Source organism: Streptomyces sp. NPDC056883 (assembly GCF_042788835.1).
Lineage (GTDB): Bacteria > Actinomycetota > Actinomycetes > Streptomycetales > Streptomycetaceae > Streptomyces > Streptomyces stoeckheimensis.
Map to the genome: position 1 here is coordinate 283362 of NZ_JBHUBS010000003.1, position 115343 is coordinate 398704.

Below are 115343 nucleotides of genomic sequence, written 5' to 3' on the forward strand. Positions count from 1 at the left end.
CATCAAGGACGTGGGAGAGATAGGCAGTTGAGGCCGGACTCCGCCCGGCCTTTGTCCCTTTGGTGACCATGACGTGCGGGTTCTCGGTCCGCCAAGTCTCGCGGTGGGCCAGGCATTGTTGCAGCACCGTCCAGGAGGCGGGGTCCAGCGGGACGGGATGGGGTCGTTTGCCGAGCCGGACCGTCTGGGCGAGGTGGTCCACTTCGGAGGTCTGCAGCATGCGGACCTCCGAGCTGGAGGCTCCGTGCAGCAGTGCGAGCATCCCGACCAGTGCCTCGTGGGGATGAACATGCTCGTCGGTCGTCCATCGGCGGAACAGTTCGCGCTGCTGGCCGAGGGTGAGGGTCTGGCCGCGGAAGCCGTTCGCTTCCTTGATGATCAGGTTGCGTGTCGGGTCGACCAGCACCAGCTTCTGGGCACGAGCGAACCGGAAGAACTGCCGCAGCACGGTCAGGCGCCGCTTGCGGGCCCTGGGCAGCGTGGTCAGGAAGGCTTCGACGTCATGGACGTCGACGAGGGACCAGTCGTTCTTGTCCTGCTCGTTGACCAGGAAGAGTGCCAAGTCACGCATGGTGGCCAGGGCGGTTTCCAGGGTGTGATTGCTTCGGGGGCGGGTGCCGGCCCGGCGGGCCCGGTACTGGGCCCGCATCCGGGAGGCATCGAACGCCTCCACGGCCGACCGCAGGGGCACGGGCACGGCCTCGACGCGGCGGCGACGCCGACCCGCTGCAAGCCGTTCGGCCTGGTCGGTGGGCAGGGCCAGGCCGCGGAGGGTGAAGAAGTCCTCGAGCGCACGGGCGAAGGAGCCCATCGACCGGCCGGGTCTGCGGGATCGCTCGAGCAGACCTGGGGCGAGTTGGAGTGCTCGTCCTCCAGGAGCCGGCCCAGATTGGTGATGAAGCCGCAGGCTCTGGCAACGCAGTGGCGGGCCGCGACCTGGGCGATGAAATCGGCGAGCCACACGGGCGGGTCAGCGAGTCGTTCCCGGAGGTGTTCGCCTCGAGTGAAGGGGCGGCCGGGGTGCCTTTGCCAGCAGGCCGAACACATCCCCAGCCCAGCATGTCGCCTCAGCTGCCCGCACTCGCGGCAGGCCCGCGGCGGCTTCTTCGGCGAGCCCGGGTGGGAACAGGGTCCGCACCAGCCGGTGTTCTCGCGCAGATAGCCCGGCTTGCCGCAGCGCGGACACGTTTGTTGGGCCGCGAGCCTCTTGGCCTTGTTGCGGCAGTCCCGGCACAGCTCGCTGTTCGCTGACCGGACCGGATGGCCGCACTGCTGGCAGACACGCGAGCAGACGATGCAGCGGCCGGTGTCGTTCTGCAGCACACGGTCCAGACCACAGGAGGACACGCAGCTCTCGCCGCCTGTTCCTTCAGCCACCCCCAGCAGCGGCAGCAGTGCTGACGGTCGCGATATCCGACTGGGGCGCCGCAGGTGACGCAGTCCCGTTGTCTCTTGCCCATCGCGGCCCGCCGTCACAGAGGCGGCATCGACCGGCCCCGCGCGGAGGCCGCCTGCGGCAGGTCAGCGACCGGACGAGGGGGTGCGATCGGCCGCTCGACGGGGGTGGTGTCGACCTCGATCAGATCGTTGGGGGTGCACTCCAGCGCGGTGCACAACGCGGCCAGCGTGGTCATCTTCACCTGTGAGGGCTCCTTGGTGAACAGCGCGGACACCGACGCCGAGGACAACTCCAGGCCGGCCTTCTCGGCCAGCAGCCGCCGCAGCTCGGTCCCGGTCCAGACCTCCCGCTGGGCGGCGGCCATCCGCAGCCGCCACTGGATCTTCATGCCGTGGTGTCCTTCCCGGTCAGCTCGGCCAGGGTGCTGGCAACCGCCCGTTGATAGGCGTCCTCGATGAAGGTGGCGGACGGCCGGACGTATCGCATGGTCGAGCTGACCGTCCAGTGACCGAGCATCTGCTGGATGGCCACGAGGTCGACGCCGCGTTCATAGTTGTGGGTCGCGCACGCTCGTCGCAGGGCATGCGGGCTGAAGCGGTCGGTCGCCGGGCGGCCTTCGAGTTCCATCAGATAGCGGAGCCGGTTGCGGATGGTCCCACGATGCAGGCTGCCGCCGGACTCGTCGGCGAACAGCACCGGCGAGTTGGGGAACTTGGGCCGTACGTCTTCCAGGAGCCATCACAGGACCAGGTCGAGGCCGTCGAGCATGGGCACCCAGCGTGGCCGGGGGCCGGAGGCGTGGGACAAGACCTTCGGCGACCCCCGCCTCTGCGCGGCCATCGCCGACCGGATCACCTTCCGCTGCACCCTCATCCAGACCGGCACCGAGTCCTACCGGTTCCGCGTCACCGAGGCCGAACGACGTAACCCCTGACAGCTGCCGCCTCAGCCAGGCCGTTCGGTCCCGGATGGAGAGGTACCGATTCCTGGCAGCGGGCAGCGTCTAGGCTGTGACCTGCGGCCACCGCCTGATCGTTTGTCTTCGCACACCGATGATCAACGGTGGTCGCACCTTCCAGCGGCAGCGGGACGGAACGGCTCGTCGAAGGAGACGCAGTGCTGGGATTGCTGGGCTTCTACGACGAACTCGACATCCGCTCCGGCCAGCCGAGCGGATCGATCCGTGACGCCGTCCGGTCCGTCGGCGAGCCGGACGAGCCGGACCTGGTGGCCTACCTGGACGCCGGCCACTTCCTGATCGACGTCATGGAAGGCGGACACGACGTCATCACCGGCAGCACCCACCGACACTCTCCGGGATGCTCGTCACTGGTGACCGACGGCACCTGGTTGTGGCGCCAGGACTTCCCGCACTACCTGGAAACCCACCACGTCTCGCTGCCCCAGACGTTCCTCGAACACGTCCGCGGCCTGAACTACCGGATGCCCACCATCGCCGTCGCGCAATTCGCTCCGCACTACGACGAGACCATGCCCCTGGTCGGTTGGGCCTCGGCCGTCCCGTGGCGATCGACAGCGACCACGCTCGTGCCTGAACCACGAGCAGTGACCAGCAAAGCCCAGTTCGACGCGGCGATGCTGGCCCAGGACCGGAACCGGCCGCAAGGCAGCTGGGGCAAGCGGCGCAAGCCACGGAAGGCATAGGCAACAACAGCCCAAGAGCCACCTACAGCTGGAGTACCAGAAGCGGTCGCCCAGCAGCCTGTCCTAGGCCAAAAAAGGCGTGCCCTTCCGCACCGCGCCTGTCAGGGACACGGACCGGCAGGGCCCAGACCTCCAAACTACTGGCCCACCTCCCGCCACGACCGAAGACACTCCCACCCCGACGTCACTCGATCGGGGTGGCTCCCAATATCGCCGCCGATCATGGACCTGCACCGTTGTCCGTCTCATGCACGGACAGACCAAAGCGGCTCCCGAAACCACCGCCCAACTGGCTTCCGTTCACCCCGCCGAAAACAGGCGTTCCGCACCGGCCACGCGGACCGCCCCTCCCAGTGCGTCCCGTACCACTCCCGACAGGTCTTCGGCCTCCGCGAATCTGCGCATCGGGCGAACCTATACGGCGGATGCGCGCGCGTGCGTGCCGGCGGGTGGAACGGCTGCGGGACCTGGGTCCCGTAGGGGACGCAGAACGGCCCCCGTTCCTCCTGGAGGAGGGACGGGGGCCGTTCGGTGGTGCTAGACCAGCCTGATGGGACTAGGCGGGCAGGGTGTTGCGGAGCGCGGTCGGGGCGTGACCCAGCTCGGTCGCGACCTCTTCGAACTCGGTGACGTCGCTCATGTCGACCGTCTTGCTCATCGAGATGTTGGTGATGCGCTCGAGGATGGCCTCGACGACGACCGGGACCTGGAACTCCTGGGCCCACTTCTTGGCCGTCTCGAAGGCCTCGCCCAGCTTGTCCGGGTCGGTGACGCGGATCGCCTTGACGCCCAGGCCCTCGGCGACCTTGACGTGGTCGACACCGTAGACACCCAGCTCGGGGGTGTTGATGTTCTCGAACTCGAGGTTGACCTCGAAGTTGATGCCCAGGCCGCCCTGCGCCTGACGGATCAGACCCAGGTAGGCGTTGTTCACGAGGACGTGGACGTAGGGGACCTTGTGCTGGGCGGCGACCGCCAGCTCCTCGATCATGAACTGGAAGTCGTAGTCGCCGGACAGCGCGACGATCGGGGTCTCCGGGTCCGCGGTGGCGGCACCGATGGCGGCCGGGATGGTCCAGCCGAGGGGGCCGGCCTGGCCACAGTTGATCCAGTTGCGCGGCTTGTAGACGTGCAGCATCTGCGCACCGGCGATCTGGGACAGACCGATGGTGGTGACGTAGCGGGTCTCGGGGCCGAACGCCTTGTTCATCTCCTCGTAGACGCGCTGCGGCTTCATGGGGATGTTGTCGAAGTGCGTGCGGCGCAGCAGCGTCGCCTTGCGCTCCTGGGCGGAAGCGGCCCAGGCGCTGAAGTCGGGCAGCTTGCCCTCGGCCTTGAGCTCCTTGGCGATCTCGACGAAGAGCTCCAGGGCCGCCTTGGCGTCCGAGGCGATGCCGAAGTCCGGGGCGAAGATCTTGCCGATCTGGGTCGGCTCGATGTCGACGTGGACGAACTTGCGGCCCTTGGTGTAGGCGTCGAGGTTGTAACCGGTGTGACGGTTGGCCCAACGGTTGCCGATGCCGAGGACGAAGTCCGACTCGAGGAACGTCGCGTTGCCGTAGCGGTGCGAGGTCTGGACACCGACCATGCCGGCGGCCAGCTCGTGGTCGTCCGGGATGACGCCCCAGCCCATGAGGGTGGAGATGACCGGGACGTTCGTCAGCTCGGCGAACTCGACCAGCAGGTCGGAGGCGTCGGCGTTGATGATGCCGCCACCGGCGACGATCAGCGGACGCTCGGACTCGAGCAGGAACTGCAGGGCCTTGCGGGCCTGGGCGCGGCTGGCGCTCGGCTTGTAGACCGGCAGCGGGGTGTAGGTCTCGGGGTCGAACTCGATCTCGGTCAGCTGGACGTCGATCGGGAGGTCGATCAGGACCGGGCCCGGACGGCCGGAGCGCATCAGGTGGAAGGCCTCCTGGAACACGCCCGGAACCTGGGCGGCCTCCAGGACGGTCGTCGCCTTCTTGGTGACCGGCTTGGCGATCGAGGCGATGTCGACGGCCTGGAAGTCCTCCTTGTGGAGCTTCGAGACCGGAGCCTGACCGGTGATGCACAGGATCGGGATGGAGTCCGCGATCGCGGAGTACAGGCCGGTGATCATGTCGGTGCCGGCCGGGCCCGAGGTACCGATGCAGACGCCGATGTTGCCGGCCTTGGCGCGGGTGTAACCCTCGGCCATGTGCGAGGCACCCTCGACGTGGCGGGCCAGCGTGTGAGCGATTCCGCCCACGTTCTTGAGCTCGCGGTAGAACGGGTTGATCGCAGCACCGGGGACGCCGAACGCTTGTTCGACACCCTCGAGCTTGAGGATCTCCACTGCAGCGGCGGCGGCTGTCATACGAGGCATCGAGTTCTCCTGCGGGTCTGGCGGGTCCGGCTGGTCAGGCTTTTCCGTAATCCGGAAGTTTTGTTCTGCTATACGGAACACGCTAAGCGGGGACTCCCCGCAACGTCAAGGCGGTACGGCACCCCGGAACCCACCAAAAGCCGCGTCTTGGGCAGTGAGTTGTACGAAAACCCAGGACTCGACGGAAAATCGAGGGTCTGCCCGCCCCTCCGGTGGCAGGTGGTGGACCATGGGGCTACGCACAGCGACGAAGGGGGGCCAGGTCTCATGGCGGATGCGGTACCGGTGCGCTGCCCGGCGTGCCTGCGCGAGAACGGCTACTCCGCCCCGGTCTTCCCCTGCGCCTGCGGGAACCCGGTCACCCCGCCCCTGGACCTGACCTCGCCGCCCCGGGAGCTGACCCACCGCACCTGGACGCAGAGCTGGGTCGCGGTGCGGTGCGAGGCCTGCGGGCGGGAGAGCGAGTGGCCGCATCCGGAGGTGGGGTGCACCTCCTGCGGGACGGTCGTACTGGTTCCGGTGCATCCGCTGGAGCCGGCGGGCGGGGTTGCGCGCACTCCCCTTTCTCCCCCGCCGTCCCTTCCTTCTCCGCCTCCGCCTCCGCCTCCGCCTCCGCCTCCGTCTCCTTCCCGTCCCGGGGTGGAGACGCCGGGGCGGCAGGCGCGACCGGGACCGCCCGACGGCGCGGCCCCGGCCGACCCCGCGGTGCCCCGCCCCGCCTTCCGGCCCGTGACCATCCGGACCGCCCGGGACGCGGTGGTCACCGCCGCGCTGTACCTGCGCTGGCTCGGCTTCCAGGACGTGCGCCAGCCCGACGGGCGGCCGATCCCGTCGACGGCGGTGGACCTGCGGGCCCCCGGCCTGGTCGCCCAGGTGGACCCGACCACGGCCCCGGCCGGGCTGCGGGCGGTGGAGTGCGTCTGGCTGAACGGGCTCACGGCGTGCGCGACGAGCGTCTACTTCTCCCTCGCCGGATACACGGAGGACGCCCGCGCCCGCGCCGACGACCTCGGGATACCGCTCTTCGTCATGGACCTCACCGGCATGCCCCAGCCGGTCAACGACCCGGCGGACGACCTCGTCGGCATGGGGGCCTAGGCTCGAGGGGTATCACGTGCGTTTGCCTGCCGAGGAGAGCTTGATGAGCCTGTACGACATCCCGCTGACCACCCTGTCCGACGAGCCCACCAGCCTCGCCGCGCACAAGGGCAAGGCGATCCTGCTCGTGAACACCGCCTCGCAGTGCGGTCTCACCCCTCAGTACTCGGGTCTGGCCCGCCTGCAGTTCAAGTACGAGGAGAAGGGCTTCACCGTCATCGGTGTGCCCTGCAACCAGTTCGGCGGCCAGGAGCCGGGCAACGCCGACGACATCCAGACGTTCTGCGCGGCCGGCTTCGGCGTCACCTTCCCGATGCTGGAGAAGTCCGAGGTCAACGGCGAGGACCGTCACCCGCTCTACAAGGAGCTCGTGAAGGTTGCGGACGCCGAGGGCGAGGCCGGTGACATCACCTGGAACTTCGAGAAGTTCCTGATCTCCCCCGCCGGCGAGGTCGTGGCCCGCTTCCGCCCGCACACGGAGCCCGAGTCCCCCGAGGTCATCGCGGCGATCGAGGCCCTGCTGCCCGCCTAGCGGCACGTGAGGGCCGGTACGGGGCTGCGCGCGCAGCCCCGTACCGGCCCTCGGTCGTTCACAGGGACGGCGGTCAGTTCACCTGCCGCTCCAGGCCCGACCAGTACGGCTCGCGGAGCTTGAACTTCTGGATCTTGCCGGTGGCCGTACGCGGGATGGTGGCGCGGAATTCGACCGTCGTCGGGGCCTTGTACCCGGCCAGTCGCTGCTTGCAGTGGGCGATGATCTCCGCCTCCTGGACGGCCTCCGGGTCGGCTCCCTCGGCGAGGACCACGAGGGCCTTGATCGTCTCGCCCCATTTCTCGTGCGGCACACCGATGACGGCGACCTCCGCGACCGCCGGATGGCTGAAGATCGCGTCCTCCACCTCGATCGACGACACGTTCTCGCCGCCGGTGATGATCACGTCCTTCTTCCGGTCGGAGATCGTCAGATGGCCGTCGGCCTCGTCGACCGTGCCGCCGTCACCCGTGTGGAACCAGCCGTCCTGCAGTGCGGCCGCGGTCTCCTCCGGCTTGTCCCAGTACCCCTCCAGTACGACGTTCGACCTGGCCAGGACCTCGCCGTCCTCGGAGACCCGCAGCTTGACCCCCAACGCGGGCAGCCCCGCACGCGAGAGCCGGCGCGCCCGTTCCTCGGCCGGCAGCCCGGCGTCGGCGGGCAGGGTCCGGTTGAAGGTGAGCAGCGGCGAGGTCTCGGTCAGGCCGTAGATCTGCGTGAACTCCCAGCCCAGCTCCTCGCCCATGCGCTGGATCGTCCGGCTCGGCGGCGGGGCGCCCGCGCAGACGACGCGCACCCGGTCGCGGCCCGGGATCTCGCCCTCCCAGCTCGCCGCGGCGTCCAGCACGGTGTTCCACACGGCGGGGGCACCGCACATCAGCGTGACCCCGTGCTCCTCGACCCGGCGCAGGATCTCGGCGCCGTCGACCTTGCGCAGCACGACCTGCTTGACGCCGAGCCCGGCCATCACGAAGGGCATGCCCCAGCCGTTGCAGTGGAACATCGGCAGCGTGTGCATGTAGACGTCACGCTCCCAGACCCGGGTGTGCAGTCCGAAGGTGAGCCCGTTCACCCAGATGTTGCGGTGGGTGAGCTGCACCCCCTTGGGGCGTGCGGTGGTCCCCGAGGTGTAGTTGATCGTCGCGGTCGCGTCCTCGTCCGGGTGCGACCAGGGGCGCGGCTCCACACCGAAGCGCATCAGCTCGGCGTCGGTCTGCGGGCCGAGGACGAAGCGGTGGCGGGCCTTGACGCCCGACAGCGCCTCGTCCAGTTCCGGGTCGACGAGCAGCACCGAGGCCCCGCTCTGCCGGACCACGTAGTCGACCTCCTCCGGCTTCAGCCGGAAGTTGACCGGTACGCAGACGCGCCCGCTCATCGGCACCGCGAAGAGCAGCTCCAGGAGCCGGGCGGAGTTGTGGCTGACCACGGCCACGCGCTCGCCCTCGCCGACCCCCAGCGCGTCGAATCCCGCCTGCCAGGCCCGTACGCGCTCGCCCAGCCTCCCGTAGGTCGAATCGGGGACCGGTGGCGCGGGCTGATCCGGCTCGTCCACCACGCCCGGGCTCGACGAGAACCCCAGCTCCGCCCGGTCGAGGAAGTCCGTGACGGTCATGGGAATCCGCATGTGCTCTCTCCTAGGGTCCCTGATCCCGAACAGCTGCATGAAGGAAGCGTGCCGCCGTCCGTCGGTGGTCGAGCGGCCCGCCACGAACGAGAACGATCGTGGGTGATCTCGGTCGTGCCAGGCATCGTGCCGTGTCCGGCGTACGGGCCACCAGAGCGCGGCGCCGCTCATTCGGGGTCCGGGCTCACGCGCGGATGGACCCGAAGCGGACCTCACCCGCCCCGTCGCCCATCTCCGCGAGGAGCACCTCCCCCTCGGCCACGATCTCCGCCTTGCCGGCCTTGGACACGTCGGAGAACAGCTCGACGGTGAGCGTCCTGCCCTCCGCCTTGTCCTCCAGCTTCCAGAGGCCGGCGAGGAAGCCGTCGAGGAGCAGCGTGCAGTGGGCCTGGTTCCCGGTCCAGCTGCTCCCCTTCAGCTCGGGCGGGATCACCCGGGAGCGGTCGGCGTGGGAGAGGAGCAGGTTGTCGAACTCGGGCAGGAACCGGGGCGGGGCGGGCTGCTCGGCATCGGGGCGGGGTCCGTCGGGCAGATCGAAGAGTTCGACGCCGTTCTCGTCCTGGAACACCTCCAGAACGGGCCTCAGCCGCTCGAAGGCCTCGCGCAGCCGGGTGAGCCCTGCCCACGTCTGCATGTCCTTGACGGAGGCGGGCCCGAAGGCCCCGAGATACCGCAGAACGGCGTCATCGATACCCGAGGCCTCCCCACCGAGCCCTCCTCCCTCCGCTGCTCCCTCCACTCCTCTCTCCACAGCTCCCCCCGTGTCCTTTCCCACCCACTGGTTCAAGGTGGTGAGGCGGACCTGCCCGCTCTTCCCCCAGACCCCGCGCGGGGTGACCTGGACGAGCGGCAGCCGGCAGCGCGCGGCGACGGACAGCGACTGCGGGTCGGCTCCGGGCCACTCCTTGAGCAGTTCCTCCCGTATCTCCGCCATGGTCCGCGGTTCGGCCTCCACGAACTCCCGCGCCCGCTCGGCCAGCCTGTCGAGGCCCACTCCGACCAGGCCCTTGCGGAAGTAGTTGATCTCCCGGTCGCGGGCGGGCTGGACCAGGGGACGCAGGGTGAGCGCGTCGCGGACGGTGTGGGTGTGGATGGTGGACCTCATGGTGACCATCCGGACCACCTGCCGGGACTCCATCAGCCCGGCGAGCTCGGCCGGCCCGAATCCGGCGAGGCGGGCGTGGAGCTGGAAGTAGGGCGGCTTCACGTTCTGCGCCTGCAGCCCCAGCAGGTGCTCCGTGGCGTCCTGCGCGGACATCTCCGCGCGGGTCAGGAGCAGCTGGCGGGCGAGCGTGGCACGGTTCAGCGCACGGGTGTCGAGTACGGGACGCGTCGTCTTGGAGGCCATGACAGCAACGTAGCGGCCCATGCGGACACCTTCTGTCCGCAACTCCGTTCCGGCTGCATCCGCCCGCCCCGGACTCGAATGGACCCCGGGGAACCCGGGGGACCATTCACCCGGATATCCTGCACCTTGCCCGTAAACACCCGTTCGACCGGGAGCTGACCTGCGATGTCGGAGCGACCAGACCGCCGCCGCCCCTCGCCCTCGCCCCCGTCCGCCGCCGCGCCCGCGCCCGGGGCCGGGCCCGCGAAGCGGGTGGGCTGGCGACGCCCGGCCGCTCTCCCCTCCGCTCCCCCGGCCGCACCCCCACGGGCCCCGAAGCCGCCCCCGCCGGCCCCCACGCCCGCGGACCACCGCAGCGTGATCGACTCCGCGGTCTACCGCGACGGAGTCCGGGTCGCCTCGCCCACCACCCTGGCCGACACCTTCCGCCGACTGCGCGAACAGCCCGACGGCATGGCCTGGATCGGCTTGCACCGCCCCACGGAATCCGAACTCCACTCCCTGGCCGACGAGTTCAACCTCCACCCGCTCTCCATCGAGGACGCCCTGGAGGCCCACCAGCGCCCCAAGCTGGAGCGCTACGGAGACACCCTCTTCGTCGTCCTGCGGGCCGCCCGCTACCTGGACGCGCTGGAGGAGGTCGACTTCGGCGAGCTCCACATCTTCGTCGGCCCCGACTTCCTGATCACGGTCCGCCACGGCGCGGCCCCGGACCTCTCGGCGGTCCGCCGCCGCATGGAGGAGTCCCCCGAACTCCTCTCCCTCGGCCCGGAAGCCGCCCTGTACGCCATCCTCGACGCGGTGGTCGACGGCTACGCCCCCGTCGTCGAGGGCGTCCAGATCGACATGGACGAGATCGAGACCGAGGTCTTCAGCGGCGACCCGGAAGTCTCCCGCCGCATCTACGAACTCTCCCGGGAAATGGTCGAGTTCCAACGCGCCACCCGCCCCCTGGTCGGCATGCTCCACAGCCTGATGGCCGGCTTCGCGAAGTACGGCACGGACGAGGAACTCCAGCGCTACCTCCGCGACGTGGCCGACCACGTCACCCACACCAGCGAACGCGTGGACGGCTTCCGCCAGGCCCTCACGGAAATCCTGACGGTCAACGCCACCCTGGTCTCCCAACAACAGAACGCCGAAATGCGCGCCTTGGCCGAGGCCGGCTTCGAACAGAACGAGGAAATCAAGAAGATCTCCTCCTGGGCGGCCATCCTCTTCGCCCCCACCCTGGTGGGAACGATCTACGGCATGAACTTCGAAGACATGCCGGAACTGAAGTGGGCAGGGGGCTACCCCTTCGCGATCCTGCTGATGGCAGTGGTCTGCGTCAGCCTGTACGTCATCTTCAAGAAGCGCGACTGGCTGTAGGCAGCAGGGCAAGCGGCGGCGCGTGGTCGCAACCGCCTGGTCGCGGTGCGGTCGCCGGCGTCTGGCGGCGGGGCCGCACGGGCCGGCGCATCGCGCTCGCCGAGGCCCGCCCTACATGTCGCCCCGCTCGACACGCTCCAGCAGGGCCGTCGCCCAGTCCGGGAGGGCGGACGCCGCCGGGCGGGCCGGGCGGGGGTCGCTGGTGATGCCGAGGCCGCCCGCCGGATCGCCGTACTCGAAGCGCAGCGACCACCACAGCCAGGAGCGGACGAACAGGTTCGCACTCCATGCCAGTGCCAGGGCCCCGCGCCGCTCGGGGACCTCGTACCAGTAGCTGGTGAGCACCACGGCGCGGGAGACCGCCTCGTCCGTGTCCCCCGGCCGGGAATCGGCGGTGAGCCCGGCGGCCAGCACCGATGCCGCGAAGCGGTTGTCCGCGAGCAGCCCGCCGCTGTCGCAGAGGATCGCGTCCAGCAGGTCCGCCGGGAGATCCACGGCGGCCCGTTCCAGTCGCTCCAGCAACTCGGGCAGGCCCGGATCGCCCGCCGATTCCGCTCCGGGAACGACCCTCAGGTCGGCCGGCAGCCGCTCGTCCGCCGTGCGGGCCGCCAGGAGGCGCACGTACGCCAGCGCGCGCAGGGTCTGCCAGCGGCAGAGGGTGTCCAACAGCGCGATCCGGGAACCGCGGAAGGCCAGCCGCACCGGCCAGTCGGCCGCCCGGACCTCGTCTCCGAGCGCCCGCAGCTCCGCCGGCACCGGGGCCGGGAAGACCCGGCTCCGGCCGGCGTCGTAGGACGGCTCGGAGCGGTAGCCCGGCCAACCGGGTGCCGGGGTATGGGGTGATTCGCCGGGGCTATTCATTCACTTCGTCGTCCTTCGGGGTCCGCCACTTCGCCACGTCCTTGCCGTCTCGCGGAGTGATGTAGTTGGAGAGGTCCTCCGGGTCGATGTGGTACGCGTGGATCATATGGTCCTGGCGGATGATGGCCACCGGCCTGCTCGGGTCCAGGCTGCGGTCGATGATGATCCGGGCCCCCGACTCCGCGTCGACGTAGTTCGCCGGCGACTGGAGATGGCCCCGCAGGTACTTCTCCAGTTTCACCTCGTCCCCGCCGATGCCCTCCAGGTAGTGGTTCGACTTGCCGCTCTCCGCCTCGTTGAGCTGGTGGTCGACGCCCTGGGCCGCCCGGGTGCCGTCCGGGTAGGGGGCCAGCCCGAAGGGGTCGCACCAGTGGTGGGGGTTCGCGACGTACGCCACCGGGTTGGGAGCGGCCGCCAGGCCCAGCGGGTCCGGGCTCAGGTAGCGGGCGGTCTCGGGGTCGTAGCTGCGGAAGTAGTTGTGGTGCAGGCCCGATTCGGCGTCGAAGTACTGGCCGGGGAAGCGCAGCGGCGTGTACGCCGTGGCGTCCCGGTTCCAGGCCGTGGAGCCCCACAGGGTGGACCGGCTGCGCCAGGCCAGCTCGCCGCGCTCGCCGACGAGTTCGGTGGGCGTTCCGACCAGGTCGGTGACGATGGCGTAGAACCGCTCGTCCACCACCTCCTGGTCGGCCGTCAGGATCCGCTCGGTCTGCGCGATCGGCTGCAGGCCGCGGTGGTCCCAGGTGACGGCGACTGCGTGCTCCGCCTCCACCGTGGTGCCGGTCTGCTCGCACAGCACGGTGCCGTCCCAGGTGAAGACCGTGCGCTCGGCCACCTCCAGGCCGTCTGGCGTCATCCGTTCCTTGGCCGTCCGCCGTCCCAGCGGATCGTACGTGTACCGCCACCGCGTCCCGTCCGGGGTGGTCACCGCCGTGATCCGGTCCTCGGTGTCCCACTCGTAGCGCCAGGTGTCGGGCTTGCGCGAGAGCCTGGCCTTCTGGCGGAGCACGACCCGGCCGAGGGCGTCGTACTCGTGGCGGATCCGGCCCGCGCCGATCAAACGGGTGCCCTCGTAGGTGCGCGGTCCGGTGGCGTCCTGGCCTCCGGGATGGGAGCCGGGCCAGGAGGCGGAGGTCTGGTTGCCCGCCTCGTCGTACGCGTAGCGCTCGGTCCAGTTCTCGGCGTGCACCGCGGTCACCCGGCCCCGGGGGTCGAGGGCGTAGCTGCGCGCGCCGGCCAGCAGATCGTCCACGCCGGTCAGGAGCCCGTCGGACCGGTAGGTGTACCCGCGGCGCTGTACCAGCCCGTCGCCGGGGCCCGTGAGCCGCTGCTCCACCAGCCGGCCGGCCCCGTCCCAGGCCTGGTCGAGGGTGAGGAGGTCTCCGTAGGTGCGGCTGAGTTCCCGGCCGGCCGCGTCGTGAGCGAAGCCGATGCGCCGGCCGGACGTGGTCAGGGCATCGTGACGGCCGGCCTCGTCGTAGGCCCAAGCCGCGGAGGCACCCGTCGGGGTGGTCCGGCCGGTGCGCCGGCCCATGGAGTCGTAGGTGTAGGTGGAGGTGCGGCCGTCGACCGTCTCCTGGAGGAGCCGGCCCGCCCGGTCGCGCAGCCGGGTCAGGACGCTGCCCCCGTGCACCGCGACGGCGAGCCGGTCGAAGACGTCGTACTCGTACGTCGTCACCGTGCCGCCCGCGTCCTTGCGGACCGTGTGCCCCAAGGCGTCGCGCTCGTAGGTGATCCGCCGCCCGAGGGCGTCGGTGCGGGCGACGAGCCGGTCCGCCGGGTCGTAGGCGTAGCCGAGAACACGACCGTCGAAGTCGGTCTCCTTGACGAGCCGGCCCGCCGGGTCGTAGGCGTACTCCCAGGTCATGCCCTGCGGGTCGCGGACCCCGGTCAGGCGCAACTCGGCGTCGTACGTGTACTCGTGGCGGGCGCCGTCGGCGTCGGTCCGGGCGGTGAGCAGGTCGAAGTGGGTGTACTCGAAGCGCACCGTCCTGTCGTCGGGACCGTCCGTGCGGGTCAGGCAGTTGCCCTCGCCGTCGTACGTCCACGAGCGCCGGCCGCCGTCCGGGGTGCTCCGATGCTGCGGCTTGCCCTCGACCGTCCACTCGGTACGCGTGACCGCGCCCAGCGGGTCGGTGACCGCCGTGGTCCGTCCGAAGGCGTCCCGCTCGTACGTCGTGGTGGCACCGAGCCGGTCGGTGACGGCGAGCGGCAGCCCGGCCCGGTCGGTGCGGACCCGCGTGACCGCGCCCAGCGGATCGGTGACCGTGGTGAGGTGGCCGCGTTCGTCGTGGCCGAAGCGGGTGACAGTCCCGTCGGGGCGGCTGACCGAGGTGCGGTTTCCGCGCCGGTCGTAGGTCTGGCGGACGACCGAGCCGTCCACGGCGACGATTTTGACCGGGTTGCCGAGCTCGTCGTACTCGGCCCGTGCCTCCCGGCCGTCGGGCCGGACGTAGGAGAGAAGGCGGCCCGCGTCGTCGTAGGTGCTGCGTGTCGTGTGGCCGAGCGGATCGGTGTGCGCGATCCGGCGGCCCCGGCCGTCGTAGGCGTACCGGCTGACCGCACCGAGCGGGTCGGTCTCGGCCACCACCCGGTACCGGTCGTCGATCAGATAGCGGCGGGTGTGGCCGGCGGCGGTGGTCATCCGCGTCACCCGGTGGCCGGTCTGCGGGTCGACCTCGTCGTAGCCGAAGGTGAGGGCGATGTGGCCCGCCTCGCCGGCCTCCGCGACGCACCGGTCGAGGTCGTCGTAGGCGTACTCGTAGCGGCGGCCGTTCGTATCGGTCCAGGCGGTGATCCGGGTGACCGCGTCGTAGGTGAACCGCAGCGGCACACCGGAGGAGTTGGTGACCTCGGTCAGGTTCCCGTCGGTGTACCCGTACGCGAGGATGCGCGGGCCGCCGGTCAGGTGCAGGGCGGTGATCCGGCCGTCGGCGGTCTCGAAGCGGAGGTGGTAGCCGCCGGAGTGGGCGATGCCCAGCGGCGTGCCGTGCTCGTCGTACTCGAAGACGACGAGACCTCCGTTGCGGTCCTCCAGCTGGGCGATCGGCGCGATGCCGTTCTCGGCGCCGTCCCGCGGCGGGGTGAAGCGTCGGACGTCGCCGGTCAGGGCGTCGGTCAGCGTCCAGTCGCCGTCCGGGGTCCGCTCCAACGGGTGGCACGGGCCCGACGCGGACGCCGGCAGCACCGGCACGCCGGGCGCGGGGTGCGGATAGGCGACCACGAGCCCGTCCTCGGAGACCAGGACGACGCCCTCGGGGTCGATCTCCAGGTGCTGGTCAATGGTGGAGGACCAGGTCGGGCCGAACCACCGGCCCGCCCGGTAGCCGGACTCCGCACGGCGCCTGAACGCGAAGGGGAAGGCGCCGGGGAGGAACACGTCCGTCTGCGGGAGGTACATCCGGCCGGTGGCGAGGTCGACCGGGTCCGTGCGCTCGCTGGGCTTGTCGGGGTCGGGCCGCTCGCCCTGGTGCGGGCCGTCCTTGTCCAGGCCGGTGCGGCCGGGCCCCTTGAGGTCGTCGAGGTGCGAGGCGGCCGAGCCGACCTTCTTCAGCGACCCCAGACCCTTGGAACCGATGAGTTCGGGGATCATCTTGCCGATGCCCTCGGAGGGGTCCTTCATGAACTCGTCGAGCATCTGCTTGCCCGCCCCGAGCGGGTCGTTGGCCATGGTGACCAGACCCGCGGCCGTCGAGTTCAGGTTCGTCACGTACTCGGCCGGATGCGTCAGGTTGTACGGGTCCATCGGGTTGAGCGCCCGCGCGAAGTTCACGATCCCCGCCGTGCCCTTGAACACACCACCCGCAAGGTGCGTCTTGGCGAGATCCATGTAATCCATGCCGTCACCGAGCTGCTTCGCGTACGAAGGCTTCGGCGGAGCAGCGTCCCGCGCCGCCCGCACCGCCGTACGGACCGTCTCCGCCACGTCGTTGCGCTGCTTGCGGGCGGTGTCCAGCTTGTCCTGCGCGGCCGTCGCGATCGCCGTCCCCGGATCGGTGAAGTTCTCCGAGGGGCGGGGCGGCAGCGGATCCTGCTTCGCCTTCAGCGCAGTGTTGTAGGTGTCGACCAGCTTGTTGTGCGCGCCTCGGGCCTCGGTGGAGACCTTCTTCGCCCGGTTGTACTCCTCCAACGCCTCCTTGGCCTGCCCCTGCGCCCACTCCACCGTCTCCGCGAACCGGCCCATCGCGTCGGCGGCCTTCCCGAACGCCTCGGCCGCCTTGAACCAGCGTGGCGGCTCCTTCGCCACCGACTCCCGGAACGCATCGGCCGCCTTGCCCTTCAGGCCGTCCGGCTCCCCCATCCCCTTCAGGCCGTTGCCGACCTTGTCGAAGGAGGCCTTGAAATCGTTCAGGTGGGACACCTGCGCCCGGATCTTCGACACGCTGCCGTAGACCAGCCGGTTCGGGTCCTCGGTCTGGCCGAGCTCCAACTCCGCGACGTCCGCCCCGAGCTGGTTGGCAGCCGAGCGGCTCTTGTCCCGGATCCAGTCCCCGGCGTCGTCCAGGCCGACGTCCTCGGCGAAGTCGGCCGTCTTGTCACCGGCCCACTCGACCGCGTCACCGACCTTCTCCGCACCCTTCTCGACACCGTCCTCGATGACGTCCGGTACGAAATCCCGCCAGCCCATCAGTGACCGCCCCCGTCACGCTTCGCCTGCTCCAACAAGTCCTTCAGCGAACCGATCTTCCCGCTGGAGGTCAGCTGGTCCCCCGTGTCCGACCAGGTCTGCTTCATCTCCTCGGCACTCTTCTCGAAGGACTCCGCGCTGTAATCGGGCTTGTAGGCGTCCACGGAGAAGATGTCACCCCAGGACTTCTTCTCGATCTCGTCCTCACTGGCGTGCGGATTGCCGTACGCCGCGTTCGCGACCACCTTGAAGGTGCCGTGGAGGTACTGCTCCTCCTCCCACACCGTGCCTGCCGCGATCCCCAACGACCCGGCGAGGGTGCTCGCGTTCTGCACGAGGGCGCGAACACCCCACTCCCAGCGCTCGCAGAAATCCTCGAAATCGGTGGCCAGACCCGCGTGCCCGGCCTCCATCCCCGTCATCGCCAAGTTCTCGAAACCCGCACCCATCGACGCACCGGCCGCATCCCCCGACTCCCGCAGCTCCCCGATCGCCGCCCGCAAACCGTCCTGAATGTTCTTGACCGCCGCCGGCGAAACCTCAAGATCCCCGCTACCCGCCATCAGGCAGCCACCCCGCCGTCAGTGAGATCCACGGCGCTGCCGTCCGGAACGATCCCCGCGACCGGCGGGAAGAACATCGACCCGTCCCCGTCGGCGACGTTCACCACCACACCCGCCGGACCGCCCGCCACCGGAACCACCGCATCGACCAGCCGCGCACCCAGCACCGAGAGGAACTCCCACTCCCGACCGGACTCCCCGCGCTCCTCGGCGAACCGGGCCAACGCCTCCTCGTCCGTGAACGCATAGATCCACCGGATCCCGCCCGACACCGCTGACATCAGACCGCCGTCAGGGCCGTCCGCGAGCGGAACCAGCAGGACGGCCCGCCGGAACTCCCCCAGCAGACGCGCAGGATCACCCAGCCCGCCCCGTATCGCCGCAATTTCCCCCGTCAGCTCCATGGCGATTCACCTCTCCGCAGGTCCCCGTCCGAAGGGGAAACGGTACCTCGGTCACCAAGCCTCAAGGAGGCTCGCCCATCGGTCGCGGGCCGGCACGGGCAGACGGCGTCTGCCGCCGGAAGCTGCCATGACTGGGGAGAGTGCGGGGCGAGCGAACGACCCCCGACGGGCCCGGGAACCGATACGGCTGCCGGGCCCCGGTGCGGGGCGAACCGCGCTGCCGGCCCGCCGGGTCTGCGCCCCACAGCCTCCGCTCCGCGCCATCGCCCCGTCGGGGCCCTACGGCGCTTGGCGTGTGACGGCCCGGCCGTGGCCGGCGTAGTGGCGGGCGGCACGGACGCGGTTGCCGCACCGGTCGGAGCACCAGCGCCGGGAGGCGTGGGCGCGAATGAACAACCGGGTGCAGCCCCGGGCGCCGCAGGCCGAGAGCTTGGCGCCGTCCGGCCCCGTCAGCAGCTCCGCGGCCTCCTCGGCGAGCAGGGCCAGGGCCACATCGATGGCCGCGCCCGCCCGGTGATGGAGAGTCAGCGCCGGCCCCTCCTCGGTCCAGGTGAGCTCGCGTACGCCCGGCGCCGTCGCCAGGGTGCGGTTGAGCCGCCCCAGCGCGTCCTCGGTCGGCCGCTCGCCCGCGTCGTGCGCGGTGAAGATCACCCGCAGGGTGTCGCGCAGCACCAGCAGGCGCCGGATCCCGTCCGCGCCGACACGAGTCCGGGCTGCGATCAGGCCGCGCTCCCGCAGCCACTCGTGCGCGGCGTCGGCGTCGGACAGCCCGTCATACAGGCCTCCCGGCAGGGCGAACTCGGTGTTGACCAGAGCGAGCGAGGCGTACTGCTTCTCGCCGGGGGCCGGTCCCTGCGTTGAGGGAAGTCGTTCCACAGCATCCATGGCCCTAACGGTAGCACTTGTGATTTCCCGTGATCATGCGTACGGTCACGCTCGGCGATAACGTCAAATGGATGCTTATTCCGTTAGGGAGAGAGTCCCGGCGAGGGCATCAACCAAGGAAGGGTTCATGACAACAACGGACAAGCGACTCAATCTCAGGTTCGTCGCGCTCGCCATCGGCATGTTTGCCATCGGCACGGACAGCTTCGTCGTGGCGGGCATCCTGCCCAGTATCGCCAAGGACCTGGACACCGATGTCCCGACGGCCGCGGAGCTCATCACCGCATACGCCCTGGCCTACGCGATCCTGTCTCCGGTGGTGGCCACGGTCGCTGCGCAGGTGTCCCGGAAGGTGCTGCTGATCGGTGGACTGCTGGTCTTCATCGCCGGCAACATCGGCACGGGACTGGCACCCACCTTCGAAGTCGCGATGGCCTTTCGGGTCGTCGCGGCCCTCGGTGGCGCGATGTTCACCCCGACGTCCGCCGGCGCGGTCGTCGCGCTCGCGGGGCCCGAGAAGCGCGCAACCGCCCTGTCCATCCTCTTCGGAGGGCTGAGCGCGGCCACCGCCCTCGGCTCCCCGATCGGCACCGCCATCAGCGGCGTCACCGACTGGCGCGGAACCATGATGTTCGTCGCCGCGGTCGGCGCGCTCGCCATGGTCGCCGTACTGGTCGGCCTGCCCGCCATCCCGCGCCCGCCGGCCGTGTCCTTCAAGCAGCGGGTCTCCCCGCTCGCCGACCTGCGGATCACGCTCACCCTGCTCCTCCTGCTCGTGGCCTACAGCGGCCTGTTCACCCTGTACACCTACGTCAGCCAGGTCTTCCACCCGGCCACGGACGGCAACGGCACGACGCTCGCGTGGCTGCTCTTCGCCTGGGGCGCGGCGGCCGTGGTGGGCAACATGTTCGCCGGCAGGCTCACGGACAAGTTCGGCAACCGGGTCGTGATCAATACCGCCGGGACCATCGCCGTCATCGTCTTCGCGACGACCCCCTGGAGCAGCCACCACCAAGTGGCGGCCTTCATCGCGGTGATGATCTGGGGCGCCTGCGGCTGGGCGATGCTCGTCCCCATCCAGCACCGTCTCGTCGGCGTGAACCCGGCGGCCTCGCAGCTCTCGATCTCGCTGAGTTCCTCCGCCAATTACATCGGCGTCTCGCTCGCTCCCGTCGTCGGTGCTTTCCTCCTCGACCACGTGGTCTCGGCGAACCACCTCGGCTATCCCGCGGCCGGCATCATCGCGGCCGGCCTGCTGATCGGCGAGCTGAGCCATCTGCTGATCCGCCGCCACAGCCGGGCCGAGGCCGTGGGCGCCCCGGCCGGCGCATCCGGCGCGGCGCCCTCCCTCGCCGAGCGTCGCTGATCGCCCGGTGCCCCCGCCCCCAAAAACCCCCCCCCCCCCCCCCACCATACCGGGCTTTTTGGGGGGGGGGGAGGCAAACCCCCCGCCCCCCCCGCCCCCGCGCTGACCCATCCGGGTTACGGGGGCGGGGCGCGCGGGGTGAGCGGTCACTGCGCCGCGGTCGCCGCGGGGATGTCGACGCCTGCGGCCCTGCGGGCCGGCCAGAGGGAGGCGAGGAGGGCGCCGGCCAGGGCGAGCAGCACCCCGAGGGCGAGTCGTCCCCAGGGGATGACCAGGGCGTATCCGGCGACGCTCTCCTGGAGGGTGTTGCCGAGGGCCCAGCCCGTGAAGACGCCCATGACCGTGCCGACGGCCGCGCCGAGGGCGCCGACGAGCAGGGCCTCGATGCGGATCATCCGGGTCACTCCGGCGCGGTCCAGGCCGAGGGCGCGCAGCGTGCCGATCTCCTTGCGGCGTTCGAGCACCGACATCGCGAGGGTGTTGGCGATGCCCAGGGCGGCGATCACCAGGGCCATGCTGAGCAGCGCGTAGAAGATGTTGAGCTGGTTGCCGATGCCGCTGGTGTCCTCGGACCGGACGGCCTCCTTGTCCAGGACGGACAGGGCGGGGTTGTCGCCGAGCGCCTTGACGACGCTCGCGAGCTGGGCCCGGCCGGGTCCGCCCGCGGTGGCCACGACGATCGAGTCGGTGTGCGGGGTGGAGTCGAAGCGGGCGACCAGGGAGTCGGGTGCGGTGATGCTGGGCAGCACCTTGCTCTGTTCGTCCGCGCGGTAGATCGCGCCGATGGTGATCTCGCCCTGCTGGTCCAGCCGCTTCACGGGGAGGGTCTGGCCGACCTTCCATCCGTTGGCCCGGGCCTTGTAGTCGGCGACGGCGACCTTGCCCTGGGCGAGGCTGTCGAGGGAGCCCGCGGTCACCTCGTAGCGCAGGAGGCGGCCGATGGCGGCGGGGTCGACGCCGGTCAGGACCGAGCGGATGCCGCCGATCTCGTACTCGGTGGACTGGTTGAGGGGGCTGTAGGTGGCGCCGGTCAGCTTCTTGAGGGGTTCGGCGGTGGCGGGGGTCATCCGCTGCCCGCCCGAGGGGGCCTGCACCAGGTAGTCGGCGGTGATGTCGCGGGTGGTCGCGCCGTCGAGGTACCGGGTGGCGGAGGCGCCGAGGACGGACAGGCCGGAGGCGAGCGCGAGGGCGATGGCGAGCGCCGCGGCGGTGGCGCCGGTACGCCGCGGGTCGCGCACGGTGTTGCGGGCGGCGAGGTCGCCGTGCACCGGGCTGTAGCGGAGCAGCAGCGGCCGGAGCAGGGCGGTGAACGGCCGGGACAGGAGCGGGATGAGGGCGATCGCGCCGGTCAGGGTGAGGGCCGCGCCGAGGCCGATGACGGCCCGGGCGTCGCCGTCGGCCGCGAGGGCTCCGTACAGGGTGGCGGCCGTTCCGGTGAGGAGCAGGGCGGCGCCGATCCGGGTGCGCAGGGAGCCGGGGCGCGCGGGCTCGGCGGGTTCGGCGGCGCCGAGGGCGGCGACGGGCGGGATGGCCATGGCCCGGCGGACCGGCACCCAGGCGGCGATCACGGGCAGGACGGTGCCGACCACCAGCGCGATGATCACCGTGGAGGGGAGCAGGGTCAGCGGGGCGTCCGGACTGTCGGCGGCGGAGAAGAGGGCCTGGAGCAGGGCGGCGACCCCGGTGCCGGCCAGGATGCCGGCCACGGAGGCGATCAGGCCGACGAGCACGGACTCGGTCAGCAGGATCCGGCGGACCTGCTTGCGGGTGGCTCCGACGGCCCGCATCAGGGCCAGTTCCCGGGTGCGCCGGGAGACCAGCATGGTGAAGGTGTTGGAGATCAGGAAGGTGGCCACGAAGAGGGCGACCGCGGCGAAGCCCACCATGATCTGGCTCATGGTGTCGCTGTCGCTGGAGGCGCGGTTCGCCTGGAACTTGGCGAGGAAGGCACCGGTCACCGCGGTGGAGTCCTTGGGGATCACCGCTGTGACCCGGGTGAGGAGCTCCGTCACATCGGTGCCGGGGGCGGCCGTGATCTCGATGTCCGTGTACTGGCCGGGCTGGAGGAACAGCTTCTGGGCGGTGGCGTCGGCGAACAACACCAGGCTGCCGCCCGGGGTGAGCTTCGAGGCGTCCGTCCGGAAGACGCCGCTGAGCCGGTAGGACTCGGCGCCGGTGCCGGTGCCGACGCGCACGGTGTCACCGACGCGGTAGCCGCCCTTGGCGGCGGAGGCCTCGTCGAGGGCGACGGCCTTGCCGTCGGCCGGGCCGGAGCCCTCCTTGAAGGCATAGGCCGGGTCCGTTCCGTCCTTGCCCGGGGCGAAGTTGCCGCCCTTGCGGAAATCGGCGCTGCCCAGCAGCCGGCCCTCGGGGTCGGCGACGGCGGCGAACCCGTCGACCCGGCCCGCGGCGGCGGCGACGCCGGGGACCTCGGCCAGGGAGGCCGCGGTGCGGGCGTCGAGGGCGGGCGGCGGGCCGCCGGGTACGGCGCCGGGTGCGACGTTGAGGGCGATGCGGTCGTAGCCGGCGCTCGCCCGGTCGACGGCGGCCTGCTTCTGGCTGTCTCCGTAGACGAGGCTGCCGGTGACGAAGGTGACCCCGAGCATGACCGCGAACACGGTCATCAGCAGGCGGGCCTTGTGCGCGAGCACGTTGCGCAGGGCGGTACGGAACATGGGATGCGGATCCTGGGAGGCTGGCCCGGGGAGCGGGCGGGCGGCTGGTTCGGTGCGGGAGCGCGGAGGGGTCAGCTCGTGCGGGAGCGCGCGTCGAAGGCCTTCATCCGGTCCAGGACCCGGTCCGCGGTGGGCTGCACCATCTCGTCGACCAGCCGTCCGTCGGAGAGGAAGACCACGCGGTCGGCGTACGCGGCGGCGACGGGGTCGTGGGTGACCATGACCACGGTCTGGCCCAGCTCGCGCACGGAGTCGCGCAGGAAGCCGAGGACCTCGGCCCCGGCGCGGGAGTCGAGGTTTCCGGTGGGCTCGTCGCCGAAGATGATCGAGGGGCGGGCGATCAGGGCCCGGGCCACCGCCACGCGCTGCTGCTGCCCGCCGGAGAGCTGCCCGGGACGGTGGCCGAGGCGCTGCGAGAGGCCGGTCAGGGAGACCACGTGGTCCAGCCACTGCCGGTCGGGCTTACGGCCGGCGATGGTCAGCGGCAGGGTGATGTTCTCCAGCGCGGTCAGCGTCGGCATCAGGTTGAACGCCTGGAAGATGAACCCGATCCGGTCGCGGCGCAGCCGGGTGAGCTGCTCGTCGTTCAGGGAGCCCAGCTCGGTGGTGCCGATGCGGGCGGAGCCGGAGCTGAAGGAGTCGAGCCCGGCGGCGGAGTGCATCAGGGTGGACTTGCCGCAGCCGGAGGGGCCCATGATCGCGGTGAACCGGCCCTCGTGGAAGGAGATGCTGACGCCGTCCAGGGCCACGACCCGGGTGTCGCCGCTGCCGTAGACCTTCGAGAGGTCGGTGGTGGCGGCCGCGATGCCGGTCGGCGCGGGGTGCGGGTGCGGGGCAAGCGGGGCGGTCACGGGGACTCCTCTTCGGGCGCGGGAAGCTGCACTCCGAAGGGTGCCCGGGGGAGGTATCGACGGCCCGGGGCACGGGGTATCGGGGGGTGCTCCGGTGTGTATCGGTCCGGTAGCGGCCGGGCTGTCGCTGCGCGGGGCGAGGTCCCCCACCCGCCCTTCGCCCGTTCCCCGGGGCGGTGCCCCGGAGGCCTCGGGGCGGAGCCCTGTCCTCCAGGGCCGTGCCCGGGACCGACTCGGGTCTGGGGTAGGGCGGTTGGGGGTCAGGACGGGAGGCGGAGGGTGGCGACCGCTCCGCCGTCCGGGGCGTTCTCGAAGCGGAGTTCGGCGCCGAGGACGCGGGCCTGGCCCACGGCGATGGTCAGGCCCAGGCCGTGGCCCGCACCGCGCTCCGCCCGGCCCGTGTGGAAGCGGCGCGGGCCGTGGCTCAGCAGCTCGGCGGGGAAGCCGGGGCCGTGGTCGCGTACGACGACGGTGGAGCCCTCCACGGTGACCCGTACCGGGGTCTCCCCGTGCCGGTGGGCGTTGACGACGAGGTTGCCGACGATCCGTTCGAGGCGGCGGGGGTCGGTCTCCACGCTCCCGGCCCGCCCGGCGACGTCGACCTCGGTGGGCAGGCCGGTGCGCGTCACGGCCTCGGAGACGACCGCGCCGAGCGGAACCCGGGCGTGGACCGGGAGTTCGGCGCCCGCGTCCAGCCGGGAGACCTCCAGCAGGTCCTCGACGAGCCCGCGCAGATCGCGGACCCGGGCCCGGATCAGGTCCTCCGTCTCGCCGGGCGGCAGCAGGTCCGCGGTGGCCAGCAGACCGCCCACGGGCGTGCGCAGTTCGTGGGCCACGTCGGCGGTGAACCGGCGCTCGTCGCGCAGGCGGCGGGAGAGGGTGTCGGCCATGAGGTCGACGGTGGCCGCGATGCCGGACACCTCGTCGTGGCCCCTGGTGGGCCCGGTACGGGCGTCCAGGTCCCCGTCGGAGATCCGCAGAGCCGTTTCGGAGACCCGCCGCAGCCGGCGGGCGAGCACCCCGGCTCCGTAGGCAGCCAGCGGGGTGGCGGCGGCGAGGGCGATGAGCGAGGCCACCGCCATGGTCCGGTCGAGCCGGTACAGCTCGCCGAACTCGGTGTTGATGGTGATCTGGACGGCCAGGACCGGGCTGCCCGGGCCGCTGACCCGCTGGGCACCCCAGACCGTGGGGTCCATGCTCCCGGGGACGTTCCCGCCGTAGGACACGTGCGGGTCGTCGTCGGTCGGGTTCTGCAGTGCGTACGGCAGGTCCGCGGGATCGAGCCGGGCATCGCTCGGGAGGGTCTGGGAACGCCGGTAGACGTCCGTGGCCGAGATGACCCTGCTGAGGGCCTGCCGTTCGGCCCGGTGCCGGATGTCGTGCGCGGTCCATCCGTGCACGAGGAGGCCCACCACGAGCGCGACCAGGCAGCCCGTGGCGGCGGCCAGTGCGGCGATCTTCCAGCGCAGGGTCAGCAGGGGCGGCCGGGGCCGACCGGAGGAGGACACCGCTCTCAACGCCTGAGCTTGTAGCCGAAACCGCGGACCGTGTCGATCCGGTCCCGGCCGAGCTTGCCGCGCAGCCGCTGCACGCACAGGTCCACGACCCGGCTGTCGCCGTCCCAGCCGTAGTCCCACACGTTGCGCAGCAGGGTGTGCCGTTCCAGCACGATGCCCGGGTGGGCGGCGAACTCCAGCAGCAGCTTCAGCTCGGTCGGGGTGAGCGCCACCGGGGTTCCGCCGACGGCCACGTCCAGGCCCCCGGTGTGCAGGGTCAGGTCCCCGAAGGTCAGCAGCTCGCCCTCGGACGAGGTACCGGGGTCCTGCTCCGCGGACGGCCCGGCAGCCGGTGCGGGGGCGTAGGTGGCGCGCCGCAGCAGCGAGCGGATGCGGGCCACGAGCACGTTGGTGTCCACGGGCTTGACGACGTAGTCGTCCGCCCCGGCCTCCAGACCCGACACGATGTCCAGCCCGTCGCCGCGCGCCGACATCATCAGGACCGGGACCAGGCTGGTCTCCCGGACCTTGCGGCACAGGCCGATGCCGTCGAGGCCGGGCAGCATCACGTCGAGGATCAGCAGGTCGAAGTCCTCGTCGCGGAAGGATTCGAGTCCCGTGAGTCCGTCGGCGGCGGCCCGCACCGTGTATCCGTAGCGCTCCAGGGAGACGGTGAACGAGCGGCGCATCAGCTCGTCGTCCTCCACCAGCAGCACGCGGACGGGCCGCGGGGAGACGGGGGCGGGGGAGGACACGGAGGGCGACTCCTGTTCGGCGGACGGGTACCTGTGAAGAACGATAGGGCCGTGGCAGCCGTGAACGGGCTGGCCACGGCCCCGGGGACCGAACGGATGACGAGCCGAGCGTCCGCGGATACCCGCCCGATACGAAAGCCCTGCCGTACGGGAGGGCTGCGCCCTACGGCTGCGCCAGGACCTGCTTCGCCGCCGCGCGCCCCGTCGCTACGCAGGCGGCCACGCCCACGCCCTCGTACGCCGCTCCGCACAGGGCGATGCCCGGGAGCTTGCCGGCGGCCTCGCGGATGCGGGCGACGCGTTCGCGGTGCCCGACGCCGTACTGGGGCAGGCCCCGGTCCCAGCGGGTGACGCGGGTGGCCAGGGGTTCGCCCATGGGGCCCACCGCGTGGTGGAGCTCGGCGATGGCCGAGCGGACCAGGTGGCGGTCGGGGCGGCCGAGCAGCGCGTCCTCGCCGATGCGGCCGATGGAGGCGCGCAGCACGAAGGTCTCGGGGGCCGCGTCGTGCAGCCAGGACCACTTGTTGGAGAGGAAGGAGGCGGCCTTCAGGGTGTGGCCGTCGACCGGCGGGACCAGGAAGCCGTTGCCCTGGGGGAGGAAGTGGGCCTGGGCGCGGGAGAAGGCCATGGTGATGACGGCCGTCGAGGCGTGCGGGATGGAGGCGAGTTCCTCCTCGGCGATCGGGGAGTGCGGTCGCAGCAGCTCCGCCGCCGCGAAGGCGGGCAGGGCGAGGATCACCGCGTCGGCCTCCATCGTCAGCGCGCCGTCGCCGGTCATGGCCTGGACCCGCCAGCGGCCGCCGGCGCTCTGCTGGAGCGAGCGGGCCGTCGTCCCGGTGAGGATGCGGGCTCCGCAGGCTTCGGCGACGGCGGCCGGGAAGCGCCCGGTGCCGCCGACGACGCCCTGGACGGCCACGGCCCCCGAGCGGGGGGCGCCCGCCGCGCGCATCCGGCGCAGGGCCGGGAGGAGCGCGGTGCCCTGTTCCGCGAGGGCCGCGATCCGGGGCATGGCCGCGCGCAGCGAGAGCCGCTCGGCGAGGCCGGCGTAGACCCCGCCCAGCATGGGTTCGATGAGCCGGTCCACGGCCTCCTGGCCGAAGCGGCCGCCCAGGTACTCGGTGACCGAGCAGTCCGCGGTGAGCGGGGTGGCCGGGAGGGTCTCCTCGGCGGCGACGCGTGCGACGCCCTCGGGGGAGAGCAGCCCGGTGCCGATCAGCGCGGAGGGGTCCGTGGGGACGCCCATCACGTGTCCGGCGGGCAGCGGGCGCAGGGCGCCGTTGGTCCAGATGGTGGTGGCGGCCTTCGCGGGATCGCAGAGGGCTTCGCCGAGTCCGACGGCGGCGGCCAGTTCCACGGCCTCCGGGCGCAGGGCCATGAGGGATTCGGCGCCCTCGTCGACGGTGATGCCGGCGATGGTGCCGGTCCGGAGCTTCCCGCCGACCTTGGCGTGGCTCTCCAGGACGGTCACGTCGGCCTGGCCGCGCAACTGCCACGCGGCGGCCAGACCGCTGATACCGCCACCGATGACGATCACTGAACGCATTGTGTTCTCCCGTGGCCGGAGCCGTGGTCGATATGTTCCCGTATGAAACGTATGGGAACGGGGTGGGTCAGCGCCTCATGCTTTCGGCCAGAACCCTGAGGTCCTCCTGGTACGGGAAGCTGCCGGGCTCGTAGGCGCAGTACGGGTCCGCTTCCAGCACGTCGCGCGTGAAGCCGTACGCCCGCGAGCGCGAGCCCCCGCAGACCGTCTTGAACTCGCACGCTCCGCACTTCCCGCGCAGCAGCGAGGGGTCGCGGAGCTTGGTGAAGAGCGCCGAGCCGCGGTAGATCTCGGTCAACGGGTGGTTCTTCACGTTGCCCGCGGAGAGCGGCAGGAAGCCGCTGGGGTGCACCTCGCCCGTGTGCGAGATGAAGACGAAGCCGCGGCCCGAGGAGACGTCCATGGGCGGCCGGCGCACGGCCCGCTGCTCCCCGCCGAAGACCCCCAGCTCGCGGGCGCGGGCCGAGAGGCGCTCGTGGAGCGGGCCCAGGACGGGCTTCTCGCCGCGCGCGTCCAGGACGGTGCGCTGCATCACGACCCGCCGGAAGTGGTGGCCCTCCGTGGTCTTGGTGGCCATCACCGCCCCGCAGTCGTACAGGAAGTGCAGGACGTCCTCGATCTCGGCGGCGGTCAGGGAGTCCAGCTGCTCCCCGCGTCCGGTCGGGACCAGCACGAAGCCCGACCACAGCATCGCGCCCTCGCGCTTGACCAGCGCCGCGATGTCGGCCAGGTCCTCCAGGCTGTCGCGGGTGACCGTGGTGTTGATCTGGACCTTGAGCCCGAGCTCCCGGGCGGCCCGCCAGCCCTCCAGCGTCCAGTCGTAGACCCCGGGCACCCCGCGGAAGGCGTCGTGCCGCTCGGCCGTGGAACCGTCCAGCGAGAGCGAGAGCGCGATGGCCCCCGCTTCCCGCACCGCCACGAGGTTCTCCCGGGTCAGGGTCGGTGTCCCCGACGGGGACACCGCCACGCGCAGGCCGAGCGAGGTCCCGTACGCGACCAGGTCGGTGAGGTCGGCGCGCTGGAAGGGGTCCCCGCCGGTGATCACGAAGAGCGGGCTCGGCTTGCCGAAAGCGGCGATCTGGTCCATCACCCGGCGGGCGTCCGCCCCGTCGAGCTCCTCGGGGTGGCGCAGGGTCTGCGCCTCGGCCCGGCAGTGCAGACAGGCCAGCGGGCAGGCCCGGGTGGCCTCCCAGATGACGATGAAGGGCCGGTCGGACACCGCGTGGCGGGGGCTGCGGACGACCGAGCGGGCGGGGCGGCCCGCGGGGCCGCCGCCCGGGCGGGGATTCACGAGACCCGCTCCCAGCCGCGCTTGCTCGGGCGGTTGGCGAGCTGCTTCGGGTCCCGCTTGCGGTAGACCACGTACGGCCGGAACAGGTACTTCAGCGGCACGGAGAACATGTGCACCAGGCGCGAGTACGGGATCAGCGCGAACAGGACGAAGCCGAAGATGATGTGGATCTTGAAAGCGAGCGGGGCGGCCGCCATCAGGTGATAGTCCGGGGTGGAGGTGAACAGGCTCCGGAACCAGAGCGAGATGCCGTCGCGGTAGTTGTACCCGTCCATCATTCCGGCCGAGTTGAGCATCGTGGCCGTCAGTCCGAGGGCCATCGCGCCGAGCAGGCACGCGTACATCGCGTGGTCGCTGCGCAGCGTCGCCCGGCGCACGGCCGGGACCTTGAAGCGCCGGTAGACGAGGATCCCGATGCCCGCGGCGGCCGCGACGCCCGCGAGCGTGCCGGTGCCGAGCGCGATCAGGTGGTAGGCGTGGTCGCTGACGCCCACCGCGTCGGTCCAGCTCTTCGGGATCAGCAGACCCACGACGTGGCCCAGGACCACGAAGAGCATGCCGAAGTGGAAGAGCGGCGAACCGATGCGCAGCAGCCGCGACTCGTGCAGCTGCGAGGAGTGCGTGGTCCAGCCGAACTTGTCGAACCGGCCCCGCCACACCGTTCCCGCGATCAGCAGGGCGATCGAGACGTACGGGAGAACGCCCCACAGGAGGAGGTCCATCAGGCGGGCATCCTTTCGGGTGTCGTGGGCCAGGGAAGGTCGGTCGGAGCCGAGAACGGCAGGTCGGCCGGCATGTCGAGGCCCGGCCCGAACGGTTCGAGCGCCGAGCCCGCACCCACCAGCTCCTGCGGCGGCCCGTTCTTCGCGAGGGCCTTGGCCTCCGCCTTGGTCTCGGGGGAGGGCCCGGGCAGCGTCGCGCAGACGGCCTCCAGCACCCGGGCGTACGGGGAACCGGACTCGGTGAGCGCCAGGCGCAGCAGCTCCAGCCCGGCCCGGTGCTCCTGGAGCAGCTCGGTGCCGGCCTCCTCCTGGCGGGCGGCGAACTCCAGGGCCACCGGAAGGAAGTCGGGCAGCTCCTCGCCCGCGAACTCCAGCCCGAAGTCCCGGTAGATCCGCTTCAGCCGGACCAGGGACAGCCCGCGCCGGCGGGTGTCCCCGTCGATCCACCAGGTGAGGTAGAGGCAGCGCCGGTTGCGGGTGTCGAAGGTCGAGGTGTACTGGGAGCACAGCTCGATCGGGGTCTGCCGCTCGGCCTCGTCGAGGAACGCGCCGAGCAGTGCGGCCGGTTCGGCGGGCGCCCCGGCGAGGGCCGCACGGAGCCGCGGGAGTTCGTCGTGGAAGTAGTCGCCGGGGTACTGCAGGACGCAGCCCGCGACCAGGCGCAGCAGGGCATCACCGCTCAGCGTGTATCTGCTCACGAACTCCTCCTCGTGGTGCCGAGATTGAGCATCACCCGGGGTTCGGGCAGCGCGCCGACGGGGCAGCCCTGGTCGACTGAGTTCGCGTCGGCCAGCGGGTGCGAGTCGGCGAGGGCCTCGGCGTCGGCGCGGGCCGCGGTCGGGATCACGAAGCGGTCCTCGATCTTGGCGATGGCCAGCAGGCGGAACATGTCCTCCATCTCCTGCCCGGTCAGCCCGACGGCCTCGGCGATCGACTCGTCCTTCGCCTCTCCCAGGTTGACGCGGCGCATGTAGGCGCGCATCGCGGCCATCCGGCGCAGCACCGCCTCCACCGGAACGGTGTCGCCCGCGGTGAGGATCGCGGCGAGGTACTCGACGGGGATGCGCATCGCGTCGATGGCGCCGAAGAGGTTGCCGGCGTCCTCGCCGTCGCTGCCGGTGGCGGCGACCGCGTCGACGACGGGGGAGAGCGGCGGGACGTACCAGACCATCGGCATCGTCCGGTACTCCGGGTGGAGCGGGAGGGCGACCTGGTAGGTGGCGATCAGGTCGTAGACGGGCGAGCGCTGCGCCGCGTCGATCCACTCGTCGGTGATGCCGGCCGCGCGGGCGGCGGCGATCACGGCCGGGTCGGACGGGTCCAGGAAGCACTCCACCTGGGAGGGGTACAGGTCGTGCTCGTCCTCGACCGCGGCGGCCTCGGTCACCTTGTCGGCGTCGTAGAGCATGACGCCGATGTAGCGCATGCGGCCCACGCAGGTCTCCGAGCACACGGTCGGCATGCCGACCTCGATGCGCGGGAAGCAGAACGTGCACTTCTCGGCCTTGCCGGTCTGGTGGTTGAAGTACACCTTCTTGTACGGGCATCCGGACACGCACATGCGCCAGCCGCGGCACTGGTCCTGGTCGACCAGGACGATGCCGTCCTCCTCGCGCTTGTACATCGCGCCCGAGGGGCAGGAGGAGACGCACGCGGGGTTCAGGCAGTGCTCGCAGACGCGCGGCAGGTAGAACATGAAGCTCTGCTCGAACTCGAAGCGGATCTTCTCGCCGACCTCGTCGCGGATCTTCTCGACGATCGGGTCCTTCGGGGCGTTCTGCGGGGCGCCGCCGAGGTTGTCGTCCCAGTTCGGACCCCACTCGATCTTGTCGATGGGTTCGCCGGTGACCTGGGAGACGGGCCGCGCGGTGGGCATGTCGTCGCCCGCCGGGGCCTCGGTGAGGTTCTTGTACTCGTACGTCCAGGGCTGGTAGTAGTCCTCGATCTCCGGCAGGTCCGGATTCGCGAAGATCTTGCCCAGCTTGGCGAGGCGGCCGCCCGCCCGCAGGCGGAGCTTGCCGGAGCGGGTGCGCTCCCAGCCGCCCTTCCACTTCTCCTGGTCCTCCCAGCGGCGCGGGTAACCCTGGCCGGGGAGGGTTTCGACGTTGTTGAACCAGACGTACTCGGTGCCCTGCCGGTTGGTCCACGCCTGCTTGCAGGTGACCGAACAGGTGTGGCAGCCGATGCACTTGTCGAGGTTCATGACCATCGCGACCTGTGCCATGACGCGCATCTTCTAGAACTCCACCTTCTGGTCGCGGCGGCGGATGACCGTCACCTCGTCGCGCTGGTTGCCGGTCGGGCCGAGGTAGTTGAAGGCCCAGGTGAGCTGGGCGTAACCGCCGATGAGGTGGGTGGGCTTGAGCATCACCCGGGTCAGCGAGTTGTGGATGCCGCCGCGGCGGCCGGTCTTCTCCGTCTTGGGGACGCCGACCGTGCGCTCCTGCGCGTGGTTCATGTAGACCGTGCCGGGCGGCATCTTGTGGGAGACGATCGCGCGGGCGGTGATCACGCCGTTGCGGTTGACCGCCTCGATCCAGTCGTTGTCCCGGACGCCGATCGCCTCGGCGTCCTGCGGGGACATCCACACCGTCTGGCCGCCGCGGCCCAGGGTCATCATGTAGAGGTTGTCCTGGTACTGGCTGTGGATCGCCCACTTGTTGTGCGGGGTCAGGTACCGGACCGCCACCGACTTGGTCTTCTCGTCGACCGTGCCGAGCTCGGGCTCCCCGTACAGGGTGTGCATGTTGAGCGGCGGCTTGTAGACGGGGAGGGACTCCCCGACCTCGTGCAGCCAGTCGTGGTCGATGAAGAAGTGCTGGCGGCCGGTGAGGGTGTGCCAGGGCTTGAGGTGCTCGGTGTTGATCGTGAAGGCGGTGTACCGGCGCCCGCCGGACTCGGAGCCCGACCACTCGGGCGAGGTGATCACCGGGACCGGGCGGGCCTGGGTGTCGGCGAAGGTGATCCGCTTGCCCTCGGCCTCGGCGGCCAGGTGGGCCATGTGCGTGCCGACCTTCTTCTCCAGCGTCTCGAACCCCTGCGTCGCCAGCCGGCCGTTGCTGGTGCCGGACAGGGAGAGGATCGCCTCGCAGGCCTGCTGGGCGGTCTCCAGGCGCGGGCGGCCGTCGGCGACGCCGCCGCGGACCGTGCCGTTCTTCGCACCGAGGTAGGCGATCTCCTCCGCGACGTCGAAGGTGATGGCCTTCGTCGTCACGCCCAGCTCGTCGACCAGCGGGCCGAGCGCGGCGAACTTCTCGCCGACCGCGCCGTAGTCCCGCTCCACGACCGTCAGGTTGTACATGGTCTTGCCGGGGACGGGCTCGCACTCGCCCTTCGACCAGTCCAGCGCGACGCCACCGGGCTGGGCCATCTCGCCGCCCGGGGTGTCGTGCTGGAGGGCCGAGGCGACCAGGTCCTTGCGCACGCCCAGGTGGGTCCCGGCGAGCTCGCCGAACCGCTCGGCCAGGCCCTTGAAGGCGTCGTAGTCGGACTTCGCCTGCCACGGCGGGTCCACCGCCGGGGTGAAGGCGTGCAGGAAGGGGTGCATGTCCGTGGAGGACAGGTCGTGCTTCTCGTACCAGGTGGCCGCCGGGAACACCACGTCGGACAGCAGCGTCGTGGACGTCATCCGGAAGTCCATGGACATGAGCAGGTCGAGCTTGCCCTCCACGTCCTCCTCCCGGTACGTGACGTCCTTGGGGGTGCAGCGCGGCCCGTCCTCGGGCAGGTTGGAGTGGGTGCCCAGCAGGTGCTTGAGGAAGTACTCGTTGCCCTTGGAGCTGGAGCCCAGCAGGTTGGCCCGCCACACGTTGAGCACGCGCGGCCAGTTGTGCGGGGCGTCCGGGTCCTCGCCGGCGAAGCCGAGCTCGCCGCTCTTGAGCTGCCGGACCGTCTCGGCGACCGGGTCCTCGGCCTCGCCCAGCTCCAGGGAGTTGCGGTCGAAGGTCGGGTACGAGGGCATCCAGCCCATCCGGGCGCTCGCCGCCAGGCAGTCCGAGCCGGTCATGCCCTCGAAGGCGCCGGTGGCCAGCGGGGAGGCCAGGGCCTCGGCCGGCAGGGTGTCGTAGCGCCACTGGTCGGTGTGCAGGTAGAACCAGGCCGCGCCGATCATCTGGCGCGGCGGGCGCGACCAGTCGGAGGCGGCGGCCAGCGTCGCCCAGCCGGTGACCGGACGGCACTTCTCCTGGCCGACGTAGTGGCCCCAGCCGCCGCCGTTGCGGCCCTGGCAGCCGGTGAGGGTGAGCAGGGCCAGGAAGGAGCGGTAGATGGTCTCCGAGTGGAACCAGTGGTTCGTGCCGGCGCCCATCAGGATCATGCAGCGGCCCTGCGAGTCCTCGGCGGTCTTCGCGAACTCCCGCGCCACGCGCGCCGCCTGGGCTGCCGGGACGGAGGTCAGCGACTCCTGCCAGCCGGGGGTGCCCGGGGCGCTCGCGTCCTCGTAGCCCGTGGGCCACTCGCCGGGCAGGCCCTCGCGGCCCACCCCGTACTGGGCGAGCATCAGGTCGAAGACGGTGGTGACGAGCTGGTCGCCCAGTCGGCGTACGGGCACACCGCGGCGGATCGTGCCGCCCTGCTCGTCGTCCTCGAAGCGGGGCAGGGTGATCTCGACGGCGTCGTCGGCGGTGCCGTGCAGGGTCAGCCGCGGAACGGTGTCACCGAGGTCGAGGTTCCACTCGGGCTTCTCGTTCTTGCCCCAGCGGTGGCCGAGCGATCCGTTCGGTACGACGGCCTCGCCGGTCGCGTCGTCGATCAGCACGGTCTTCCACTGAGCGTTCTCCGTCTCCCGGCCCAGATCGGCGGCGGTGACGAATTTCCCGGGAACCAGGCCCTGGTCGGTCTCCTTGAGGGAAACCAGGAAAGGCAGGTCCGTGTACTTCCGGACGTAGTCCGTGAAGAAGGGGGTCTGCCGGTCGACGAAGAATTCCTTGAGGATGACGTGGCCCATCGCGAGGGCCAGCGCACCGTCCGTACCGGGGTGCGGGTGCATCCATTCGTCGGCGAATTTGGTGTTGTCCGCGTAATCCGGGGAAACGGTGACGACCTTCTGGCCGCGGTAGCGGGCCTCGGCCATCCAGTGGGCGTCCGGGGTGCGGGTGACGGGGACGTTCGAGCCCCACATCATCAGGTACGCGGCGTCCCACCAGTCGCCCGACTCCGGGACGTCCGTCTGGTCGCCGAAGACCTGCGGGGAGGCGACCGGGAGGTCGGCGTACCAGTCGTAGAAGGACAGCATCGGCGCGCCGATGAGCGAGTGGAACCGGGCGCCCGCCGCGTGCGAGGCCATCGACATCGCCGGGATCGGCGAGAAGCCGGCGACCCGGTCCGGGCCGTGCTCCTTGATCGTGTGCACGTGCGCGGCGGCGACGATCTCCGTCGCCTCCTCCCACGTCGCCCGCACCAGCCCGCCCTTGCCGCGCGCCTGCTGGTACGTGCGCCGGCGGACCGGGTCGGACTGGATGTCGGCCCAGGCCTCGACCGGGTCCCCCAGGCGCGCCTTCGCCTCGCGGTACATCTCCAGCAGGGCGCCGCGCACGTACGGGTAGCGCACCCGGGTGGGGGAGTAGGAGTACCAGGAGAACGAGGCGCCGCGCGGGCAGCCGCGGGGTTCGTACTCGGGGCTGTCGGGGCCGACCGAGGGGTAGTCGGTGGACTGGGTCTCCCAGGTGATGATCCCGTCCTTGACGTAGACCTTCCACCGGCAGGAGCCGGTGCAGTTCACGCCGTGGGTGGAGTACACGACCTTGTCGTGGCTCCACCGGTCCCGGTAGAAGGCCTCCGCGGCGCGGCCGCCGGTGTGGTGGACGGTCCGCAGGTCGTCGGAGACCTCGGCGGTCCTGAAGAAACTCCCCGCCTTGATCAGCGATTCGGCGGCGTCCTGGTGTCCGTCGCGTATGTGGCGCTCGTGCAAGGCGACCCTCCAGGCCGGAATAAAAGGCGGTGCGTGGGGTCCGGGCAAGATGACCCAGACACGACGCTACGCCCGGCACGGAGGCGAATCCGATGACAAAGGTCCCGTACGGGCGTGACCTAATTCCGGTCTTTCACAGGTCGAGTGGATGCCACGCTGGAAAGGGTCAACTCCGGTGCACGGCCGGAAAATTACGAGTCCGAATACCAATTAGCGGAAGGCTGGGGAGCGTGCCGCCGAAGAAGGCCTCCTGGATCCCGGACCAGCACGGGGCGTGGGCGATGCTCACCGTGCCCTTCCTCGCGGGCACGTTCCTCTCGCCGCGGCCCGGCTGGCAGCACGCCCTCCTGCTGACGGCCTGGCTCCTCGGCTACGCCGCGGTCTTCCACGCCCAGCAGTGGCTGCGCCTGCGCCGCGTCGCCGCCCGGCGCCCGGCGGTGGCGCGGCGGCACGTCCGCCCGGCGCTCGTCCTCGGCGCGGCGACCGCCCTGGCGGGGATCCCGCTCGCGGTGCTCCACTCCTGGCTGCTGCTCGCGGGCGCGGCGGCGGCGCCCTTCGTGGCCGTGAACTCCTGGTTCGCGCGGAACAACCGCGAGCGGTCCCTGGCCAACGGACTGGTCGCGGTGGTCCCGGCCTGCGGGATGCTGCCGGTGGCCGCACGGCTGGGCGGCGGAGGGCTGCCGTGGGCGCCCGCCGCCGCCTGCCTGCTGTACTTCGCGGGCACGGTGCCCTACGTGAAGACGATGATCAGGGAGCGCAACTCCCGTACGTACTACCGTGGTTCGGTGATCTACCACGGGGTGGCGGTCGCCCTGGCGGCCCTCCTGTCCCCGTGGCTGGCGATCCCCTTCGCGGGCTACCTGGCCCGCGCCGCGGCCCTCCCCGGCCGCGGGCTCAAGGTGGCGGTGGTCGGCGCCGTCGAAGTCGCCGGGTCGGCCGCCCTGTTGGCGTCACTGCTGCTGATCTGCTGAGAGGCGGGGGCGGGGGCGGGGGCGGGGAGCCGGGTGCTTCAGAGGGGCAGCGAGCGGAACTCGTCCAGGACGGCGAAGCCCGTGCGGTCGTACAGGCTCATCGCCACCTCGTTGCCGCCGAAGACGTTGAACATCAGCGCCCCGTCGCCGCCCTGCCGGGCGGCCCACTCGCCGACGGACATCGCGGCCCGGCCGTAGCCCTTGCCGCGGTGCTCCTCGTACACCTCCAGCGAGAAGCCGAAGGTGACGCCCGGCAGGTAGCCGTGGTTCACCCAGCCCGTGCCGATCACCTGACCGCCGGCCTCCAGCGCGTAGAAGGCGTGCCCGGGGGTCGCGCGGCCCTGCGGGAGGTGGCGGGCGAAGTCCTCGTCGGACTTGGCCTTGGCCTGCTCCGGGGTCAGGGCCCCGGCCCGGACGATGTCCGCCACGTACGCGGCCTCCTCGCCGGCGTACCAGCCCGGGTACTCCTCCGCGGTGAGCGGGCGGACGGTGAGGCCCGGCGGCAGGGCGGGGTGCTCGGCGGCGGCACGCAGCCGGTTCTGGCCCCGCACGCGATAGCCGTCGAACAGTCCGGCTCCTCCGGCTCCTCCCGTTCCGCCGGTGAGGCGGACCTCCACCCGCTCCGCGCCCCGCTCGGCGCACCACCGCTCGGCCCACGTGCGGGCCGCGGTCGCCGCGTCCGGTTCCGTCGACGTCAGGTCGTGGATCCGGCCCACGGCCGCCCCGTTGTCCTCGGACACCCCGACCGCGATCCATCCGGCGCCGTCCGTGGCCACCGTCCAGCCGTCGACCCCCTTCAGCGCCCGCTCCAGCAGGGCCCGGGAGAGGGGCTCCGAGCATCCCGCGGCCCGGTACCCGGCGAGCACCCGCTCCTCGAAGCCGGCCCGCCATTCGTCCTGGTCGGGCAGTACCCGTATTCCGTTCATCCGGCCACCCTAGGCAGGGCCGCCGACCGGGCTCCAGCGGTTTAGATCGCTTCCTTGCGCGTCAGGAAGTTGAAGGAGATCCATCCCGGCAGCACCGGCAGCCAGAACGTCACCACGCGGAACAGCAGCACCGCCGAGAACGCCACCTGACCGTCCAGCCCCGCTGCCACCAGACCCAGCGTCAGTGCGCCCTCCACCGCTCCGATGCCGCCCGGCGTCGGAGCGGCCGAGCCCAGGGCGTTGCCGGCCAGGAAGACCACGGCGATGCTCGCGTAGCTGATGGCCTCGCCGCCCCCGAAGGCGCGGATCGAGGCGTCCAGGCACATCACGAAGCAGCCCGTCAGCAGCAGCATCCCGCCGATGCCGGTCAGCAGCTTCTGCGGCCGCTGGAGCACGTCCAGCATGCGCGGGACCACTCCCGCGAACAGGGCCCGCACCCGGGTCGCCACGAACTTCCGGAGGAAGGGCACGGCCGTGACCACGAGCACCAGCACGGCCACCGTCAGCAGACCGGCGATGACCGTCCTCGACGGGGTCATCTCGGGGGTCTTCTCGGTCCCCGTCAGATAGCCGAAGGACAGCAGCAGCAGGATGTGGCTCGCCAGCCCGAAGAGCTGCGAGGCGCCCACGCTGGCCACCGCGAGTCCGGGCCGGATGCCGGCCCGCTGGAGGAAACGGGTGTTCAGCGCGACACCGCCGACCGCCGCCGGAGCCACCAGCTTCACGAAGGATCCGGCGACCTGGGCCACTACGGTCCGCAGGAACGGCACCCGCTCGGGCACGAAGCCCAGCAGGCTCATCGCCGCCGCGAAATAGGTGAGCGCCGAGAAGGCGAGCGCCACCCCGACCCAGCCCCACCGGGCATCGCCGATGGTGGTGCCGAAGTCGACGTGCGCGATCTGCGTGACCAGGAAGTACGCGCCGAACGCGCCGGCGATGAACGACACCAGCGTGCGCGGCCGGATCCGCTCCAGCCGGGCCGGCTCCACCGGCGCCTGCGGGCGGATCAGCAGCACCTGCTGGCGGATCTGGCTCAGCAGGTCTTCCTCGCGGGCCCCGTCGAGCGCGTCGTCCAGGGCCTTCTTCTCGGCCTTCTTCTCGACCTTGTCGATGGCGGAGCGCGTCGAGGCCGAGGCGGAGTCCGCCATGCGCGCCGCCTTCGCCGCCCGCGAGGACTCCAGTACGGCTTCCCGCTCCCGGTCCGCCCGCTCCCGCGCCAGCTTGCGCAGCGTCGCCCGCGTGGAGCGGCTCAGCGCGATCGGCTGGAGCAGCGGCAGACAGTCCGCCACCGCGTCCGGGCCGAGCACCGACACCGCGGAGGCGACCGAGCGCTCGGCGCCGACCCGCAGGCCGAGGGTGGTGAGGAGCTGCGCGATGTCCATGCGCAGCACGAGGTCGCCGGCCGCGATCTCGCCGCCGCGCAGGTCGGTCAGGGTGACCGTGCCGGCCGCGGCGCCACTGGCGGAACGATCCACCACGAGGGCGTCCCCGGTGAGCCGCCGGTGCGCGATCCGCCGGGACTGCAGGGCCCGTACCTGCTGCCACGCGTTGCGGCTCAACTCGTCGGTGATCTCCTCGTCGGCCAGCGAGTCCAGGCTCCGGCCGCCCAGGTGCTCGTAGACGAGCATCACGGCGTCCGGACCCAGCTCGGAGGTGGCGATGAGCTTGGGCGCGTTGGCCCCGGCGGCGATGGCCGCGTACGCGAGCAGCGCCTCCTGCTCCAGCGCCTGGCGCAGGGACTGCAGACTGCGCCGGGTGGTGATCCCGCGCAGCGTGAGGCGGCGCCAGACCCGGTAGTAGAAGCCCTGGGCCTGCTGCTCCCGGTCCACGACGGTGACGTCGAGCGGCGGGCCGTCTTCCAGGGTGACGTGGTAGCGCCGCCCCCGGTCGCTGACCTCGTTGCTGTCGGGACCCTCCGGGGACTCGGCGCGCATCGCGCTGATTGGCTGGAAGCCGACCCTGCGCAGGCCCGCGAGGAGGTTCTGCCCGGTGGGGCGGACGTTCGGCGAGCCGACGGCGTACAGGGTTCCGTACGCGACGCTCCAGCCGATCAGCACGGTCAGGATGATCGAGAAGGGGGTGGTGTAGCCGCCGACCAGCATCGCGAAGGCGTCCAGCAGCAGGACCACCCACAGCGCGACGCGCCAGCGCGGGCGCCGGGTCATCCCGACGGCGGTCATGTACGCGATCACGGGCGCGAGGTAGCCGTGCACCGGATCCGTGAGGGCCCCGCCGGCCGAGGTGGGACGGGTGAGGGCTTCCTGGATGGTCTCGGGGGCTCCCTGGGAGACCCACAGGTCGGTGGCGAGGGTGACCCCGTGCGCGAGGACGGCCGCGAGCACGCCGTCGGCGATGCGCAGTCCGTCGCGTTTGATCAGCCGCTCGATGGCGAAGGCGACCGGGACGAGGAGCACCGCGATGCTCGACACCAGCCCGGCGACCTTGATCAGCACGTCGGGCGCCTGCCCGGTGCTGTTGTTGATGTCGGCTTCCAGACCCGCGGTGGTGCCGTGGGCGAAGGCGGCGATGCCGAGGACGACGGCGATGCCGAGGACCCCGACGAGGAGGCGTACGAGGTCGGAGGGACGGTGCACGCGGGCGGCGAGCAGCGGCTCGTCGACCTCGACCTGGTCGGCGGCCGTGGGGGCGTGGCCGTGCGGGGTCTCGGCGTCCTCGGGAGCCGGGTCCGGGTCCGGAGCCGGGGCCTGGGGCGGAGACAGGGGCAGGTCTGTGTGCATGGTGGCGTCCTCGCGACCCGGTGGCGGGCCTTCGTCTGGGCGCGCGCCGTCGTTCGTCGCCGCGCCGTCCGGAGGACTCACACCCTGCTCCCTTCCCGTCGCTTCCGTCTCTTCTTGATCACGTATCACGCGTCACCGCCCGGAAGATGGTGGCACGGACCGGCGTCCGCGCGGGGCAGCAGGGTGCGAGCCGGTCCGGAACACGGGCTTCCACGTTCTTGACGCCCCCTTGTCGGTCAGGTGCGGCACCATGGGCCGAATGAGCGAAGAGCTGCCGGCGTACGCGGAGCGAGTGCTGGAGGCGGCCGAGCGGATTCCGCCCGGCCGGGTGATGACCTACGGCGACGTCGCGGAGTGGCTCGGCGAGGGCGGACCCCGTCAAGTGGGCCGCGTCATGGCCCTGTACGGGGGAGCGGTGCCCTGGTGGCGGGTGGTGCGGGCGGACGGCCGTCCGCTGCCCGGCAGCGAGCGCAGGGCGCTGGAGAACTACCGGGCCGAGGCCACCCCGCTGCGGCTCACCGGCGACGGCGAACCCCGGCTCGACATGCGGCGGGCGCGCTGGGACGGGGACGGCGGGGATGTCGGCGGGGACGCAGCGCGGGACGAAGGTCACATGTGACAGCTTCGGCCATGTGCGGCCCGGAGGCGTGGTCGAAGAGACGTGCGAAGCCCCGTACGGGGGATGTGTGGGACCGGATGGCAGTGAGGACCGGAGTCCCGGGGAAACTGCGCCCGCCGCGCGCCTTGCCGTAGCGTTGCCTCTTCGGCTTCGGTTTCGGCCACTGCTCCGGGCACCGCTCCGGTCGAGGCTTCGGCCACGGTCACGGGCACCGACCGGGCCGTCACCACAGCAGCAGCAACCGCTGCGGCAGCGACCGCCGCAACGGCAGACCCACCAGGACCGGCACCCCACGTGAACACCTCTTCCTCCGACGGCCACCGCACCGAGCGGCGGCGTACGCGGAACCCGGACGCGTACCGCCTGGTGCGTACCGGTGCGGAACGGGTGGATCCCCCTGTGCTGGACGCAGCGCAGCGGGCGGTGGTTGAGCACACCGGCGGCCCGCTGCTGGTCCTGGCCGGACCGGGCACCGGAAAGACGACCACGCTGGTCGAGGCGGTCGCGGCCGGCGTGGAGTCCGGCGCGGACCCCGCCCGCATCCTGATCCTCACCTTCAGCCGCAAGGCGGCCGTCGAACTGCGCGACCGGACCGCCCTGCGGCTCGGCGGGGCCCCCCCCCCCCAGGCCACCACCTTCCACTCCTTCTGTTACGGACTGGTCCGCGCCCACCAGGACACCGACCTCTTCGCGGACCCGCTGCGCCTCCTCTCCGGCCCCGAGCAGGACGTCATGGTCCGCACCCTCCTCGAAGGCCAGCGCCGGATCCGCTCGATCCGCTGGCCGGACGACCTGCGGGCCGCGCTGACCACGCGGGGCTTCGCGGACGAGGTCCGCGCGGTCCTGGCCCGCGCCCGCGAGCTGGGCCTCGGCCCTGCCGCCCTCTCCGACTTCGCGTCCCGCCTCGGCCGGCCGGACTGGAAGGCGGCGGCGGCCTTCCTCGCCGAGTACCTGGACGTCCTGGACCTCCAGGGCACCCTGGACTACGCGGAACTCCTCCACCGCGCGGTCCTCCTGGCGGAGCGCACCCCGTCGCTGTCCTCCCTGTACGACGTGATCTACGTGGACGAGTACCAGGACACGGACGCCTCGCAGCTGCGCCTGCTGCGCGCCCTCGCCGGCCCCGCGGGCCGCCTGACCGCCTTCGGCGACCCCGACCAGTCCATCTACGCCTTCCGCGGCGCGGACATCAACAACATCCTGGACTTCGAGGCCTCCTTCCCGGGAGCGCAGGTCCGCGCCCTCACCACCTCCCGCCGCTCGTCCTCCACCCTCCTCACCGCGACCCGCCACCTGACCACCCGCATGCCGGTGCCGCGCCTGCCCTCGGCGGCGGTACGGGCCCACCGCGCGCTCGCGTCGACCCGCGAGGGCGGCCGGGTCGAGGTGTTCACCTACCCCACGGCCGGCGCGGAACTGGACAACATCGCCGACATCCTGCGCCGGGCCCACCTGGAGGAGGGCGTGCCGTGGCAGGACATGGCCGTCCTGGTCCGAGCGGGCGGCCGCACCCTGCCGCAGATGCGCCGCGCCCTGATCGCGGCGGGAGTCCCGGCCGAAACGGACGGCACGGACTCCCCCCTCCGCCACGAGCCGGCGATAGCCCCCCTCCTCACGGCCCTCCGCACCCTCGCAGAATCCGCCCTCCGGCCGACCCCGGCGCCCGATTCCGTCGGCGACCCGGCCGCGCCCCACGACGAGCTGCCCGAGGAAGCCGGGACCGCTCCCGGCACCGCGAGCGCCGGGACGGGCGGGCGCGCGGCCGCCCCCACCGCCGCAGGCGGCACGAACCTGACCGGCCCGGAGGCGCTGTCCGGCTTCGCCGGTGACGCGGCCGGGGCCCAGGACGAGCTGCCCGACGGAGTCGGGGCTGCTTCCGGCGCCGTAGGCGCCGGTGCGAGCGAGCCTGCTCGTGACTTGGGGGTGGGCGGGCGGGGATCGTCCCCCGCCGCCGAAGGCGGCATCACCCTGTCCGGCTCCGCCGGTGCCCCGGCCCCGGCCCAGGGCGAGCTGCCCGACGGCGGCGGGGCCGCTTCGGGCGCCGGGGGCGTTGGGGTGGGCGAGGCCGCTCGCATCTCTGGGGCGGGTGGGCGGGAGGGTTCCCCCGGGGCCGAAGGCGCTACCGGCCTGCCCGGCTCCGCCGGTGACCCTGCCACGGCCCAGGGCGAGCTGCCCGACGGCGACGGGGCTGTTTCCGGCGCCGCGGGCGCCGGTGTGAGCGAGCCTGCTCGCCATTCCGGGGTGGGTGGGCGGGAGACTTCCCCCGCCGCCGAAGGCGGCACCGCCCTGTCCGGCTCCGCCGACGCTCCCGCCGGGGCGGAGGGTGGCCTCCTCGACGGAGTCCGGGCCGCTTCCGGCGACGAGGGCGGGCCTGCCCGCAATGACGCGGACGGGGTGCAGGCCGACGGAGGCGACGTGCCCGCCGCAGGCGAAGGGTGGATCGGGGTCGAGGCCGCGCTCGTGCTGCTGTCCTCGCCGCTGGGCGGGATGGACGCCGCCGACCTCCGCCGCCTCGGCCGCGCGCTGCGCGACGAGGAGCGGGCCGCCGGAGTCAGGACGCCCGCGCCCTCCGACGTGCTCCTCGCCCGCGCCCTCGCTGAGCCCGAGCGCCTCGTCGCCCACGACCCCGCCTACGCCCGCGGAGCGCAACGCCTCGGCCTGCTGCTCCGCAAGGCCCGCGAGCTGCTCGAAGGCGGCGGCACCGCCGAGGAGGTCCTGTGGACCCTCTGGGACGGCACCCCCTGGCCGCAGCGCCTCGAACGCAGCGCCCGCCGCGGCGGCCCCGCCGGCCGCAACGCCGACCGCGACCTCGACGCCGTCTGCGCGCTCTTCGACACCGCCGCCCGCGCGGAGGAACGTACGGGCGGCCGCGGCGCCCTCAACTTCCTCGAACAGCTCGAAGCCGAGGACATCGCCGGAGACACCCTCACTCCCCGCGCCGTCCGCCGCGAAGCCGTCCGCCTCATGACCGCGCACCGATCCAAGGGCCTGGAGTGGGGACTCGTCGTCGTCGCGGGCGTACAGGAAGGCCTCTGGCCCGACCTGCGCCGCCGCGGCTCCCTCCTCGAAGCCGACCGCATCGGTCGCGACGGCCTCGCCGAGCCCCTCACCCCCGGCGCGCTGCTCTCCGAGGAACGCCGCCTCTTCTACGTCGCCGCCACCCGCGCCCGCGACCGCCTCGTCGTCACCGCCGTCAAGGCCCCCGCCGAGGACGGCGACCAGCCCTCCCGCCTCCTCACCGAGCTCGGCGTCCCCGTGAAGGACGTCACCGGCCGCCCCCGCCGCCCCCTCGCCGTCCCCGCGCTCGTCGCGGAACTCCGCGCCACCACCGTCGACCCCGACGCCTCGCCCGCCCTGCGCGACGCCGCCGCCCGCCGCCTCGCCCGGCTCGCCGTCCTCACCGACGACGAGGACCGCCCCCTCGTCCCCGCCGCGCACCCGCAGCGCTGGTGGGGGCTGTACGAGCCCACCCGCAGCAGCGTCCCGCTGCGCGACCGCGACCATCCCGTCGCCCTGTCCGGCTCCGCCCTGGAGCAGCTCGCCAACACCTGCTCCCTCCAGTGGTTCCTGGGCCGCGAGGTCAAGGCCGACGCCCCGTCCACCGCCGCCCAGGGCTTCGGCAACGTCGTCCACGTCCTCGCCGACGAGGTCGCCTCCGGCCGTACCCCCGCCGACCTCGCCGTCCTGATGGAGCGCCTCGACTCCGTCTGGGACTCGCTCGCCTTCGACGCCCCCTGGAAGTCCCGCCAGGAGAAGGACAACGCCCGCGCCGCCCTGGAACGCTTCCTGCGCTGGCACACCACCGACCGCGGGGGCCGGGCGACCGTGGCCACCGAGCACGACTTCGACGTCACCCTCGACGCGGGGGAGTACGCCGTCCGGGTACGCGGCTCCATGGACCGGGTCGAGGCGGACCCGCAGGGGCGTGCGTACGTCGTCGACTTCAAGACCGGCAAGTCCGCGCCGACCGCCAAGGAGGTCGAACGCCACCCGCAGCTCGCCGTGTACCAGCTCGCGGTGCGCGAGGGCGCCGTCGACGAGGTCTTCGACGGCCTGCGCCCCGCACCGGGAGGCGCCGAACTCGTACAGCTGCGCCAGGGCGCCGCCCAGCGCGAGGGCGGCGACACGGTGCCCAAGATCCAGGCGCAGCAGGCCCTGGAGGGCGGCGCCTCCGGCGAATGGGTCGGCGACCTGCTCGCCACCGCCGCCGGCCGGGTCCTCGACGAGCGCTTCGCCCCCGTCCTCGGCAAGCACTGCGACCACTGCTCCTTCCGCGCCTCGTGCAGCGCCCGCCCGGAGGGCCGCCAGACGGTGGAGTAGCCCGCCCGGCGGGTCCCCCGCGGACCGGCCGAGCCAGCCGGGACACCCCGCCCTCCGGCCTTGCGACGCTGCCCCCAGCCCTTGCCCCCGAGCCTTGCTCCCCGGCCCCTGCCCCCGGGCCTGCCGCTCCGGGCCTGCCCCCCGGGCCTGCGGCCCTACCCCGGCCCCTGCCCCCGGGCCTGCCGCCCCGGGCCTGCCCCCCCGGGCCTGCGGCCCTACTCCGGCCCGCCCCCCTCCAGCCCGTCCGGCGTTTGAGGACCGGGGTCCGGGCGGAGCCCGGGGAACGGTGGAAGGGCGGGTAGGGGAATCCGCCCCGCAGGGACGGCCCGCCACGCGGGTTCTGTGCCACCACCGGCGCCTCCCGCCCCCCCCGGCCCCCCGGCCCCCCCGCCCCCCGGCCCGGGGACTCGCGCGGCGGGGACTGTCAGAGCGGGCGGCTAGCCTTTTCACGTGTCCGCGCGTCCGTCCGTCCTCACCGATCCCGAGCAGCTCAAGGAGCTCCTGGGGGTCCCCTTCACGCCCGAACAGATGGCCTGCATCACCGCTCCGCCCGCCCCGCAGGTCATCGTGGCCGGAGCCGGCTCCGGCAAGACCACCGTCATGGCCGCCCGCGTGGTCTGGCTGGTCGGCACCGGCGCGGTCGCGCCCGAACAGGTCCTCGGCCTGACCTTCACCAACAAGGCCGCCGGCGAGCTGGCCGAGCGCGTACGGACCGCCCTCGCGCGGGCCGGGATCAGCGATCCGGACCCCTCCCCGGCCGAGGCCGACTCCGCGGGCGGCGAGCCGCGCATCTCCACGTACCACGCCTTCGCCGGACAGCTCCTCAAGGACCACGGCCTGCGCATCGGCCTGGAGCCCAGCTCCCGGCTGCTCGCCGACGCCACCCGCTTCCAGCTCGCCGCCCGCGTGCTCCGCGAGGCCCCCGGCCCCTACCCGTCCCTCACCAAATCCGTTCCGGACCTGGTCAGCGATCTGCTCGCGCTCGACGGGGAGCTCTCCGAGCACCTCGTACCGCCGGAGCGGCTGCGCGCGTACGACACGGAGCTCCTCTCCGCCCTCGCGGACGTGAAGCTCAGCAACGAGGACCTCCGCAAGGTCCCGGAAACCGTCCGGGGCCGCCTCGAACTCCTCGAACTGGTCTCCCGCTACCGCGCCGCCAAACGCTCCCGCGACCTCCTCGACTTCGGCGACCAGATAGCCCTCTCCGCGCAGCTCGCCACCACCCGCCCCGAGGTCGGCGCCCTGCTGCGCGAGGAGTTCCGCGTCGTCCTGCTCGACGAGTACCAGGACACCTCGGTCGCGCAGCGACTGCTCCTGTCCGGGCTGTTCGGCGGCGGGACCGGGCACGCCGTGACCGCCGTCGGCGACCCCTGCCAGGCCATCTACGGCTGGCGCGGCGCCTCGGTGGCCAACCTCGACGACTTCCCCGAGCATTTCCCCTATGCCGACGGCCGCCCCGCCACCCGCTTCTCCCTCAGCGAGAACCGGCGCAGCGGCGGCCGCCTCCTGGACCTGGCCAACGAGCTCGCCGCCCCGCTGCGCGCCATGCACGAGGGAGTCGAGGCCCTGCGCCCCGCACCGGGCGCGGAGCGCGACGGCTCCGTCCGGTGCGCGCTGCTGGAGACCCATGCCCAGGAGCTCGACTGGATCGGCGACTCCATCGCCCACCTGGTCCGTACCGGAACCGAGCCGCGCGAGATCGCCGTACTGTGCCGCTCGGGCGGGGACTTCGCGCGGATCCAGGCGGTCCTCGTCGAGCGGGACGTCCCGGTCGAGGTCGTCGGCCTGTCCGGGCTGCTCCACCTCCCGGAGGTCGCGGACCTCGTCGCCGTCTGCGAGGTCCTCCAGGACCCGGGCGCCAACGCCGCGCTCGTCCGGCTGCTCATCGGGCCGCGCTGGCGGATCGGCGCCCGCGACCTGGCCCTGCTGGGCCGCCGCGCCCGCACCCTGATCTCCCGCGCCCCGTCCTCCTCCGACGACGACCGGCTCGCGGCAGCCGTGGAGGGCGTGGACCCGGCGGAGATCGTGTCGCTGGCCGACGCCCTCGAAACCTTCCTGGACGGCGCGGGCCAGTCCGCCCCCGACCAGCTGCCCTTCTCCGCGGCCGCCCGGGTCCGCTTCGCGCACCTCGCCCAGGAACTGCGCGACCTGCGCCGTTCCCTCTCGGACCCGCTGATGGACGTCCTGCACCGGGTCCTGTCGACGACCGGCCTCGACGTGGAGCTGGCCTCGTCCCCGCACGCGCTGGCGGCCCGCCGCCGGGAGACCCTGTCGAGCTTCATGGACGTGGCGGCCGGCTTCGCCTCCCTGGACGGCGAGGCCTCCCTCCTCGCCTTCCTCGCCTTCCTGCGCACGGCGGCCCAGTACGAGAAGGGCCTGGACCACGCCCTCCCCGGCGGCGAGAACACGGTCAAGGTCCTGACGGCCCACAAGTCCAAAGGCCTGGAATGGGACGTGGTCGTGGTCCCCGACCTCTCCGCCGGCTCCTTCCCGAAGGAGAAGGCCCCGGAGGTCTGGACCTCGTACCCGAAGGTCCTCCCGTACGCCCTGCGCGGGGACGCACCGACCCTCCCGCCCACCCCGGATTGGACCTCGCCGGGCCTGCGCGCCTTCAAGTCGGCCCTCAAGTCCCACAAGGCCGTCGAGGAACTCCGCCTCGGCTACGTCACCTTCACCCGCCCGCGCTCCCTCCTCCTGGCCTCGGGCCACTGGTGGGGCCCGACCCAGAAGAAACGACGCGGCCCGTCCACCTTCCTCTCCGCCCTCTACGAACACTGCGCGGCGGGCCACGGCGAGATCGAAGCCTGGGCCGACACCCCGGCCCCGGACGCCGAAAACCCGGCCCTCTCCACGGACACCACCCCGGACCACTCCTGGCCCCTCCCCCTGGACCCCACCTCCCTCACCCTCCGCCGCGAAGCAGCCACCCTGGTCGAGTCCTACCTCCACCCCCCGAGCACCACGGGGGACCGGGGCGCCGCGGGCTATCCGGGAACTCAGGGCCACCCGGGCCGCCGGGGCGCCGCGGGCTACCAGGGCGCCGAGGGTCATCCGGGGACTCCGGGCCACCTCGGCCACCTGGGCGACGCAGACCACCCAGGAACTCGGGGTCGCCGGGGCGGCGCGGGCTACCCGGGGACCCCGGACGGCCCGGAGTACCGGGCCTCCCGGAACCACCAGACCTCCCCGGAGGACCCCTACCTCTGGCCCCCGCACTGCGAAGACCCCGCCTACGACGAGGAGCCCCCGGCCCCCTGGCCGGACCCGGCCGACGAGCCTGCGGGTACGGCCCTCCCGTGGCCGGACTCGGCCGGCGGGGCCGCAAGGGCGGACGCCCCGTGGCCGGACCCGGCCGAGGAACCGGCCGCCGCGGAGGCCGCCCGGCCGCAGGCCGGGGCCGGCCGGGGCAGGGCCGTGCCCGCCGCCGCAGGCGGGACCCCGCAGGGGGTCCGGGGCACAGCCCCGGTTTCGGGAAGGGGCGGGGTGGGGGAAGAAGAAGCCCCGCCGCCCCCGGACGACCTGTGGCCCGGGGACGGGTACCGGGCCGCGCCCGGGCCGCGCCCGACCGACCCCGCCGACGCCCTGTGGCCCGAGGACGACACCTGGGCCGCCCCCAAGCCCCACCCGCGCCCGGCCGCGCCCGGTGGCGATGACGCCCTGTGGCCGGAGGGCACCGAGGGGCCCGCGCCCCGCCCGTACCCGTCCGCGCCCGCCGACGACCTGTGGCCGGAGGCCGGGGACCTGGCCAGGCGTCGCCCGCGCTCCGCCGCGTCCGCGCCCGCCGACGACTTGTGGCCCGAGGACAACGACGGGACCGCGCCCCGCCCGTACCCGTCCGCGCCCGCCGACGACCTGTGGCCGGAGGCCGAGGACCTGGCCAGGCCCCGCCCACGCCCCGCCGCGCCCGCGCCCGACCCCGACGACCTGTGGCCGGAGGCCGAGGCCGAGGCCGAGGCCGGGGCCGCGGACGGCGACTGGGCTGCGGCCCGGCCCCGACCCCGCCCGGCGACGCCAGGCCGCACCGACGCCCCGTGGCCAGAGGCCGGCCCCACCCCCGGCCCCCTCACCCCCGAGGACGCCAGGGCCATCGCCTCCTGGGACCGCGACCTCGACGCCCTGGAGGGCGAGCTCCGCCGCGCCCGCGAGGCCGTCCGCGACGTGGAGCTCCCGTCCGCGCTCTCCGCCAGCCAGCTGCTGCGCCTCGCCTCCGACGAGCAGGGCTTCGTACGCGACCTCGCGCGCCCCATGCCCAAGCCCCCGCAGCCCGCCGCCCGCCAGGGCACCCGGTTCCACGCCTGGGTGGAGTCCCGCTTCGACGAGCTGCCGCTGCCCCACCTCGACGTACTCGACCCCCTCACGGACCTCCCCGGAGCCCAGCCCCCGGGAGGCGACGGTTCCGACCAGGACATCGCCGACGAGGCCGACCTCGACGCCCTCAAGGCGGCCTTCGAGCGCAGCCCGTACGCCGACCGGACCCCGTACCGCATGGAGGTCCCGGTCCAGCTGACCCTGGCCGGCCGGGTGATCCGCGGCCGGATCGACGCGGTCTACCGCACCACCGACGCAGGCGCAGACGCGGACGCAGACGGCACCGGCACCACCTACGAGATCGTCGACTGGAAGACCGGCCGCACCACCGAGGCCGACCCCCTCCAGCTGGCCGTCTACCGCCTGGCCTGGGCGGAGGCCACCAACACCCCCCTCGCCCAGGTCACGGCCGTGTTCCTGCACGTCCGCAGCGGCCGCGTCATCCGCCCCCGCAACCTCCCCGACCGCGCTCGTCTTGAGCAGATCCTCCAAGGCAAAACGGACACGGAAAGCGACCATCGAACGGACGGCTAGGCTCGTGGCCATGAGCGACACCCCGGCGGACAGCGTCGTCCGCACGTACATCGAGACCCACCGCGCGGCCTTCCTCGACGACCTCGCCGACTGGCTCCGCATCCCCTCCGTCTCGGCCCAGCCCGAGCACGCGGACGACGTACGGCGCAGCGCCGACTGGCTGGCCGCGAAGCTCAAGGAGACCGGTTTCCCGGTCACCGAGGTCTGGCAGACGGCCGGCGCCCCCGCCGTCTTCGCCGAATGGCCGAGCGAGGACCCCGCGGCCCCCACCGTTCTCGTCTACGGGCACCACGACGTGCAGCCCGCCGCCCTCGCCGACGGCTGGCACACCGACCCGTTCGAGCCGGTCGTCAAGGACGGCCGGATGTACGGACGCGGCGCCGCCGACGACAAGGGGCAGGTCTTCTTCCACACCCTCGGTGTCAGGGCCCACCTCGCCGCGACCGGCGCGTCCGCCCCCGCCGTGCACCTCAAGCTGCTGATCGAGGGCGAGGAGGAGTCCGGCTCCCCGCACTTCCGCGCCCTCGTGGAGCGCGAGGCGGCCCGCCTCGCCGCCGATGTCGTGATCGTCTCCGACACCGGCATGTGGTCCGAGACCACGCCCACCGTCTGCACCGGCATGCGCGGCGTCGCCGACTGCGAGATCGACCTGTTCGGACCCGACCAGGACATCCACTCGGGTGCCTTCGGCGGTGCCGTGCCGAATCCGGCCACCGTCGCCGCCCGCCTCGTCGCGGCCCTGCACGACGCGGACGAGCGGGTCACGATCCCCGGCTTCTACGACAACATCGCCGAGCTCACGGACGCGGAGCGCGAGCTGATCGCCGAGCTCCCCTTCGACGAGGCCGAGTGGCTCCGTACGGCCAAGTCGTACGCGGCTTCGGGCGAGGCCGGCTACTCCACGCTGGAGCGCGTCTGGGCCCGCCCGACCGCCGAGGTCAACGGCATCGGCGGCGGCTACCAGGGCCCCGGCGGCAAGACCATCGTGCCCGCCTCGGCGCACCTGAAGCTGTCGTTCCGCCTGGTCTCCGGGCAGGACCCGTACGAGGTCGAGACGGCCGTCACGGCCTGGGTCGCGGAGCGCGTCCCGGACGGAATCCGGCATTCGATCACCTTCGGCGCCCCGACCCGGCCGTGCCTGACCCCGCTGGACCACCCGGCGCTGCAGTCGGTCGTCCGCGCCATGAGCCGGGCCTTCGGCCAGAAGGTCCGCTTCACCCGCGAAGGCGGTTCGGGTCCGGCGGCCGACCTCCAGGACGTGCTGAACGCCCCCGTCCTCTTCCTCGGGATCTCCGTACCCTCCGACGGCTGGCACTCGCCGAACGAGAAGGTCGAGCTCGACCTGCTCACCAAGGGGGTCGAGACGGCCGCCTACCTCTGGGGCGACCTGGCCGCCCACTGGAAGCCGGCGTCCGCTTGACGACGCCACACACGCCACACACGCCCCACCCGCCACCGCACACCCGTCCGTCCTGCTGAGCCTGCCTGTGTCCCACCACCGGGGGAGTTGGAAGTACCTGTGAGCACCCATACCGAGTCCGAGCGTCCGATCTCGCTGGCCGCGCCCAGCGGAATCGACCGCGCCGCGCACCACCGCCTCGACGAGGCGTGGCTCGCCGCGGCCTGGAGCCACCCCAGCACCCGCGTCTTCGTCGTCTCGGGCGGCCAGGTCCTGATCGACGACACCCCCGACGGCGGTACCGCGATCGTGATGACCCCGGCCTTCGAGGCCCCGGTCACCGAGACCCACCGGTACTTCCTGGGGACCGACGAGGACGGCGTACGGTACTTCGCGCTGCAGAAGGACTCGCTGCCCGGCCGCATGGACCAGTCGGCCCGCCCGGCCGGCCTGCGCGAGGCCGGAATGCTGCTCTCCGAGCGGGACGCCGGGCTGATGGTGCACGCGGTGGCGCTGGAGAACTGGCAGCGCATGCACCGCTTCTGCTCCCGCTGCGGCGAGCGCACGGTGGTCGCCGCGGCCGGGCACATCCGCCGCTGCCCGGGCTGCGGGGCCGAGCACTACCCGCGGACCGACCCGGCGGTGATCATGCTGGTCACGGACGACCAGGACCGCGCGCTGCTGGGCCGCCAGGTGCACTGGCCGGAGGGCCGCTTCTCCACCCTCGCGGGGTTCGTCGAACCGGGCGAGTCGATCGAGCAGTCCGTCATCCGCGAGGTCTGGGAGGAGGCGGGCGTCAAGGTCGGCGAGGTCGACTACATCGCCAGCCAGCCCTGGCCGTTCCCGTACAGCCTGATGCTGGGCTTCACGGCGCGCGCCGTCACCTTCGACATCACGGTCGACGGCGACGAGATCCAGGAGGCCCGCTGGTTCTCCCGCGACGACCTGCGCACGGCGATCGAGGCCGGCGAGGTCCTCCCGCCGGCGGGCATCTCCATCGCGGCCCGCCTGGTCGAGCTCTGGTACGGCAAGCCCCTCCCGAAGCCGGTCGCGACCGGCTGACCGGACCCGCCCGTCCATCGGCTGCACCACACGAAGGCCCCCGCTCCGGCGGGGGCCTTCGTCCGTGTCCGTCCGTGTCCCGTCCGTCCTCCGTCAGGTCATGTTCAGGTACGGCAGGGGCCCGGCCACATGGCGAGCGGGATGATCCAGGCGCCGAGGGCGAAGCCGGGGGCGTACTTGTGGCTGCCCGAGGGCCGGTCCGGCCGGATTGCGGAACAGGTGGCGGGGCCCGCGCATCGCGGCTTCCCCCACGGGCGCACGTCGTACCGGCTCATGCCTGCTCCCCCTCCGGGTTCCCCCGGTCGGTGAGCCGGTCGAGGCGGGCCCGCTGGGCTTCGGTCAGCCGGAGGTCCTCCGCGGCGAGGTTCTCCTCCAGGTGGGCGATCCGGGCGGTGCCCGGGATCGGGAGGACGACCGGCGAGCGGCCGAGCAGCCAGGCGAGCGCGACCTGCGTGGGGGTGGCTCCGGCCTCGGCGGCCACGGCGGCGACCTCGGCCGTCGCCCCGGACCGCCCCCAGGCCACGGTGGCCCAGGGCAGGAACGCGATGCCCGCCGCCTCGCAGGCGGCGAGCACGGGCTCGTGCCCCCGGTCGAGCAGGTTGTAGCGGTTCTGCACGCTCGCGATGTCGACGATCTCCCGGGCCGCGGCGAGCTCGCCGACGGTGACCTCCGACAGCCCGATCCGGCCGATCTTGCCCTCGGTGCGCAGGTCCCGCAGCGTGCCGATCTGGTCGGCGAGGGGCGTCTGCGGGTCGATGCGGTGCAGCTGGAGCAGCTCGATCCGCTCGACGCGCAGCCGGCGCAGCGCCTGCTCGACCTGCTCGCGCAGCGCGGCCGGCCGCGCGTCCTGCATCCACTCGCCCGACGGGACCGAGCGGCCGATCCCGACCTTGGTGGTGACGTGGACCCCGTCCGGGTACGGGTGCAGGGCCTCGGCCAGCAGCTCCTCGTTGGCGCCCCAGCCGTACATGTAGGCGGTGTCGATCAGAGTGACGCCCAGCTCGACGGCCCGCCGCGCCACCGCGAGAGCATTCTCACGGTCCGGGCCCGGGTCCGTGGGCAGGCGCATGGCCCCGAAACCGAGCCTGCGCACTTCCAGATCCCCGCCGATGCGGAACACGGTCGTACTCACGTGTGTGGCCCCTCCCCCTTGATCAACGCGATCAAGAGGCCACGCTAACAGGCCAGTTGGCGGCTCCCCGCAACGCAGAAGCCCCCGCCGGGGCGGGGGCTTTCCGTGCGTGGAGCTCAGCACATCAGACGGCGAGGGCCTGCTTGACCTGGGCCAGGCTCGGGTTCGTCATGACCGACTCGCTGCCCGCGGAGGAGGTGACGAGGACGGTGGGAACCGTCTGGTTTCCGCCGTTCGCCTTCTCCACGAACGCCGCGGACTCGGGGTCGAGCTCGATGTTGATCTCGGTGTAGGCGATGCCCTCCCGGTCCAGCTGCTTCTTCAGCCGGTTGCAGTAGCCGCACCAGGTCGTGCTGTACATCGTGACGGTGCCCGTGTCCTGCATGCTGCGCTCTCCTCTGTGAAGGCTCGTTGGTCCGAGTACTCGAACGTACGGGACCGCGCGGCCATTCCCGGGCCCCGCATTTCGCACCGGTACGACCGGTGGGGCGGGCCTGTGGACAAGTTTCCCGTCCCCCTCACGAGACCTGGCAGCATGGCAGGGTGACATCAGCAACGCACTCCTCATCCCTCACGCCCGGCGCGGACTCGGCCGACGCGGTGCTCCTGGGCCTGGACCCGGAGCAGCGCGAGGTCGCGACGACCCTGCGCGGGCCGGTGTGCGTGCTCGCGGGCGCCGGCACGGGCAAGACCAGGGCGATCACCCACCGCATCGCCTACGGGGTCCGTTCCGGCCAGCTGATGCCGGCGAGCGTGCTGGCCGTCACGTTCACCAACCGCGCCGCGGGCGAGATGCGCGGCCGCCTGCGCGAGCTGGGCGCGGGCGGGGTGCAGGCGCGGACCTTCCACTCCGCCGCCCTGCGCCAGCTCCAGTACTTCTGGCCCAAGGCGGTCGGCGGCGACGTGCCCCGGCTGCTGGAGCGCAAGATCCAGTTCGTGGCCGAGGCGGGCGCGCGCTGCCGCATCCGCCTCGACCGGGGCGAGCTGCGCGACGTCACCGGCGAGATCGAGTGGGCGAAGGTCACGCAGACGGTCCCCGCCGACTACCCGGCGGCCGCCCGCAAGGCCGGCCGCGAGGCCCCCCGGGACCTGGCCGAGATCGCCCAGATCTACGGGACGTACGAGCAGCTCAAGCGCGACCGCGGCATGATCGACTTCGAGGACGTGCTGCTCCTCACGGTCGGCATCCTCCAGGACCGCCACGACATCGCCGAACAGATCCGCACCCAGTACCAGCACTTCGTCGTCGACGAGTACCAGGACGTCAGCCCGCTCCAGCAGCGGCTGCTGGACCTCTGGCTCGGCGAGCGCGACACCCTCTGCGTGGTCGGCGACGCCAGCCAGACGATCTACTCCTTCACCGGCGCCACCCCCGACCACCTGCTGAACTTCCGCACCAAGTACCCGCAGGCCACCCTGGTCAAGCTGGTCCGCGACTACCGCTCCACCCCCCAGGTGGTCCACCTCGCCAACGGGCTCCTCGCCCAGGCCAAGGGCCGCGCCGCCGAGCACCGCCTGGAGCTGGTCTCCCAGCGCGAGACCGGCCCCGACCCGGTCTACGCCGAGTACACCGACGAGCCCGCCGAGGCCGAGGGCATCGCCCACCGGGTCCGCGACCTCGTCGCGGCCGGCGTCCCGGCGGGGGAGATCGCCGTCCTCTACCGGATCAACGCCCAGTCCGAGGTGTACGAGCAGGCCCTCGCCGACGCCGGAGTCCCCTACCAGCTGCGCGGAGCCGAGCGCTTCTTCGAGCGTGCCGAGGTCCAGAAGGCGATCCTCGCCCTGCGCGGAGCCGCCCGCTCCGGCGGCAACGACCGGCTGCTCGACGACGTCGTGGAGCTCGGATCCCAGGTCCGCGCCGTGCTCAGCTCCACCGGCTGGAGCAGCGAACCGCCCGCCGGCTCCGGCGCCGTCCGCGACCAGTGGGAATCGCTGGCCGCGCTGGTCCGGCTCGCCGAGGACTTCGCCCGCAGCCGGCCGTCCGCGACCCTGGCCGACCTGACGGTCGAGCTGGACGAGCGCAAGGCCGCCCAGCACGCCCCGACCGTCCAGGGCGTCACCCTCGCCTCGCTGCACGCGGCGAAGGGCCTGGAGTGGGACGCCGTGTTCCTCGTGGGCCTGACCGACGGCATGATCCCGATCACCTATGCGAAGACCGACGAGCAGGTCGAGGAGGAGCGCCGGCTGCTCTACGTCGGCGTCACCCGCGCCCGGCACCACCTGACGCTCTCCTGGGCCCTCTCCCGGACTCCGGGCGGCCGGGGGTCCCGACGCCCCAGCCGCTTCCTGAACGGCCTGAGGCCGGGCTCCCTGGCGCCGGGAAGCAGGCCGGGCGGTCCGCTCGAGCCCGGGGCCCGCAAGCGGGGCCGCCGCGGCCCGGCCGTGTGCCGGGTCTGCCGCAAGACGCTGACCGACGCCGGCGAGCTGAAACTGATGCGCTGCGAGGACTGCCCTTCGGACATGGACGAAGGGCTCTACGAGCGGCTGCGCGACTGGCGCGCCGTCCAGGCGAAGGAGCAGGGGATGCCCGGCTACTGCGTCTTCACGGACAAGACGCTGATGGCCATCGCGGAGGCCGCACCCTCGCAGGAGGGAGAGCTCTCGATGATCTCCGGCGTGGGCGCCCGGAAGCTCGAGCGGTACGGAGCCGACGTGCTGGCCATCTGTGCAGGTGAGGAGCCTGGGACGGAAGATCCTGACGACGCGTAGAAACTCGTCGGAAAAATAGTTTGCACATGCCCAGCGAAGCCCCATAGGTTCTTAGCAACGGAAACGGTGGCTTCTCCGAAGCCCCTGATCCGTGCTGTACTTATCCGAATACGCATGGGATCAGGCCTCCGGGCCGAAGTCCCCGAGACGCCGAGAGGAGGCGAGACCAGTGACCAGCTTCATCACCACCACCAAAATGACCGATCGCTCGGTTGCCGCTTCCTGCACGCTCGGCTCCTCCACGCTCCTTGCCCTCACGGGTACCGGTCTGCCGGTCACCGGTCTGTCCGCCATGTGCGCCGACAGCCCCGTCCGGCCCGCCGCCCCCGTCTCGCTGCTGGTCAGCGAGCGCAATGAGCGACCGACCAAGGCACCGGTGGCAGTACTGGCAGCAGAAGCTCAGGCGCATGGCGCCTATGCCTTTGCGGCCGCAGCCGGTGCCGCCAGTGCCGGATTCACGCGCCAGACGACGCAGACGAAGAAGCAGCACCACCTGATGTGGGCCTACCGCGGGCTCGAACCCTGGAGTGATCCAGTCTGATCTGACGATCAGACCGGCGCCTTCAGGGCCGCGGAACCCCACCCGGGATCCGCGGCCCTTCTGTTTGTCCCCGAACAGGGGACGACGGACCGAAGGGGCGAGGTACCCCAGCCGCCCCCGGCCGACCGGCCGGAACGACTAGACGAACAAGACGAGGAAGAAACCACCGTGCAACTCGAAGCGCACGCCCCGTCCGTACCGAAGACCCAGACCCTCTCCCCGCCCGCAGTCCCGGAGGACTCCACCTTGACTCCCCTCACCGCGCTGACCGCGCTCGACGACGCCATCGAGAACCTCGGCGTGCCCGTCGCCTGTCGCACCTACGACCCCGAGGTCTTCTTCGCCGAGTCCCCGGCCGACGTCGAGTACGCGAAGTCCCTCTGCGGCACCTGCCCGCTGGTCGAGGCCTGCCTCGCCGGTGCGCTGGAGCGCCGCGAGCCCTGGGGTGTCTGGGGAGGCGAGCTCTTCGTCCAGGGTGTCGTCGTCGCCCGGAAGCGTCCCCGTGGCCGTCCGCGCAAGAACCCGGTTGTCGCGGCATGACCGCCAACGGAACCATCGACCGCCCCCTGACGCACGACCCCCTGAAGCAGGCCCTCATGTCCCCCCACGCCACAACGAGCGAGCAGCCGCACGGCTCCGCCACCGCAGACTTCATCACCGCCGGCGCGATCACCTCGCGTCAGAACAGGACCCGCGAAATGCAACTCATCCCAGAAGCCCTGGCTCGTGCCCATATGGACGACCGCATGCGTGAGGTCGACGCCGAGCGTCGCGCCGTACGCCTGGTCGCCGCGCGGCGCATGCAGCGTCGAGCCGAGCGCGTCTCGCTGCGCGCCCGGCGCGCGCTGGCCATGGCCGTCATGCACTAAGAGAGAGCTGGAGACGGCTCGGAAGTAACCACCGGAGGGACCGGCCCGAACGGGCCGGTCCCTCCGGTGCGTTGCGGACCGCCCACCGGCCCCGTGGGGATATCGTCTGGAGGTGGACCAGCCGACTCCCCGCCCGGCACCGCCGGGAACCGAGGCCCCGCCCGTCGTCTGCGCGCGCTGTGGCGCCCAGGCCCCGGCCGGCCCCCCGCCCACCTGGACCTGCTCCGTGGAGAACGGGACCAGAGAGTACTTCTGCGTCGACTGCGCGCGTGCGAACCTCCGCGCCATCGAAGGCCGCCTCGACTCCTCCTGGTGGTGAGCGCCCGACCGGGACCGCCCGCCACCCTCCGGCTCAGCCCTCCTCGGGCAGGAACCCCGGCAGCCAGGAGTCGAGTTCCTCGCGGAGCCTGACCGTCGCGCCCAGCTGACACAGCACCCCTATGGTGCTCAGCGTCACCCGGTGGATCAGCAGGTAGGAGGGCGGCAGATTGATCTGCCGGCCCAACTGGTGCGCGGGGGAGCGGGGATCGGCGATCCGCGCGGCCTGGCCGCGCAGCCAGGTCCGGGTGAAGGTGAACTCCTCGGCCTCCGCCGGTTCGAGCATCGGCCGCAGGTAGTCGAGCACCGCATCGGCTTCCAGCTCGATGGACTCGCGTACGAACCCCTCCGCGCGCAGGTGCCCGTAGACCCCCTCGGCATCACCGTCCAGCGCCATCCGCAGCGACCGGCCGATGGGCTTGGGCCAGCCGCCCGGCAGCCGGTCCACGGTCCCGAAGTCCAGTACGCCCAGCCGCGTCCGGCCGTCCGCCCCGGAGATCAGCCGGAAGTTGCCCGGGTGCGGATCGGCGTGCAGCAGCCCGGTGCGCGCGGGGCCGGAGAAGAGGAACCGGGCCAGCAGCTGTCCTGCGCGGTCGCGCTCCTCCGCGGTGCCGTCGGCTATCACCTCCGACAGTGGGGTCCCCTCGATCCAGTCGGTCACCAGCACCTGGTCGCTCTGGTGCACCACGTCCGGGACGACCACGTCCTCGTCGCCCTCGAAGGCGTCCGCGTGCGTCCGCTGGGCCTCGGCCTCCAGCTCGTAGTCCAGCTCCTCCGAGACCCGGTCGCGCAGCTCTTTGATCAAGGGCTTGATGTCCATGCCCGGGATGAGCGGCCCCAGCAGTCCCGCGAACCGGCTCAGCTGCTTCAGGTCCGACAGCAGGGCCTCGCCGGCCCCCGGGTACTGGACCTTGACCGCCACCTGGCGGCCGTCGTGCCACACCGCCCGGTGCACCTGCCCGATCGAGGCCGCCGCCGCGGGCTTGTCCTCGAACTCCTCGAACAGCTCCCGCCAGTCCGCGCCGAGCCGCTCCGACAGCACCTGGTGCACGGTGGCCGCGGGCAGCGGCGGGGCCGCCTCCTGAAGCTTCGTCAGCGCGGCCCGGTAGGGCCCGGCGACCTCCTCGGGCAGCGCCGACTCGAAGACCGAGAGCGCCTGGCCGAACTTCATGGCGCCCCCCTTCAGCTCTCCCAGCACGCGGAACAGCTGCTCGGCGGTGCGCTGCTGGAGCTCGCGCGCCACTATCTCCGCGGACTTGCCGCCGATCCGCTTGCCGAGGCCCCAGGTGGCCCGGCCCGCTATGCCGAGCGGCAGCGCGGCCAGCTTGACGGTACGGGTGACCGCCTTCCGGGGAAGATCAGACATGCGCCCCTCCAATTCCCAGACAGCTGAGCCGCAAGCGGCGGTCCGGGGGAGTCCCCCGAAGGCCTTTCCGGCCAAAAGCATCCTGTCATGGCCCCCGGCGGTCGCCCCCTCCGCATGCCCTGCCGCTCCGGCCCGGTGCGAGGCGGGAATCCACCGGTCGGCGGACGGCGGCCGCCCCCATGGGACAGCATGGCGGTGGAGTGGGCCGCGCAATACCGGCGGAAGGGCTGGGGGATGGCGGGACGGGGACCTTCGAGGCAGGAACTGATCCGGCGGCGCCGTTCCGGCGGCTTCATCGGCAGGCAGGGTGAGGTGACCGCCTTCCGCGACGCCCTGCGCCAGCCCCCGCAAGAGGCGGCGCAGTTCCTCTTCCACGTCCGGGGCCCGGGCGGTGTCGGCAAATCGACCCTCGTACGGCACCTGGAAACCATCGCCCGCGAGAGCGGGGCCGTCACCGCGTACGTGGACGAGTCGGTCGCCGACGTCGTCGAGACCATGGAAGCGGTCAGCGCACAGTTCGCCCAGCGCGGCCTGCCCATGAAGGGCTTCGACAAGCTGCTGGCCACCTATCGCCAGCGCCGCCACGAGGCCGATGCCGGAGTCCTCGCGGCCGCGGCGGCGGCCGACCCCGCGGCGGGAGGCACCCCGCCGCCCTCCTCGTCCAGCGTGGTCGCCTCGCAGCTGGGCCTGGTCGGACTCGGGATGATCCCCGGGGTCGGCGCCTTCACCGGAGCCGTGGACCCGAACCAGGTCGCCGCCGGCGCGGACCGGGTCAAGGCCCTCCTCAGCACCCGCCTGCGCAACCACGGTGACGTCGAACTGGTCCTCTCCCCGCTGGACACGCTGACCCCGGTGTTCCTCGAAGAGCTCGCCGAGACGGCCCGCAAGCACCCGTGGATCGTGCTCTTCTTCGACACCTACGAGCGCACCGGACCCATGCTGGACACCTGGCTCCGCGACGTGCTGGGCAGCGAACGCTACGGGGAGTTCCCCGCGAACGTGCTGGTCGTCCTGGCCGGCCAGTCCAAGCTGGCCGCCCGCACCTGGGAGGACTGGCACGACCTGGTCACCGACTGGCCCCTGGAGGTCTTCACCGAAGCCGAGGCGCGGCTCCTCCTCACCGGAAAGGGAGTCACCGACGAGCGGGTCGTCGAGGTGATCCTGCGCCTGTCGGGCCGCCTCCCGGTCCTGGTCTCCACCCTGGCCGAGACACAGCCGGGAACGGTGGAGGAGGTGGAGGAGATCGGGGACCCCAGCGGCACCGCCGTCGAGCGGTTCCTCAAGTGGGTGCCCGACCCCGCCCACCGTGCTGCCGCCCTGGCCTGCGCGTTCCCGCAGGAGCTGGACGAGGACGTCTACCGGGCGGCCGTGGAGGAGGAGGCGGCCGAACTCTTCGGCTGGCTCCGGTCGATGCCCTTCGTCGCCGACCGCTCGGGCCACTGCCGCTACCACGAGGTGGTCCGCGGCGCGATGCTCCGCCTGCAGCGCAGGCAGTCCCCGATCCGCTGGGAGCAGCTCCACACCCGGCTGGCCGACGCGATGCGGCGGCGCCGCGAGCACCTGGAGTCCGCCCCGACCCCGTCGGAGGGGTGGTGGTCGGACGAGACCTGGCGCGGCCACCGCCTCCAGGAGGCCTACCACCGCCTCTGCGCCGACCCCCGCGCCGCGCTCCCGCGCTTTCTCCGCGATGTGGTCGACGCCTACGACCACGGCATCACCACCCTCCACCGCTGGACCACGACCCTGGCCGCAGCGTCCCGCGACACGGAGTCCCCGGCCCTGATGCGGCTGTCCGGCGAACTCCGGACGGCCCTGGACCAACCTGCCCCCGGCACCGCGGCCCTGACCGTCCTCCTCGCCCGGGCCGAGCTCGCCCCCGAGGGCCGGGCCCTGGCACTGACCCTCCGCGGCCGGGACCACCGCAACGCCGAGGAGTACGCCGAGGCCCTGGCCGACTACACCCAAGCCCTCGTCCTGGACCCCCGAGCCTGGCGCGCCTCCTTCGGCCGGGCCCTGACCCAGCAGCTCACCGGGAGCCATGAAGGCGCGATCGCGGACTACACCCGGACCGTGGAACTCGATCCCCAGGACGGCATGAGCCTGGTCAACCGCGGGACGTTGTACCGCGGGGCCGGCAGGTTCGACGAAGCCCTGGCCGACTTCGAACGCGCGTTGGAGATCTTCCCGGGTGATCGCCGGGCGCTCGTCAACCGCGGCACCGTCCACCATGGGATGGCCCGGTACGAGGAAGCCCTGGCCGACTTCACTCGCGCCCTCGAGGGCCAACCCGGGAGCGATTCCTGGACCTTGGTGAACCGAGCGAATGCCTTCGAGGCGCTGGGACGGCACGAGGAGGCGTTCGCCGACCTCGGCCGCGCCATCGAGCTCTCGCCCGACGACCTCTCGGCCTTCACCAGCCGCGCTCTCGCCCACCACAAGCTGGGGCGGCACGAAGAGGCCTTGGCCGATATCACGAGGGCCGCCGAGCTGAGACCCGACGATGCCTGGCCCGTTGCCTGGAGAGCCGATTTCCACCGCAAGGCAGGGCGGGACGAGGACGCCCTGGCGGACTACAGCAGGGCCATCGAGCTCGCCCCGGGCCACAGCTGGAGCCTCGTCGGCCGTGGGGACGTCCTTCTGTCGCTGGGACGGTACGTCGAGGCCCTGACGGACCTCGACGGTGCCGTCGCACAAGAGCCCGACAACGCCTGGGCCCTTTACCTGCGCGCGACGACGTGGGCGAAGCTCGGCCGGTTCGACCGGGCCCTCGCCGACTTCGACCGGGTCCACGCGATCAGACCCGACGATCACTGGGTCATCAGGCGAAGGGGTGATTGCCACCGCATGCTGGGCAGGAACGAAGAGGCCCTGGCCGACTACGGTCATGCGGTCGGGCTCTGCCCCACCAGCGCCTCCACACTGGCCTGCCGCGGACTGACCCATCGGCTGCTCGGCCGGTACGAGGAGGCGCTCGCCGACCTCGCCCGTGCCATCGAACTCGACGCCGATGACGCATGGACCCACTACGAGACGGCGGTGGCCATGGATGCATTGCGGCACCCGGACCGTGAACTCCACCTGGCGCGTGCGGTGGAGCTGCTGGGCTCTCCGGCGGCCCGTGCCCACCGGGTCTCCCGGTGGGGCAACCTCCTGCTCGTCCACTGCCTGTGGACCCGCTGGGATCAGGCCGAGCAGTATCTCGCGGAGCTTCTGGACGCCACCCCGGCACCTGGGGAGTTGTGCGAGCTGATCGGTGAACTCCGCAGCCTCGCCGTGGTGATCCCGTCGGCCGGGCCCCGCATCGAGGGGTTCTGCCCGGTACTTGAGGAGCGACTCACGGCTGCGCCTCCCCGCTAGCCCCCTCACGCCCCCACCCCCTGCCCCGCCGGGACCTTCGCCGCCCCGCACGGGCAGTCCGGATGCGGCTGCACCGGGGTGGACTGCCAGTGGAGGGACGGGAGGGCGGCCTCCCAGCGGGTGGCGGTGGAGGCGGGGAGTTCGCCGTCGAGGAAGGACAGGGCGTGGGCCGCGGCCAGGCCGGCGACTGCGGTGGACAGGCCCAGGTCGCAGGCGGCGGCGGTGCGGCGGCGGTGGGCCGAGCGCCACTGGACCAGCATGCGCGGCCAGGCCGGGTCCCGATCGATCCGGTCGCGCTCCATGCAGCCGGCGCACGCGGTGGCTCCGGGCAGGACCAGCGGCCCCACCAGCCCGGTGCCCTCCAGGACCCCCGCGTAGAGGTGGGGGGTGCCGGTGGTGACCCAGTCGGCAGCCGTCTGCGGATCGGGGGCCCAGGACTGCAGGCCGTCGCGAGGTGCGACCACCACCAGGGCGAGCCCCGGCTCCGGGCCCTCGCTCTCCCCGGTCCGGGGGCCGCGTCCGGGGGCGGCTTCGCGGACCGCCGTCCGCGCGGCCTCGGCGCGCAGCCGTCCCACGCTGCCGGGGCCCAGGCCGCCGGGCGCCACGTCCGCGGGCTGCGTGCGGCCCCCGTCGAGCACCTCGACCCGGCCGATGCCCGCTCCCGCCAGGACCGAGGCGATCACCGCGCCCACCCTGCCGCTCCCGCGCACCTGAACCCGTATCACCCGCCGGGCGGCGACACCCTGTAAGTCCCCGCCCGGCCGGGGGCGGACCAAGGACAGCGACCCCAAGTCCGGGCCGAGCCGCTCGAGGGCCTCCGGCCGGTCCCGCACCGCCTGGGCGCGGGGTCCGCCCGCGGTGGCGTCGTCGAGCAGCCCGGCCGCCGCCAGCCTCCGCACCACCTCGTCGACGCGGCCGTCCGGGAGCCCCATCGCCTTGCCCTCCGACCGGAGCAGCTCCATGCCCCGCGTCCCGTCGATCAGGTCCAGGAGCGAGCCCGTCGCCGTGTCCACGGGCCCGAGCACCACCGCGTGGGCGGGCGTCACACCGAATTGCACCGTCTGCAGATCCCGCCAGGCCCGTGCCAGTGCCGGCTTCACCTTCGGATACATCGCGGTCCTCCCTCGATTCGCGGTTCGATTCACGCGCCGCATTCCCTGGGGCCGCGTCGCTTTCGCTTTCCGCAAGATTGCCCGGCCGGAGAGAGACCTGCTCAAGTTTGTCCACAGGTGAGGGGTATTAGGTATATGAAATGAATGACTAGCGTTCCTCGGGGCGTCCGTGCCGCCGACTGAGCAACGGTTCGTGTTCGACCCCGGGAGGGCGGGACTTCCGCCGCGGCGACCGGGTACCGTCATGGCGTGTCCGCCGATCCACCGAAGCGCGCCGTCGAAGTCCGCCGGAGCGCGCGCCGCCGCAGGACCGTATCCGCCTACCGCGAAGGTGATCGTACGGTCGTCCTCATCCCTGCCCGGATGTCCGAGGCGGAGGAGCAGCGCTGGGTGGGCGTCATGCTCGACAAGCTGGCGGCGCAGGAGAGCAAGCGCACCTTCGGGGACGCGGAACTCGCCGAGCGCGCCGAGCGTTTGTCCGAGCAGTATTTCAGCGGCCGCGCCCGCCCCCGCACGGTCCGCTGGGTCACCAATCAGAACACCCGCTGGGGCTCCTGCACCCCGGCCGAAGGCAGCATCCGGCTCTCGCACCGCATCCAGGGGATGCCGGAGTACGTCGTCGACTACGTGCTGCTGCACGAGCTGGCGCACCTCCTCGTGCCCGGGCACGGACCCGGTTTCTGGGAACTGCTGGAGGCGTATCCGCGCACCGAGCGGGCGCGCGGGTACCTCGAAGGAGTCGTCGCCGCCGAACGCCTTCCGAAAGTCCCGGCCGCCCGCGAGGAATGATCCGCATTTGTCCGCTATAACCCCGCCATGTCACGCCTCGTGATATGTACCGGGTCGGTACCGACTTGGCCGGATGTCCGAGGTTGGCGTTAGCCTGAGCGGCACGCATTCACAGTCGGGATGGGGGACGGTCTTACGTATGGCCAGGGAATTCCAACGCGGTCACAAGGCCAAAATCAGTGATCTGACGGCGGGCACGGACCTCTATGTGGGTGTCCAGATCGCCGGGCCCGGGCTCGCCATCGACATCAGCTGCTTCGGCCTCGACGCCGACGAACAGCTCTCGGACGACCGCTACTTCGTCTTCTTCAACCAGCCGAAGTCGCCGGAGGAGTCCATCCAGCAGCTCGGCGCGCAGGCCGGTGACACGGAATCCTTCCGGGTGACCCTGGACCGCATTCCGGCCAACATCCACAAGCTCTCCTTCGCCGCCTCGATCGACGGCGCCGGCCAGATGTCGCAGATCGGCCCCGGCTACATCCGCATCGTGGCGGGCGGCGAGGAGGTCGTGCGGTACTCCTTCACGGGCTCCGAGTTCAGCACCGAGCGCGCGCTGATGATCGGCGACTTCTACCTCAAGGACGTATGGCGCTTCGCCGCCGTCGGCCAGGGCTTCGACGGCGGGCTCGCCGCGCTGCTCCAGAACTTCGGCGGCGAGGTCGCCGAGGAGGAGCAGCCCGCGCAGCAGGCGCAGGCCCCGGCCGGTGCGCCGGGCTTCGCACCGCCCCCGCAGGCCGCCGCCCCGGCGCCCTCCTTCGGTGCTCCCGTCCAGGCGCAGCCCCCGGCCCCGGCGCCCTCCTTCGGCGCGCCGCCCCAGGCCCCGGCGCCCGCCCAGGCCCCCGCCCCGGCCCAGGTCCCGGCCCCCGCGCCGTACCAGCAGCCCGTCCACGCGGCCCCCACCATGGCCGCACCGATGGGCGCCCCCCTGGCCCCGCCCGCCCCCGCGCCCTACGGGCAGGTTGCGCCGCCCGCCCCGGCCCCCGCGCCGTACGGGCAGCAGCCGCAGCCCTCGTACGGCCAGGTCCCCGGCCAGCAGCAGCCCCCGTACGGCCAGCAGCCGGCCTTCGGCCAGCAGCCCCAGGGCTACGGTGCTCCCGCGCAGGCGGTGCCCGCCGCCGGCGCCGGACTCGCCGCCGCCCTCCAGCCGTACAAGGAAGCCCCCACCGGCACCCGCTGGACCCCGCAGAACCAGCAGCTCATGCGCGTCGACCTGGCCATGGGCGGCCAGGCCGTCCTCGCCCGCCAGGGCAGCATGGTGCTCTACCAGGGCAAGGTCGACTTCAGCTACAAGGGCGCGGGCTTCGCCGGCCGCGTCGTCGGCAACGCCACCGGCCAGGAGATGCAGCTGATGCGCTGCTCCGGCCGCGGGCAGATCTTCCTCGCGGAGAACGGCGCCCACCTGCACGCCATCGAGCTCCAGGGCGACGGCATCTGCGTCTCCGCCGAGAACGTCCTCGCCTTCGACGAGTCGCTCCAGCACGAGATCCGCCGCATCGAGGGCCACGGCATCCCGGGCGGCGCCCTGTTCACCATGCAGTTCCAGGGCACCGGCACGGTGATCGTCAAGACGCACGGCGTGCCCGTCGTCCTGCCCGTCACCCCGACCACCTTCGCGGACAGCAACGCCATAGTCGCGTGGTCCTCGGCCGCCCAGGTGATCATTTCCAGCCAGGTCCGGCTGCGCCGCAACGCGTACCCCGGTCACAGCGGGGAGACCGTGAACCTCCAGTTCCGCGGCGCTCCCGGCAACTTCATCGTCGTCCAGCCGTACGAGGTCTGAGGGAGCCCCACATGAATGCCATGAACGCAATGAACCAGCAGCTCGCGGGCTACGCCCCGACCCCCGTCACGGCCCGCATGGAGAACCACGGCCGCGCGATGCTCAAGGTCGCCATGCAGAGCGGCCAGGACCTCTTCGCGCGCACCGGATCGATGGTCGCCTACGAGGGCTTCGTGCAGTACGAGCCCAACCCGCCGGCCGTCCGCCAGATGGCCTCGCAGTGGCTCACCGGCGAAGGCGCCCCGCTGATGAAGGCCTCCGGCGACGGCCTGCTCTACCTCGCCGACTACGGCGCGGACGTCGTCGTGATCAACCTCAACAACGACTCGCTCTCCGTCAACGGCACCAACCTGCTCGCCTTCGACGCCCACCTCCAGTGGGGCGTCGAGCGGGTCAAGGGCATGGCCAAGTTCGCCGGCCAGGGCCTGTTCAACGTGTCGGTCGCCGGCACCGGCTGGGTCGCGATCACCTCGCGCGGCACGCCGATCGTGGTCGACTGCGGCCGCGGCGAGGACGAGACGTACGTCGACCCCGACGCGCTCGTCGCCTGGTCCCCGAACCTCAAGGTCAAGGGCAAGCGCAGCTTCAAGGCCTCGTCGATGATCGGCCGGGGCAGCGGGGAGGCCTACCAGATGGCCTTCTCCGGCCAGGGCATCGTCGTCGTACAGCCCAGCGAGGACAGCACCGACCGGCTCCGGGCCCGGGGCTGAGGGGGAGAAGACACACCATGCAGAGCTCACTTTTCGCCCACGCCGAGGCGCAGACCCAGGAGCGGTACGCCGTCCAGAACCCGCAGCTGCTGCGGGTCTCGCTGAGCGGCTCCGACGACGTGCTCGCCCGCAAGGGCGCGATGGTCGCCTACCAGGGGATCATCGACTTCGACGGCGAGTACCAGAGCACCACCCAGCGCAATGCCCGCGCCCGCACCGGTGAGGGCCTCGACCTGATGCGCTGCTCCGGACAGGGCACGGTCTACCTGGCCAACCTGGCGCAGTACGTCCACGTCGTGGACGTGGACCAGGACGGCCTCACGGTCGACAGCAGCTACGTGCTGGCCCTGGACTCCACCCTGCACACCGAGGCCATCGCGGTGGACAGCCAGTACGGGATCTCCGGCTCCGGCAAGTACCAGCTCAACATCACCGGCCGCGGCAAGGTCGCGCTGATGACCTCCGGGCAGCCGCTGATGATGCAGGTCACGCCCGACAAGTACGTCAACGCCGACGCGGACGCCATCGTCGCCTGGTCCACCTCGCTGCGCGTGCAGATGCAGGCCCAGACGCACTCCACCGGCGTCTGGCGGCGTCGCGGCAACACCGGCGAGGGCTGGGAGCTGAGCTTCCTCGGCACCGGCTTCGCCCTGGTCCAGCCCAGCGAGGCGCTCCCGCCGCAGAACGCCCAGATCGGGCAGGGTGCGGCCGCGCAGTTCGGCATGGGCCAGCACGGCGCCCACGCGCAGAACCAGAACAACGCCTGGAACTGATCCGGGTACGCACGGACACACGGAAGGGGCGGCCCCGCATCGGCGGGGCCGCCCCTTCCGCGTGTCCCGCGGGCTCAGAGCCGCGCGAGCGTCGCCTCCAGCAGCCGCACCACCGAGGCGTCGGCCACCTCCGCCACCTGGGCGTACGGGAACCAGCGCAGGTCCAGAGACTCGTCGCTGATCGCTTCGAGGGCACCTGCGGGCGCCAGCGCCGCGTACTGCACGTCCAGGTGCCAGTTGCACGGAGCCGGGATCGGGTGCCGGTCCAGGCGCACCGGGCCGCCGGGCAGCAGGGTCAGCCCGGCGGTGATGCCGGACTCCTCGTGGGCCTCGCGCAGGGCCACGTCGGCGAGGGCGGCGTCACCCGGCTCGCAGTGCCCGCCCATCTGGAGCCACATGCCCAGCTTCTTGTGCAGGGTCAGCAGGACGCGCTCGTGCTCCGGGTCGATCACCAGCGCGCTGCCGGTGACGTGGCCCGCCTGGCAGGGCTTGTAGACCCCGTCGGGATGGGCCGCCAGGTGCTCCAGGTAGACGTCGCGCAGTTCGGGCTGGCCCTCGTACCCCTTGAGGACCAGGACAGCGTCTTCGTGCAGGCTCACTTGGTGTCGTCGCCGTCCTGTTCGCGCTTCTGGGCGGCCTCGCCCAGCATCTTGTCGATCTCGGAGAAGTCCAGCTGCTCCCGGTGCACGAACCCGTCCGGGTCGTCCAGGTCGGAAGCGGTCGGCAGCATGTCCGGGTGCTCCCAGAGGCCGTCGCGCCCGTCCACGCCGCGCGCGTCGGTGAGCGAGGCCCACAGCCGCGAGGCGTCGCGCAGCCGGCGCGGCCGCAGCTCCAGCCCGATCAGCGTCGCGAAGGTCTGCTCCGCCGGGCCGCCCGAGGCGCGCCGCCGGCGCATGGTCTCGCGCATGGCGTCCGCCGAGGTCAGCCGGGGCTTGGCGGCCTCGTGCACGACCGCGTCCACCCAGCCCTCGACCAGCGCGAGCGCCGTCTCCAGACGGGCCAGCGCGGCCTTCTGCTCGGGGGTGTCCTGCGGCTGGAACATGCCGCCCTGGAGGGCTTCCTGCAGCTGCTCCGGGTTCGACGGGTCGAGCTGGCCGACCACCTCCTCCAGCTTCGAGGTGTCGACCTTGATGCCCCGCGCGTACCCCTCGACCGCGCCGAAGAGGTGCGAGCGCAGCCACGGCACGTGCGCGAAGAGCCGCGCATGGGCGGCCTCGCGCAGCGCCAGGTACAGCCGGACCTCGTCGGAGGAGACGCCCAGGTCCTTGCCGAAGCGCTCGATGTTCAGCGGCAGCAGGGCGGCCTTGCCGGCCGGACCCAGCGGGAGCCCGACGTCGGTCGAGCCCACGACCTCGCCCGCGAGGGTGCCCACGGCCTGGCCGATCTGCTGGCCGAACATGGCCCCGCCCATCGAGCGCATCATGCCGAGCAGCGGGCCCGCCATGGCCTGCATCTCCTCGGGCAGGACGCCGCCCATGGCCGCGCCGACGCGCTCGGCGACCGGGTCCACGAGCTCCTTCCACACCGGCAGGGTCGCCTCGACCCATTCGGCGCGGCTCCACGCCACGGCCGTGGCGGCACCCGACGGCAGCGAGGTGACGCCGTCGAGCCAGTGGTCGGCGAGGCGCACGGCCTCCTCGACCGCCGACTTCTCGGCGAGGCCCACACTGGCGTCCTTGACCCCGTCCGAGGTGCCCTGGGCCACGGTCTGGCGGGCGATGTCCTTGGCCATGTCCCAGTTGACCGGACCGCCCTCGTAGCTCAGCATCTGGCCGATCTGCTGGAAGGCCGCGCCGAGGTCGTTCGGGTTCATGGAACCGAACATGGCCGCGAAGGGGTTGTCGGCGTCGCCCGGCCCGCCGGAGCCGCCGGGCAGGCCCGTGCCGAACCCGAACGGAGTCGGGCCGCTCTGACCGCCCTGGTTGCCCTTCTTCTTGCCCTCGTCGCCGTTGTCCGGCTCCTCGGGCGGAAGGCCGAATCCGAATGGGGTGTCGCTCACGGGTTTCCTCGGCTCGTAGGGCCGCCGGCGGGAGCCGACGGGCATTGGTTTCGACAACACCACCCAGCGTAGACACCAGACCCGCTTCCGGGCTCGGTGCTCCGCTGACTCCTGGGCTGCGGCAGGATGGACATCGACTGGTGGGTGCGCGTCACGGTGCGTCCCTACTGAAGACAACCGCTGGAGACGCCTGGTGAGTTCCCCAGATCCGCACGCTTTGGACGAGCAGGGCCCGGAAAACCGCCCTGAGCACGGCGAAGACGCCCAGGGCGTTCGCCGGACGCGAAACCCGGGCGGTTCCGCGCGCCGAGGCCCCGTGATCGCCGTGACCGGCGCCGCCTCGGGGGTGGGGGCGGCCCTGGTGGCCAGGCTGGCCGCGTCCGAGGAGGTCAAGCAGGTCGTCGCCATCGACGAGCGGCGCGGGGACTGCACGGACGCCCAGTGGCACCTCCTCGACGTACGGGACCCGGCGATCGCCGAGAAACTGCGCGGCGCGGACGTCGTGGTGCACCTGGCCCTCGACCTCGACCTGGAAACGGACCCGGCGGCCCGTACGGCGTACAACGTGCGCGGGACCCAGACCGTGCTCACCGCCTCCGCGGCGGCCGGAGTGCACCGGGTCGTGCTCTGCACCTCGGCGATGGTCTACGGGGCCCTGCCGGACAACGACATCCCGCTCTCCGAGGACGCCGAGCTGCGGGCCACCGCCGAGGCGACCGGGGTCGGCGACCTGCTGGAGATCGAGCGGCTGGGCCGCCGGGCTCCGCGCGCGCACCCCGGCCTGAACGTCACCGTGGTCCGCCCGGCCGTCCTGGTCGGCGGCACGGACACCGCGCTGACCCGGTACTTCGAGTCCCCCCGCCTGCTGGTGGTGGCGGGCTCCCGCCCGACCTGGCAGTTCTGCCACGTCGAGGACCTGGTCAGCGCGCTGGAGTACGCGGCCCTGGAGAAGGTCGAAGGAGAGCTCGCGGTCGGCTGCGAGGGCTGGCTCGAACAGGAGGAGGTCGAGGAGCTGAGCGGCATCCGCCGCATGGAGCTCCCGTCGGCCGTGGCCCTGGGCGCGGCGGCCCGGCTGCACCGGATCGGCCTCACCCCGTCCCCGGCCGGGGACCTCGCGTACACGATGCACCCGTGGGTGGTCAGCGTCAGCAGGCTGCACGCGGCCGGGTGGCGGCCGCGCTGGACCAACGAGGAGGTGCTGGCGGAGCTCCTCCAGGAGGTCGCGGGCCGGCACACCGTCGCGGGGCGCCGGCTGGGCCGCAAGGACGCCACGGCGGCGGGGGCCGCGGGCGCGACGGTCGCGCTGCTCGGCGCCGCCGCCGCGATCCGCGCCGCGCGCCGCCGCCGGGGCATCTGACCCCGGGCGGGGCAGGCCGTGCCTGCCCCGCCGCCAGGCCGTTTCTGTAGGAGGCTCCCAAGGGGGCCGGTGGGGCCCTGGTGAAACTGCTATTCCGCCGGGTCGGCGGCTAGGGCACGATGGAAGGTATGGCACCGCACTTCGACCACCCCGGCGAGAACGCCGCTCCGGACCCGATCCGGCTGCTCGAGATCCGTGAGACCCCGCTCTCGATCGACGAGGTCTTCCAGGCCGTCGGCGACGATGCGACGGGCGGTACGACGCTCTTCGTCGGCACGGTGCGCAACCACGACAGCGGGGCGGACGTCGACCAGCTCGGCTACTCCTGCCACCCCTCGGCCGAGGCGGAGATGCGCCGCGTCGCCGAGCGCGTCGTGGAGAAGTACCCGGTCCGCGCCCTCGCGGCCGTCCACCGCATCGGCGACCTGGCCGTAGGCGACCTCGCGGTGATCGTCGCCGTCTCCTGCCCGCACCGCGGCGAGGCCTTCGAGGCCGCCCGCATGCTGATCGACGACCTCAAGCACGAGGTCCCGATCTGGAAGCACCAGACCTTCGCGGACGGCACGGAGGAGTGGGTCGGCGCCTGCTGAGGCAGGGGACGGCGGGTAGGCCGGGGGACCAGCCGACGGACGGAGTCCGGCGCAGGCTCGCCGAAGCCTGTGAGGCGCCCTGGCGCCGAGCAGTGCGAGGGGGGCCGTGCAGGATGGGTCCTCAAGCACGAGGTCCCGATCTGGAAGCACCAGACGTTCTCCGACGGCACCGAGGAGTGGGTCGGCGCCTGCTGAGGCAGGGGCCGGGGGCCGCCGGTTGCCCCGTTCGGACGCGCAACACGCCCTCGATTTGCGTAACCCCCTCCCGGGCAGCAGCGTTGAAGCCACCAACAACACGTACTTCGGGGTAGGGAGACACGCCCATGGCGTCTTTGGCGTGGTTGCTGATTCCGCTGTTCGCCGCGATCGGAGCGGCGATATGGGGCAGCTGGGCGGCACGCGACCGCACGACCGGTGACATATCCGAGCTCGCGGGCTACGCGCGGTTCCGTGAGGCCATGGGCCAGAGCGAACCGGGTGCGGCGAAGGCGGACGCGGACGCACAGCGCAAGAAGGACACCGTGGACTCCGTCTGACGCGGCGCCGGGCCCCCGTACGGACCGGCCCCGGGGGCCGCTCGTCAGGGCCGTCACGTACTGTCGATCCATGCCACGCCGCACTGCGACGATGCTCGCCTCCACCCTCATGCTGTTCGCGCTGCTCTGCGCGGGAGTGTTCATGAAGGCCCCGTACTCCGAGATGAGCCCGGGCCCGACCGTGAACACGCTCGGGGACTCGCACGGCGAGCCCGTCCTGAACATCTCGGGGCACAAGACGTACCCGACCACAGGGCACCTGAACATGACGACGGTCCGCGTCACCGGCGCGGACTACGACATGAACCTGTTGGAGGCCGTCTACGGCTGGGCCGCGGGCGACAACATCGTCGTCCCGCACGAGAACCTGTACCCGGACGGCAAGACGGAGCAGGAGTCCACGCAGGAGAACGCCGAGGAGTTCAGCCAGTCGCAGGAGAGCGCCAAGGTGGCCGCCCTCAAGCAGCTCGGCATCCCGGTCGCCGCCCGCGTGATCGTCGCCTCCGTGGTCAAGGGCAGCCCCTCCGAGGGCAAGCTGCACGCCGGAGACGTCATCAAGGCCGTGGACGGGACCTCCGTCAACGCTCCCGAGGACGTGGCCAAGCTGGTCACCAAGCACAAGCCCGGCGAGCCGGTCGAGTTCACCATCGTGCCCGCGGCCGAGGCCGCCGAGGCCGAGAAGGCGCACCGCGAGCCCACCGGCACGACGAAGGTCTCGATCATCGCGGGCAAGGCGGAGGGCGACGGCCACGCCGTCGTCGGCATCCGGGCCGGTACCGACCACACCTTCCCGTTCACCATCGACATCAAGCTCGCCGACGTCGGCGGCCCCAGCGCCGGGCTGATGTTCGCGCTCGGCATCGTCGACAAGCTCACCCCGGAGAACCTGACCGGCGGCAAGTTCATCGCCGGCACCGGCACCATCGACGACGCGGGCAAGGTCGGCCCGATCGGCGGCATCCAGATGAAGACCATCGGCGCCCGCCAGGCCGGTGCCCAGTACTTCCTGACGCCCGCCGAGAACTGCGCCGCCGCCGCGGGCGACGTGCCCGACGGGCTGACGCTCGTGAAGGTCTCCACCATCGACGACGCCGTGAAGGCGCTGGAGAAGATCAGCAAGGGGGACACGGCCGGGCTGACGCAGTGCGCCAAGTCCTGACCGTGTCCGCGGCGGCCTAGGCCGCCCCTTCCGGATCTTGCCTGGCCCGCGCCGCCCGAGCCGGTCGCCGGCTAGTCGAGGAAGGTGGCGGCCAGCGCCTCGGCGAGCCCCGGCACCAGCGTCGCGCCGGTCAGCACCTCGTTCGCCGAGTCCTTGTCCCGCAGCCGTACGGCCGACTCCCGCGACCCGTCGCGCAGGACGCCCACGGTCAGCCGCACCTCCTGGCGCTCCGGGTGGGTGGCGACCCACTTGGTGAGCTGCTTGTCGGTGAGCCCCTCCGGTACGGAGGACTCGGCGGACGGCGGCAGCATCAGCCGCTCCACGGTCAGCGCGCAGCCGAGGATCGAGTCGGGCCAGGCGATGGTTCCCAGGAACTTGTCCAGCGGGGTTCCGGCCGGCACCTCGTCCTGCTCGATCGGGGTGAGCTGGTTCTTGCCCGTGTCGTCCTGGTCGAGGCCGAGCTGACGGGCGACGCCCGGAGCCTCCTTGCGCAGCCTGGCCGTGTCGACCAGGGCGAAGAGCCGGGCGGGCTTGTCCCAGCCGAGGGTGGAGGCGTACTCGTCGATTTCGAGGACGGCACGGGTCAGCGGGCTTGCCGCCATAGGGGTGCCGGGGGACGGCGAAAGGTTGGACATGGGCAACATCCTGCCTCCTTTCCCCCGGATACCGGGAACTGACTAAAGCCTCAGTAAGTTGCATGAGTGGGCTCTACGATCGGGGGCCCATGCTTTGAAAAATCTCAGCATCACTTACACACAGCGACTTTCGAGGTGCGCACCTTGGCTTTCCAGATGCCGGACCGCGGCGGAGGCCCTTCCGGGCCACGGATGAGAGTCGGCCGCCCGTCCCGGCGCGCCCGGACTCTTCTGATGACCTTGGGCGTGCTGGCCGTCCTGGCCATGGCGTTCATCATGTTCGCCGGCTTCTGGACGGACTGGCTCTGGTTCCGCTCCGTCGACTACTCCACCGTCTTCACCACCACCCTGTGGACCAAGGTCGGCCTCTTCGCCGTCTTCGGCCTCGTGATGGCCGGTGCCGTCGGGCTGAACATCTGGCTGGCCCACCGGCTGCGGCCGCCGCTCAGCGCGATGTCGATGGAGCAGCAGAGCCTCGACCGCTACCGGATGACCGTCGCGCCGTACCGCAAGTGGCTGCTGCTCGGCATCTCCGCACTGGTCGGCCTGATCGCGGGCGCCTCGGCGGCGGGCCAGTGGAAGACCTGGCTGATGTACGTGAACGGGGTGCCCTTCGGCACGAAGGACCCCCAGTTCAACCTGGACGTGTCGTTCTACACCTTCGACCTGCCCTGGTACCGCTTCCTTCTCGGCTTCGGCTTCGCCGCCGTCGTGCTCTCGGTGATCGCCGCCGCCGTCGTGCACTACCTCTACGGGGGACTGCGCGTCACGAGCCCGGGTGCGCGGGCCACCGCCGCGGCGACCGGTCACCTGTCGGTGCTGCTCGGCCTCTTCGTCACGCTCAAGGCGGTCGCGTACTGGCTCGACCGGTACGGCCTCGCCGTGAAGTCCAGCGACTTCAAGGCCGCGGACAACTGGACCGGCCTGCGCTACGTCGACGCCAACGCGTACCTGCCGGCCAAGACGATCCTCGTCGCCATCGCGGCGATCTGCGCGGTGCTGTTCTTCGCGACGCTGTGGCGCCGCACCTGGCAGCTCCCCGTCATCGGCTTCGGCCTGATGGTGCTCTCGGCGATCCTGATCGGCGGGCTGTACCCGGCGATCGTGCAGAAGTTCCAGGTCCAGCCGAACGAGCAGGCCAAGGAATCCCCGTACGTCCAGAAGAACATCAAGGCGACGCGCGACGCCTACGGAGTCGCCGACGCCTCGGTCACGGACTACGCGGGCCTGCCGGACCCCAAGGCGGACAAGAAGAAGCTCCGCCAGGACGCCAACACCACGGCGAGCATCCGCCTGCTCGACCCGAACATCGTGTCCCCGGCCTTCCAGCAGCTCCAGCAGAACAAGGGCTACTACGGTTTCCCGGCCACGCTGGCGGTCGACCGGTACAAGGGCCAGGACACGGTCATCGGGCTCCGTGAGATCAACCTCGCGGGCATCCCGAAGAACAACTGGATCAACGACCACTTCCGTTACACCCACGGATACGGCGTGGTCGCGGCCAAGGGCACCGAAGTGACCCCCAACGGGGAGCCGGTGTTCACCGAGTCGGGCCTGCCCGCGCGGGGCGACCTCGGAGAGTACGAGCAGCGGATCTACTACGGCGAGCAGACGAAGCAGTACTCGATCGTCGGCGGACCGCAGAAGGAGCTCGACTACGCCAACGACCAGGGCGAGAAGGAGACCACCTACAAGGGCGACAGCGGGGTGAGCCTGGGCAACCCGGTGAACCGGGCCGCGTACGCCCTGGCCTTCAGCGAGCCGCAGATCCTCTACTCGGGGGCCATCGACGACAAGTCGAAGATCCTCTACAACCGCACGCCCAAGGCCCGCGTCGAGGCGGTGGCCCCGTGGCTGACGATCGACGGAGCCGTCTACCCGGCGGTGATCGACGGCCGGGTCCAGTGGATCGTGGACGCCTACACCACCACCAACGGCTACCCCTACGCGTCCCGCACCCAGCTCGGGGACACGACGGCGGACTCGCTGACCAACTCCCAGCGCGCCGTGGTCGCGCAGGAGAACCAGGTCAACTACATCCGGAACTCGGTGAAGGCCACCGTCGACGCCTACGACGGCACGGTGAAGCTGTACCAGTGGGACACCAAGGACCCGGTCCTCAAGACGTGGATGAAGGCCTTCCCCGGCACGGTGAAGGACAAGAAGGAGATCTCGCCGACCCTGATGGAGCACCTGCGCTACCCGCAGGACCTCTTCAAGGTCCAGCGTGAGCTGCTGACCCGCTACCACGTCACGGACCCGCAGACCTTCCTCAGCGGCAGCGAGGTCTGGGCGGTGCCGGACGACCCGACCACCAAGGCGGGGACGGCGGTTCCGCCGTACTACCTCTCCATGAAGATGCCGGGCCAGAAGGACCCCAACCAGGCCTTCTCGCTCACCACGACGCTCACGCCGAACGGCAGGGACAACCTGAGCGCCTTCATGGCGGTCAACGCCGATCCCACCACCGCGGACTACGGGAAGATCCAGCTGCTGAAGCTGCCGACCCAGAACCCGGTGGACGGCCCGAAGCTCGTCCAGGCGAGATTCAACTCCAAGCCGGAGATCGCCCAGGAGATCAACATCCTGAGCCGGGGCGATTCCCAGGTGGAGTACGGCAACCTGCTCACGGTCCCGCTCGACAAGGGAATGCTCTACGTCGAGCCGGTGTACGTGCGCGGCGGCGGCCTCAAGTACCCGCTGCTGAAGAAGGTCCTGGTGACCTACGGGGACCAGACGGCCTTCGAGGACACGCTGGAGAAGGCGCTGAACGTGGTGTTCGGTGCCGAGTCGGCGACCCCGCCCCCGGGCGACGGGACCACGACTCCGCCGGGCGACGGGACCACCACCCCGCCGCCGACCAGCCAGGACCCGACGGTCAAGGCCGCCCTGGCCGATGCGCAGAAGGCGGTCGAGGACGCCGACAAGGCGCTCAAGGCCGGCGACTGGGCGGCGTACGGCAAGGCCCAGAGCGATCTGCAGGCCGCGCTGAAGCGGGCGATCGACGCCGAGGCGAAGGTGCCGGCGCCCGCGGCGACGCCCACGCCCAGCGGATAGCGGTAATGGTTCCACCCCGCGTCGTGCTACTGTTGGTTTACCGACGCGGGGTGGAGCAGCTCGGTAGCTCGCTGGGCTCATAACCCAGAGGTCGCAGGTTCAAATCCTGTCCCCGCTACTGAAGACGAAGGCCCGGATCCGATGGATCCGGGCCTTCGTCATGCCCCATCGAGTTTTTCGCCGACGCGGGGTCACTGAGGTGGGTGAGTTGGGGTGTGAGCGTGTTTGACTTGTCTCTCTGTGGGCATGTCGACAAAACGCTGTAGTGACCTCACTGACTGCGACATACCAGGTGTACGCGGGTAGCAGGTGATGCGACGATGGGATTTATGGGGGACAGGTCAACTCTGCTGGAGACAGGGCGGTTTGTGAGGGCGGACTCCGAATCGGATGCGGAGGCCGATGGGGCGGCTCAGGCCGTTGACGTGCGGACCGCGATGACCACGCGGGCGGTACGGACCACGGCCACGGCGCCGACCACGCCGGACGTGTCAAACGTGTCGGACGTGTCAGACGTGTCGGGCGCGTCAGTCGACGAGCTGTTCGACGACGCGGTCTTCGCGCTGACCGACGCGGCCAGCGACGCCGCGCTCGAGGCGCGGCACCGGGTCGCCGCCGACAAGGGGGACCCGGGCGCGATGAGCGTACTGGGTGCCCTCCTGCTGCGCCGCGGCGACCTCGCGGGAGCCGAGCCCTACCTGCGCGGAGCGACCGGGGAGGGCGACCGCGCGGCCGCGAACAACCTCGGCGTCCTGCTGCACCAGCGCGGCTACCCCGAGGAGGCCGCCGGCTGGTGGCGCGTGGCCGCCGTGGCCGGATCCGCTCCCGCCGCGCACGCCCTGGGCCGCCACTACCGCGAGCGCGGCGACGAGCCCGCCGCCGAGTACTGGATGCGTCAGGCGGCGGAATCCGGCCACGCCCTGGGGGCCTACGGCCTCGCCGACCTGCTGGAGCACCGCGGGGACAAGGGTGTCGAGCGGTGGTTCCGCGCTGCCGCGGAACAGGGGCACCGCGAGGCCGCGTACCGGCTGGCCCGGCACCTGCGCAAGGGCGACCCGGCCGAGGCCGAGCAGTGGTACCGGCAGGCCGCCGCGCGCGGCCACCGGCGCGCCGGGCTGCACCTGGGCGCCCTGCTGGAGGCGCGCGGGGAGCTGAAGGAGGCCGGGCGCTGGTACCTCACCTCCGCCAAGCAGGGCGAGGCGCGGGCGGCCTGCGCCCTCGGCTTCCTGCTGCGCGACGCCGGCGACGAGGAGAACGCGGCCACCTGGTGGCTGCGCGCCGCGCAGGACGGCGACGGCAACGCGGCGAACGCGCTCGGGGCACTGCACGCCGCGCGCGGCGAGACCCAGACGGCGGAGAAGTGGTACCGGGCCGCGATGGACGCGGGCGACCAGAACGGGGCGTACAACCTCGCGCTGCTCTGCGCCGCGCAGGAGCGGACCGGACCGGCCGAGCAGTGGTACCGCCGCGCCGCGTACGCGGGACACCGCGAGGCGGCCAACGCGCTGGCCATCCTGCTGCTCCAGGGCGGCGACGCGGAGGGCGCGGAGCCGTGGTTCTCGAAGGCGGCGGAGGCGGGGAGCGTGGACGCGGCCTTCAACCTCGGCATCCTCTTCGCCAGCCGGGACGAGGACCGCACGGCCCTGAAGTGGTACGAGCGGGCGGCCTCGGCGGGACACACCGACGCGGCGCTCCAGGTCGGCATCGCGCTGGTCCGCGACGGCGAGGAGCGGGCGGCGGAACGGCACCTGCGCTGCGCGGCCGGCGGCGGCAGCGCGGAGGCCGCCTTCCGGCTGGCCGCGCTGCTGGAGTCGCTGGCCCCGCCGCCGGAGCCGGTGGCGCTGGGCGAGCCGGTGGGCGGAGCCGCGCGCACCGAGAGCGAGGAGTGGTACGAGCGGGCCGCGGAGCTGGGGCACCGGCGTGCGCAGGTCCGGGTCGGCATGCTGGCCGCCGCGCGGGGCGAGCTGGGGGCCGCGGCGCGGTGGTACCGGGAGGCGGCGGAGGCCGGCTCCCGCAACGGCGCCTTCAACCTGGGTCTGCTGCTGGCGCGCGAGGGCAACGAGCCCGAGGCGGCGCTGTGGTGGACCCGGGCGGCGGTGGCCGGACACGGCCGGGCGGCGCTGCGGCTGGGCCTGCTCGCGGCCCGGCAGGGAGACCTGACGGAGGGCCAGAAATGGTGCGTGCGCGCCATGGAACTGGGCCCCGCGGAGGTCTCCGAACGGGCTGCCCGACTGCGCGAGGCGCTGGCGGAGGAACTCTCGGCCTGACCGGCTTCGCGGCTCAGGCCGTGGGCTCGTACAGCCATGCCGTCGCGCGGGGGTACGCGTAGCGGAGGAACAGGGGCATCAGGGCCTCCGTCGCGCGGTGTTGGACGCGGCCCGGGGTCTTCGCCTCGCGGTTGCCGGCGGCGGCCTTGGCCATGCGGGCGATGCGGGGGCGGCGCAGGCGGTCGTAGGCGGCCAGGGCCCCGGCGACCGAGGGGGAGGCGGCAACGGCGTCGGCCAGGGCCACCGCGTCCTCCAGGGCCATCGACGCGCCCTGCCCGGCGCCCACCGGATGGGCCGCGTCCCCGATCAGCACCGTCCGGGCGTCGTGCCAGACCGGCACCTCCGCCAGCTTGTGCATCAGCGTCGGCCGGTCGCTCTCCACCGACCCGGCCAGTACGGCCGACGGGGTCCGCGAGCCCGCGTACAGCTCGCGCAGCAGCGGCAGCCACTCCTGCGGCGGGTGCGCGAGGTCCGGTGGACGGGGCGAGGCCACCTGGGCCGACCACCAGACGCCCCCGTCCGCGACCGGCAGGCACAGGAAGGCCCCCTTGCGGGAGAGCACCATGTGGAAGGCGTCCCCGGGGAGCGGCACGTCCCGCGAGATCCCCGAAATGCTGTACAGGCCCGCGTACTCGGGGCGCGGAGCTCCCGGGTCCAGGGCGGTACGGGTCGCCGACCAGAGGCCGTCGGCCGCCACGACCAGGTCCGCGTCCAGGGAGTCCGCCGTCACCCGGCGGCCCGTCACGATCCGCACCCCGGCCCGCTCGGCTTCGGCCCGCATCGCCTCGACCAGGCGTTCCCGCAGCAGGGTCGTGCTGTGCAGGGTGTCCGAGGCCAGCCGGCCCCGGGGGACCCGGCCGAGCAGCCGGCCCGACGCGGACCACATGCACTGGTCCGCGAAGGCGAATCCGGCCGCCCGCACGGGGGCGAGGACTCCGATCCGGTCCAGCGCGCGCAAGCCGTTGACCGCCAGGCTCAGGAACGACCCGACCCTGCCCGCCTCCTCCCCGGTCGCGGGGTCGTAGGCCTCGTACACCGTGACCTCGGCGCCCGTCCGTCGGCGCAGTGCGATCGCGCTCGCCGTTCCCGCCACTCCGCCACCGATGACTGCCGCTCGTACGTGCATGCCCCACCCCTTTGGCTGAATAATCGTTCACTGAATCAAGATTCGGTGAAATCGCGTTCAGTATGCTGACGGGGAGAAGGCGGCGTCAAGGGCGGAAGGGGTTGTGGCGTGGGAGTGCGCAAGGAGCGGGCGGCGGGGACCGAGGCGGCGCTCAAGGAGGCCGCGCGCACCCTCTTTCTGGAGCGCGGCTACCCCCAGACGAAGATCACCGACATCACGAAGGCGGCCGGGCGTTCCACCGGTTCCTTCTACGAGCACTTCGCCGGCAAGGAGGAGCTCCTGCACGCGCTGCTCGGCGACATGGGGGCCCAGGTGGACGACGCCGTAGGTGCCGGCCAGGGGCATCCGCGCGAACACGACCTCGCCGACCGCGCGCAGTTGCGTTCGCACGTCGCGGCCACCTGGGGGGTCTTCCGGGATCACCTGCCCGTCGTCGCGGCCCTCTTCCAGCGCTCCATGGCCGAGCCGCCGGGGGAGGGCGGGGTCTGGGGGCAGCTGACCCACGACACGGGGCCGCTGCGGGAGCACCTGGAATACATGCGCGAGGGCGGGCGGGAGCTCCCGGGGGATCCGGAGCTGGTGGCCGCCGCCATGGGGGGCATGGTCTCGATGCTCGGGTACGCGTCGATGACAGCAGGGGTCGCGCTCGACGACGACGAGGTGGTCGACACCCTCACCTCGCTGTTGCTGCACGGCCTCCGGGGCCCGCGGGACCCCGCCGGTTAACCGATTTGCATGTGCTCGCCACGCTCGCGTACAGTCGGGTTTACCGACGCGGGGTGGAGCAGCTCGGTAGCTCGCTGGGCTCATAACCCAGAGGTCGCAGGTTCAAATCCTGTCCCCGCTACTGAAGAACCGAAGGCCCGGATCCCCTGGATCCGGGCCTTCGGTCGTTCCTGAAGGCGAACGTGAACCGCGCGCGGGGCCGGAAACGAAGGAGGCCGGGAGCTCGATGAGCTCCCGGCCTCCTTTCTTGCCTCGGTCCGTCAGGCCCCGGCGCAGTTCGGGCACACCCCGCGGTACGTGACCTCGACCGCCGACACCACGAAGCCGAAGCGTTCGGTGTCCGGCAGGTCGGCCAGCGGGTTGCCCGCCGGGTGCACGTCGCGGATCGCCCCGCACTGGGCGCACACCAGGTGCTGGTGGGGGCGGTGGGCGTTCGGGTCGTACCGCTTGGCGCGCCGGTCCGTGGACACTTCCAGGACCTCACCCAGGGTGACGAGCTCGCCCAGGGTGTTGTAGACGGTCGCGCGGGAGATCTCCGGCAGCCTGTCCACGGCACGCGCGTGCACCTCGTCGGCCGTCAGGTGAACGTGGTCACCGTCGAGCACCTCGGCCACGACGCGCCGCTGTGCGGTCATGCGCCATCCGCGTCCGCGAAGTCGTTCCAGCAGGTCACTCATACCGCCAGCCTAACAGCGAGGGGACTCGGTGTAACTCCCGAATGAGTGTCGACTTGGATGCTTACTTGACTTAGACAAAGTCCATCGTAGGATCGGTTACGTTAGGGCGCAGGACAGGTTTGCAGCAAATTTACGCAGGAGGCGCACGTGACGCAGGGACCGCTCACCACGGAGGCCGGAGCTCCGGTCGCTGACAACCAGAACAGCGAGACCGCCGGCATCGGCGGCCCCGTTCTGGTTCAGGACCAGCTGCTGCTGGAGAAGCTCGCCCACTTCAACCGCGAGCGCATCCCGGAGCGCGTGGTGCACGCCCGTGGCGCCGGTGCCTACGGCACGTTCACGCTGACCCGTGACGTCTCGCAGTGGACCCGGGCGAAGTTCCTGTCCGAGGTGGGCAAGGAGACCGAGACCTTCCTGCGCTTCTCCACCGTCGCCGGCAACCTCGGCTCCGCCGACGCCGTGCGCGACCCCCGCGGCTGGGCGCTGAAGTTCTACACCGAAGAGGGCAACTACGACCTCGTCGGCAACAACACCCCGGTGTTCTTCATCAAGGACGCCATCAAGTTCCCCGACTTCATCCACACCCAGAAGCGCGACCCGTACACGGGCTCGCAGGAGGCGGACAACGTCTGGGACTTCTGGGGTCTGTCGCCCGAGTCCACCCACCAGGTGACCTGGCTGTTCGGTGACCGCGGCATCCCGGCGACCTACCGCCACATGAACGGCTACGGCTCGCACACGTTCCAGTGGAACAACGAGGCCGGCGAGGTCTTCTGGGTCAAGTACCACTTCAAGACCGACCAGGGCATCAAGAACCTCACCCAGGCCGAGGCCAACCAGCTCGCCGGTGAGGACCCCGACTCGCACCAGCGCGACCTGCGCGAGTCCATCGAGCGCGGCGAGTTCCCGTCCTGGACCGTGCAGGTCCAGATCATGCCGGCGGCCGAGGCGGCCGAGTACCGCTTCAACCCGTTCGACCTCACCAAGGTGTGGCCGCACGAGGACTACCCGCCGATCGAGATCGGCAAGCTGGAGCTCAACCGCAACCCGGAGAACGTCTTCGCCGAGGTCGAGCAGTCGATCTTCTCCCCGGCGCACTTCGTCCCCGGCATCGGTCCGTCCCCGGACAAGATGCTCCAGGGCCGTCTCTTCGGCTACGGCGACGCCCACCGCTACCGCGTCGGCATCAACGCCGACCACCTGCCGGTGAACCGCCCGCACGCCACCGAGGCGCGCACCAACTCCCGTGACGGCTACCTGTACGACGGCCGCCACAAGGGTGCGAAGAACTACGAGCCGAACAGCTTCGGCGGCCCGCACCAGACGGACCGTCCGCTGTGGGTCTCCTCCGCCGTCACCGGCGGCACGGGCAACCACGCCGCGCCCTCGCACTCCGAGGACAACGACTTCGTCCAGGCGGGCAACCTCTACCGCCTGTACTCGGAGGACGAGAAGACCCGCCTGGTCGAGAACCTCTCCGGCTTCATCGCCAAGGTCTTCCGCGACGACATCGTCGAGCGTGCGATCAACAACTTCCGTCAGGCGGACGGTGACTTCGGCAAGCGTCTCGAGGCCGCGGTCCAGGCCCTCCGCGCCTGATTGGCGCCTTGCCGCAGCAGGCCGACGGGCCGGTGCTCCCCATGAGGGGGCGCCGGCCCGTCGGCCGTTCCTACGCGGGGACGGAGGCGGGCACGGTGGTGCGCCGCGCCGGGGCCCAGCAGCGGATCACATCGCGTACGGACACGATGCCCACCGGGCCGCCGTGCTCCAGGACGATCAGATGACGGAAGCCGCCGTGGGCCATCGCCTCGGCGGCTTCCTGCACGGTGGCGTCCGGGGTGCAGAAGACCACGTTGTTGGTGGTGTGCGCGCCCACGGACTCCCGGTCGGGATCGTGGCCCGCGCCGATCGAGTTGAGGATGTCGCGCTCGGTCAGGATGCCGATGCCGCTGTGTTCGGGGTCGAGGACGACGGCGGCGCCTACGCGCCGGCCGGACATCAGGCAGGCCGCCTGGCGCAGGGTGTGAGTGGGTCCGAGGGTGAGGATCACGGTGCTCATGGCGTCGCGGACGAGCATGAAGAGAGCCACCTCCTGGTGAGTCCCTCCGCTTGGGTGGGGTGCGCGCGAAGGGCCGCACTTAGAGAAGCCCTTCACAAGCGCACAAGCGGAGGAGTCTCAGATTCCCACGCACACGGAGTGTCAGCAAGGAGGCGCGTAAGGGGCACATTCGGCACGTACGGGCGCAGGCCACCGCCGCGGCGGCGCGCGCCCGTCCCGCGAGCGTCAGCCGCGCGGGCGCAGCAGGTCCAGCATCTCCGCGTGCAGCAGCCCGTTCGAGGCCGCCGCATTGCCGCCGTGGACGCCGTCCACCCCGTCCAGACCGGTGAAACGACCGCCGGCCTCCTCCACCACGACCGCCAGGGCCGCCATGTCCCACAGGTTCAGCTCCGGCTCGGCGCACAGGTCGAGCGAGCCCTCGGCCACCATCATGTACGGCCAGAAATCGCCGTAGCCCCGCGTACGCCAGCACGCGCGGGTCAGATCCAGGAAGCCGGGCAGCCGCCCCTGCTCCTCCCAGCCGCTCAGCGAGGAGTAGGCGAAGGAGGCGTCGCCGAGGGTCGCGACCTTGGAGACGCCGAGCGCGGTGGTCTCGCCGAGCGCACCCCCCGTGAAGGCGCCCCGGCCGCGCGCCGCCCACCAGCGGCGGCCCAGTGCCGGCGCCGACACCACGCCGACGACGGGACGGAAGGCGCCGTCGGCCTGCTCCTCCATGAGCGAGATCAGCGTCGCCCACACCGGAACGCCGCGCACGTAGTTCTTCGTACCGTCGATCGGGTCCACGACCCAGCGGCGCGGCCCGTCGCCCTTGAGCCCGTACTCCTCGCCCAGGATGGCGTCGTCGGGCCGTGCGGCGGAGATCCTGGCCCGGATGACCTCCTCGGTGGCGGTGTCGGCCTCGCTCACCGGGGTCATGTCGGGCTTGGTCTCGACCTTGAGGTCGAGGGCGCGGAACCGCTCCATCGTGGCGGCGTCCGCCGCGTCGGCGAGTTCGAGGGCAAGGCGCAGGTCATCGTCATACTCGGGCATGCCAGAACCCTACCGAGACGGCCGGGCCGACGGGTCGGGCGTCCACGGTGCGGCACGGGCACCCTTGACAGGATCTGTCGGTCCGTCAACTCTGGCGGAGACGTCGACCGGAGGCGTCGAAGGGGAGGCGACGGTGCCCACGGCCCGGGAGTCCTTGCTCGAAGCGGCGGGAGCGGCGCTCGCGGCGCGCCCGTGGCCGGCCGTGCGGATGATCGACGTGGCGGCCGCCGCCGGGGTCTCGCGGCAGACCCTCTACAACGAGTTCGCGGGCAAGACGGGCCTGGGTCACGCGCTGGTCCGGCGCGACGCGGCCTGGTACCTCGACGGGGTGGACCGGGCCCTGTCCTCCTCAAGCGCTCCGGCCGAGCGGCTGACGGCGGTCGTGGAGTGGACCCTGCGCGCGGGCCGTGAGCGCGCCCTCGTACGGGCCCTGCTGACGGGGTGCTGGAACGGCAACTTACCCGTCCCGGCCGGCCGCGGGGTCCGGCCGGGGCTGCCCGCGCTGGGGCCCGCCGAGCTGATCCGCGCGGTCCGCGAGCGGGCCCACGCCGTGTTCGGGGCGCCGGAGGGGGCGCAGCGGTGCGAGCTCGCCGTGCGGCTCGCCCTGTCCTACCTGGTCGCCCCGGCCGAGGCGCCGGGGCCGGGACGGGCCGGGCTGCTCGGGCTGCTCAGTGGGACGAGCCCGAGAGCTGGAGCCCGATGACGCCGAGGATGACCAGCGAGATCGAGACGAGCTTGAGCGTGGAGACCAGATCTCCGAGGAAGACCATTCCGTAGATCGCGGTACCGGCCGCCCCGATGCCGGTCCACACCGCGTAGGCCGGTCCCACGTCCAGCTTCTTCAGGGCCAGCGTCAGCAGACCGAAGCTGCCGAGTGCGAAGCACGCGAAGGCGATGGTCGGCCACAGCCGGGTGAAGCCGTGCGACAGCTTGAGGCAGACCGCGAACCCCGTTTCCAGGATCCCGGCGACCACGACCAGCAGCCACGCCATGGCGTATGCCTCCCCGCGTCATGTGGCGCGCTCACGGGCCCGGCCCGGGCGTCACTTGGTGCGATTATGCATTTACCAGACATCGGGGACGGCAAACCCCGCCGGTCCTTCACCCTTCGATCGGTTGCCCGCCCGATCAGTCGCCCTCGCGGCGCTCCCGCGTCTGCAGCAGCCGTCGCAGCGAGTACAGCCGCGCCGGATCCGCGTGGCCGTCCTCCACCCACTTGTCGAGCGCGCAGTCCGGCTCGTCGTGGCTGCACGCGCGCGGGCACTCCTCCGTCCCCGGCACCAGCTCCGGGAAGGCGAGGATGACCCGGGACGGGTCCACGTGGTGCAGGCCGAAGGACCGTACGCCCGGGGTGTCGATGACCCAGCCGTCCCCGCCCGGCAGCGGCAGCGCCAGCGCCGAGGTGGTGGTGTGCCGGCCCCGGCCGGTGACCGCGTTGACCACGCCGGTCGCGCGCTGGCGGCCCTCGGCGACCAGCGAGTTCACCAGGGTGGTCTTGCCGACGCCCGAGTGGCCGACGAAGGCGGTGATCCGGCCGTTCAGGTGCTCGCGCACCCGGTCGGCCGCGTCGCCCGTCGCCAGCTCCTCGCGGTTGGTGACCACGTAGTTCAGGCCGAAGGTCGAGTAGATCTCCAGGATCTTGTCCGCGGAGGTCAGGTCGGACTTCGTGAGGACCAGCAGCGGTTCCAGCCCGGCGTCGTACGCGGCCACCAGGCAGCGGTCGATCATCCGGGGGCGCGGTTCCGGATCGGCCAGCGCCGTCACGATGGCGAGCTGGTCGGCGTTGGCGACGACGACGCGCTCGTACGGGTCGTCGTCGTCGGCCGTGCGCCGCAGGACGGACTTGCGCGCCTCGATCCGCACGATGCGGGCCAGGGTGTCCTTCTTGCCGGACAGGTCACCGACGATCCAGACCCGGTCCCCGACCACCGCCGCCTTGCGGCCCAGCTCGCGGGCCTTCATCGCGTGCACGGGCCGGTCCTCGACCAGGCAGGTGAGCCGGCCGCGGTCCACGGTGAGGACGAAGCCCTCGGCCGCGTCCTCGTGCTTGGGGCGGATGGTCGTGCGCGGCCGGTTGCCCTTGGGGTTGGGCCGCTGGCGGATGTCGTCCTCGTCGGTGTGCTTCCCGTACCTGCGCATGGCCGGCCCTACGCTCCCACGCCTGCCGGAGCCGCTTCGGCCCGCGCGAGCATGTCCGCCCACATCTTCGGGAAGTCCGGCAGGGTCTTCGCGGTCGTCGCCACGTTCTCGATGAGCACGCCCTCCACCGCCAGGCCGATCACCGCGCCGGCCGTGGCCATCCGGTGGTCGTCGTACGTGTGGAACGTGCCGCCGTGCAGGGCGCGCGGCCGGATCCGCAGACCGTCCTCGGTCTCCGTGACGTCGCCGCCCAGCCCGTTGATCTCCTTGGTGAGCGCCGCCAGCCGGTCCGTCTCGTGCAGCCGCAGGTGCGCGACCCCGCGCAGCACCGACTCCGAGTCGGCCAGCGCCGCGACCGCCGCGATGCCCGGGGTGAGCTCCCCGACCTCGCTCAGGTCCACGTCGATGCCGTGGATCTTGCCGGTGCCGGTGAAGACCAGGCCCGCGTCGGTCAGCTCGCAGGAGCCGCCCATCTCGGTGAAGATCCGGCGCAGCGCGTCACCGGGCTGCGTAGTGCGGCGCGGCCAGTCCGGGATGGTGACCGTGCCGCCGGTGATCAGGGCCGCCGCCATGAAGGGCTGCGCGTTGGAGAGGTCCGGCTCCACGACCAGGTCGCGGCCGAGCAGGGCGCCGGGGGCGACCCGCCAGACGTTCTTCTCGCCGCCGGACTCGGGGGTGTCGACCTGCGCGCCCGCCGCGCGCAGCATCTCCACCGTCATCCGGATGTGCGGCATGGACGGCAGGTTGGTGCCCACGTGCCGGACCTCGACGCCCTGGTTGAAGCGCGGGGCGGAGAGCAGCAGCGCGGAGACGAACTGCGAGGAGTTGCTCGCGTCGATCTCGACGGTCCCGCCCTCGAGGGCCCCGCCGCCCTGGACGGTCAGCGGCAGCGCCCCGCGGCCGTCGTCGTCGATGCGGGCGCCGAGGGTGCGCAGCGCCGTGATGACCTGGCCCAGGGGGCGCTCGTAGGAGCGCGGGTCCCCGTCGAAGCGGATGTCGCCGGAGGCGAGGGTGGCGAGGGGCGGCAGGAAGCGCATGACCGTGCCCGCATTGCCGACGTCGACCGTGGCCGGGCCGTGCAGCGCGGTCGGGATGATCCGCCAGGCCTCACCGGCCTGGCCCTCACCGGCGGAGCTGGAGGAGACCGTTTCCTCGATGCCGACGCCCAGCGCGCGCAGCGCGTCGGACATCAGCTGGGAGTCGCGCGAACGCAGCGGGCGGCGCACCCAGCCCGGCTCGGAGGCGAGCGCGGCGAGCACCAGGGCGCGGTTGGTGACCGACTTCGACCCGGGCACGGTGACGGTGGCCTGGACGGCGGTGTCGGCGAGCGGGGCGGGCCAGAGGGCGGGGAGCGCGGGGGTCTCGGTCATGGCCACCACTTTAGTGGCTTCCCACGGCCGCAGATCTTGATCGCCGGGGGCGTCTCGGCGGGCGGACGCGCGCCGGCCCGGATCGGATCAGAGGACCAGCAGCCAGCGGCCGCCGCCGATGAGCGAGCACAGCGCCACCACGTGGAAGAGCAGCAGCCACACCACCGGGTGCACGTGGGTGAGCCGTCCGAGCTGGTCCGCGTCGGAGTCGGGGGCTCCGCCGTGCCGCCGCTTGGCCCCCAGCTCGAAGACGGGCCGGACGCCGCCGAGGAGCAGGAACCACACCACGGCGTACGCGAAGACCGCCTGCACGTCCGCGGGGGCCAGCCAGGAGACCAGAACGAAGGTGGCGCCCGTGACCAGCACCGTCAGCAGCCCGTACGCGTTGCGGATCATCACCAGGACCGCCAGCAGCAGGGCGGTCGCCACCCACAGCAGCAGGGTGATCCGGTGCGCCGACAGCAGGGCCGCCCCGCCGAGGCCGAGCAGGGAGGGTGCCGTGTACCCGGCCGCGGCGGTGAGGACCATGCCGAGGCCGGTGGGCTTGCCGCGGCTGACGGTGACCCCGCTGGTGTCCGAGTGCAGCCGGATCCCGTCCAGGCTGCGGCCCGTCAGCAGCGCCAGCAGTCCGTGACCGCCCTCGTGCGCGATGGTGATCGCGTTGCGCGACAGCCGCCACACCGGCCGGGGGCCCACCGCGACGAGCGCCGCCAGCCCCGTCGCGATCACCAGCCACTGGTCGGGCGCCGCCTGTATGCCGGTGAGCCGGTCCCACAGGCCGGCCGTGGTGCTGGTGTTCATGAGGTGGCGGACTCCTTGTGGTGGCGATCGGGTGACATGGCAGTGTGGCAGCCATGTGCGGAAGGTATGCAGCGAGTCGAGGGCCGGAGGAGCTGGCCGAGGTCTTCGGGGTGGAGCGGTGGGAGCCGGAGGAGACGCTGGCGCCCGACTGGAACGTGGCTCCGACGAAAGAGGTCCACGTCGTCCTCGACCGTCCCCTGAAAGACGCTCCGAGCCGGCGTCCGGTTCGCCAGCTGAGGGTCCTGAAATGGGGGCTCGTCCCGTCCTGGGCCCAGAACCCCGACGGCGCCGCCCGGATGATCAACGCCCGGTCCGAGACCATCGCCGAGAAGCCGTCCTTCCGCCGCCCCTTCGCGCAGCGCCGCTGCATCATCCCGGCGGACGGCTACTACGAGTGGGTCACCGCCCACGACGAGCGGCAGCTCGAGGTCGAGGGAAAGAAGAAGCGGACGCGCAAGCAGCCCTACTTCGTCCTCCCCTCCGACGGCTCCGTCTTCGCCATGGCCGGGATATACGAGTTCTGGCGCGACCGGACCCTGCCCGACGAGCACCCGCTCGCCTGGTGGGCGACCTGCTCGGTGATCACCGCCGAGGCCGAGACCGGCCCGCTCGGCGTAGCCCCCGCCGAGGGTCCGCGCTCGCTCGCCGACATCCACCCCCGGATGCCGCTGATGCTCACCCCGGACCGGTGGGACGCCTGGCTGGACCCGGCGCGGACCGACCCCGACGAGCTCCAGGCCCTGCTGGCCCCTCCGCCCGGCGGGCTGATGCGCGCCTATCCGGTGTCCACGGCCGCGAGCAACGTCCGCAACAACGGGCCCGAACTGCTGGAGGAGCTGGAAGGGCCGGAGGAGGGCACCCTCTTCTGACGGGCCCGGCGCTCCGGACGTGCCCGGCGCTCCGTACGGCCCAGGCGTTCCGTACGGCCCCGGCGTCACTCCTGCGGCCGCCGCCGACGGCATGATCGGGGCATGAGCAGCACGCGCGCCGAGCGCACCGAGCGCACCGACATCATCGACACCCCGGCGGGCGAGGCCCGCATCACCTGGCACCCGGCCCCGGCGGGCAAGGCCCGCCTGGTGCTCGCCCTGGGCCACGGAGCCGGCGGCGGGATCGAGGCCCGGGACCTCCAGGCCCTGGCCGCGGCCCTGCCCGCCCTGGGGATCACCGTGGCGCTCGCCGAACAGCCCTGGCGGGTCGCCGGGAAGAAGGTCGCCGCCGCGCCCAAGGTGCTGGACGCGGGCTGGAACGCCCTGTGGGCCGCCTTCGCGGAGCCCGGGCTGCCCGTCGTCGCGGGCGGCCGCAGCGCCGGGGCCCGGGTGGCCTGCCGGACCTCCGCGGAGCTGGGCGCGGCCGGGGTGCTCGCGCTGGCCTTCCCCCTGCACCCGCCGGGCCGGCCGGAGAAGTCCCGGGCCGAGGAGCTGCTGGGCGCCGGGCTGCCGGCGCTGGTGGTCCAGGGGGGACGCGACGCCTTCGGGAGGCCGGAGGAGTTCCCGGAGCGGGGAGCGCGCGGAGCCTCGTACGAGCTGGTGGAAGTGGAGGGCGGGGACCACGGCTTCGCCGTGCCGAAGAAGACCGGTCCCACGCAGGAGGAGGCCCTGGCGGTGATCACCGGGGCGGTGGCCGAGTGGCTCGGGCGGCTCGCGGTGTGACGTACGACCGGGTCCCGGGGTGACTTTGGTCCGGAAACCGGGCCCTGACGGGGAATGCGTCACCCGGGCCGTCTGTTGTCCCGGATGTCGGTACGCACAGGAACACGTCGGAGGAGAGGCAACGCATGACCCAGGTCATCAGCCAGAACCGTCCGCAGGCCGCTGACCTGGACTGGACAGTGCTGCCCGCGCCCAAGCGCGGCTCGGTTCGGGCGGCGGGCGACCGGGATGGTCGACTATTCTCCGATTCGAGCGGGTCCGCTTTCGGAGTCGCCACGCAGTCGGAGGAGGTGGGTCCTGTCGCTGGGACCGACGAAGGCCACGCGGAGGAGACGACCCCGGAGCGCAATGCGCGCTTCGAGAGGGACGCCCTCGGCTACCTCGACCAGATGTACTCGGCCGCCCTGCGCATGACGCGCAATCCGGCCGACGCCGAGGACCTGGTCCAGGAGACGTATGCGAAGGCATACGCGTCCTTCCACCAGTTCCGCGAGGGCACCAACCTGAAGGCGTGGCTGTACCGCATTCTGACCAACACCTTCATCAACTCGTACCGCAAGAAGCAGCGCGAACCCCAGCGCAGTGCGGCGGAGGAGATCGAGGACTGGCAGCTTGCGCGCGCCGAGTCGCACATGTCGACGGGCTTGCGTTCCGCCGAGTCGCAGGCTCTCGATCACCTGCCCGATTCCGACGTGAAGGAAGCCCTCCAGGCCATTCCGGAAGAGTTCCGCATCGCGGTCTATCTTGCCGACGTAGAGGGCTTTGCGTACAAGGAGATCGCGGACATCATGGGTACACCCATCGGTACGGTCATGTCGCGACTGCACCGTGGCCGCCGTCAACTCCGTGGAATGCTTGAGGACTACGCCCGTGAGCGCGGGCTCGTCCCGGCCGGCGCGGGAGAGTCGAACGACCTGAAAGGCTCGGGCTCATGAGCTGCGGAGATGCGCACGAGACGGAGTGCTCCGAGGTCCTGGACCACCTTTATGAGTTCCTGGACCAGGAGATGCCCGACAGTGACTGCACGAAGTTCGAGGCGCACTTCGGCGAGTGCAATCCCTGTCTGGAGAAGTACGGCCTGGAACAGGCCGTGAAGAAGCTGGTCAAGCGCTGCTGCGGATCGGACGACGTGCCGACCGACCTGCGCTCGAAGGTGATGGGACGGATCGAGCTCATCCGTTCGGGGCAGGCCGTGCCGGATCATGACATTACGGCCGCTTCACCCGAGCCGGCCGTCGTCGAGCCGATGCCGGGATCAGCGGCGGGCTGAAAAAGTTGAAAACCGGCCATCTTCGCCGGTGAAGTAGTACCCGATTGAACAATCCCGAACAGCCGCCCCCGGAAGGGCACTTCCTTCACTCGAAGGTGGTAATCCGGGGGCGTCCGCATGGCGCAATGCAAAAATGTGGCCCACCTCGCTCCCGGGCCCACTTATTCTCCCCATTCGGTACTGGTTTGATTCGTACCTGACTTGCACGGCTCAGGGGGAGGAGAGCGCCTTGCGGGTACTTCCGCCGTTGGCGCGCGCCTACGTCCTGTGCGCCGTCCTGGCCGCCCTCGCGTGCGTCGCCCCGGCCGTCACCGGTTCCGCCACCCCGTGGCCCTCCATCGGCCTGCTCTCCGTGCTCTACCTCGGCTGCGAACTCGTCAAGGTGTGCCCGCTCATGGGCCGCCGGGTGCCCGAGGGGCTCGGCTCCTTCTTCCCGGTGGTGCTGGCCGCCGTGTTCCTCCTGCCGCCGGCCGCCGCCGCCCTCGTCGCCCTGCCCGGCGGACTCGCCGGGACCGTGACGGCGCGGCCCGCATGGGTGCGGCGCATCTGGCACGGGGCGCAGCAGTCCATAGCCGCCTGGACCGCCGGGCAGGTCTACGGGCGGCTGGGCGGGCCGGGGGCGCTGGGCACGGGCTCCTTCGGCGGGACCGGGCCGTCGGGCCCGGAGGGACCCTCGGGTCCGGCCGGACCGGCCGCCTGGGTCGCCGACTTCCCGTACGTGATGCTGCCCGCCGCCGCCGCGGCCGTCGCCTTCTGCCTGGTGCTGACCGCCCTCGACGGTTGCATCCTGGCCGCCGCCGAACGCCGCCCCGCCACCACCGCCTGGCGGGGCCTCGCGACCCGGTCCCTCGCCCCGCACTGCGTGCACGGCCTCGCCGGACTGATGATGGCCGTCATGTGGCGCAGCCCGTACGGACTCCCGGCCGCGCTGCTCGTCATGCTGCCGATGTACATCTCCTGCTGGGTCTTCGCCCAGTACCACCGCGAGCGCGCCGCCCACCAGGCCACCATCAGGGCACTGGTCCAGGCCGTCGACATCAAGGACCGCTACACGCGCGGCCACAGCGAGCGGGTCGGGCAGGCCTCGGCGATGATCGCCCGCGAGCTGGGCATGGGCGAGGAACGCCTCGAAGTCGTCCGCATCGCCGGCATCCTCCACGACGTGGGCAAGCTCGGCGTCCCGACCCGGCTGCTGCGCAAGGACGGACCGCTGACCCCCGAAGAGCGCAGGATCATCGAACTCCACCCCGAATACGGACACGAGATGGTGCGCGGCATCGGCTTCCTGGGAGAGGCCCGCGCGGCGATCCTGCACCACCACGAGCGGGTCGACGGCTCCGGCTACCCGTACGGGCTGACCGGGGAACAGATCCCGGTGCTCGCCCGGGTCGTGGCGGTCGCCGACGCCTTCGACGCGATGACCTCGACCCGGTCGTACAGCAGGGCCCGGCCGGTCGGGGTCGCCCTCGCCGAGCTGGAACGCTGCGCGGGGGCCCAGTTCGACCCGGACATGGTGCGGGCGCTGGTCGACGCCATCGACCGGCAGGGCTGGCATCCGAAGGTGACCTCGGACGACGACCTCCAGGTGATCCCGGCCGGCGCCGGCGAGGTTCCCGCCGCCGGGGCACAGGGGGCCGTGCGCGAGGCCGTGCCCGCCGGCGCCACGCTGACCGGACTGCCCGCCCAGGCCGCCCCGGCCGGAGCCGCGTCCCAGGCCCGCACGGCCGGGAGCGGCCCGCTCCAGGCAGCCGCGGCCGGAGACCCCTGCACCGGCGTGCCGGGGCCCGCCGCCGAGCCCGCAGCGGCCGCCACGGAGGCGCCGGGAACCCCCGGCTCCCCGTCCGCCCCCGCCGCGGGAGCCAACGCGTGAGGGGCTGGGCCGTCGGCATCGTCCGCGGGGCCGCCGGGGTGCTGACCGTGGCCGCGCTCGGGCACACCGTCTGGACCGGCGTGACCGAGCCGGGCATCGCCCTCGCCTTCGGCGCCCTGATCACCATCGGCGAGCTCGCCCGCCGGGACAGCGGCGACGCCGCCCGCCAGCAGCCCGCGCCGCTCGGATCCGCCGGGGCGCTCGCGTACGCCCTGCTCGGGCAGAACGCCGGAGCCCCCACCCACCACGGGGTCCTGCAGATCGTCGCCGTGGTGGTCACGGCCGCGCTCCTCGGGATCGTCCCGCACATCGCCCGGGGCCGCGGACCCGCCCTCGACCACCTGGCCCGCCGCGTCCTCACCGTCACCTTCGCCGCCGTCTGCTTCCAGCCGCTCTACAACTCCGGGCAGCTGGAGCACTGGGTCGGCCAGGGCCCGTACCTCGTGCTCTTCCTGGTCCTCCTCCTCGGGCTCACGGCCCTGTGCGACGCGGTCCTCGGCGCCGCCCTCGCCGGGGCACGGACCGGCTGGCCGTTCGCCCCGCTGCTCCGCGACGAGCTCCGCGCCCAGCTGGGCATCGGCTCCGCGATCTGCGCCACGGGCGTGGTCATGGCCCTCGGGGTCGCCGTCGCCGGCCTGTGGGCGGTGCCCGTCTTCAGCGTGCCGCTGCTCCTGACCCAGATGTCCTTCCACCGGATCACCGCCATCCGCACCACCTACCGCCAGACCATCACCTCCCTCGCCCGCGCCACCGAGATCGCCGGCTACACCCGGCCCGGCCACTCCCGCCGGGTCGCCGCGCTCAGCGTCGCCGTGGGCCGGGAGCTGGGCCTCTCGGAGCGGGAGATCACGGTGCTGGAGTACGCCGCCCTCATGCACGACATCGGGCAGCTCTCCCTCGTCGACCCGGTCCCGGACGGGGCCACCGCCGAGCTGCCCGAGGCCGAAGCCCGCCGGATCGCCGGGCTCGGCGGCGAGGTGGCCCGCCAGACGGGGGTCCCGCACGAGGTCGCGGTGGTCGTGGAGCTGCAGGCGGACCCGTACCGCGACCAGCCCGTCGCCGCCCGGATCGTGCGCGCAGTCAACGCGTACGACGATCTCGCCGGCGGGGCCCGTCACCCGGGCGGCTCATTGGAGGCCCTGGAGCGGCTGCGCCTGGGGACCGGGCACGACTACCAGCCGGAAGTCGTGGAGTGTCTCGCCAGGGTGCTCGCCCGGGGCGGACGTGCCAGAGTCGTACCCGTCCCGCCTGGGTAACCCATGGGTAATGAGCGGCCGTCCGAGTGGGCATGGTTGGATGCCAGTGAGAGTGTTCCCAGCAGGAGAGTTCGCAGCAGGAGTGTCCCGAGCAAGAGTGTCCGGCAGGCGGGAATCGTGAGGATCTTCGGGAAGGTACGGCATCGGCCCTCCGCCTCGTGGCGGCAGGCCACCGACCGCGCGTTCACGCTGATCGGCGACGGTCGGTACGAGGACGCGGGCGCGCTGCTGACCAGAGCGGCGGACCTGGAACCCTGGCTGTCCGAGTCCTGGTTCAACCTGGCGCTGCTCCACAAGTTCCGCCACGACTGGGAGCAGGCGCGGGCCGCCGGGCTGCGCGCCGTGGCCCTGCTCGACCGGGAGACCGGCGCCCCGGACTGGTGGAACGTCGGCATCGCCGCGACCGCCCTGCAGGACTGGCCGCTGGCCCGCCGCGCCTGGCAGGCGTACGGGCTGAAGGTGCCCGGAGACCCGCACGCCGCGAGCGGGAGCGGCCAGGCCCACGGCGAACCGGTCGGCATGGAGCTCGGCAGCGCGGCTGTGCGGCTGTCGCCCGAGGGCGAGGCCGAGGTGGTCTGGGGCCGCCGGCTGGACCCGGCCCGCATGGAGGTCCTGTCGATCCCGCTGCCCTCCTCGGGGCGGCGCTGGGGCGAGGTCGTCCTGCACGACGGGGTCCCGCACGGCGAGCGCATCACCGCGGCCGGGCCCTCGTACCCCGTCTTCGACGAGATCGAGCTGTGGGCGCCCTCCCCGGTGCCGACCTGGGTGGTGCTCCTCGAGGCGGCCACCGAGGCCGACCGCAACGCCCTGGAGCAGCTGGCCTCCGATGCCGGCTTCGCCGCCGAGGACTGGTCCTCCTCGGTGCGGCTGCTGTGCCGGACCTGCTCGGAGAGCGCCATGCCGAGCGGCGAGGGCGACGGCGAGCACCTGGACCCGCACGACCACAGCGAACCGGGTCACCCCGGCCCGCTGGGCCACCGTACGACCGGCTCCGGATCCCTGTGGGTGCCCGAGCGGGAGTGCGGGATCGCGGCGCCGGCGGGCCTGGTGCGCGGGCTGCTCGACGGCTGGGTCGCGGACAGTCCGGACAGCCGGGAGTGGCGGGATCTCGAAGAGGTCTGCTGAGCCGGGGCCGTAGTCTGTACCGGCACATCGGTGACTGGTGGACTTACGGAAGGCGTACGGCGGACATGGCGCAGCAGGAGAACGACGTTGTCGAGAGCGTGAACGACGGGTACGTCGTCGACACCGAGGACTGTGAGGCGCGCGAGCTCGCCCACCGCGAGCGCGGCACCGCCCGCCCGATCACGGTGGTCGGCAACCCGGTCCTGCACCGGGAGTGCAAGGACGTCACCGAGTTCGGCGACGAGCTGGCGCAGCTGATCGACGACATGTTCGCCAGCCAGAAGGCCGCCGAGGGCGTGGGCCTCGCCGCGAACCAGATCGGCGTCGACGCCAAGGTCTTCGTCTACGACTGCCCGGACGACGACGGCAACCGTCACACGGGCGTGGTGGTCAACCCGAAGCTCGTCGAGCTCCCGGCCGGCGCCCGCGTCCTCGACGACTCGAACGAGGGCTGCCTGTCGGTCCCGACCGCCTACGCCTCGCTGGCCCGCCCGGACTACGCCGAGGTGACCGGCCAGGACGCGCAGGGCAACCCGATCAAGGTGCGGGGCACCGGCTACTTCGCGCGCTGCCTCCAGCACGAGACCGACCACCTGTACGGCTACCTGTACATCGACCGGCTCTCGAAGCGGGACCGCAAGGACGCGCTGCGGCAGATGGAAGAGGGCACCCCGCGCTACGAGACGGTTCCGAACGCGTAGCCCCCGTACGACCAACGCGAAAGGCGCCCCCTCCGGTCAGGAGCGGGGCGCCTTTCGCTCGGGACGGCGCGGCTCGGCCTAGTCCCAGCCGAGGTCGCTCGGGTCGGTGGTGGCCGGGTGCCGGCCGACGGTCCGGATGGCGCGAGTCATGGGAACCCCCCTGTCGTATGTGAACCACCAAACCGTAGGGCGAAAACGATCAAGACGGGGGAAGTTCACGATCAGCTGAGGAGCCGGCCGGACGTCAGGCCGCGGACGGGCCCCGGAAAGCACGGCGGAAGGCGTTCGGGGTGGTGTTCAGCGTCCGCAGGAAGTGGTGGCGCAGGGCGGCCGCGGTACCGAAGCCGCAGCGGCCCGCGATCGCGTCCACCGTCTCGTCGGTGGCCTCCAGCAGCTCCTGAGCCAGCAGCACCCGCTGGCGCAGCACCCACTGGTACGGGGTGGTCCCGGTCTCCTGGAGGAAGCGCCGGGCGAAGGTCCGCGGGGACATGTGCGCCCGCTCCGCGAGCTGCTCGACCGTGATCTCCTCCTCCAGGTGGCGGCCCATCCAGCCGATCACCTCGCCCACCGTGTCGCAGGAGGTGCGGGGCAGCGGGCGCTGGATGTACTGCGCCTGCCCGCCGTCCCGGTGCGGCGGTACGACCATCCGCCGCGCGATGGTGTTGGCCACTTCGGCGCCCTGCTCCTGCCGGACCAGGTGCAGGCAGGCGTCGATCCCGGAGGCGGTGCCGGCCGAGGTGATCACCTGGCCCTCGTCCACGTAGAGCACGTCCGGATCGACCCTGGCCCGCGGGAAGCGGCGGGCCAGGGCCGGGGCGTGCATCCAGTGCGTGGTGCAGCGCCGGTCGTCCAGCAGCCCGGCGGCGCCCAGCATGAAGGCCCCGCTGCACACGCTCAGCACCCGTGCGCCCCGGTCCACGGCCCGCCGCAGCGACTCCAGCAGCGGCTCCGGATACTCGCGGGTCGGTGCCTGGCGGTCGGCGGGCAGGCAGATCAGGTCCGCCTCCTCCAGCCGCTCGGGTCCGTAGGGGAGGGTGAGGCTGTAGTGGCCGTCTCCGACGGTGATCGGGTTCTCCTCCATCGCGCAGACGGCGAAGTCGTAGGTGGGCAGCCCCATCGCGCTCCGGTCGATCCCGAAGACCTCGCAGAAGATGCCCATCTCGAAGGGGGTGACGCCGTTCACGACGGCCACGGCCACGTTCTTGAGGGGGGAAGGCTTCAGCATGACCCCAGTGTGGCAGTAATTCGCTCTTTCATGACAGTCCTGCCACTGTCCGGTTTCTGCCGTCCTGGCGAGAGTGGAGTCATGAACACCTTCCTCGACTACCTCGTCGTCCTCGCCGTCGCCGCCCCGCTCCTGGGCCCCGCGCTCTACGGGGCCGCGCGCGAGCGCCGCCTCGACCGTCAGATCCGTGAGGCCCGGGAGCGTGGTCAGCCGAGAGCCGGGTCCCGCTCCGTGGTCACGGTCCATCCGGTCGCCCTGGCACGGACCCGGCGGCGGTCCGTGAACAGCAGCACGAAGGCCGCCGCGAGGGAGAGCGCCGACAGCGAGCACAGCACCCAGGACAGCGCATGGGTGGACGGGGTCAGCAGGGGCGCCAGCAGCAGGGCGAAGGCGGTGCACAGGGCGGCGAGCCAGGGCACGTGCGAGCCCGCCGCCACCGGGGTGAGCGGCGGAACGGGCCGTACTCCGCGTCGGGGGTCCGGCTCCGCGGTGCTGTCCGCGAGCACCTCCTCGAAGGTGTCGCGGTCGAGCGACAGCCAGAGCGCCTCCCCGTCGTCGGTGACGAACACGACGGGCTGAAGGGCCCCGAGCAGCCGCCAGCGCGCGGCGCCGCACAGCCAGCCGGGCCGCCCGGCGAACGCGGCCGCGAGCGCGGGCAGGGAGTGATCGACATCGGCGTGGCCGGTGCGGGCCCCGATCCGGGTGCCGTCCGCGAGCGTGAGGCCCAGCCGGGACGTGGACCTCGTGCTCAGGGTCCCCGCGCGTCGGCCGAGGACGGTGGTGTCCGTCCGCAGGGCGGCGGTGACCTCGGCGCGGACGGCGGGCAGGGGGCCGCCGGAGCGCGCGTCCTCGCGGAGCACCCGCAGGGGGCCGGTCAGCATGAACACCCGTGCCAGGCCGAGGCCCAGGACGGGCAGCAGGGCGAGGACCGGGAGCAAGAGGAGGAAGCCGGCGCCGTCCGGGGTGCGGGGACCCCACAGGGAGGATCCGCCGGTGCCGAGCCGTTCGGTGTCGGACTCCTCGTCGATGTACCCGCCGAGCCCCGGCCTGCCGGGGACGTGGAGCACCCACACGTGGTCGCCCTTCTTCGAGGCGAAGGGGCCGAGCCGGGCTCCGTCGACGCGCAGCGGCTCGGTGTCGTGGATCGCGGGCACTTCGACGGTGACATCACCGGTGTGCCGCGGGTGGGTGGAGCCACTGCGGCGGCCCGTCCACTCGCCCACTTTCCGCAGGGCGTGCACGCGCGTGATGCGTACCTCGTCGACGACAGCACCCGCGTCCTGCAGGGCCGAGATGCGGCGGGCGTCGGCCCCGTCGGGCTGCAGGGCCAGATCGGCGAGGACCACCGGGGCGCAGAAGAGGAACCAGGCGAGCACGTACGGCCGGAGCAGTCCGATCCGCCTCCACCGCAGCCGCCCGGGCGGCGCCGGAACGGGTGCCGCGGCGGCCTCCGCCGCGGTCCGTGCCGCGGTGGTCCGTGCCGCGGTGGTCCGTGCCGCGGTGGTCCGTGCCGGCCGGAGCCGGCCCGCGAGCCAGGCGGCGGTGCACAGGAGCGCCGCCGCCCCCGGTATGACGACGTCCGGGCGGGGCACGAGCATGCCCGGTCTGACGACGAAGGCGTAGATCGCGACCTGCGCCAGAAGCAGCGCGGCCCCGCCCGAGAACCTGGTGAGCCAGGTGGATCTTCCCATGGGCGGGGACGCTAGCAAGCGATGACGGGGGCCTAGAAGTCCTCGTCCAGGTCGACCGTGCCCTCGACCGCGACCTGGTAGGCCGACGGGCGGCGCTCGAAGAAGTTCGTCAGTTCCTGGACGCCCTGGAGCTCCATGAAGGTGAACGGGTTCTGCGAGCCGTAGATGGGCGCGAAGCCGAGGCGGACCAGGCGCTGGTCCGCGACGCACTCCAGGTACTCGCGCATCGACTCGGTGTTCATGCCCGGCAGGCCGTCACCGCACAGGTCGCGGCCGAACTGCAGCTCCGCCTCGACGGCTTCCTTCAGCATGTCGACGACCTGCTGCTGGAGGGCGTCGTCGAAGAGCTCCGGCTCCTCCTTGCGGACCGTGTCCACGACCTCGAACGCGAAGTTCATGTGGCAGGTCTCGTCCCGGAACACCCAGTTGGTGCCCGTCGCCAGGCCGTGGAGCAGGCCGCGGGAGCGGAACCAGTACACGTACGCGAAGGCGCCGTAGAAGAACAGGCCCTCGATGCACGCGGCGAAGCAGATCAGGTTCAGCAGGAAGCGGCGGCGGTCGGCGGCCGTCTCCAGGCGGTCGATCTTCTCCACCGAGTCCATCCAGCGGAAGCAGAACTGCGCCTTCTCGCGGATCGACGGGATCTCCTCGACCGCGTCGAAGGCGGCCGCGCGGTCGTCCGGGTCGGGCAGGTAGGTGTCGAGCAGCGTCAGGTAGAACTGGACGTGCACGGCCTCCTCGAAGAGCTGGCGCGACAGGTACAGGCGCGCCTCCGGGGAGTTGATGTGCTTGTACAGGGTCAGCACGAGGTTGTTCGAGACGATCGAGTCGCCCGTCGCGAAGAAGGCGACCAGCCGGCCGATCATGTGCTGCTCGGAGGGCGTCAGCTTCGCGAGGTCGGCGACGTCCGAGTGGAGGTCGACCTCCTCGACGGTCCAGGTGTTCTTGATCGCGTCCCGGTAGCGCTCGTAGAAGTCCGGGTAGCGCATGGGACGGAGGGTCAGTTCGAAGCCCGGGTCCAGGAGGTTCTTCGTGGTGTCGGTGGTGCTCATTACTGGCAGGCCTCGCAGGACTCGGGGTTTTCAAGGGAGCAGGCCAGCGCGTCGGCGTCGACGGCCTGCGGGAGCGGGGTGGCGGCCGCCGGGACCGTGCTGCCGGAGGCGGCGCGGGCGATCTTCGTCGCGGGGCGGGAACGCAGGTAGTACGTGGTCTTCAGGCCCTGCTTCCAGGCGTACGCGTACATCGAGCTGAGCTTGCCGATGGTGGGCGTCTCCAGGAACAGGTTCAGCGACTGGGACTGGTCGAGGAAGGGGGTGCGCGCCGCCGCCATGTCGATCAGGCCGCGCTGCGGGATCTCCCACGCCGTGCGGTACAGGTCGCGCACCTCCGCCGGGATCCAGCCGAAGCCCTGGACCGAGCCGGAGGACTCGCGCAGCGCCTCGCGGGTCTGGGCGTCCCAGACGCCGAGCCGCTTGAGCTCCTGCACCAGGTAGCCGTTGACCTGGAGGAACTCCCCGCTCAGGGTCTCGCGCTTGAAGAGGTTGGAGACCTGCGGCTCGATGCACTCGTACACGCCCGCGATGGAGGCGATGGTCGCCGTCGGGGCGATGGCCAGGAGGAGCGAGTTGCGCATCCCGGACTTCGCGACGCGGGCGCGCAGCGCGTCCCAGCGCTCCGGCCAGTTCAGCTCGACGTCGTAGTGATCGGGGTGCAGGACGCCGCGGGCCGTGCGGGTCTGCTCCCACGCGGGGAGCGGGCCGTTGCGCTCGGCCAGGTCGCAGGAGGCCTCGTACGCCGCGAGCATGATGCGCTCGGAGAGCTTCGTGGACAGGGCCTTCGCCTCGGGGGAGTCGAAGGGCAGCTTCAGTTGGAAGAAGACGTCCTGGAGGCCCATCGCGCCCAGGCCCACCGGACGCCAGCGGGCGTTGGAGCGGCCGGCCTGCTCGGTCGGGTAGAAGTTGATGTCCACGACGCGGTCGAGGAAGGTGACCGCGGTGCGGACGGTCTCGTCCAGCCGCTCCCAGTCGATGTCCCCGGACTCGGCGAGGACGAAGGCGCCGAGGTTGACCGAGCCGAGGTTGCAGACGGCCGTCTCGCCGTCGTTGGTGACCTCGATGATCTCGGTGCAGAGGTTCGAGGAGTGGACGACGGTGCCCGGCTCGGCGGTCTGGTTCGCCGTGCGGTTGGAGGCGTCCTTGAAGGTCATCCAGCCCTGGCCGGTCTGCGCGAGGGTGCGCATCATCCGGCCGTACAGGTCGCGGGCGGGCATGCTCTTGCGGGCCAGGCCCGACTCCTCGGCCTTGCGGTAGGCGGCGTCGAACGCGTCGCCCCACAGGTCGACCAGCTCGGGGACGTCGGCCGGGGAGAACAGCGACCAGTCGGCGTCGGCGTTCACGCGGCGCATGAACTCGTCCGGCACCCAGTGGGCCAGGTTCAGGTTGTGGGTGCGGCGCTGGTCCTCGCCGGTGTTGTCGCGGAGCTCCAGGAACTCCTCGATGTCCGCGTGCCAGGTCTCCAGGTAGACCGCGGCTGCGCCCTTGCGGCGGCCGCCCTGGTTCACGGCGGCGACGGAGGCGTCCAGCGTCTTCAGGAACGGGACGATGCCGTTGGAGTGGCCGTTCGTGCCGCGGATCAGCGAACCGCGGGCGCGGATGCGGGAGTACGAGAGGCCGATGCCGCCGGCGTGCTTGGAGAGGCGCGCGACCTGGTGGTAGCGGTCGTAGATCGAGTCCAGCTCGTCCAGCGGGGAGTCCAGCAGGTAGCAGGAGGACATCTGCGGGTGGCGGGTGCCGGAGTTGAAGAGCGTGGGGGAGGACGGCAGGTAGTCCAGGCGGCTCATCAGCCGGTAGAGGGAGGCGACTTCCTCGACGGCCTGGACGGACTCGTTCTCCGCGAGGCCGCAGGCCACGCGCAGCATGAAGTACTGGGGGGTCTCGATGACCTGGCGGGTGATCGGGTGCCGCAGCAGGTAGCGGCTGTGCAGGGTGCGCAGGCCGAAGAAGCCGAAGCGGTCGTCGGCGCCCTCGGCGAGCGCGTGCTCGACCAGCGCGTCGAGCCGGTTCGCGTGCAGGCGTACGAAGTCTGCGGTGCGGTCGGCGATGAGCCCCTCGCGGTGGCCGACCTCGACGGAGCCGGAGAAGGAGGTGGAGCCCTGGCCGGCGGCCTCGTCGCGGACGGCCAGCGTCAGCAGGCGGGCGGCGAGCCGGGAGTACGCCGGGTCCTCGGAGATCAGCCCGGCGGCCGCCTCGGTGGCGAGCGTACGGAGCTCCGCCTCGTCGGCGGCGGCGCTGCGGCCGCGCAGCGCGGCGGCGGCGACCCGGCCGGGGTCGGTGTCGGGCAGGTCGGCGGTCAGCTCGGTGAGCGTGCGCAGGAGCGCGGCCCCCGGACCCTCGTAGGTGGACGGGTCGGACTCGGCGCGCGGTGCGGAAGGCGCGATGGTCACGGGGGGAGCTCTCCCTCGCTCGGCTCCGGGGTCACCGTTGGTGCGGGGCGCGAGGGGGCGCACGTGGGGGAGCGCGTGCCTGGCAGGGCAGTGCGCGTGCGCCACGTGGCGTCCACCGGCCCAACCGCGAGGCCCGGACGTGTCTGCACCCGGTTCGGTCGAGCCGGGCGCACTGTCGGCAGGTCCTCGGACTTGCGGATGCAGCGAGCGGGTCGGTGCATTTCATACCGTTGCGGGACAGTTCCGGATTCTCACCGGATTCCCCTGCGACGACAGCGAGCATGAGCATACATGTGGGGGCCGGTGCTTGCGGTAGCCCCCACATGTTGTGTCGCTCCTCGCGGGCGGTGTGGCCTAGAGCTCCAGGCGGTAGGTGAGCAGGGGCAGCCCCGGAACCGGGTACCAGTCCCGCTCGGGGGTCCGTACGAAGCCCAGCCGGTCGTAGATCCGGTGCGCCCCGAGCATCTTCTCCGTGGTCGACAGCACCAGGTGGCTCACGCCCTCCAGCTCCCGGGCGCGGTTCACGCAGGCCCGTACGAGGGCCTCGCCCGCGCCGCGTCCGCGGGCTGCCGGGGAGACGGCCAGCATCCGGAACTCCGCCTCGCCGGGGCCCGCGATATCGCAGAGCGGGCTGCCGGGAGGGGCGAAGGTCACACCACCGAGCAGCGTGCCCTCGTACGCCGCGACGAGCACCTCGCCGTCGGGTGCCCGGCCGGCGACGTCGCGCAGCCGGCTCAGGTAGGGGTCCTCCTCGGCGAAGTCGAGCAGTCCGTCGTCGAGGTACGCCCGTGCGGTGATCTCGCCGAGCTCTTCGTATTCGGCGGCCGCCGCCGTCCTGATGATGATGTCCATGGCATCGAGTGTGCGCCAGGGAAACGCAAGGGGCCGCCGCGTTCCGTCGGGTGGACGGAACGCGGCGGCCCCTGTGCGGCCCCACGGTTCAGCAGCAGCGGAACCCTTCGCGCGGGTCGCCCTCGCGGGCGTCCGTGCGGGCCCGTTCGAAGGCCCGGCGCGACTGGACCACCGCGTCCGGATCGTGCGTACGGGCGTGCGCCACGTAGCGGTCGTAGGCGGCCTCGCCCGAGAACTCCCTGACGAAGAACCGGGCCCGGCCCAGCACGTGGCGCAGGCGCGTCACGCGGGTTCCCGCACGGAGTCCTGGACGCGGCCCCCGCCCGAGTCCAGGCCGGCGGCGGCGAGTTCCGCCCGCTCCTCGGCCGTCGGGATCAGACCGGCCGGGGCGACGAGCTTGGACTCGGTCCACGGGATCTCGGCGAGCTTGACCGACTCGGGCTTGCGGATGGCCGCCAGGCAGGTCCGGGCGGCGTCCACGAGCACGATGATGATCAGCAGGGCGAAGAACACCGACAGGACGCCGTCCACCGTGGCGTTGGTGACCACGGTGTGCATCTCGTCCATGGTCTTGGCGGGCTTGAGGACCTTGCCCGCCTCGATCCCGTCCTGGTAGACGTCCCGCTGCGCGAAGAAGCCGATCTTCGGGTTGTCGGAGAAGATCTTCTGGTAGCTGGCGGTGAGCGTGACGGCCAGGTCCCAGGCCAGCGGAACGCCCGTCACCCAGGCCCACTTGAGCCGGCCGGACTTGATCAGCAGGGTGGTGCAGACGGCCAGGGCGACCGCCGCGAGCAGCTGGTTCGCGATGCCGAACAGCGGGAAGAGCTGGTTGATGCCGCCCAGCGGGTCCTTGACGCCGACCCACAGGAAGTAGCCCCAGCCGCCGACGACGATCGCGCTGGCGAACCAGACGCCCGGCTTCCAGCTGACGTCCTTGAAGGACTTGTGCACGTTGCCGAGGGTGTCCTGGAGCATGAAGCGGCCCACGCGGGTGCCGGCGTCCACGGTCGTCAGGATGAACAGGGCCTCGAACATGATCGCGAAGTGGTACCAGAACGCCTTCATCGAGGCGCCGCCGATCACGGACGAGAAGATCTCCGACATTCCGAGTGCGAAGGTCGGCGCGCCGCCCGTACGGGACAGCAGGCTGGTCTCCTCCACGTCCTTCGCGGCCTGGGTGAGGGCCTCGGGGGAGATGGCGAAGCCGAAGTTGGTCACGGCCTGCGAGGCCGTCTCGACGGTGGCGCCGACGACGCCGCCGGGGGAGTTGATGGCGAAGTACAGGCCCGGGTCGATGATGCAGGCCGTGATGATCGCCATGATGGCGACGAAGGACTCGGTCAGCATCGCGCCGTAGCCGATGACCCTGACCTGGGTCTCCTTCTGGATCATCTTCGGGGTGGTGCCCGAGGAGACCAGCGAGTGGAAGCCGGACAGGGCTCCGCAGGCGATGGTGATGAAGACGAACGGGAACATCGAGCCGGCGAAGACCGGGCCGTCTCCGCGCGAGGCGAAGTCGGTGACCGCGGGCATCTTCAGCGTCGGCATGGCGATGACCACGCCCGCGGCGAGCAGCCCGATGGTGCCCACCTTCATGAAGGTGGAGAGGTAGTCGCGCGGGGCGAGCAGCATCCACACCGGCAGGACGGACGCCACGAACCCGTAGGCGATCATCCAGAGGACCAGCGTCTCCTTCTCCAGGGTGAAGGTGTCCGCCAGCGAGGACTCGGCGACCCAGCCGCCCGCGACGATGGCGAGCAGCAGCAGCGCCACACCGACGACGGAGACCTCGGTGACCCGGCCCGGGCGCAGGACGCGCAGGTAGAAGCCCATGAAGAGGGCGATCGGGATGGTCATGCCGATGGAGAAGACGCCCCAGGGGGAGTGCGCCAGCGCGTTGACGATGACCAGGGCCAGCACGGCCAGCAGGATGATCATGATGGCGAAGACGCCGATCAGCGCGGCGGCGCCGCCGACCGGGCCGATCTCGTCCCGGGCCATCTGGCCGAGCGAACGGCCGTTGCGCCGGGTGGAGAAGAAGAGCGTGACCATGTCCTGGACGGCGCCCGCGAAGATCACGCCCACGACGATCCAGATCGTGCCGGGCAGGTAGCCCATCTGCGAGGCGAGTACGGGACCCACGAGCGGTCCGGCGCCGGCGATGGCGGCGAAGTGGTGGCCGAAAAGCACCCGTCGGTCGGTCGGGTGGAAGTCGACACCGTTGTCAAGGCGTTCGGCGGGGGTGGCGCGGGTCTTGTCCACCTTCAGTACGCGGTGCGCGATGAAGCGCGCGTAGAAGCGGTAGCCGATCGCGTACGAGCCGAGCGCGGCGGCGAGCAGCCAGGCGGCCGAGATCTCCTCGCCGCGCGAGAGCGCCAGCACGCCCCAGCCGATGGCTCCCACGAGGCCGACCAGCACCCACAGGGCCACGGCCTTGGGGGACATGGCCCCTGATGGAGAAGGCGAGCCCGGCGTGGTGCCCGGACTCGCCGCGTCCCGTACCGCCCGTGTTGCTTCCGGGCCTGGTTCCGTCATGATCCTCGTCCCCTCGTTGATCATCTGCATGGGCGCAGGGAATCTACGGGGGACCGCCCGCTGGACGTAAGCCCCCGTCCGTATAGCGGAACGAGAGTCAACTACGAATCAGACGGCGGGGCGCTGGAGTCGGGCGACGAACTTGTAACGATCGCCGCGGTATACGGAACGCACCCACTCGACGGGCTCCCCGTCGGCGTCCAGCGAATGGCGGGAAAGCATCAGCATCGGCAGTCCGACGTCGGTGCCGAGCAGTCCGGCCTCCCGCGGGGTGGCCAGCGAGGTCTCGATGGTCTCCTCCGCTTCGGCGAGGCGCACGTCGTACACCTCGGCGAGGGCGGTGTAGAGGGAGGTGTACTTGACCAGCGACCGGCGCAGCGCGGGGAAGCGCTTGGCCGACAGGTGCGTGGTCTCGATGGCCATCGGTTCGCCGCTGGCCAGGCGGAGCCGTTCGATGCGCAGGACCCGGCCGCCGGTGGCGATCTTGAGGAGGCCGGCGAGGGTGTCGTCGGCCGTCACGTAGCCGATGTCCAGGAGCTGGGAGGTGGGTTCCAGGCCCTGGGCCCTCATGTCCTCGGTGTACGAGGAGAGTTGGAGCGGCTGGGAGACCTTCGGCTTGGCGACGAAGGTGCCCTTCCCCTGGATCCGCTCCAGCCGCCCCTCGACGACGAGCTCCTGGAGGGCCTGTCGGACCGTGGTGCGGGAGGTGTCGAACTCGGCCGCGAGCGTGCGCTCGGGCGGCACGGGGGTGCCCGGTGGAAGGGTTTCGGTCATATCGAGCAAGTGGCGCTTGAGTCGGTAGTACTTGGGCACGCGTGCCGTGCGGGTGGCCGCCCCGCTGTCCGGCTCCGTGATCGCCCCTTCGGTGGCCATCGCCGCCCGCCTTCCCGACTCCAGTTTCGTTGCCGTCACCGGCTCCTCCGATATGTGCGGTCACATCGTGACACGGGAGGGAGGGCGGGCCTCCTCCCTCCCCCAGGTGTCGGTCCGATAACGGACCGAGCACCCGCTCATTAGACCCTTGACACCCCTAAAGGTCTAGGCCAAGCTCCAGCTACTGGTCTACACCAATATGGATCAGATCCCGGCCCCACGGGCAGTACTTGGTGCTTTTTGAGTCACCGCGGCGGGCAAGGGAAGTTGCAGGCAGCATCCCTGAGGAGGGTGGCGTGAAGCGCAAGCTCATCGCGGCGGTCAGTGTCGCGGGCATGATGGTCGGAGTCGCGGCGTGCGGCAACGGCGGCGACGACAAGCCGAAGGCCGACGCGGGTGGCGCCAAGGAGATCACCGTCTGGGTGATGGACGGCTCCGCACCGAAGACCTGGATCGACGCGGTCAACGCGGAGTTCTCCGCCAAGCACCCCGGTGTCACGGTCAAGGTAGAGGTCCAGCCCTGGAAGGGCATCCAGGAGAAGGTCACCACGGCCCTCTCCGAGAACACCCCGCCGGACGTCCTGGAGCTCGGCAACACCCAGACCGCCGGTTACGCGGTCACCGGTGGTCTCGCCGACCTGACCAAGGACAAGGCGAAGCTCGGCGCGGACGCCTGGGCGAAGAGCGGTCTGGCCTCGGCCGAGATCGACGGCAAGCTCTACTCCGCTCCGTGGTACGCGGCCAACCGCGTCGTGATCTACGACAAGAAGGCCTTCGAGAAGGCGGGCGTCACGGCCCCCAAGACCCGCGACGAGTGGGTCGCCGGCCTGGAGAAGCTGAAGGCGGCCGACCCGGCCTCGCAGCCGATCTACCTGCCCGGCCAGAGCTGGTACGTCCTCGCCGGTCTCATCTGGGACGAGGGCGGCAACCTCGCCGTCAAGGACGGCGACAAGTGGAAGGGCGGTCTCGGTACCCCCCAGGCCGCTTCCGCGATGGAGTTCTACAAGAAGCTCCAGTCCTTCTCCACCGCCCCGAAGGACAAGGACGAGGCGAACCCGCAGCAGTCCACCGACGTCGTTCCCAAGGGTGGCGTCGCCTCCTGGATCGGCCTCGGCTGGGAGGCCGGCGGTGCCGAGAAGGCGCTGAAGGACGCGGGCAAGGAAGCCGACTTCGGTTACTTCCCGATCCCGGGCAAGACCGCCGACAAGCCGGGCACCGTCTTCCTCGGTGGCTCGAACCTGGCGATCGCCGAGCGCTCCAAGAACAAGGACCTCGCCAAGGAGTGGCTGGCCCTCGCCGCAGGCAAGGACCAGATGACCAAGTACGCCGCCGAGGTCAAGGGCGCGCTGCTCCCGAACCAGGTCGGTGCGAACTTCGCCCCGGCCCCGGGCTCCTTCGCCGAGGCGATGGCCAAGGGCGGCGTCAACGGCAACATCACCCCGGTGACCCCGGGCTGGGCGAACGTCGAGACCGAGCCGAACCCCATCAAGGAGTTCATGACGAAGGTCCTGAAGGGTGACGACGCCGCCAAGGCGGGTGCGGACGCGGACAAGGAAATCGCGAGCCGCATCAACAAGTAACACCCCGAAGTACCCGTACTGAACGCACCGGGGTCGCGCATTGACAGACGTAAGCGCCGCCTGCTCCGAGCGGGGAAGCGGGTGCCAGTCGCCACAGTCAACCGCGAGGAAGCCCAGACATGACCGTGCACTCCCAGGGAGCGGCCACTTCCGCTCCACAGGACGCACCACACGAGTCCGCGGGGCCGGCCCAGACGCCGCCGCCCACCGGAGCCAAGGCAGCGTCCCAGTCTCCTCGCGGGGGCAGAAAGTCGCTCCCCTCAGGGTGGTTGCCGTACCTCCTGATCGGGCCCGCCGTGCTCAGCATGGCGACCCTGCTGCTCTACCCGCTGATCAAGAACATCATCCTGTCGTTCCAGAAGGTCGACAAGATCGAGTTCATCCAGCGGAAGGCGCCGTTCAACGGCGTGGACAACTACACCGAGCTGCTGGGCGACTCGCAGTTCTGGACCGTGGTCGTCCGCAGCTTCCTCTTCACCGCGGGCAACGTCTTCCTGATCATGGTGCTCGGCAGCCTCATCGGGCTCCTCCTGAACCGGCTCGGCAAGTGGATGCGCCTGGTCCTGTCGATGGCGCTGGTGATGGCCTGGGCCATGCCGATCGTCGCCTCGGTGACCGTCTTCCAGTGGCTGTTCGACGAGCAGTACGGCGTCATGAACTGGCTGATGCGCACCGCCGGCTTCGCCGGCTACGACCAGCACAACTGGTTCGAGACCGGCATGTCCACGATGGTGATCATCACCGTCCTGCTGGCCTGGGGCTCCATCCCCTTCGTCGCCCTCAACATGTACGCCGGCCTGACCACGGTCAGCGGCGAGCTGTACGAGGCCGCGCGCATGGACGGGGCCAACGGCTGGCAGACGTTCTGGAAGGTCGTCTTCCCGAACCTCAAGTCGTTCTTCCTGGTCACGACGTTCCTCGAGGTCATCTGGATCTTCAAGGCCTTCACGCAGATCTACGCGATGAACAAGGGCGGCCCCGACCGCGCCTCGGAGACCCTGACGATCTACGCGTACGTAGAGGGCCAGAGCCAGGGCCACTACGGTCTGGCCGCGGCGATCTCCGTCCTGACGATCGTGATGCTCGTGGTCGTCATGTCCTTCTACTTCCGTCTGATCCTGAAGCAGGAGGAGGAGCAGTGAGCACCACCACCGCCCCGAAGCCCGCGCCGTCCGCGCCGTCCGCGAAGCCCCAGCAGCTGCGCAACCGCCGGCCGATCCGTCCCGCGGCCGTCGCCAAGAACGTCGGCGCCCTGCTGCTGGCCGTCCTCTTCGTCTTCCCCGTCTACTGGATGTTCTCCTCGGCCCTGAAGCCGTCCAGCGAGATCCTCTCCAAGGACCCCGTCTTCGTCTTCACGCCGACGATGGAGAACTTCACCAAGGCCACCGGCGTCGACCTGTTCTGGACCTACGTCGCGAACAGCTTCATCGTCACCATCGGGGCCGTCACCCTGGCCCTGCTCGTGGCCCTCGCCGCGAGCTTCGCCATCGCCCGCATGAGGTTCAAGGGCCGCAAGGGCCTGGTCCTCGCGGTGATGATGGCCCAGATGGCGCCCTGGGAGGTCATGGTCATCGCGATGTACATGATCGCCCGCGACTCCGAGATGCTGAACAGCCTCCCGCTGCTCACCGCGATCTACTTCGTGATGGTCCTGCCCTTCACCATCTGGACCCTGCGCGGCTTCATCGCCGCCGTCCCGGTGACCCTGGAGGAAGCCGCCCAGATCGACGGCTGCACCCGCGGCCAGGCCTTCCGCAAGGTGATCTTCCCGCTGCTGGCCCCCGGCCTGATGTCCACCTCGCTCTTCGGCTTCATCACGGCCTGGAACGAGTTCGCGATGGTCCTGATCCTGAACAAGGACAAGACCGCGCAGACCCTGCCGCTGTGGCTGACCCAGTTCCAGACCGCCTTCGGCAACGACTGGGGCGCCACCATGGCCGCTTCCTCGCTCTTCGCGGTCCCGGTGCTGCTCATCTTCGTCTTCCTCCAGCGCAAGGCCGTCGGCGGCATGACCGCCGGCGCCGTGAAGGGATAACGGCCCATGACTGTCCTTGCGCACCGCACGGATACGGTGACCCGGGACGCGCTCGCGGTCCTTCAGCCCGGCTTCGAGGGCACCACCGCGCCCGCCTGGCTGCTCCGGCAGGTCGCCGAAGGCCTCACCGCCGTCGGCCTCTTCGGCCGCAACATCACCTCGCCCGAGCAGCTCGCCGCGCTGACCGCGCAGCTCCGTACCGAGCGGGACGACGTCCTCGTCGCCATCGACGAGGAGGGCGGCGACGTCACCCGCCTGGAGGTCCGGGGCGGTTCCTCCTTCCCGGGCAACCTGGCCCTCGGCGCCGTGGACGACGTGGACCTGACCCGCGACGTCGCCCGCGAGCTGGGCCGCCGGCTCGCCGAGTGCGGGGTCAACCTCAACTGGGCCCCGTCCGCCGACGTCAACTCCAACCCGGACAACCCGGTCATCGGCGTACGGTCCTTCGGCGCCGACACCCACCTCACCGCCCGGCACACCGCCGCGTACGTCGAAGGCCTCCAGGCGGCCGGCGTCGCCGCCTGCACCAAGCACTTCCCGGGCCACGGCGACACCAACGTCGACTCGCACCACGCGCTGCCGCGCATCGACGTGGACCTCGAGACCCTCGCCGCGCGGGAACTCGTACCGTTCCGGGCCGCCATCGAGGCCGGCACCAAGGCCGTCATGAGCGCCCACATCCTGGTGCCGGCCCTGGACCCGACCCGCCCGGCCACCCTCAGCCCGCAGATCCTGACCGGTCTGCTGCGCAAGGAGCTCGGCTACGAGGGCCTCATCGTCACCGACGGCATGGAGATGAAGGCCATCGCCGGGACGTACGGCATCGAGCGCGGCTCGGTGCTGGCCATCGCGGCCGGCGCCGACGCCATCTGCGTCGGCGGCGGGCTCGCCGACGAGGGCACCGTGCTGAGCCTGCGCGACGCGCTGGTCGCGGCGGTACGGGACGGCTCGCTGCCCGAGGAGCGCCTCGCCGAGGCCGCCGCCCGGGTCCGTTCGCTGGCGGAGTGGACCCGCCAGGTCCGCAGGGGCGCGCGGCCGGAGGGGAGCAGCGCGCCCGGCATCGGACTGGCGGCGGCCCGCCGCGCGGTGATCGTGACGGGTTCGCCCAAGGCGGCGGCCCCGGTGAACGCCCCGTACATCGCCACGCTCACCCCGGTGGCGAACTTCGCGGTCGGCGACGAGACCCCGTGGGGGGTGGCCGCGGAAGTGTCCGCACTGGTCCCGGGCACCGACTCGGGCGTGTACCCGGAGGGGTCGACGGCCGCCGACGTCCTGGCCGCCGCGGGGAACCGCACCGTCGTCGCGGTGGTCCGCGACGCGCACCGGCACCCGTGGATGACCGAGGCCCTGGACGCGCTCGTCGCGGCGCGGCCGGAGACGATCGTGGTCGAGATGGGCGTCCCGCAGGCCGAGCCGCGCGGCGCGCTGCACATCGCGACGCACGGCGCCGCCCGCGTCTGCGGTAGGGCTGCCGCCGAGATCATCGCCGGGGTGTAGCAGGCCCCTGCGGGCCGGCTGCCGGGGCTCCGCCCCGGACCCCGCGCCTCAAACGCCGGCGGGGCTGGATGCATCCAGCCCCGCCGGCGTTTGAGGCGGTCTTTCCGGGTCTGGGCCGGGTCGGAGCACGAAGCGAAGGGCCGGGCCCCCCGACGGGGGGAGCCCGGCCCTTCGGCGTGTGACGGTGCGGCCTACAGTCCCTGCCAAGCGGGCTTGTTGGCAAACGTGTGCCGGAAGTAGTCCGCCAGCTTCAGCTTCGACGCGGCGGCCTCGTCCACGATCACCGTGGCGTGGCGGTGCAGCTGGAGCGCGGAGGCCGGCACGAGGGCGGACAGCGGGCCCTCGACGGTCTGCGCGACGGCCTCCGCCTTGCCCTCGCCGGTGGCCAGCAGGACCAGGTGGCGGGCGTCGAGGATGGTGCCGATGCCCTGGGTGATGACGTGGTGGGGCACCTGCTCTATGTCGTTGTCGAAGAAGCGCGCGTTGTCCACGCGGGTCTGCTCCGTCAGCGTCTTGATGCGGGTGCGGGAGGCGAGCGAGGAGCAGGGCTCGTTGAAGCCGATGTGCCCGTCCGTGCCGATGCCGAGGAGCTGGAGGTCCACGCCGCCGGCCGCGGCGAGGGCGCGGTCGTAGGCGTCGCAGGCGCCGACGATGTCCTCGGCCGAGCCGTCCGGGCCCATGAAGGAGGCCTCGGACAGGCCCAGCGGTTCCACGACCTCGCGCAGGACGACGGCGCGGTAGGACTCCGGGTGTCCGGCCGGCAGGCCGACGTACTCGTCGAGCTGGCAGACGCGGGCCTTGGAGGCGTCGACCAGTCCGGCCTTGACCTTGGCGGCGAGGGCCTCGTAGATGGGCAGCGGGGTAGAGCCGGTCGCCACGCCGAGCAGGGCGTCGGGCTTGCGACGGACCAGGGCGGCCATGGCCTCCGCGATGAGCTCGCCGCCTGCCTTGGCGTCCGGGACGATGACAACTTCCACGCGGGGCCTGCCGATCTGGAGTGTGACGATTGTGGTATAGACCAATCTAGCAGAGGCGATGCCCCGTTGCCGGGTCTTCGCGCACACTCCATGGTGGGCCGGATCCGCCGCTCCGGCCTCCCGGATCGGACCCCGCCCGATCCGGAAGAGACGGCCTAGAGCAGCGAGAGCTGGAGCCCGCCCGTCACGGCGAGGTGCTGGCCCGTGACCCAGCGGGAATCCGGGGAGGCGAGGAAGGCGACCACGTCCGCGACCTCCTGAGGGGTGCCGAGCCGGTCGAAGACGGAGCGGGAGGCGGCGTGCGCGCGGGCCGCCGGGTCCGCGAGCCAGGCGGCGTTCAGGTCGGTCTCCACGATCCCGGGACCCACCGAGTTCACCGTGATGTTCCGGGGCGCGAGCTCGGCGGCCAGTGAGACCGTCAGCGCGTTCACGGCGCCCTTGGCCATGACCGTGGCGAGGATCGCGGGCAGGGCGATGTCCGGGGTGCCGGTCACGTTCACGATCCGGCCGCCGTCCCGCAGCCGCTCCAGGCCGTGCCGGATCACGAAGAACGGCGCCTTCGCGTTGAGCGCGTGCACCCGGTCGTACGTCTCCTCGTCGGTGGAGCCGATGCCGGCGAAGGTGGCGGCGCCCGCGTTGTTCACCAGGACGTCCACCCCCTCGGTGGCCAGCGGATGGGCCGCGTACGCCGTCCAGAGGGCCTGCGCGCCGCCCGGGACGCCGAGCTCGGCCCCGACGGCGAAGGCGCGGCCCCCGGCCGCCTCGATGGCCCCCACGGTCTCCTCGGCCGCCGCCTCGTTGTGCCCGTAGGCCACCGCGACCAGCGCCCCGTCGCGGGCGAGTCGCTCCGCGATGGCCCGCCCGATGCCCCGGCTGCCGCCCGTGACCAGTGCCGTCTTCCCCTCGAGCACGCCCATGGCGCGCCCCCCTTTCGATAGTGGTCGCTACAGAAAGGACCGTATCAGATTCCGTAGCGCCCGCTATAGAATGAGTTCATGGTGACCGGACAGCGCGGCAGGCCCCGCTCCTTCGACCGCGACGAGGCCCTCGACAAGGCGATGTTCGCCTTCTGGGAGCGCGGCTACGAGGCGACGTCGATCTCCGACCTGACCGCCTCGCTCGGGATCAGCGCCCCGAGCCTCTACGCGGCCTTCGGCGACAAGCGCAAGCTCTTCGACGAGGTCGTGGTGGTCTACGGCGGTCGCTACGGGGACTTCGCGGCCGTGGCCCTCGCCGAGGAGCCCACCGCCCGCGCGGCGGTGGGGCGCGTCCTGCACGAGGCGGCGGAGGTCTACACCGACCCCGCCCACCCGCCGGGCTGCATGGTGATCAGCGCGGCGGTCAACACCACCTCGGACGAGGTGGCGCAGGCGCTGCGCCTGCGGCGCGAGGCCAACCTGGTGGCGTTCGAGAGCCGCATCCGCGCCGACGTCGCCGCGGGGGTCCTGCCGGCCGGCACGGACACGTGGGCACTGGCGCGCTACGCGGGGGCGGTGCTGCAGGGGATGTCCCAGCAGTCGCGCGACGGCGCGGGCCGGGAGGAACTGGAGGCGGTGGCGGAGCTGGCCATGGGG

94 protein-coding genes, 2 tRNA genes and 1 riboswitch (2 of these 97 cut by a window edge) are annotated in these 115343 nt (G+C 71.9%); of the genes, 46 read left to right on the plus strand and 50 right to left on the minus strand.

What is annotated here, in order from left to right:
- From ACFRU2_RS10345 to ACFRU2_RS10355, 3 genes are all read right to left on the minus strand, one after another.
- On the minus strand, nucleotides 1-811 hold the 5' portion of the coding sequence (locus ACFRU2_RS10345; RefSeq protein ID WP_382970210.1) for an integrase. Its footprint begins 191 nt before the window's first position; 811 of the gene's 1002 nt are visible here — the first part of the coding sequence; its start codon is at nucleotides 809-811; its stop codon lies off the left edge, out of view.
- A gap of 661 nt (nucleotides 812-1472) precedes the next feature.
- On the minus strand, nucleotides 1473-1787 hold the full coding sequence (locus ACFRU2_RS10350; protein ID WP_112437628.1) for a helix-turn-helix transcriptional regulator: 315 nt from the start codon (nucleotides 1785-1787) through the stop codon (nucleotides 1473-1475).
- Nucleotides 1784-2131, minus strand: a complete 348-nt coding sequence (locus tag ACFRU2_RS10355; RefSeq protein ID WP_382970827.1) for a tyrosine-type recombinase/integrase — start codon at nucleotides 2129-2131, stop codon at nucleotides 1784-1786. Before ACFRU2_RS10355 ends, ACFRU2_RS10350 begins: the two co-directional genes overlap by 4 nt.
- A 34-nt stretch (nucleotides 2132-2165) precedes the next feature.
- Here ACFRU2_RS10355 and ACFRU2_RS10360 point away from each other — a divergent pair, with 34 nt between their 5' ends.
- Nucleotides 2166-2333: an ATP-binding protein gene (locus ACFRU2_RS10360; protein WP_382970213.1), complete on the plus strand. Its 168-nt coding sequence runs from the start codon at nucleotides 2166-2168 to the stop codon at nucleotides 2331-2333.
- A 182-nt stretch (nucleotides 2334-2515) separates the two neighbouring features.
- Nucleotides 2516-3064: a hypothetical protein gene (locus ACFRU2_RS10365; RefSeq protein WP_382970215.1), complete on the plus strand. Its 549-nt coding sequence runs from the start codon at nucleotides 2516-2518 to the stop codon at nucleotides 3062-3064.
- A gap of 556 nt (nucleotides 3065-3620) precedes the next feature.
- Here the strand turns inward: ACFRU2_RS10365 and gcl are convergent.
- Together gcl and ACFRU2_RS10375 are read right to left on the minus strand one after the other, a co-directional pair.
- On the minus strand, nucleotides 3621-5411 hold the full coding sequence (gene gcl, locus ACFRU2_RS10370) for a glyoxylate carboligase (RefSeq protein ID WP_382970218.1): 1791 nt from the start codon (nucleotides 5409-5411) through the stop codon (nucleotides 3621-3623).
- A 317-nt stretch (nucleotides 5412-5728) separates the two neighbouring features.
- Nucleotides 5729-5968: a hypothetical protein gene (locus ACFRU2_RS10375; RefSeq protein ID WP_382970888.1), complete on the minus strand. Its 240-nt coding sequence runs from the start codon at nucleotides 5966-5968 to the stop codon at nucleotides 5729-5731.
- Here ACFRU2_RS10375 and ACFRU2_RS10380 point away from each other — a divergent pair.
- Nucleotides 5892-6509, plus strand: a complete 618-nt coding sequence (locus tag ACFRU2_RS10380; RefSeq protein ID WP_382970830.1) for a hypothetical protein — start codon at nucleotides 5892-5894, stop codon at nucleotides 6507-6509. The genes ACFRU2_RS10375 and ACFRU2_RS10380 overlap by 77 nt on opposite strands.
- A 43-nt stretch (nucleotides 6510-6552) precedes the next feature.
- The gene (locus tag ACFRU2_RS10385) at nucleotides 6553-7041 is read left to right on the plus strand and encodes a glutathione peroxidase (protein WP_382970221.1); all 489 of its coding nucleotides are present in this window, start codon (nucleotides 6553-6555) and stop codon (nucleotides 7039-7041) included.
- A 73-nt stretch (nucleotides 7042-7114) separates the two neighbouring features.
- Here the strand turns inward: ACFRU2_RS10385 and ACFRU2_RS10390 are convergent, their stop codons facing one another.
- Nucleotides 7115-8665, minus strand: a complete 1551-nt coding sequence (locus ACFRU2_RS10390; protein WP_382970224.1) for an AMP-binding protein — start codon at nucleotides 8663-8665, stop codon at nucleotides 7115-7117.
- A gap of 184 nt (nucleotides 8666-8849) precedes the next feature.
- Nucleotides 8850-10013, minus strand: coding sequence for a winged helix DNA-binding domain-containing protein (locus ACFRU2_RS10395; RefSeq protein WP_382970226.1), 1164 nt, complete (start codon nucleotides 10011-10013; stop codon nucleotides 8850-8852).
- 165 nt (nucleotides 10014-10178) lie between these two features.
- On the opposite strand from ACFRU2_RS10395, the gene ACFRU2_RS10400 reads away from it, so the two are divergent.
- Entirely contained in the window at nucleotides 10179-11384 is a 1206-nt protein-coding gene (locus ACFRU2_RS10400) for a magnesium and cobalt transport protein CorA (RefSeq protein WP_382970228.1), read from the plus strand.
- Nucleotides 11385-11495: 111 nt separating this feature from the next.
- Here the strand turns inward: ACFRU2_RS10400 and ACFRU2_RS10405 are convergent, their stop codons facing one another.
- The 5 genes from ACFRU2_RS10405 to ACFRU2_RS10425 form a co-directional block, all read right to left on the minus strand.
- On the minus strand, nucleotides 11496-12245 hold the full coding sequence (locus ACFRU2_RS10405) for a hypothetical protein (protein ID WP_382970231.1): 750 nt from the start codon (nucleotides 12243-12245) through the stop codon (nucleotides 11496-11498).
- On the minus strand, nucleotides 12238-16869 hold the full coding sequence (locus tag ACFRU2_RS10410; protein WP_382970233.1) for a putative T7SS-secreted protein: 4632 nt from the start codon (nucleotides 16867-16869) through the stop codon (nucleotides 12238-12240). Before ACFRU2_RS10410 ends, ACFRU2_RS10405 begins: the two co-directional genes overlap by 8 nt.
- Entirely contained in the window at nucleotides 16869-17432 is a 564-nt protein-coding gene (locus ACFRU2_RS10415; RefSeq protein ID WP_382970235.1) for a hypothetical protein, read from the minus strand. The genes ACFRU2_RS10410 and ACFRU2_RS10415 overlap by 1 nt, the downstream gene beginning before the upstream one ends.
- Complete coding sequence (locus tag ACFRU2_RS10420; protein ID WP_382970238.1) at nucleotides 17432-17836, minus strand: SseB family protein; 405 nt, start codon at nucleotides 17834-17836, stop codon at nucleotides 17432-17434. Before ACFRU2_RS10420 ends, ACFRU2_RS10415 begins: the two co-directional genes overlap by 1 nt.
- 279 nt (nucleotides 17837-18115) lie before the next feature.
- Nucleotides 18116-18721: a CGNR zinc finger domain-containing protein gene (locus ACFRU2_RS10425; RefSeq protein WP_382970240.1), complete on the minus strand. Its 606-nt coding sequence runs from the start codon at nucleotides 18719-18721 to the stop codon at nucleotides 18116-18118.
- 127 nt (nucleotides 18722-18848) lie between these two features.
- Between ACFRU2_RS10425 and ACFRU2_RS10430 the strand changes: the two genes are divergently transcribed.
- The gene (locus tag ACFRU2_RS10430) at nucleotides 18849-20087 is read left to right on the plus strand and encodes an MFS transporter (RefSeq protein WP_382970242.1); all 1239 of its coding nucleotides are present in this window, start codon (nucleotides 18849-18851) and stop codon (nucleotides 20085-20087) included.
- Between the two features lie 146 nt (nucleotides 20088-20233).
- Here ACFRU2_RS10430 and ACFRU2_RS10435 read toward each other — a convergent pair whose 3' ends face one another.
- The 10 genes from ACFRU2_RS10435 to ACFRU2_RS10480 form a co-directional block, all read right to left on the minus strand.
- Nucleotides 20234-22762, minus strand: coding sequence for an ABC transporter permease (locus tag ACFRU2_RS10435; protein ID WP_382970243.1), 2529 nt, complete (start codon nucleotides 22760-22762; stop codon nucleotides 20234-20236).
- 71 nt (nucleotides 22763-22833) lie between these two features.
- Nucleotides 22834-23613 carry an ABC transporter ATP-binding protein gene (locus ACFRU2_RS10440; RefSeq protein WP_382970246.1) on the minus strand — a complete coding sequence of 260 codons (780 nt, stop codon included), beginning with the start codon at nucleotides 23611-23613 and terminating at the stop codon, nucleotides 22834-22836.
- 260 nt (nucleotides 23614-23873) lie between these two features.
- Nucleotides 23874-25121, minus strand: coding sequence for a sensor histidine kinase (locus ACFRU2_RS10445; protein ID WP_382970247.1), 1248 nt, complete (start codon nucleotides 25119-25121; stop codon nucleotides 23874-23876).
- Between the two features lie 5 nt (nucleotides 25122-25126).
- The gene (gene cseB / locus ACFRU2_RS10450) at nucleotides 25127-25864 is read right to left on the minus strand and encodes a two-component system response regulator CseB (RefSeq protein ID WP_382970250.1); all 738 of its coding nucleotides are present in this window, start codon (nucleotides 25862-25864) and stop codon (nucleotides 25127-25129) included.
- Nucleotides 25865-26027: 163 nt separating this feature from the next.
- On the minus strand, nucleotides 26028-27407 hold the full coding sequence (hemG, locus tag ACFRU2_RS10455) for a protoporphyrinogen oxidase (protein WP_382970253.1): 1380 nt from the start codon (nucleotides 27405-27407) through the stop codon (nucleotides 26028-26030).
- A gap of 67 nt (nucleotides 27408-27474) precedes the next feature.
- A complete protein-coding gene (locus ACFRU2_RS10460) occupies nucleotides 27475-28698 on the minus strand; it encodes a TIGR04053 family radical SAM/SPASM domain-containing protein (RefSeq protein WP_382970256.1) in 1224 nt (407 codons plus the stop codon).
- Complete coding sequence (narI, locus tag ACFRU2_RS10465) at nucleotides 28695-29420, minus strand: respiratory nitrate reductase subunit gamma (RefSeq protein WP_382970259.1); 726 nt, start codon at nucleotides 29418-29420, stop codon at nucleotides 28695-28697. The genes ACFRU2_RS10460 and narI overlap by 4 nt, the downstream gene beginning before the upstream one ends.
- The gene (gene narJ / locus ACFRU2_RS10470; protein WP_382970261.1) at nucleotides 29420-30118 is read right to left on the minus strand and encodes a nitrate reductase molybdenum cofactor assembly chaperone; all 699 of its coding nucleotides are present in this window, start codon (nucleotides 30116-30118) and stop codon (nucleotides 29420-29422) included. The genes narI and narJ overlap by 1 nt, the downstream gene beginning before the upstream one ends.
- Entirely contained in the window at nucleotides 30115-31653 is a 1539-nt protein-coding gene (gene narH, locus ACFRU2_RS10475) for a nitrate reductase subunit beta (RefSeq protein ID WP_382970264.1), read from the minus strand. The genes narJ and narH overlap by 4 nt, the downstream gene beginning before the upstream one ends.
- A gap of 3 nt (nucleotides 31654-31656) precedes the next feature.
- Nucleotides 31657-35313, minus strand: coding sequence for a nitrate reductase subunit alpha (locus tag ACFRU2_RS10480; RefSeq protein WP_382970833.1), 3657 nt, complete (start codon nucleotides 35311-35313; stop codon nucleotides 31657-31659).
- Between the two features lie 245 nt (nucleotides 35314-35558).
- Here ACFRU2_RS10480 and ACFRU2_RS10485 point away from each other — a divergent pair, with 245 nt between their 5' ends.
- Complete coding sequence (locus ACFRU2_RS10485; protein WP_382970266.1) at nucleotides 35559-36299, plus strand: YwiC-like family protein; 741 nt, start codon at nucleotides 35559-35561, stop codon at nucleotides 36297-36299.
- A gap of 38 nt (nucleotides 36300-36337) precedes the next feature.
- Here ACFRU2_RS10485 and ACFRU2_RS10490 read toward each other — a convergent pair whose 3' ends face one another.
- The gene (locus tag ACFRU2_RS10490; RefSeq protein ID WP_382970268.1) at nucleotides 36338-37225 is read right to left on the minus strand and encodes a GNAT family N-acetyltransferase; all 888 of its coding nucleotides are present in this window, start codon (nucleotides 37223-37225) and stop codon (nucleotides 36338-36340) included.
- 41 nt (nucleotides 37226-37266) lie between these two features.
- Nucleotides 37267-40092, minus strand: a complete 2826-nt coding sequence (locus ACFRU2_RS10495; protein ID WP_382970270.1) for a YbhN family protein — start codon at nucleotides 40090-40092, stop codon at nucleotides 37267-37269.
- A gap of 130 nt (nucleotides 40093-40222) precedes the next feature.
- On the opposite strand from ACFRU2_RS10495, the gene ACFRU2_RS10500 reads away from it, so the two are divergent.
- The 5 genes from ACFRU2_RS10500 (at nucleotide 40223) to nudC (ending at nucleotide 52205) form a co-directional block, all read left to right on the plus strand.
- Nucleotides 40223-40582 (plus strand): MGMT family protein, encoded by a 360-nt coding sequence (locus tag ACFRU2_RS10500; protein ID WP_382970273.1) that lies wholly within the window; start codon nucleotides 40223-40225, stop codon nucleotides 40580-40582.
- Between the two features lie 294 nt (nucleotides 40583-40876).
- Nucleotides 40877-44902 carry a UvrD-helicase domain-containing protein gene (locus tag ACFRU2_RS10505; RefSeq protein ID WP_382970276.1) on the plus strand — a complete coding sequence of 1342 codons (4026 nt, stop codon included), beginning with the start codon at nucleotides 40877-40879 and terminating at the stop codon, nucleotides 44900-44902.
- Between the two features lie 450 nt (nucleotides 44903-45352).
- On the plus strand, nucleotides 45353-49744 hold the full coding sequence (locus ACFRU2_RS10510) for a UvrD-helicase domain-containing protein (protein WP_382970279.1): 4392 nt from the start codon (nucleotides 45353-45355) through the stop codon (nucleotides 49742-49744).
- A 10-nt stretch (nucleotides 49745-49754) separates the two neighbouring features.
- A complete protein-coding gene (locus ACFRU2_RS10515) occupies nucleotides 49755-51164 on the plus strand; it encodes a dipeptidase (RefSeq protein WP_382970282.1) in 1410 nt (469 codons plus the stop codon).
- Nucleotides 51165-51251: 87 nt separating this feature from the next.
- A complete protein-coding gene (gene nudC, locus ACFRU2_RS10520) occupies nucleotides 51252-52205 on the plus strand; it encodes an NAD(+) diphosphatase (RefSeq protein ID WP_382970285.1) in 954 nt (317 codons plus the stop codon).
- Between the two features lie 104 nt (nucleotides 52206-52309).
- Here nudC and ACFRU2_RS10525 read toward each other — a convergent pair whose 3' ends face one another.
- From ACFRU2_RS10525 to ACFRU2_RS10535, 3 genes are all read right to left on the minus strand, one after another.
- Nucleotides 52310-52480 carry a hypothetical protein gene (locus ACFRU2_RS10525; RefSeq protein WP_382970288.1) on the minus strand — a complete coding sequence of 57 codons (171 nt, stop codon included), beginning with the start codon at nucleotides 52478-52480 and terminating at the stop codon, nucleotides 52310-52312.
- Nucleotides 52477-53337, minus strand: coding sequence for an aldo/keto reductase (locus ACFRU2_RS10530; RefSeq protein ID WP_382970290.1), 861 nt, complete (start codon nucleotides 53335-53337; stop codon nucleotides 52477-52479). Before ACFRU2_RS10530 ends, ACFRU2_RS10525 begins: the two co-directional genes overlap by 4 nt.
- Nucleotides 53338-53461: 124 nt before the next feature.
- Nucleotides 53462-53722, minus strand: coding sequence for a mycoredoxin (locus ACFRU2_RS10535; protein ID WP_250741801.1), 261 nt, complete (start codon nucleotides 53720-53722; stop codon nucleotides 53462-53464).
- A gap of 158 nt (nucleotides 53723-53880) precedes the next feature.
- On the opposite strand from ACFRU2_RS10535, the gene ACFRU2_RS10540 reads away from it, so the two are divergent.
- From ACFRU2_RS10540 to ACFRU2_RS10560, 5 genes are all read left to right on the plus strand, one after another.
- A complete protein-coding gene (locus ACFRU2_RS10540) occupies nucleotides 53881-56046 on the plus strand; it encodes an ATP-dependent DNA helicase UvrD2 (RefSeq protein WP_382970293.1) in 2166 nt (721 codons plus the stop codon).
- Nucleotides 56047-56215: 169 nt separating this feature from the next.
- Nucleotides 56216-56587 (plus strand): hypothetical protein, encoded by a 372-nt coding sequence (locus ACFRU2_RS10545; RefSeq protein WP_382970296.1) that lies wholly within the window; start codon nucleotides 56216-56218, stop codon nucleotides 56585-56587.
- Between the two features lie 168 nt (nucleotides 56588-56755).
- Nucleotides 56756-57127, plus strand: coding sequence for a WhiB family transcriptional regulator (locus tag ACFRU2_RS10550; RefSeq protein WP_214949242.1), 372 nt, complete (start codon nucleotides 56756-56758; stop codon nucleotides 57125-57127).
- Nucleotides 57124-57456 carry a hypothetical protein gene (locus tag ACFRU2_RS10555; RefSeq protein ID WP_382970299.1) on the plus strand — a complete coding sequence of 111 codons (333 nt, stop codon included), beginning with the start codon at nucleotides 57124-57126 and terminating at the stop codon, nucleotides 57454-57456. Before ACFRU2_RS10550 ends, ACFRU2_RS10555 begins: the two co-directional genes overlap by 4 nt.
- A 112-nt stretch (nucleotides 57457-57568) precedes the next feature.
- Nucleotides 57569-57775 carry a hypothetical protein gene (locus tag ACFRU2_RS10560; RefSeq protein ID WP_254384047.1) on the plus strand — a complete coding sequence of 69 codons (207 nt, stop codon included), beginning with the start codon at nucleotides 57569-57571 and terminating at the stop codon, nucleotides 57773-57775.
- Between the two features lie 33 nt (nucleotides 57776-57808).
- On the opposite strand, the gene ACFRU2_RS10565 is transcribed toward ACFRU2_RS10560, so the two are convergent.
- Entirely contained in the window at nucleotides 57809-59140 is a 1332-nt protein-coding gene (locus tag ACFRU2_RS10565) for an ABC1 kinase family protein (protein WP_382970301.1), read from the minus strand.
- A 234-nt stretch (nucleotides 59141-59374) separates the two neighbouring features.
- Here ACFRU2_RS10565 and ACFRU2_RS10570 point away from each other — a divergent pair, with 234 nt between their 5' ends.
- Nucleotides 59375-62497 (plus strand): tetratricopeptide repeat protein, encoded by a 3123-nt coding sequence (locus tag ACFRU2_RS10570; protein ID WP_382970303.1) that lies wholly within the window; start codon nucleotides 59375-59377, stop codon nucleotides 62495-62497.
- A 5-nt stretch (nucleotides 62498-62502) separates the two neighbouring features.
- On the opposite strand, the gene ACFRU2_RS10575 is transcribed toward ACFRU2_RS10570, so the two are convergent.
- Complete coding sequence (locus ACFRU2_RS10575; RefSeq protein WP_382970304.1) at nucleotides 62503-63609, minus strand: ThiF family adenylyltransferase; 1107 nt, start codon at nucleotides 63607-63609, stop codon at nucleotides 62503-62505.
- Nucleotides 63610-63858: 249 nt separating this feature from the next.
- On the opposite strand from ACFRU2_RS10575, the gene ACFRU2_RS10580 reads away from it, so the two are divergent.
- From ACFRU2_RS10580 to ACFRU2_RS10595, 4 genes are all read left to right on the plus strand, one after another.
- Nucleotides 63859-64398 carry a M48 family metallopeptidase gene (locus ACFRU2_RS10580; RefSeq protein WP_382970306.1) on the plus strand — a complete coding sequence of 180 codons (540 nt, stop codon included), beginning with the start codon at nucleotides 63859-63861 and terminating at the stop codon, nucleotides 64396-64398.
- A 139-nt stretch (nucleotides 64399-64537) separates the two neighbouring features.
- Nucleotides 64538-66178 carry a TerD family protein gene (locus tag ACFRU2_RS10585; RefSeq protein WP_382970309.1) on the plus strand — a complete coding sequence of 547 codons (1641 nt, stop codon included), beginning with the start codon at nucleotides 64538-64540 and terminating at the stop codon, nucleotides 66176-66178.
- Between the two features lie 29 nt (nucleotides 66179-66207).
- Nucleotides 66208-66888: an AIM24 family protein gene (locus ACFRU2_RS10590; RefSeq protein ID WP_250741833.1), complete on the plus strand. Its 681-nt coding sequence runs from the start codon at nucleotides 66208-66210 to the stop codon at nucleotides 66886-66888.
- A gap of 17 nt (nucleotides 66889-66905) precedes the next feature.
- Nucleotides 66906-67661 (plus strand): AIM24 family protein, encoded by a 756-nt coding sequence (locus ACFRU2_RS10595; RefSeq protein WP_250741811.1) that lies wholly within the window; start codon nucleotides 66906-66908, stop codon nucleotides 67659-67661.
- A 74-nt stretch (nucleotides 67662-67735) separates the two neighbouring features.
- On the opposite strand, the gene ACFRU2_RS10600 is transcribed toward ACFRU2_RS10595, so the two are convergent.
- Both ACFRU2_RS10600 and ACFRU2_RS10605 read right to left on the minus strand, forming a co-directional pair.
- Nucleotides 67736-68260 carry an NUDIX hydrolase gene (locus ACFRU2_RS10600; protein ID WP_382970312.1) on the minus strand — a complete coding sequence of 175 codons (525 nt, stop codon included), beginning with the start codon at nucleotides 68258-68260 and terminating at the stop codon, nucleotides 67736-67738.
- Nucleotides 68257-69660, minus strand: coding sequence for a zinc-dependent metalloprotease (locus tag ACFRU2_RS10605; protein ID WP_382970315.1), 1404 nt, complete (start codon nucleotides 69658-69660; stop codon nucleotides 68257-68259). The genes ACFRU2_RS10600 and ACFRU2_RS10605 overlap by 4 nt, the downstream gene beginning before the upstream one ends.
- 193 nt (nucleotides 69661-69853) lie before the next feature.
- Between ACFRU2_RS10605 and ACFRU2_RS10610 the strand changes: the two genes are divergently transcribed.
- The 4 genes from ACFRU2_RS10610 to ACFRU2_RS10625 all read left to right on the plus strand — a co-directional run bounded on the left by ACFRU2_RS10610 (nucleotide 69854) and on the right by ACFRU2_RS10625 (nucleotide 73302).
- The gene (locus ACFRU2_RS10610) at nucleotides 69854-71017 is read left to right on the plus strand and encodes an SDR family oxidoreductase (RefSeq protein WP_382970318.1); all 1164 of its coding nucleotides are present in this window, start codon (nucleotides 69854-69856) and stop codon (nucleotides 71015-71017) included.
- A gap of 128 nt (nucleotides 71018-71145) precedes the next feature.
- Nucleotides 71146-71607: a molybdenum cofactor biosynthesis protein MoaE gene (locus ACFRU2_RS10615; protein WP_250741814.1), complete on the plus strand. Its 462-nt coding sequence runs from the start codon at nucleotides 71146-71148 to the stop codon at nucleotides 71605-71607.
- A gap of 323 nt (nucleotides 71608-71930) precedes the next feature.
- Nucleotides 71931-72143 (plus strand): hypothetical protein, encoded by a 213-nt coding sequence (locus ACFRU2_RS10620; protein WP_274549473.1) that lies wholly within the window; start codon nucleotides 71931-71933, stop codon nucleotides 72141-72143.
- 70 nt (nucleotides 72144-72213) lie between these two features.
- Complete coding sequence (locus tag ACFRU2_RS10625) at nucleotides 72214-73302, plus strand: PDZ domain-containing protein (protein WP_382970321.1); 1089 nt, start codon at nucleotides 72214-72216, stop codon at nucleotides 73300-73302.
- A 71-nt stretch (nucleotides 73303-73373) separates the two neighbouring features.
- Here ACFRU2_RS10625 and ACFRU2_RS10630 read toward each other — a convergent pair whose 3' ends face one another.
- Nucleotides 73374-73946, minus strand: coding sequence for a PPA1309 family protein (locus ACFRU2_RS10630; protein WP_382970323.1), 573 nt, complete (start codon nucleotides 73944-73946; stop codon nucleotides 73374-73376).
- 126 nt (nucleotides 73947-74072) lie between these two features.
- Between ACFRU2_RS10630 and ACFRU2_RS10635 the strand changes: the two genes are divergently transcribed.
- From ACFRU2_RS10635 to ACFRU2_RS10645, 3 genes are all read left to right on the plus strand, one after another.
- On the plus strand, nucleotides 74073-76994 hold the full coding sequence (locus ACFRU2_RS10635) for a UPF0182 family protein (protein WP_382970326.1): 2922 nt from the start codon (nucleotides 74073-74075) through the stop codon (nucleotides 76992-76994).
- A gap of 44 nt (nucleotides 76995-77038) precedes the next feature.
- Nucleotides 77039-77112: transfer RNA gene (locus ACFRU2_RS10640), tRNA-Met, on the plus strand.
- A 202-nt stretch (nucleotides 77113-77314) separates the two neighbouring features.
- Nucleotides 77315-79261 carry a tetratricopeptide repeat protein gene (locus ACFRU2_RS10645; protein WP_382970329.1) on the plus strand — a complete coding sequence of 649 codons (1947 nt, stop codon included), beginning with the start codon at nucleotides 77315-77317 and terminating at the stop codon, nucleotides 79259-79261.
- A 13-nt stretch (nucleotides 79262-79274) separates the two neighbouring features.
- Here the strand turns inward: ACFRU2_RS10645 and ACFRU2_RS10650 are convergent, their stop codons facing one another.
- Complete coding sequence (locus ACFRU2_RS10650; RefSeq protein WP_382970332.1) at nucleotides 79275-80387, minus strand: FAD-dependent monooxygenase; 1113 nt, start codon at nucleotides 80385-80387, stop codon at nucleotides 79275-79277.
- Between the two features lie 108 nt (nucleotides 80388-80495).
- Between ACFRU2_RS10650 and ACFRU2_RS10655 the strand changes: the two genes are divergently transcribed.
- Nucleotides 80496-81113 (plus strand): TetR/AcrR family transcriptional regulator, encoded by a 618-nt coding sequence (locus ACFRU2_RS10655; protein ID WP_382970335.1) that lies wholly within the window; start codon nucleotides 80496-80498, stop codon nucleotides 81111-81113.
- A gap of 47 nt (nucleotides 81114-81160) precedes the next feature.
- A tRNA-Met gene (locus ACFRU2_RS10660) sits at nucleotides 81161-81234 on the plus strand.
- 139 nt (nucleotides 81235-81373) lie between these two features.
- Here ACFRU2_RS10660 and ACFRU2_RS10665 read toward each other — a convergent pair.
- Nucleotides 81374-81790 (minus strand): Fur family transcriptional regulator, encoded by a 417-nt coding sequence (locus ACFRU2_RS10665; RefSeq protein WP_243336077.1) that lies wholly within the window; start codon nucleotides 81788-81790, stop codon nucleotides 81374-81376.
- 147 nt (nucleotides 81791-81937) lie between these two features.
- On the opposite strand from ACFRU2_RS10665, the gene ACFRU2_RS10670 reads away from it, so the two are divergent.
- Nucleotides 81938-83389: a catalase gene (locus tag ACFRU2_RS10670; protein ID WP_382970338.1), complete on the plus strand. Its 1452-nt coding sequence runs from the start codon at nucleotides 81938-81940 to the stop codon at nucleotides 83387-83389.
- A gap of 70 nt (nucleotides 83390-83459) precedes the next feature.
- On the opposite strand, the gene ACFRU2_RS10675 is transcribed toward ACFRU2_RS10670, so the two are convergent.
- On the minus strand, nucleotides 83460-83867 hold the full coding sequence (locus tag ACFRU2_RS10675; RefSeq protein ID WP_250750305.1) for a cyclic nucleotide-binding/CBS domain-containing protein: 408 nt from the start codon (nucleotides 83865-83867) through the stop codon (nucleotides 83460-83462).
- 207 nt (nucleotides 83868-84074) lie between these two features.
- Nucleotides 84075-84878 carry a histidinol-phosphatase gene (gene hisN / locus ACFRU2_RS10680; RefSeq protein ID WP_382970342.1) on the minus strand — a complete coding sequence of 268 codons (804 nt, stop codon included), beginning with the start codon at nucleotides 84876-84878 and terminating at the stop codon, nucleotides 84075-84077.
- A 133-nt stretch (nucleotides 84879-85011) separates the two neighbouring features.
- Between hisN and ACFRU2_RS10685 the strand changes: the two genes are divergently transcribed.
- Entirely contained in the window at nucleotides 85012-85581 is a 570-nt protein-coding gene (locus ACFRU2_RS10685; protein ID WP_382970345.1) for a TetR/AcrR family transcriptional regulator, read from the plus strand.
- On the opposite strand, the gene ACFRU2_RS10690 is transcribed toward ACFRU2_RS10685, so the two are convergent.
- The 4 genes from ACFRU2_RS10690 to ACFRU2_RS10705 form a co-directional block, all read right to left on the minus strand.
- The gene (locus ACFRU2_RS10690; protein ID WP_112447780.1) at nucleotides 85547-85870 is read right to left on the minus strand and encodes a multidrug efflux SMR transporter; all 324 of its coding nucleotides are present in this window, start codon (nucleotides 85868-85870) and stop codon (nucleotides 85547-85549) included. The genes ACFRU2_RS10685 and ACFRU2_RS10690 overlap by 35 nt on opposite strands.
- Nucleotides 85871-86006: 136 nt before the next feature.
- Nucleotides 86007-87017 carry a ribosome small subunit-dependent GTPase A gene (rsgA, locus tag ACFRU2_RS10695; protein ID WP_382970348.1) on the minus strand — a complete coding sequence of 337 codons (1011 nt, stop codon included), beginning with the start codon at nucleotides 87015-87017 and terminating at the stop codon, nucleotides 86007-86009.
- Nucleotides 87018-87025: 8 nt separating this feature from the next.
- On the minus strand, nucleotides 87026-88387 hold the full coding sequence (gene aroA, locus ACFRU2_RS10700) for a 3-phosphoshikimate 1-carboxyvinyltransferase (protein WP_382970351.1): 1362 nt from the start codon (nucleotides 88385-88387) through the stop codon (nucleotides 87026-87028).
- Between the two features lie 87 nt (nucleotides 88388-88474).
- Nucleotides 88475-89188 carry a M50 family metallopeptidase gene (locus tag ACFRU2_RS10705; protein WP_382970353.1) on the minus strand — a complete coding sequence of 238 codons (714 nt, stop codon included), beginning with the start codon at nucleotides 89186-89188 and terminating at the stop codon, nucleotides 88475-88477.
- A 53-nt stretch (nucleotides 89189-89241) separates the two neighbouring features.
- Between ACFRU2_RS10705 and ACFRU2_RS10710 the strand changes: the two genes are divergently transcribed.
- The 8 genes from ACFRU2_RS10710 (at nucleotide 89242) to def (ending at nucleotide 97062) form a co-directional block, all read left to right on the plus strand.
- Nucleotides 89242-90057, plus strand: a complete 816-nt coding sequence (locus ACFRU2_RS10710) for an SOS response-associated peptidase (protein ID WP_274549482.1) — start codon at nucleotides 89242-89244, stop codon at nucleotides 90055-90057.
- A 102-nt stretch (nucleotides 90058-90159) separates the two neighbouring features.
- Nucleotides 90160-90840 carry an alpha/beta family hydrolase gene (locus ACFRU2_RS10715; RefSeq protein WP_382970356.1) on the plus strand — a complete coding sequence of 227 codons (681 nt, stop codon included), beginning with the start codon at nucleotides 90160-90162 and terminating at the stop codon, nucleotides 90838-90840.
- A 290-nt stretch (nucleotides 90841-91130) separates the two neighbouring features.
- The gene (locus tag ACFRU2_RS10720; RefSeq protein WP_008741505.1) at nucleotides 91131-91775 is read left to right on the plus strand and encodes a sigma-70 family RNA polymerase sigma factor; all 645 of its coding nucleotides are present in this window, start codon (nucleotides 91131-91133) and stop codon (nucleotides 91773-91775) included.
- Nucleotides 91772-92110, plus strand: coding sequence for a mycothiol system anti-sigma-R factor (gene rsrA, locus ACFRU2_RS10725; RefSeq protein ID WP_382970359.1), 339 nt, complete (start codon nucleotides 91772-91774; stop codon nucleotides 92108-92110). Before ACFRU2_RS10720 ends, rsrA begins: the two co-directional genes overlap by 4 nt.
- 229 nt (nucleotides 92111-92339) lie before the next feature.
- Nucleotides 92340-93980 carry an HD-GYP domain-containing protein gene (locus tag ACFRU2_RS10730; protein WP_382970362.1) on the plus strand — a complete coding sequence of 547 codons (1641 nt, stop codon included), beginning with the start codon at nucleotides 92340-92342 and terminating at the stop codon, nucleotides 93978-93980.
- Nucleotides 93977-95236 (plus strand): HD-GYP domain-containing protein, encoded by a 1260-nt coding sequence (locus ACFRU2_RS10735; protein ID WP_382970364.1) that lies wholly within the window; start codon nucleotides 93977-93979, stop codon nucleotides 95234-95236. Before ACFRU2_RS10730 ends, ACFRU2_RS10735 begins: the two co-directional genes overlap by 4 nt.
- A gap of 117 nt (nucleotides 95237-95353) precedes the next feature.
- Complete coding sequence (locus ACFRU2_RS10740; RefSeq protein ID WP_382970367.1) at nucleotides 95354-96361, plus strand: tetratricopeptide repeat protein; 1008 nt, start codon at nucleotides 95354-95356, stop codon at nucleotides 96359-96361.
- A 65-nt stretch (nucleotides 96362-96426) separates the two neighbouring features.
- Nucleotides 96427-97062, plus strand: coding sequence for a peptide deformylase (def, locus tag ACFRU2_RS10745; RefSeq protein ID WP_274549486.1), 636 nt, complete (start codon nucleotides 96427-96429; stop codon nucleotides 97060-97062).
- A gap of 244 nt (nucleotides 97063-97306) precedes the next feature.
- Here the strand turns inward: def and ACFRU2_RS10750 are convergent, their stop codons facing one another.
- From ACFRU2_RS10750 to ACFRU2_RS10785, 8 genes are all read right to left on the minus strand, one after another.
- Nucleotides 97307-98287: a helix-turn-helix domain-containing protein gene (locus ACFRU2_RS10750; RefSeq protein ID WP_382970371.1), complete on the minus strand. Its 981-nt coding sequence runs from the start codon at nucleotides 98285-98287 to the stop codon at nucleotides 97307-97309.
- 206 nt (nucleotides 98288-98493) lie between these two features.
- Nucleotides 98494-99978 carry a hypothetical protein gene (locus tag ACFRU2_RS10755; RefSeq protein WP_382970373.1) on the minus strand — a complete coding sequence of 495 codons (1485 nt, stop codon included), beginning with the start codon at nucleotides 99976-99978 and terminating at the stop codon, nucleotides 98494-98496.
- 32 nt (nucleotides 99979-100010) lie between these two features.
- On the minus strand, nucleotides 100011-101030 hold the full coding sequence (locus ACFRU2_RS10760; RefSeq protein ID WP_274549489.1) for a ribonucleotide-diphosphate reductase subunit beta: 1020 nt from the start codon (nucleotides 101028-101030) through the stop codon (nucleotides 100011-100013).
- Nucleotides 101030-103420: a ribonucleoside-diphosphate reductase subunit alpha gene (locus ACFRU2_RS10765; RefSeq protein WP_382970376.1), complete on the minus strand. Its 2391-nt coding sequence runs from the start codon at nucleotides 103418-103420 to the stop codon at nucleotides 101030-101032. Before ACFRU2_RS10765 ends, ACFRU2_RS10760 begins: the two co-directional genes overlap by 1 nt.
- Before the next feature lie 159 nt (nucleotides 103421-103579).
- Nucleotides 103580-103716, minus strand: a riboswitch (cobalamin riboswitch).
- Nucleotides 103717-103774: 58 nt separating this feature from the next.
- Nucleotides 103775-104272: a GNAT family N-acetyltransferase gene (locus ACFRU2_RS10770; RefSeq protein WP_382970380.1), complete on the minus strand. Its 498-nt coding sequence runs from the start codon at nucleotides 104270-104272 to the stop codon at nucleotides 103775-103777.
- A gap of 88 nt (nucleotides 104273-104360) precedes the next feature.
- On the minus strand, nucleotides 104361-104558 hold the full coding sequence (locus ACFRU2_RS10775; RefSeq protein WP_254384080.1) for a YbdD/YjiX family protein: 198 nt from the start codon (nucleotides 104556-104558) through the stop codon (nucleotides 104361-104363).
- Complete coding sequence (locus ACFRU2_RS10780; RefSeq protein ID WP_382970383.1) at nucleotides 104555-106717, minus strand: carbon starvation CstA family protein; 2163 nt, start codon at nucleotides 106715-106717, stop codon at nucleotides 104555-104557. The genes ACFRU2_RS10775 and ACFRU2_RS10780 overlap by 4 nt, the downstream gene beginning before the upstream one ends.
- A 198-nt stretch (nucleotides 106718-106915) precedes the next feature.
- The gene (locus ACFRU2_RS10785) at nucleotides 106916-107680 is read right to left on the minus strand and encodes a GntR family transcriptional regulator (RefSeq protein WP_250750353.1); all 765 of its coding nucleotides are present in this window, start codon (nucleotides 107678-107680) and stop codon (nucleotides 106916-106918) included.
- A gap of 296 nt (nucleotides 107681-107976) precedes the next feature.
- Here ACFRU2_RS10785 and ACFRU2_RS10790 point away from each other — a divergent pair, with 296 nt between their 5' ends.
- The 4 genes from ACFRU2_RS10790 (at nucleotide 107977) to ACFRU2_RS10805 (ending at nucleotide 112792) form a co-directional block, all read left to right on the plus strand.
- Nucleotides 107977-109260 carry an extracellular solute-binding protein gene (locus tag ACFRU2_RS10790; protein ID WP_351383730.1) on the plus strand — a complete coding sequence of 428 codons (1284 nt, stop codon included), beginning with the start codon at nucleotides 107977-107979 and terminating at the stop codon, nucleotides 109258-109260.
- Nucleotides 109261-109379: 119 nt separating this feature from the next.
- Nucleotides 109380-110402 (plus strand): carbohydrate ABC transporter permease, encoded by a 1023-nt coding sequence (locus ACFRU2_RS10795; protein WP_382970387.1) that lies wholly within the window; start codon nucleotides 109380-109382, stop codon nucleotides 110400-110402.
- Nucleotides 110403-110458: 56 nt separating this feature from the next.
- Nucleotides 110459-111295, plus strand: coding sequence for a carbohydrate ABC transporter permease (locus ACFRU2_RS10800; protein WP_382970837.1), 837 nt, complete (start codon nucleotides 110459-110461; stop codon nucleotides 111293-111295).
- 6 nt (nucleotides 111296-111301) lie between these two features.
- Nucleotides 111302-112792, plus strand: coding sequence for a glycoside hydrolase family 3 protein (locus tag ACFRU2_RS10805; protein ID WP_382970390.1), 1491 nt, complete (start codon nucleotides 111302-111304; stop codon nucleotides 112790-112792).
- Nucleotides 112793-112983: 191 nt separating this feature from the next.
- Here ACFRU2_RS10805 and nagB read toward each other — a convergent pair whose 3' ends face one another.
- Nucleotides 112984-113769 (minus strand): glucosamine-6-phosphate deaminase, encoded by a 786-nt coding sequence (gene nagB, locus ACFRU2_RS10810; protein ID WP_250750358.1) that lies wholly within the window; start codon nucleotides 113767-113769, stop codon nucleotides 112984-112986.
- A gap of 155 nt (nucleotides 113770-113924) precedes the next feature.
- Nucleotides 113925-114686 carry an SDR family oxidoreductase gene (locus tag ACFRU2_RS10815; RefSeq protein WP_382970393.1) on the minus strand — a complete coding sequence of 254 codons (762 nt, stop codon included), beginning with the start codon at nucleotides 114684-114686 and terminating at the stop codon, nucleotides 113925-113927.
- Nucleotides 114687-114764: 78 nt separating this feature from the next.
- Here ACFRU2_RS10815 and ACFRU2_RS10820 point away from each other — a divergent pair, with 78 nt between their 5' ends.
- Nucleotides 114765-115343, plus strand: partial view of a TetR/AcrR family transcriptional regulator gene (locus ACFRU2_RS10820; protein ID WP_382970396.1) — the 5' portion only. Its footprint extends 15 nt past the window's final position; only the first 579 of its 594 coding nucleotides appear in the window; its start codon is at nucleotides 114765-114767; the stop codon falls past the right edge of the window.

Coding starts and splice junctions, on each gene's coding strand:
- ACFRU2_RS10350 (WP_112437628.1), bottom strand. CDS start 1,787: ATGAAGATCCAGTGGCGGCTGCGGATGGCCGCCGCCCAGCGGGAGGTC.
- ACFRU2_RS10360 (WP_382970213.1), top strand. CDS start 2,166: ATGGGCACCCAGCGTGGCCGGGGGCCGGAGGCGTGGGACAAGACCTTC.
- gcl (WP_382970218.1), bottom strand. CDS start 5,411: ATGCCTCGTATGACAGCCGCCGCCGCTGCAGTGGAGATCCTCAAGCTC.
- ACFRU2_RS10385 (WP_382970221.1), top strand. CDS start 6,553: ATGAGCCTGTACGACATCCCGCTGACCACCCTGTCCGACGAGCCCACC.
- ACFRU2_RS10390 (WP_382970224.1), bottom strand. CDS start 8,665: ATGCGGATTCCCATGACCGTCACGGACTTCCTCGACCGGGCGGAGCTG.
- ACFRU2_RS10395 (WP_382970226.1), bottom strand. CDS start 10,013: ATGGCCTCCAAGACGACGCGTCCCGTACTCGACACCCGTGCGCTGAAC.
- ACFRU2_RS10400 (WP_382970228.1), top strand. CDS start 10,179: ATGTCGGAGCGACCAGACCGCCGCCGCCCCTCGCCCTCGCCCCCGTCC.
- ACFRU2_RS10405 (WP_382970231.1), bottom strand. CDS start 12,245: ATGAATAGCCCCGGCGAATCACCCCATACCCCGGCACCCGGTTGGCCG.
- ACFRU2_RS10410 (WP_382970233.1), bottom strand. CDS start 16,869: ATGGGCTGGCGGGATTTCGTACCGGACGTCATCGAGGACGGTGTCGAG.
- ACFRU2_RS10415 (WP_382970235.1), bottom strand. CDS start 17,432: ATGGCGGGTAGCGGGGATCTTGAGGTTTCGCCGGCGGCGGTCAAGAAC.
- ACFRU2_RS10420 (WP_382970238.1), bottom strand. CDS start 17,836: ATGGAGCTGACGGGGGAAATTGCGGCGATACGGGGCGGGCTGGGTGAT.
- ACFRU2_RS10425 (WP_382970240.1), bottom strand. CDS start 18,721: ATGGATGCTGTGGAACGACTTCCCTCAACGCAGGGACCGGCCCCCGGC.
- ACFRU2_RS10430 (WP_382970242.1), top strand. CDS start 18,849: ATGACAACAACGGACAAGCGACTCAATCTCAGGTTCGTCGCGCTCGCC.
- ACFRU2_RS10435 (WP_382970243.1), bottom strand. CDS start 22,762: ATGTTCCGTACCGCCCTGCGCAACGTGCTCGCGCACAAGGCCCGCCTG.
- hemG (WP_382970253.1), bottom strand. CDS start 27,407: ATGCGTTCAGTGATCGTCATCGGTGGCGGTATCAGCGGTCTGGCCGCC.
- narI (WP_382970259.1), bottom strand. CDS start 29,420: ATGGACCTCCTCCTGTGGGGCGTTCTCCCGTACGTCTCGATCGCCCTG.
- narH (WP_382970264.1), bottom strand. CDS start 31,653: ATGCGCGTCATGGCACAGGTCGCGATGGTCATGAACCTCGACAAGTGC.
- ACFRU2_RS10490 (WP_382970268.1), bottom strand. CDS start 37,225: ATGAACGGAATACGGGTACTGCCCGACCAGGACGAATGGCGGGCCGGC.
- ACFRU2_RS10500 (WP_382970273.1), top strand. CDS start 40,223: ATGAGCGAAGAGCTGCCGGCGTACGCGGAGCGAGTGCTGGAGGCGGCC.
- ACFRU2_RS10515 (WP_382970282.1), top strand. CDS start 49,755: ATGAGCGACACCCCGGCGGACAGCGTCGTCCGCACGTACATCGAGACC.
- ACFRU2_RS10525 (WP_382970288.1), bottom strand. CDS start 52,480: ATGAGCCGGTACGACGTGCGCCCGTGGGGGAAGCCGCGATGCGCGGGC.
- ACFRU2_RS10535 (WP_250741801.1), bottom strand. CDS start 53,722: ATGCAGGACACGGGCACCGTCACGATGTACAGCACGACCTGGTGCGGC.
- ACFRU2_RS10555 (WP_382970299.1), top strand. CDS start 57,124: ATGACCGCCAACGGAACCATCGACCGCCCCCTGACGCACGACCCCCTG.
- ACFRU2_RS10565 (WP_382970301.1), bottom strand. CDS start 59,140: ATGTCTGATCTTCCCCGGAAGGCGGTCACCCGTACCGTCAAGCTGGCC.
- ACFRU2_RS10570 (WP_382970303.1), top strand. CDS start 59,375: ATGGCGGGACGGGGACCTTCGAGGCAGGAACTGATCCGGCGGCGCCGT.
- ACFRU2_RS10575 (WP_382970304.1), bottom strand. CDS start 63,609: ATGTATCCGAAGGTGAAGCCGGCACTGGCACGGGCCTGGCGGGATCTG.
- ACFRU2_RS10585 (WP_382970309.1), top strand. CDS start 64,538: ATGGCCAGGGAATTCCAACGCGGTCACAAGGCCAAAATCAGTGATCTG.
- ACFRU2_RS10590 (WP_250741833.1), top strand. CDS start 66,208: ATGAACCAGCAGCTCGCGGGCTACGCCCCGACCCCCGTCACGGCCCGC.
- ACFRU2_RS10595 (WP_250741811.1), top strand. CDS start 66,906: ATGCAGAGCTCACTTTTCGCCCACGCCGAGGCGCAGACCCAGGAGCGG.
- ACFRU2_RS10615 (WP_250741814.1), top strand. CDS start 71,146: ATGGCACCGCACTTCGACCACCCCGGCGAGAACGCCGCTCCGGACCCG.
- ACFRU2_RS10620 (WP_274549473.1), top strand. CDS start 71,931: ATGGCGTCTTTGGCGTGGTTGCTGATTCCGCTGTTCGCCGCGATCGGA.
- ACFRU2_RS10625 (WP_382970321.1), top strand. CDS start 72,214: ATGCCACGCCGCACTGCGACGATGCTCGCCTCCACCCTCATGCTGTTC.
- ACFRU2_RS10630 (WP_382970323.1), bottom strand. CDS start 73,946: ATGTTGCCCATGTCCAACCTTTCGCCGTCCCCCGGCACCCCTATGGCG.
- ACFRU2_RS10645 (WP_382970329.1), top strand. CDS start 77,315: ATGGGATTTATGGGGGACAGGTCAACTCTGCTGGAGACAGGGCGGTTT.
- ACFRU2_RS10650 (WP_382970332.1), bottom strand. CDS start 80,387: ATGCACGTACGAGCGGCAGTCATCGGTGGCGGAGTGGCGGGAACGGCG.
- ACFRU2_RS10665 (WP_243336077.1), bottom strand. CDS start 81,790: ATGAGTGACCTGCTGGAACGACTTCGCGGACGCGGATGGCGCATGACC.
- ACFRU2_RS10675 (WP_250750305.1), bottom strand. CDS start 83,867: ATGCTCGTCCGCGACGCCATGAGCACCGTGATCCTCACCCTCGGACCC.
- hisN (WP_382970342.1), bottom strand. CDS start 84,878: ATGCCCGAGTATGACGATGACCTGCGCCTTGCCCTCGAACTCGCCGAC.
- ACFRU2_RS10690 (WP_112447780.1), bottom strand. CDS start 85,870: ATGGCGTGGCTGCTGGTCGTGGTCGCCGGGATCCTGGAAACGGGGTTC.
- rsgA (WP_382970348.1), bottom strand. CDS start 87,017: ATGCGCAGGTACGGGAAGCACACCGACGAGGACGACATCCGCCAGCGG.
- aroA (WP_382970351.1), bottom strand. CDS start 88,387: ATGACCGAGACCCCCGCGCTCCCCGCCCTCTGGCCCGCCCCGCTCGCC.
- ACFRU2_RS10705 (WP_382970353.1), bottom strand. CDS start 89,188: ATGAACACCAGCACCACGGCCGGCCTGTGGGACCGGCTCACCGGCATA.
- ACFRU2_RS10710 (WP_274549482.1), top strand. CDS start 89,242: ATGTGCGGAAGGTATGCAGCGAGTCGAGGGCCGGAGGAGCTGGCCGAG.
- ACFRU2_RS10715 (WP_382970356.1), top strand. CDS start 90,160: ATGAGCAGCACGCGCGCCGAGCGCACCGAGCGCACCGACATCATCGAC.
- rsrA (WP_382970359.1), top strand. CDS start 91,772: ATGAGCTGCGGAGATGCGCACGAGACGGAGTGCTCCGAGGTCCTGGAC.
- def (WP_274549486.1), top strand. CDS start 96,427: ATGGCGCAGCAGGAGAACGACGTTGTCGAGAGCGTGAACGACGGGTAC.
- ACFRU2_RS10750 (WP_382970371.1), bottom strand. CDS start 98,287: ATGCTGAAGCCTTCCCCCCTCAAGAACGTGGCCGTGGCCGTCGTGAAC.
- ACFRU2_RS10755 (WP_382970373.1), bottom strand. CDS start 99,978: ATGGGAAGATCCACCTGGCTCACCAGGTTCTCGGGCGGGGCCGCGCTG.
- ACFRU2_RS10760 (WP_274549489.1), bottom strand. CDS start 101,030: ATGAGCACCACCGACACCACGAAGAACCTCCTGGACCCGGGCTTCGAA.
- ACFRU2_RS10770 (WP_382970380.1), bottom strand. CDS start 104,272: ATGGACATCATCATCAGGACGGCGGCGGCCGCCGAATACGAAGAGCTC.
- ACFRU2_RS10780 (WP_382970383.1), bottom strand. CDS start 106,717: ATGTCCCCCAAGGCCGTGGCCCTGTGGGTGCTGGTCGGCCTCGTGGGA.
- ACFRU2_RS10785 (WP_250750353.1), bottom strand. CDS start 107,680: ATGGCCACCGAAGGGGCGATCACGGAGCCGGACAGCGGGGCGGCCACC.
- ACFRU2_RS10795 (WP_382970387.1), top strand. CDS start 109,380: ATGACCGTGCACTCCCAGGGAGCGGCCACTTCCGCTCCACAGGACGCA.
- ACFRU2_RS10805 (WP_382970390.1), top strand. CDS start 111,302: ATGACTGTCCTTGCGCACCGCACGGATACGGTGACCCGGGACGCGCTC.
- ACFRU2_RS10815 (WP_382970393.1), bottom strand. CDS start 114,686: ATGGGCGTGCTCGAGGGGAAGACGGCACTGGTCACGGGCGGCAGCCGG.